This window comes from Actinomyces bouchesdurhonensis (assembly GCF_900128465.1).
Lineage (GTDB): Bacteria > Actinomycetota > Actinomycetes > Actinomycetales > Actinomycetaceae > Pauljensenia > Pauljensenia bouchesdurhonensis.
Window position 1 is genome coordinate 571,190 of the sequence record NZ_LT635868.1, and the last position, 115,343, is coordinate 686,532.

95 protein-coding genes and 15 pseudogenes (2 of these 110 running past the window's edge) are annotated in these 115,343 nt (G+C 63.2%); 83 read left to right on the forward strand and 27 right to left on the reverse strand.

Features of this window, described 5'->3' with window-relative positions; all coding sequences use genetic code 11:
• Window positions 1–1,500 carry the 5' portion of a 1-deoxy-D-xylulose-5-phosphate synthase gene (dxs, locus tag BQ7477_RS07480; RefSeq protein WP_073983408.1) on the reverse strand. 402 nt of this gene lie to the left of the window's left edge, so only the first 1,500 of its 1,902 coding nucleotides appear in the window; its start codon is at window positions 1,498–1,500; its stop codon lies off the left edge, out of view.
• Between the two features lie 133 nt (window positions 1,501–1,633).
• On the opposite strand from dxs, the gene BQ7477_RS07485 reads away from it, so the two are divergent.
• Both BQ7477_RS07485 and BQ7477_RS07490 read left to right on the forward strand, forming a co-directional pair.
• On the forward strand, window positions 1,634–3,634 hold the full coding sequence (locus BQ7477_RS07485) for a S9 family peptidase (RefSeq protein WP_073983409.1): 2,001 nt from the start codon (window positions 1,634–1,636) through the stop codon (window positions 3,632–3,634).
• 32 nt (window positions 3,635–3,666) lie between these two features.
• Window positions 3,667–5,472 (forward strand): chloride channel protein, encoded by a 1,806-nt coding sequence (locus tag BQ7477_RS07490; protein WP_073983410.1) that lies wholly within the window; start codon window positions 3,667–3,669, stop codon window positions 5,470–5,472.
• Between the two features lie 22 nt (window positions 5,473–5,494).
• On the opposite strand, the pseudogene BQ7477_RS07495 reads toward BQ7477_RS07490, so the two are convergent.
• Window positions 5,495–5,743, reverse strand: a pseudogene (locus BQ7477_RS07495) (TRAM domain-containing protein); the annotation flags it as partial.
• On the reverse strand, window positions 5,740–7,815 hold the full coding sequence (locus tag BQ7477_RS07500; protein ID WP_234968750.1) for an APC family permease: 2,076 nt from the start codon (window positions 7,813–7,815) through the stop codon (window positions 5,740–5,742). The gene BQ7477_RS07500 and the pseudogene BQ7477_RS07495, both read right to left, overlap by 4 nt.
• A 109-nt stretch (window positions 7,816–7,924) precedes the next feature.
• Between BQ7477_RS07500 and BQ7477_RS07505 the strand changes: the two genes are divergently transcribed.
• Entirely contained in the window at window positions 7,925–8,575 is a 651-nt protein-coding gene (locus tag BQ7477_RS07505) for a potassium channel family protein (RefSeq protein ID WP_418911969.1), read from the forward strand.
• A 2-nt stretch (window positions 8,576–8,577) separates the two neighbouring features.
• Window positions 8,578–9,276, forward strand: a complete 699-nt coding sequence (locus BQ7477_RS07510; protein WP_073983413.1) for a potassium channel family protein — start codon at window positions 8,578–8,580, stop codon at window positions 9,274–9,276.
• Here the strand turns inward: BQ7477_RS07510 and BQ7477_RS07515 are convergent.
• Genes BQ7477_RS07515 through BQ7477_RS07530 form a run of 4 tightly spaced genes read right to left on the reverse strand, consistent with a single transcriptional unit; the run spans window position 9,216 to window position 11,219 of the window.
• The gene (locus tag BQ7477_RS07515; protein ID WP_073983414.1) at window positions 9,216–9,893 is read right to left on the reverse strand and encodes a DUF3159 domain-containing protein; all 678 of its coding nucleotides are present in this window, start codon (window positions 9,891–9,893) and stop codon (window positions 9,216–9,218) included. The genes BQ7477_RS07510 and BQ7477_RS07515 overlap by 61 nt on opposite strands.
• Window positions 9,893–10,273, reverse strand: a complete 381-nt coding sequence (locus tag BQ7477_RS07520) for an OB-fold nucleic acid binding domain-containing protein (RefSeq protein ID WP_073983415.1) — start codon at window positions 10,271–10,273, stop codon at window positions 9,893–9,895. The genes BQ7477_RS07515 and BQ7477_RS07520 overlap by 1 nt, the downstream gene beginning before the upstream one ends.
• A gap of 1 nt (window position 10,274) precedes the next feature.
• The gene (locus BQ7477_RS07525; protein WP_073983416.1) at window positions 10,275–10,907 is read right to left on the reverse strand and encodes a DUF3710 domain-containing protein; all 633 of its coding nucleotides are present in this window, start codon (window positions 10,905–10,907) and stop codon (window positions 10,275–10,277) included.
• Window positions 10,908–10,916: 9 nt separating this feature from the next.
• A complete protein-coding gene (locus BQ7477_RS07530) occupies window positions 10,917–11,219 on the reverse strand; it encodes a DUF4193 domain-containing protein (protein WP_021611298.1) in 303 nt (100 codons plus the stop codon).
• 165 nt (window positions 11,220–11,384) lie between these two features.
• Here BQ7477_RS07530 and sepH (BQ7477_RS07535) point away from each other — a divergent pair.
• Window positions 11,385–11,555 (forward strand): annotated as a pseudogene (sepH, locus tag BQ7477_RS07535) (septation protein SepH); the annotation flags it as partial.
• Between the two features lie 4 nt (window positions 11,556–11,559).
• Window positions 11,560–14,271 (forward strand): annotated as a pseudogene (sepH, locus tag BQ7477_RS13040) (septation protein SepH); the annotation flags it as partial.
• A 35-nt stretch (window positions 14,272–14,306) separates the two neighbouring features.
• Here the strand turns inward: sepH (BQ7477_RS13040) and BQ7477_RS07550 are convergent.
• Both BQ7477_RS07550 and BQ7477_RS07555 read right to left on the reverse strand, forming a co-directional pair.
• Window positions 14,307–15,443, reverse strand: coding sequence for an alkaline phosphatase family protein (locus tag BQ7477_RS07550; RefSeq protein ID WP_420884437.1), 1,137 nt, complete (start codon window positions 15,441–15,443; stop codon window positions 14,307–14,309).
• A gap of 4 nt (window positions 15,444–15,447) precedes the next feature.
• Window positions 15,448–15,984, reverse strand: coding sequence for a DUF5998 family protein (locus BQ7477_RS07555; protein WP_073983418.1), 537 nt, complete (start codon window positions 15,982–15,984; stop codon window positions 15,448–15,450).
• Window positions 15,985–16,051: 67 nt separating this feature from the next.
• Between BQ7477_RS07555 and BQ7477_RS07560 the strand changes: the two are divergent.
• Window positions 16,052–17,458: pseudogene (locus BQ7477_RS07560) on the forward strand (DNA gyrase/topoisomerase IV subunit A); the annotation flags it as partial.
• A gap of 257 nt (window positions 17,459–17,715) precedes the next feature.
• On the opposite strand, the gene BQ7477_RS07565 reads toward BQ7477_RS07560, so the two are convergent.
• The 5 genes from BQ7477_RS07565 to BQ7477_RS07585 form a co-directional block, all read right to left on the reverse strand.
• The gene (locus BQ7477_RS07565; protein ID WP_073983419.1) at window positions 17,716–18,666 is read right to left on the reverse strand and encodes a PfkB family carbohydrate kinase; all 951 of its coding nucleotides are present in this window, start codon (window positions 18,664–18,666) and stop codon (window positions 17,716–17,718) included.
• The gene (locus tag BQ7477_RS07570) at window positions 18,659–20,125 is read right to left on the reverse strand and encodes a sugar porter family MFS transporter (protein ID WP_073983420.1); all 1,467 of its coding nucleotides are present in this window, start codon (window positions 20,123–20,125) and stop codon (window positions 18,659–18,661) included. The genes BQ7477_RS07565 and BQ7477_RS07570 overlap by 8 nt, the downstream gene beginning before the upstream one ends.
• Window positions 20,126–20,344: 219 nt before the next feature.
• Window positions 20,345–21,367, reverse strand: coding sequence for a GNAT family N-acetyltransferase (locus BQ7477_RS07575; RefSeq protein WP_073983421.1), 1,023 nt, complete (start codon window positions 21,365–21,367; stop codon window positions 20,345–20,347).
• A 17-nt stretch (window positions 21,368–21,384) separates the two neighbouring features.
• On the reverse strand, window positions 21,385–22,323 hold the full coding sequence (locus BQ7477_RS07580) for a GNAT family N-acetyltransferase (protein ID WP_084795716.1): 939 nt from the start codon (window positions 22,321–22,323) through the stop codon (window positions 21,385–21,387).
• Window positions 22,324–22,509: 186 nt separating this feature from the next.
• Window positions 22,510–24,630 (reverse strand): DNA gyrase/topoisomerase IV subunit B, encoded by a 2,121-nt coding sequence (locus tag BQ7477_RS07585; RefSeq protein WP_073983423.1) that lies wholly within the window; start codon window positions 24,628–24,630, stop codon window positions 22,510–22,512.
• A 258-nt stretch (window positions 24,631–24,888) separates the two neighbouring features.
• Between BQ7477_RS07585 and BQ7477_RS07590 the strand changes: the two genes are divergently transcribed.
• Window positions 24,889–25,104 (forward strand): DUF7455 domain-containing protein, encoded by a 216-nt coding sequence (locus BQ7477_RS07590; protein ID WP_003796397.1) that lies wholly within the window; start codon window positions 24,889–24,891, stop codon window positions 25,102–25,104.
• A gap of 1,095 nt (window positions 25,105–26,199) precedes the next feature.
• Here BQ7477_RS07590 and BQ7477_RS07595 read toward each other — a convergent pair.
• Window positions 26,200–27,792 carry an aspartate:alanine exchanger family transporter gene (locus tag BQ7477_RS07595; protein ID WP_073983424.1) on the reverse strand — a complete coding sequence of 531 codons (1,593 nt, stop codon included), beginning with the start codon at window positions 27,790–27,792 and terminating at the stop codon, window positions 26,200–26,202.
• A gap of 335 nt (window positions 27,793–28,127) precedes the next feature.
• On the opposite strand from BQ7477_RS07595, the gene BQ7477_RS07605 reads away from it, so the two are divergent.
• The 5 genes from BQ7477_RS07605 to BQ7477_RS07625 all read left to right on the forward strand — a co-directional run bounded on the left by BQ7477_RS07605 (window position 28,128) and on the right by BQ7477_RS07625 (window position 34,380).
• Entirely contained in the window at window positions 28,128–29,894 is a 1,767-nt protein-coding gene (locus BQ7477_RS07605; RefSeq protein ID WP_073983569.1) for an acetolactate synthase large subunit, read from the forward strand.
• On the forward strand, window positions 29,894–30,406 hold the full coding sequence (ilvN, locus tag BQ7477_RS07610; RefSeq protein WP_073983425.1) for an acetolactate synthase small subunit: 513 nt from the start codon (window positions 29,894–29,896) through the stop codon (window positions 30,404–30,406). Before BQ7477_RS07605 ends, ilvN begins: the two co-directional genes overlap by 1 nt.
• 2 nt (window positions 30,407–30,408) lie before the next feature.
• Window positions 30,409–31,434 carry a ketol-acid reductoisomerase gene (gene ilvC / locus BQ7477_RS07615; protein ID WP_073983426.1) on the forward strand — a complete coding sequence of 342 codons (1,026 nt, stop codon included), beginning with the start codon at window positions 30,409–30,411 and terminating at the stop codon, window positions 31,432–31,434.
• A 242-nt stretch (window positions 31,435–31,676) separates the two neighbouring features.
• Window positions 31,677–32,870 carry a glycosyltransferase gene (locus BQ7477_RS07620; protein ID WP_073983427.1) on the forward strand — a complete coding sequence of 398 codons (1,194 nt, stop codon included), beginning with the start codon at window positions 31,677–31,679 and terminating at the stop codon, window positions 32,868–32,870.
• Window positions 32,871–33,330: 460 nt separating this feature from the next.
• Window positions 33,331–34,380, forward strand: coding sequence for a 3-isopropylmalate dehydrogenase (locus tag BQ7477_RS07625; RefSeq protein ID WP_073983428.1), 1,050 nt, complete (start codon window positions 33,331–33,333; stop codon window positions 34,378–34,380).
• 93 nt (window positions 34,381–34,473) lie between these two features.
• Here the strand turns inward: BQ7477_RS07625 and BQ7477_RS07630 are convergent, their stop codons facing one another.
• Complete coding sequence (locus BQ7477_RS07630; RefSeq protein ID WP_129582522.1) at window positions 34,474–35,478, reverse strand: hypothetical protein; 1,005 nt, start codon at window positions 35,476–35,478, stop codon at window positions 34,474–34,476.
• Between the two features lie 72 nt (window positions 35,479–35,550).
• Between BQ7477_RS07630 and BQ7477_RS07635 the strand changes: the two genes are divergently transcribed.
• The 24 genes from BQ7477_RS07635 (at window position 35,551) to miaB (ending at window position 60,699) form a co-directional block, all read left to right on the forward strand.
• Entirely contained in the window at window positions 35,551–36,021 is a 471-nt protein-coding gene (locus tag BQ7477_RS07635; RefSeq protein WP_073983430.1) for a ribosome maturation factor RimP, read from the forward strand.
• 265 nt (window positions 36,022–36,286) lie between these two features.
• Entirely contained in the window at window positions 36,287–37,315 is a 1,029-nt protein-coding gene (gene nusA, locus BQ7477_RS07640; protein WP_073983431.1) for a transcription termination factor NusA, read from the forward strand.
• A gap of 56 nt (window positions 37,316–37,371) precedes the next feature.
• Window positions 37,372–37,647, forward strand: a complete 276-nt coding sequence (locus tag BQ7477_RS07645) for a YlxR family protein (protein WP_268753720.1) — start codon at window positions 37,372–37,374, stop codon at window positions 37,645–37,647.
• Between the two features lie 196 nt (window positions 37,648–37,843).
• A complete protein-coding gene (locus BQ7477_RS12440; protein WP_478209462.1) occupies window positions 37,844–38,290 on the forward strand; it encodes a hypothetical protein in 447 nt (148 codons plus the stop codon).
• The gene (gene infB, locus BQ7477_RS07655) at window positions 38,179–40,008 is read left to right on the forward strand and encodes a translation initiation factor IF-2 (RefSeq protein ID WP_234968753.1); all 1,830 of its coding nucleotides are present in this window, start codon (window positions 38,179–38,181) and stop codon (window positions 40,006–40,008) included. Before BQ7477_RS12440 ends, infB begins: the two co-directional genes overlap by 112 nt.
• A gap of 96 nt (window positions 40,009–40,104) precedes the next feature.
• Window positions 40,105–40,554 carry a 30S ribosome-binding factor RbfA gene (rbfA, locus tag BQ7477_RS07660; protein ID WP_073983432.1) on the forward strand — a complete coding sequence of 150 codons (450 nt, stop codon included), beginning with the start codon at window positions 40,105–40,107 and terminating at the stop codon, window positions 40,552–40,554.
• Window positions 40,555–40,558: 4 nt separating this feature from the next.
• Entirely contained in the window at window positions 40,559–41,602 is a 1,044-nt protein-coding gene (gene truB, locus BQ7477_RS07665; RefSeq protein ID WP_073983433.1) for a tRNA pseudouridine(55) synthase TruB, read from the forward strand.
• Between the two features lie 12 nt (window positions 41,603–41,614).
• On the forward strand, window positions 41,615–42,604 hold the full coding sequence (locus BQ7477_RS07670; protein ID WP_073983434.1) for a bifunctional riboflavin kinase/FAD synthetase: 990 nt from the start codon (window positions 41,615–41,617) through the stop codon (window positions 42,602–42,604).
• Window positions 42,605–42,846: 242 nt separating this feature from the next.
• Window positions 42,847–43,116: a 30S ribosomal protein S15 gene (gene rpsO / locus BQ7477_RS07675; RefSeq protein WP_073983435.1), complete on the forward strand. Its 270-nt coding sequence runs from the start codon at window positions 42,847–42,849 to the stop codon at window positions 43,114–43,116.
• A 184-nt stretch (window positions 43,117–43,300) separates the two neighbouring features.
• The gene (locus BQ7477_RS07680) at window positions 43,301–45,646 is read left to right on the forward strand and encodes a polyribonucleotide nucleotidyltransferase (RefSeq protein ID WP_073983436.1); all 2,346 of its coding nucleotides are present in this window, start codon (window positions 43,301–43,303) and stop codon (window positions 45,644–45,646) included.
• Window positions 45,647–45,778: 132 nt separating this feature from the next.
• A complete protein-coding gene (locus BQ7477_RS07685; RefSeq protein ID WP_073983437.1) occupies window positions 45,779–47,083 on the forward strand; it encodes a M16 family metallopeptidase in 1,305 nt (434 codons plus the stop codon).
• Window positions 47,084–47,164: 81 nt separating this feature from the next.
• Window positions 47,165–47,905 (forward strand): 4-hydroxy-tetrahydrodipicolinate reductase, encoded by a 741-nt coding sequence (dapB, locus tag BQ7477_RS07690; protein WP_073983438.1) that lies wholly within the window; start codon window positions 47,165–47,167, stop codon window positions 47,903–47,905.
• A 20-nt stretch (window positions 47,906–47,925) separates the two neighbouring features.
• Window positions 47,926–48,435 (forward strand): GNAT family N-acetyltransferase, encoded by a 510-nt coding sequence (locus BQ7477_RS07695; RefSeq protein ID WP_084795718.1) that lies wholly within the window; start codon window positions 47,926–47,928, stop codon window positions 48,433–48,435.
• 101 nt (window positions 48,436–48,536) lie between these two features.
• Complete coding sequence (gene dapA / locus BQ7477_RS07700) at window positions 48,537–49,433, forward strand: 4-hydroxy-tetrahydrodipicolinate synthase (RefSeq protein ID WP_073983440.1); 897 nt, start codon at window positions 48,537–48,539, stop codon at window positions 49,431–49,433.
• 154 nt (window positions 49,434–49,587) lie between these two features.
• Complete coding sequence (locus BQ7477_RS07705) at window positions 49,588–51,279, forward strand: ribonuclease J (protein ID WP_073983572.1); 1,692 nt, start codon at window positions 49,588–49,590, stop codon at window positions 51,277–51,279.
• A gap of 124 nt (window positions 51,280–51,403) precedes the next feature.
• Complete coding sequence (locus BQ7477_RS07710) at window positions 51,404–52,303, forward strand: PfkB family carbohydrate kinase (RefSeq protein ID WP_073983573.1); 900 nt, start codon at window positions 51,404–51,406, stop codon at window positions 52,301–52,303.
• A gap of 55 nt (window positions 52,304–52,358) precedes the next feature.
• Window positions 52,359–55,220 carry a DNA translocase FtsK gene (locus BQ7477_RS07715; RefSeq protein WP_073983441.1) on the forward strand — a complete coding sequence of 954 codons (2,862 nt, stop codon included), beginning with the start codon at window positions 52,359–52,361 and terminating at the stop codon, window positions 55,218–55,220.
• Window positions 55,221–55,236: 16 nt separating this feature from the next.
• Window positions 55,237–55,941 carry a CDP-diacylglycerol--glycerol-3-phosphate 3-phosphatidyltransferase gene (gene pgsA, locus BQ7477_RS07720; protein WP_073983442.1) on the forward strand — a complete coding sequence of 235 codons (705 nt, stop codon included), beginning with the start codon at window positions 55,237–55,239 and terminating at the stop codon, window positions 55,939–55,941.
• A 170-nt stretch (window positions 55,942–56,111) separates the two neighbouring features.
• Window positions 56,112–56,426: a helix-turn-helix domain-containing protein gene (locus BQ7477_RS07725; RefSeq protein ID WP_073983574.1), complete on the forward strand. Its 315-nt coding sequence runs from the start codon at window positions 56,112–56,114 to the stop codon at window positions 56,424–56,426.
• 3 nt (window positions 56,427–56,429) lie between these two features.
• Window positions 56,430–56,654, forward strand: coding sequence for a DUF3046 domain-containing protein (locus tag BQ7477_RS07730; protein ID WP_073983443.1), 225 nt, complete (start codon window positions 56,430–56,432; stop codon window positions 56,652–56,654).
• A 273-nt stretch (window positions 56,655–56,927) separates the two neighbouring features.
• The gene (recA, locus tag BQ7477_RS07735; RefSeq protein ID WP_073983444.1) at window positions 56,928–58,019 is read left to right on the forward strand and encodes a recombinase RecA; all 1,092 of its coding nucleotides are present in this window, start codon (window positions 56,928–56,930) and stop codon (window positions 58,017–58,019) included.
• 3 nt (window positions 58,020–58,022) lie between these two features.
• Window positions 58,023–58,655: a regulatory protein RecX gene (locus tag BQ7477_RS07740; protein ID WP_073983445.1), complete on the forward strand. Its 633-nt coding sequence runs from the start codon at window positions 58,023–58,025 to the stop codon at window positions 58,653–58,655.
• Window positions 58,655–59,149: a CinA family protein gene (locus BQ7477_RS07745; protein ID WP_073983446.1), complete on the forward strand. Its 495-nt coding sequence runs from the start codon at window positions 58,655–58,657 to the stop codon at window positions 59,147–59,149. The genes BQ7477_RS07740 and BQ7477_RS07745 overlap by 1 nt, the downstream gene beginning before the upstream one ends.
• An 11-nt stretch (window positions 59,150–59,160) precedes the next feature.
• Window positions 59,161–60,699: a tRNA (N6-isopentenyl adenosine(37)-C2)-methylthiotransferase MiaB gene (gene miaB / locus BQ7477_RS07750; protein ID WP_073983447.1), complete on the forward strand. Its 1,539-nt coding sequence runs from the start codon at window positions 59,161–59,163 to the stop codon at window positions 60,697–60,699.
• A gap of 379 nt (window positions 60,700–61,078) precedes the next feature.
• Here the strand turns inward: miaB and BQ7477_RS07755 are convergent, their stop codons facing one another.
• Entirely contained in the window at window positions 61,079–61,630 is a 552-nt protein-coding gene (locus BQ7477_RS07755; RefSeq protein ID WP_073983448.1) for a type III secretion system chaperone family protein, read from the reverse strand.
• The gene (locus tag BQ7477_RS07760; protein WP_073983449.1) at window positions 61,623–62,069 is read right to left on the reverse strand and encodes a histidine kinase; all 447 of its coding nucleotides are present in this window, start codon (window positions 62,067–62,069) and stop codon (window positions 61,623–61,625) included. The genes BQ7477_RS07755 and BQ7477_RS07760 overlap by 8 nt, the downstream gene beginning before the upstream one ends.
• A 60-nt stretch (window positions 62,070–62,129) precedes the next feature.
• On the opposite strand from BQ7477_RS07760, the gene miaA reads away from it, so the two are divergent.
• The 3 genes and pseudogenes from miaA to BQ7477_RS07775 form a co-directional block, all read left to right on the forward strand.
• Window positions 62,130–63,119: a tRNA (adenosine(37)-N6)-dimethylallyltransferase MiaA gene (gene miaA / locus BQ7477_RS07765; RefSeq protein ID WP_073983450.1), complete on the forward strand. Its 990-nt coding sequence runs from the start codon at window positions 62,130–62,132 to the stop codon at window positions 63,117–63,119.
• Window positions 63,120–63,166: 47 nt separating this feature from the next.
• Window positions 63,167–63,628: pseudogene (locus BQ7477_RS07770) on the forward strand (diaminopimelate epimerase); the annotation flags it as partial.
• 2 nt (window positions 63,629–63,630) lie between these two features.
• Window positions 63,631–64,227, forward strand: a pseudogene (locus tag BQ7477_RS07775) (GTPase); the annotation flags it as partial.
• Here BQ7477_RS07775 and BQ7477_RS07780 read toward each other — a convergent pair.
• A pseudogene (locus BQ7477_RS07780) lies at window positions 64,124–64,453 on the reverse strand (class I SAM-dependent methyltransferase); the annotation flags it as partial. The pseudogenes BQ7477_RS07775 and BQ7477_RS07780 sit on opposite strands and share 104 nt — an antisense overlap.
• Before the next feature lie 61 nt (window positions 64,454–64,514).
• Here BQ7477_RS07780 and BQ7477_RS07785 point away from each other — a divergent pair.
• Together BQ7477_RS07785 and BQ7477_RS07790 are read left to right on the forward strand one after the other, a co-directional pair.
• Window positions 64,515–65,312, forward strand: a pseudogene (locus tag BQ7477_RS07785) (ATP-dependent DNA helicase); the annotation flags it as partial.
• Between the two features lie 101 nt (window positions 65,313–65,413).
• Entirely contained in the window at window positions 65,414–66,403 is a 990-nt protein-coding gene (locus BQ7477_RS07790) for an L-lactate dehydrogenase (RefSeq protein WP_073983451.1), read from the forward strand.
• A 67-nt stretch (window positions 66,404–66,470) separates the two neighbouring features.
• Here BQ7477_RS07790 and lexA read toward each other — a convergent pair whose 3' ends face one another.
• A complete protein-coding gene (gene lexA / locus BQ7477_RS07795) occupies window positions 66,471–67,145 on the reverse strand; it encodes a transcriptional repressor LexA (protein WP_073983452.1) in 675 nt (224 codons plus the stop codon).
• A 185-nt stretch (window positions 67,146–67,330) separates the two neighbouring features.
• On the opposite strand from lexA, the gene BQ7477_RS07805 reads away from it, so the two are divergent.
• Together BQ7477_RS07805 and nrdR (BQ7477_RS07810) are read left to right on the forward strand one after the other, a co-directional pair.
• Window positions 67,331–67,795, forward strand: coding sequence for a LysM peptidoglycan-binding domain-containing protein (locus BQ7477_RS07805; RefSeq protein WP_073983453.1), 465 nt, complete (start codon window positions 67,331–67,333; stop codon window positions 67,793–67,795).
• A 56-nt stretch (window positions 67,796–67,851) separates the two neighbouring features.
• The gene (gene nrdR, locus BQ7477_RS07810) at window positions 67,852–68,421 is read left to right on the forward strand and encodes a transcriptional regulator NrdR (protein ID WP_073983454.1); all 570 of its coding nucleotides are present in this window, start codon (window positions 67,852–67,854) and stop codon (window positions 68,419–68,421) included.
• Window positions 68,422–68,499: 78 nt separating this feature from the next.
• Here the strand turns inward: nrdR (BQ7477_RS07810) and BQ7477_RS07815 are convergent.
• The 3 genes and pseudogenes from BQ7477_RS07815 to BQ7477_RS07825 form a co-directional block, all read right to left on the reverse strand.
• Window positions 68,500–69,069 (reverse strand): annotated as a pseudogene (locus BQ7477_RS07815) (AMP-binding protein); the annotation flags it as partial.
• Between the two features lie 86 nt (window positions 69,070–69,155).
• A complete protein-coding gene (gene serA / locus BQ7477_RS07820; protein WP_073983456.1) occupies window positions 69,156–70,361 on the reverse strand; it encodes a phosphoglycerate dehydrogenase in 1,206 nt (401 codons plus the stop codon).
• Between the two features lie 60 nt (window positions 70,362–70,421).
• A pseudogene (locus tag BQ7477_RS07825) lies at window positions 70,422–70,598 on the reverse strand (ATP-binding domain-containing protein); the annotation flags it as partial.
• Between BQ7477_RS07825 and BQ7477_RS07830 the strand changes: the two are divergent.
• The 3 genes and pseudogenes from BQ7477_RS07830 to nrdR (BQ7477_RS07845) all read left to right on the forward strand — a co-directional run.
• Window positions 70,592–71,770, forward strand: a pseudogene (locus tag BQ7477_RS07830) (ATP-dependent DNA helicase); the annotation flags it as partial. The pseudogenes BQ7477_RS07825 and BQ7477_RS07830 overlap by 7 nt on opposite strands.
• Window positions 71,771–72,031: 261 nt before the next feature.
• Window positions 72,032–72,496, forward strand: a complete 465-nt coding sequence (locus BQ7477_RS07840) for a LysM peptidoglycan-binding domain-containing protein (RefSeq protein ID WP_073983453.1) — start codon at window positions 72,032–72,034, stop codon at window positions 72,494–72,496.
• A 56-nt stretch (window positions 72,497–72,552) separates the two neighbouring features.
• Complete coding sequence (gene nrdR, locus BQ7477_RS07845; protein ID WP_073983454.1) at window positions 72,553–73,122, forward strand: transcriptional regulator NrdR; 570 nt, start codon at window positions 72,553–72,555, stop codon at window positions 73,120–73,122.
• Window positions 73,123–73,175: 53 nt separating this feature from the next.
• On the opposite strand, the pseudogene BQ7477_RS07850 reads toward nrdR (BQ7477_RS07845), so the two are convergent.
• Window positions 73,176–74,339 (reverse strand): annotated as a pseudogene (locus tag BQ7477_RS07850) (AMP-binding protein); the annotation flags it as partial.
• A 182-nt stretch (window positions 74,340–74,521) separates the two neighbouring features.
• Window positions 74,522–76,795, reverse strand: coding sequence for a HelD family protein (locus BQ7477_RS07855; protein ID WP_073983457.1), 2,274 nt, complete (start codon window positions 76,793–76,795; stop codon window positions 74,522–74,524).
• A 178-nt stretch (window positions 76,796–76,973) separates the two neighbouring features.
• On the opposite strand from BQ7477_RS07855, the gene BQ7477_RS07860 reads away from it, so the two are divergent.
• The gene (locus BQ7477_RS07860; RefSeq protein WP_073983458.1) at window positions 76,974–78,050 is read left to right on the forward strand and encodes a PAC2 family protein; all 1,077 of its coding nucleotides are present in this window, start codon (window positions 76,974–76,976) and stop codon (window positions 78,048–78,050) included.
• A 108-nt stretch (window positions 78,051–78,158) separates the two neighbouring features.
• Here BQ7477_RS07860 and BQ7477_RS07865 read toward each other — a convergent pair whose 3' ends face one another.
• Window positions 78,159–78,980 carry a spermidine synthase gene (locus tag BQ7477_RS07865; RefSeq protein WP_073983575.1) on the reverse strand — a complete coding sequence of 274 codons (822 nt, stop codon included), beginning with the start codon at window positions 78,978–78,980 and terminating at the stop codon, window positions 78,159–78,161.
• 47 nt (window positions 78,981–79,027) lie between these two features.
• Between BQ7477_RS07865 and dinB the strand changes: the two genes are divergently transcribed.
• The 22 genes and pseudogenes from dinB (at window position 79,028) to dnaE (ending at window position 103,936) form a co-directional block, all read left to right on the forward strand.
• The gene (dinB, locus tag BQ7477_RS07870; RefSeq protein WP_073983459.1) at window positions 79,028–80,368 is read left to right on the forward strand and encodes a DNA polymerase IV; all 1,341 of its coding nucleotides are present in this window, start codon (window positions 79,028–79,030) and stop codon (window positions 80,366–80,368) included.
• Between the two features lie 66 nt (window positions 80,369–80,434).
• Window positions 80,435–80,860: a DUF3040 domain-containing protein gene (locus BQ7477_RS07875; RefSeq protein ID WP_073983460.1), complete on the forward strand. Its 426-nt coding sequence runs from the start codon at window positions 80,435–80,437 to the stop codon at window positions 80,858–80,860.
• A gap of 1,145 nt (window positions 80,861–82,005) precedes the next feature.
• Window positions 82,006–82,437, forward strand: coding sequence for a division/cell wall cluster transcriptional repressor MraZ (gene mraZ, locus BQ7477_RS07880; RefSeq protein WP_009056606.1), 432 nt, complete (start codon window positions 82,006–82,008; stop codon window positions 82,435–82,437).
• A gap of 119 nt (window positions 82,438–82,556) precedes the next feature.
• Window positions 82,557–83,600: a 16S rRNA (cytosine(1402)-N(4))-methyltransferase RsmH gene (gene rsmH, locus BQ7477_RS07885; RefSeq protein WP_073983461.1), complete on the forward strand. Its 1,044-nt coding sequence runs from the start codon at window positions 82,557–82,559 to the stop codon at window positions 83,598–83,600.
• Complete coding sequence (gene ftsL, locus BQ7477_RS07890) at window positions 83,597–83,989, forward strand: cell division protein FtsL (protein WP_073983462.1); 393 nt, start codon at window positions 83,597–83,599, stop codon at window positions 83,987–83,989. The genes rsmH and ftsL overlap by 4 nt, the downstream gene beginning before the upstream one ends.
• Window positions 83,990–84,006: 17 nt before the next feature.
• Window positions 84,007–85,740 carry a peptidoglycan D,D-transpeptidase FtsI family protein gene (locus BQ7477_RS07895; RefSeq protein ID WP_073983463.1) on the forward strand — a complete coding sequence of 578 codons (1,734 nt, stop codon included), beginning with the start codon at window positions 84,007–84,009 and terminating at the stop codon, window positions 85,738–85,740.
• Window positions 85,741–85,758: 18 nt separating this feature from the next.
• A pseudogene (locus BQ7477_RS07900) lies at window positions 85,759–87,062 on the forward strand (UDP-N-acetylmuramoyl-tripeptide--D-alanyl-D-alanine ligase).
• The gene (mraY, locus tag BQ7477_RS07905; RefSeq protein WP_073983464.1) at window positions 87,059–88,144 is read left to right on the forward strand and encodes a phospho-N-acetylmuramoyl-pentapeptide-transferase; all 1,086 of its coding nucleotides are present in this window, start codon (window positions 87,059–87,061) and stop codon (window positions 88,142–88,144) included. Before BQ7477_RS07900 ends, mraY begins: the two are co-directional and overlap by 4 nt.
• Window positions 88,141–89,586 (forward strand): UDP-N-acetylmuramoyl-L-alanine--D-glutamate ligase, encoded by a 1,446-nt coding sequence (gene murD / locus BQ7477_RS07910; RefSeq protein ID WP_073983465.1) that lies wholly within the window; start codon window positions 88,141–88,143, stop codon window positions 89,584–89,586. Before mraY ends, murD begins: the two co-directional genes overlap by 4 nt.
• Complete coding sequence (locus tag BQ7477_RS07915; RefSeq protein WP_420884433.1) at window positions 89,573–90,829, forward strand: FtsW/RodA/SpoVE family cell cycle protein; 1,257 nt, start codon at window positions 89,573–89,575, stop codon at window positions 90,827–90,829. The genes murD and BQ7477_RS07915 overlap by 14 nt, the downstream gene beginning before the upstream one ends.
• Before the next feature lie 49 nt (window positions 90,830–90,878).
• A pseudogene (locus tag BQ7477_RS13045) lies at window positions 90,879–91,265 on the forward strand (UDP-N-acetylglucosamine--N-acetylmuramyl-(pentapeptide) pyrophosphoryl-undecaprenol N-acetylglucosamine transferase); the annotation flags it as partial.
• A 195-nt stretch (window positions 91,266–91,460) separates the two neighbouring features.
• Window positions 91,461–92,405, forward strand: a pseudogene (locus tag BQ7477_RS13050) (glycosyltransferase); the annotation flags it as partial.
• An 80-nt stretch (window positions 92,406–92,485) separates the two neighbouring features.
• On the forward strand, window positions 92,486–93,877 hold the full coding sequence (gene murC / locus BQ7477_RS07935; RefSeq protein ID WP_073983467.1) for a UDP-N-acetylmuramate--L-alanine ligase: 1,392 nt from the start codon (window positions 92,486–92,488) through the stop codon (window positions 93,875–93,877).
• Window positions 93,878–94,104: 227 nt separating this feature from the next.
• Entirely contained in the window at window positions 94,105–94,950 is an 846-nt protein-coding gene (locus BQ7477_RS07940; protein WP_234968726.1) for a cell division protein FtsQ/DivIB, read from the forward strand.
• A gap of 127 nt (window positions 94,951–95,077) precedes the next feature.
• Window positions 95,078–96,331, forward strand: a complete 1,254-nt coding sequence (gene ftsZ / locus BQ7477_RS07945) for a cell division protein FtsZ (RefSeq protein ID WP_073983469.1) — start codon at window positions 95,078–95,080, stop codon at window positions 96,329–96,331.
• Entirely contained in the window at window positions 96,331–97,089 is a 759-nt protein-coding gene (locus BQ7477_RS07950) for a purine nucleoside phosphorylase YfiH/LACC1 family protein (RefSeq protein ID WP_073983470.1), read from the forward strand. The genes ftsZ and BQ7477_RS07950 overlap by 1 nt, the downstream gene beginning before the upstream one ends.
• A 178-nt stretch (window positions 97,090–97,267) precedes the next feature.
• The gene (locus BQ7477_RS07955; protein ID WP_073983576.1) at window positions 97,268–97,723 is read left to right on the forward strand and encodes a cell division protein SepF; all 456 of its coding nucleotides are present in this window, start codon (window positions 97,268–97,270) and stop codon (window positions 97,721–97,723) included.
• Window positions 97,724–97,731: 8 nt separating this feature from the next.
• Window positions 97,732–98,043, forward strand: a complete 312-nt coding sequence (locus BQ7477_RS07960; RefSeq protein ID WP_073983471.1) for a YggT family protein — start codon at window positions 97,732–97,734, stop codon at window positions 98,041–98,043.
• A gap of 173 nt (window positions 98,044–98,216) precedes the next feature.
• Window positions 98,217–98,789 (forward strand): DivIVA domain-containing protein, encoded by a 573-nt coding sequence (locus BQ7477_RS07965; protein ID WP_073983472.1) that lies wholly within the window; start codon window positions 98,217–98,219, stop codon window positions 98,787–98,789.
• A 66-nt stretch (window positions 98,790–98,855) separates the two neighbouring features.
• The gene (gene lspA / locus BQ7477_RS07970) at window positions 98,856–99,359 is read left to right on the forward strand and encodes a signal peptidase II (protein ID WP_073983473.1); all 504 of its coding nucleotides are present in this window, start codon (window positions 98,856–98,858) and stop codon (window positions 99,357–99,359) included.
• An 8-nt stretch (window positions 99,360–99,367) separates the two neighbouring features.
• Complete coding sequence (locus BQ7477_RS07975) at window positions 99,368–100,273, forward strand: RluA family pseudouridine synthase (RefSeq protein ID WP_073983577.1); 906 nt, start codon at window positions 99,368–99,370, stop codon at window positions 100,271–100,273.
• 120 nt (window positions 100,274–100,393) lie between these two features.
• The gene (gene dnaE / locus BQ7477_RS07980; RefSeq protein ID WP_073983474.1) at window positions 100,394–103,936 is read left to right on the forward strand and encodes a DNA polymerase III subunit alpha; all 3,543 of its coding nucleotides are present in this window, start codon (window positions 100,394–100,396) and stop codon (window positions 103,934–103,936) included.
• A 28-nt stretch (window positions 103,937–103,964) separates the two neighbouring features.
• On the opposite strand, the gene BQ7477_RS07985 is transcribed toward dnaE, so the two are convergent.
• On the reverse strand, window positions 103,965–104,228 hold the full coding sequence (locus BQ7477_RS07985; protein ID WP_073983475.1) for an RNA-binding S4 domain-containing protein: 264 nt from the start codon (window positions 104,226–104,228) through the stop codon (window positions 103,965–103,967).
• 92 nt (window positions 104,229–104,320) lie between these two features.
• Here BQ7477_RS07985 and BQ7477_RS07990 point away from each other — a divergent pair, with 92 nt between their 5' ends.
• From BQ7477_RS07990 to BQ7477_RS08050, 13 genes are all read left to right on the forward strand, one after another.
• Window positions 104,321–104,968, forward strand: coding sequence for a hypothetical protein (locus BQ7477_RS07990; RefSeq protein WP_073983476.1), 648 nt, complete (start codon window positions 104,321–104,323; stop codon window positions 104,966–104,968).
• The gene (locus tag BQ7477_RS07995; protein WP_073983477.1) at window positions 104,965–105,687 is read left to right on the forward strand and encodes a HisA/HisF-related TIM barrel protein; all 723 of its coding nucleotides are present in this window, start codon (window positions 104,965–104,967) and stop codon (window positions 105,685–105,687) included. The genes BQ7477_RS07990 and BQ7477_RS07995 overlap by 4 nt, the downstream gene beginning before the upstream one ends.
• Window positions 105,687–106,445 (forward strand): SseB family protein, encoded by a 759-nt coding sequence (locus BQ7477_RS08000; RefSeq protein ID WP_073983478.1) that lies wholly within the window; start codon window positions 105,687–105,689, stop codon window positions 106,443–106,445. The genes BQ7477_RS07995 and BQ7477_RS08000 overlap by 1 nt, the downstream gene beginning before the upstream one ends.
• Before the next feature lie 279 nt (window positions 106,446–106,724).
• Window positions 106,725–107,453 carry a translation initiation factor IF-3 gene (infC, locus tag BQ7477_RS08005; RefSeq protein ID WP_234968727.1) on the forward strand — a complete coding sequence of 243 codons (729 nt, stop codon included), beginning with the start codon at window positions 106,725–106,727 and terminating at the stop codon, window positions 107,451–107,453.
• A 36-nt stretch (window positions 107,454–107,489) separates the two neighbouring features.
• Window positions 107,490–107,684 (forward strand): 50S ribosomal protein L35, encoded by a 195-nt coding sequence (rpmI, locus tag BQ7477_RS08010; protein ID WP_005871559.1) that lies wholly within the window; start codon window positions 107,490–107,492, stop codon window positions 107,682–107,684.
• 27 nt (window positions 107,685–107,711) lie between these two features.
• Complete coding sequence (gene rplT, locus BQ7477_RS08015) at window positions 107,712–108,092, forward strand: 50S ribosomal protein L20 (RefSeq protein WP_073983479.1); 381 nt, start codon at window positions 107,712–107,714, stop codon at window positions 108,090–108,092.
• Window positions 108,093–108,095: 3 nt separating this feature from the next.
• A complete protein-coding gene (locus BQ7477_RS08020; protein ID WP_073983480.1) occupies window positions 108,096–108,944 on the forward strand; it encodes a TrmH family RNA methyltransferase in 849 nt (282 codons plus the stop codon).
• A 48-nt stretch (window positions 108,945–108,992) separates the two neighbouring features.
• Window positions 108,993–109,988 (forward strand): thiamine-phosphate kinase, encoded by a 996-nt coding sequence (gene thiL, locus BQ7477_RS08025; RefSeq protein ID WP_073983579.1) that lies wholly within the window; start codon window positions 108,993–108,995, stop codon window positions 109,986–109,988.
• Window positions 109,989–110,069: 81 nt separating this feature from the next.
• A complete protein-coding gene (locus BQ7477_RS08030) occupies window positions 110,070–110,261 on the forward strand; it encodes a hypothetical protein (RefSeq protein ID WP_073983580.1) in 192 nt (63 codons plus the stop codon).
• Window positions 110,262–110,571: 310 nt separating this feature from the next.
• Entirely contained in the window at window positions 110,572–111,816 is a 1,245-nt protein-coding gene (locus tag BQ7477_RS08035; protein ID WP_084795725.1) for a zinc ribbon domain-containing protein, read from the forward strand.
• 189 nt (window positions 111,817–112,005) lie between these two features.
• Complete coding sequence (locus tag BQ7477_RS08040) at window positions 112,006–113,196, forward strand: zinc ribbon domain-containing protein (protein WP_338072952.1); 1,191 nt, start codon at window positions 112,006–112,008, stop codon at window positions 113,194–113,196.
• Window positions 113,197–113,588: 392 nt separating this feature from the next.
• Window positions 113,589–114,620 carry a zinc ribbon domain-containing protein gene (locus BQ7477_RS08045; protein ID WP_073983481.1) on the forward strand — a complete coding sequence of 344 codons (1,032 nt, stop codon included), beginning with the start codon at window positions 113,589–113,591 and terminating at the stop codon, window positions 114,618–114,620.
• Between the two features lie 195 nt (window positions 114,621–114,815).
• Window positions 114,816–115,343: the start of a zinc ribbon domain-containing protein gene (locus BQ7477_RS08050; protein ID WP_073983583.1), read on the forward strand. Its footprint extends 606 nt past the window's final position; the window shows 528 of its 1,134 coding nt (coding positions 1–528); it begins with the start codon at window positions 114,816–114,818; its stop codon lies beyond the right edge, outside the window.

The window sequence follows — 115,343 nt, forward strand, 5'->3', positions numbered from 1 at the left end:
GAGGACGTCCACTGCCCCGACGGTGTGCAGCGCGGGCATTGGCTCTGGCAGGGAACCTTTGCGGTAACGCAGGACGGTGGGCGCAGTATCGACGTCAAGAGCTTCACGTAGCTCGGTGCGAAGCGTGTCCTCATCACGAGGGGCAGCCAGCCGCAGGCCCGGGATGAGGGAACACATGGCGATGTCCCAGACACCGTTGTGTGAGGCCCCGTCGGCACCGGTAACCCCAGCCCGGTCGAGGACGAGCGTCACACCCGCCTTGTGCAAGGCCACGTCCATCAGGAGCTGATCGAAGGCCCGATTGAGGAAGGTCGCGTAGAGGGCGACAACAGGATGAGCCCCCTCGTACGCCATGCCCGCTGCGGACGCAACGGCTTCGGCTTCCGCAATACCCACGTCGATGACACGCCCCGGGTAGGCCTCGTGCATAGGCCCAAGGCCCACAGGGCGCATCATCGCTGCGGTGATTCCCACGATGTCGTTGCGCGCGCCCGCCTGCAAGCAGATTTCGTCAGCGAAGACCCCTGTCCATCCGAAACGCTCGGGGGCAACAGGAAGCCCCGTCTCCGGGTGAATCGGGCCGACGGCATGGAAACGATCCGCGATGTCTTTTTCGGCGGGCTTATAGCCGCGACCCTTTTCGGTAATCATATGGACGATGACGGGTTCTTCAAGGGTGCGGGCTCGCCGCAGAGCCGTCTCGACGGCGCCAATGTCGTGTCCGTTGACGGGACCAATGTACTTCAGGCCAAGATCTTCGAACATGACCTGCGGTATGAGCGCATCCTTAATCCCGGATTTGAGGCCGTGGAGCGCATCGTAGGCGGCGCGTCCGGGGGTGCCATGACTGAGCAGGTGCTGTTTGCCCCAGGCGAGGGCCTTCTCATAACCCGCGGAAGTACGCAGCGCGTCCAGGTGGTCTGCAAGGCCACCAATCGTCGGAGCATAAGAGCGACCGTTGTCGTTGACGACGATGACGATGCGACGATGCTTAGAGGCCGCGATGTTGTTAAGTGCCTCCCAGGCGAGTCCCCCGGTGAGCGCCCCGTCGCCGATGACGCCGACCGTCCATGTTCGTTCGCCCCGGCGGTGCTTCTCGCGCGAAATGCCGTCCACCCAAGCGAGTGAGGCCGAGGCGTGGGATGATTCCACAACATCATGCTCGGATTCTGCGCGCGAGGGGTAACCCGACAGGCCTCCAGGTTGACGCAGTGACGAGAAGTTCTGGCGCCCTGTAAGAAGCTTGTGCACGTAGGTCTGATGGCCGGTATCAAATACGATCGTGTCCTGTGGAGAGCGAAACACACGGTGCAGTCCGATCGTCAGCTCGACGACACCCAGATTTGGACCCAGGTGTCCACCGGTTCGTGAGACGTTCTCGATCAAAAATGAACGGATCTGCGCTGCGAGCCGATCGAGCTGTCCGCGCTCGAGGCGACGTAGCTCCCGAGGGGTGGTGCAGCGCGACAGCAGATCACGCGCGTGTGGTGCTCCAGACATGCCTCCTAGTGTAGATGCCCATCGTCTCACCTACAGATCAAATTGGGAACGCTTGACCTCCCGATACAGGCGGTGCTCCTACGCGCGCATTAAGATACAGGTATTGGTACGCCAACCGATCTATGGAGGCACTATGTCCGTCACCGTCGCGCCCCACGGCATCTGGAAGTCCCCGATCACGGGCGATTCTTTCACTGCTCGTTCCGTCACCCTGTCGCAGGTCCGCGTCGATGGTCCGGACACCTACTGGGTGGAGGGGCATCCGCTGGAGGGAGGACGCGGAACACTTCTGCGCCGTCGCCCCACCGGTGAAACGGGAGAGGTCCTACCACTGATCGACGGTGTCCGACTGCCCGATGTCGGCACGCGAGTCCACGAGTACGGCGGCAAAGCCTACGCGGTTCACCACGGGCTTATCGTGTTCTCCGACCGCACGGACGGTCGTGTTTACGCCTTTGACACCTCGGAGCCGCGCCGAGGCGCGCGCCCCTTGACGACTCTGTCGAAGGTCCGCTACGGAGACTTTTGGATCGCCGACGTGCGAGACCTCGTCTACGCGGTCGCTGAGGATCACTCGGGCGATGGCGAACCCGTAAACTCGATCGTCGCAATCCCGTTGGACGGGTCAGCAGCGCGCAATGATGATGCGATCATCCCCGTTTTTGGCGGAACAGACTTCGCCCAAGCCCCGACGGTTTCCCCCGATGGCACAAAACTTGCGTGGCTGTCGTGGAACCATCCAAATATGCCGTGGACCTACTCGCAGCTGCACGTCGCATCGTTGACCTTTGAGGGAACGATCGACCGGGAGGTCGTCCTGGTTGACCGCCCGGGCGTATGCGTCTACGAGCCGCGCTGGACCCTTGATGGGGATCTCATTCACGTCGATGATTCCTCCGGTTGGGCAAACCTGTACCGCACCCAGGGTTTCACGTGGAAGGAAGGTGAGGAGCCGAACGCGTGGATGTCGCGCCTGCGTACCCGCTCCCTGCACCCGGGTAAGCGCGCCTTCTCCCACCCACACTGGCACCTCGGACTGCACTCCTACGATAACTTCGACAACGACTACCTGGTGTGCTCGTGGGCCGAAGACCAGGTCTGGCATATCGGCACCGTGCGAATCGATAATGGACTGACCGAGGAGTGGGCGACCGGCTGGTGGCCGATCGGTAACGTCGCCGCTGCTGATGGCCGCGTCGTATTCCTGGCAGATTCCTCAACGCATACGCCGGCGATTGTCGAGGTGTCACGCGGTCAGACGACGGTATTGCGGCCCTCTTCGGAGGCCGAGGTACCGACCGCCCTAGTGTCCCCGGCCGAAATGCTGTCGTGGAAGACCTCGGACGGCGAGGAAGCGCACGGCTTCTACTACGCGCCCGTCAATCCCGACTTCGCGGCCCCCGAGGGTGAGCTTCCCCCGCTGATCGTCAATGTGCACGGCGGTCCAACCAGCTCCACGCGCCCCGGCTTGTCGGTGCCTTTCCAGTACTGGACCAGCCGAGGTTTCGCAGTCCTCGACGTGAACTTCCGCGGCTCGACTTCCTTTGGTCGTGCCTACCGTGAACGCCTGAACGGTCATTGGGGTGTCATGGATGTCCAGGACTGCATCGACGGCGCCCAGTACCTCATCGACCTGGGTCGAGTCGACCCTGCGCGCGTGGCGATCCGTGGGCGTTCCTCCGGGGGCTTCACGGTGCTCAACGCGCTGGCAGCCTCCGACGTGTTCACTGCGGGGACTTCCTTCTTTGGCATCGCGGACCTGGCGAAGCTGGCGGCGACAACCCACAAGTTCGAGTCGCATTACGACTCGATCCTGATGGGCAGCAGTGACATGTCCGACCCCGTGTGGACTCAGCGCTCACCAATCAACCACGTGGCGGACATAACGGCCCCCCTGTTGCTCCTGCATGGGACCGACGACGCGGTTGTGCCCGCAGAGCAAGCCGAGGAGATGTACGAGGCGCTGCGTTCGAACGGAAACGCCGTGGCCTTGAAGCTCTACGGGAGCGAGGGGCACGGCTTCCGATCGGCGCGCAACATCAAAGATGCGTGGCTGTCCGAGCTGTCCTTCTACCGGACCGTCTGGGGTATCGACACCGATAATCCCATTCACGTTGAGATCGCTAACCTGTGACACCGTTAACGAAGTCCCCGCACCACGATCAGATGGCCGCGGGGACGCGCGTTCGCGTCGGCCACACGATTGCCGCACACCGTTCGTTGCTCGGCGTGGCAGCCGCGCTCGTCGGCGCGGTGGTTGGCGCTGCCGCTGTCCTCTTTAACCTAGCGATCCGAGCATGGACCTGGGTATCAACCGGTGTCGAGGAGTACACGACGCACATCGGACAGGCACACGGCCTGTGGGGCTGGTCCCCGTGGCTATTCCTCCTACTGTCCCCCGCCATCGCTGGCTTTATCTATGGCCCACTCATCCAACGTTTTGCGCCTTCCGCGAAGGGTCACGGCATCCCCGAGGTCATGCTCGCTGTCCGACGCAAGGGTGGACGCATTCCGGGGCGTGTCGCGGTCGTGAAGATTCTGGCCTCGGCCCTCACCATCGGTTCAGGCGGTTCAGCTGGACGCGAGGGTCCGATCGTTCAGGTAGGCGCCTCGCTTGGTTCAACCATTGCCTCGTGGATGCACATGCCTGTCTCTCGCATCGTCCTGCTCGCCACATGCGGGTCGGCAGCGGGTATCGCGGCAACCTTCCACGCGCCGCTCGCCGGTGCAGTATTCGCCCTGGAAGTGATCCTTGTCGAGTTCACGGCAGAGACCTTCGGCTTCGTCGTACTGTCCGCCGTCACTTCCTCCATCGTGGCACGTGTCCTCCAGGGTGATGAGATGGTCGTGCGGGTGGCCGACAACCTAACTTTTGCGTCCATGTCGGACATGTGGTGGGTGGCTCTCCTCGGTCTGGTCGCTGGACTGTGCGGCCTCGCTTTTTCGAAGATTCTCTATTCCTCAGAAGACTTCATCGACTGGGTGTGGGCGCGGACGCGCCTGCCCGAGTGGGCGCGCCCGGGTATCTTGGGCTTGTTCCTCGGCGCGGGCCTCGTCGCGTTCCCCTACATGTACGGATCAGGCTATCCGCTGGAGGAGCAGGCGATCGCGGGTTCCTACTCGATTGGTTTCCTGCTGGCGCTCATGATAGGACGCGCCCTGTACACCTCCTTCACTATCGGTATGGGCGGCTCGGGCGGCGTCTTCGCACCGACACTATTCATTGGCGCGATGGCGGGCGGTGCCTACGGTATGCTCCTGTCGCCGCTGACCAACTCGCCTGTCGGGGTCTTTGCGGTGGTCGGCATGGGCGCGGCCTTCGCAGGTGCGGCGCGCGCTCCGATGACCGCGGTGCTCATCATCGTAGAGATGACGGGCCAGTTCTCACTGATTTTACCGATGATGCTCGCAGTCGTGATCGCGACGGGGGCGTCGCGTTTCCTGACCCGGGCGACGATCTACACGGAGAAGCTTCGCCGTCGAGGCGACGTGCTCGATGACCCGGTCGAAGGTACACTCCTGGGCACACGCGCGGCATCACAGTGGATGACCCCCGCCCCCGAGGTCCTCGTGTCGTCACGGTCCGTCGCCTCCGCGTTGTCTGCGCTGCGCCGCACGAAGGAGACCGCACTGCCCGTTGTGGATGAGGAAGGACGCTTCACGGGACTCGTTTCCTCACTACGCTTAGCGGAGCTGACACAGGAGGACGGCTCACTGGACTCACCCATGTCGGAATTGCCTCTCATTGACGAGGCCGTCACTGCCTCAGCTCTCCCATCCGAGGTTCTTGGGGCGCTGCGGCGCACAGGCCTGCAGGCTCTACCGGTCGTTGACGTCGATCGACGAGTCGTCGGCTGGGTGTCCGAGCGCGAGCTGGTGGATCGCATGTACCGCGACCAGCGCCGCGCGATTGAGGCCCGCACACAAACCTCATGGGGTTCACGCATGCAGGAGCGCAGGAAGCACCGCTAGCGGGTGAGTGTGCAAACCANGAAACAATCTCCACTGCATCGGCCCACGCGAGATTCTTCTGGACCGCGGTGACGCGTGCGCGGACGACCTCGCCCGGGGCTGTGTGCCGCACGAACACGACGCGGCCACTGGCATCGCGAGCGACGCACGCACCTCCATGAGCGGGTTCACCGACGCTCAACTCGAGGACCTCGCCGATGCCCGCACGCACACGCGCGAAATCGGAACGACGGCGTTGCGACGGGCGGCGGCGAGGCGAACGGGGACTCATGAGGTCTCCTCAGCGACAGCGGGACCCCGGCGATCAGCGGGTTCTACAGCGCGAGCAGACGGCTCGGTCAAGGAAGGGACCCCTACGCGCAGGAACGGATCATTGACACGCTGACGACCTTCGACGACGTCGTCCTCGCCCAGCTGCCAGGGCACGATCGTGATAACGACACCCGGCACGCTCAGCAGCGCAGCACGCAGGCGCAGACCGGACTGGTTGTGGACCAAGTTCTCCCACGAGTGAGCCACCAGGAACTGCGGCATGTAGATGACGAGCATCTCCGTGGGCATGGCGCGGCGGCGCCCTCGCACGTACTGCAGGATAACCGAGGAGATGTCGCGGTAGGGCGCTGAGAGCAGTGTCAGCGGGACCGGAACACCCGAGGCCCTCCACTGGCGCAGAATCTTGTTTTCTTCCTCATCGTCGGCGACGACCGAAACCAACTCGATCGAGGTCGGCGAGGACGCACGGGCGGCCGCGATCGCTCGCATCGCTGGGCGCGACAGTGACGACACGAGGACAAGTGCACGCACACGGGTGGGCAGCGCGCGCCGCGCGTGCCAGTCGTCAACACGCAGCTGATTACGGACAGTCTCGTAGTGGTGGTGGATTGCGATTTGGAGTCCGTATGCGACGGCGATCATCACCAGCGTGATCCACGCACCATGCATGAACTTGGTAGCCAGGACGATGAGGAGGACCGCACCGGTCATCATGAAGCCGACGATATTGACAGCGCGCGAGCGCAGCACACTCATGCGTTCCTGACCAGACTGGCGAGTGCGCAGCTGCCGGTTCCAATGACGAATCATGCCCAGCTGCGAAAGGGTAAAGGAAATGAAGACACCGACGACGTAGAGCTGGATCAGACGCGTGGTCTGTGCGTGGAAACCCACGATCAGCGCAATCGCTGCGACCGTGAGAACAACGATGCCATTCGAATACGAAAGGCGGTCGCCGCGGCGCTCCATCTGGTGGGGTAAGAAAGCGTCACGCGAGAGGACCGACGCCAGGGTCGGGAAGCCGTTAAACGCCGTGTTCCCGGCCAGGACCAGGATGAATCCAGTGACCACGGTGATGAGGATGAAAAGGATGGACCCCTGCCCGAAGACAGCCGATGCGATCTGAGAAATCGCTGGGTCAACGGGTGTTTTCTCGGAGACAGGAGCACCGCTGAGGGTCAACTGTGTCGCAGGGTCCTCCACGATCTTGACACCAGTCAGCCTGGCGAGCACAAGGATTGAGATCATCATGGATGCCGCGATTGCACCCAGCATTGCCAGTGTCGTCGCAGCGTTGCGCGACTTGGGACGGCGGAACATCGGGACGCCATTCGAGATGGCTTCCACGCCCGTCAGAGCCGCGCATCCCGAGGAGAACGCACGCATCAGTAGGAAGGCGCCCGCCAGACCGGCCAGGCCGTCAACATGCCCAGGGACTGCGACAAGATCATAGGCTGCCGTCGGAGCCTGTCCCAGTTGGCCCATCGCCAGCTTCGCGAAGCCAACGACGACCATCAGCCCGATGGAACCCATATAAACGTAAGTGGGAACCGCGAACGCGCTACCGGCCTCGCGCGTGCCACGCAGGTTGAGGGTCGCCAAGATGACGACGAGGGCAACCGCGATGGGGACCTCGTGACCGAGCAATGCAGGAACAGCCGTCGTGATGTAGTTAGCGCCGGACGAAATTGAGACAGCAACCGTCAAAATGTAGTCAACCAGCAGAGCCGAGGCCACGAGAAGACCCCAGTATCGACCAAGGTTCGTGGTCACAACCTCATAATCGCCACCACCCGACGGGTAGGCGTGGACTGTCTGACGGTAGGAGGCGACAACTACGGCAAGGACCAGGGCGACAACGACGCCCACCCACACCGACTGCAGGGCCGCCATCGAACCTGCAAGCGCCAGCGTCAAAAGGACTTCATCGGGCGCGTAAGCTACCGAAGACAACGCGTCTGAGGCGAAGATCGGGAGTGCAATGCGTTTGGGAAGAAGCTGGTGGCCCATCGCGTCCGATCGCATCGGGCGTCCGATGAGCACGCGCTTCGCATAGGCCAACAAATTCATCACAGTGCATAAGCGTAGTCCACAACGCCCACCACCGGGAACGAAGAATTGAGCACGCGTGGCTATTCGGCGCGGAGCGGAGTAGTTTGTTGTCGTGCACTTTGTGATCATGGGTTGCGGGCGCGTCGGCGCCCGCCTGGCATCAACGCTCGACGCAGCGGGTCATTCCGTGGCCATTATTGACCACGATTCCAAGGCATTTTCGCGCCTCTCCCCCAATTTTTCGGGCCGCAGAGTGACGGGCGTGGGAATGGATCGTAACTGCCTGCGTCAGGCCAACATTAAGGACGCCTATGCCTTCGCAGCGGTGTCTTCGGGTGATAACTCGAACATTATCGCGGCACGCGTCGCACGTGAGGTTTTCCACGTCGAACACGTCGTGGCTCGGATTTACGACCCGGCGCGCGCCTACCTCTACGAGCGTCTCGGAATTCCCACGGTGGCCTCCGTGCAACGCACGGCGGAGTCCGTGCTGCGCCGTATGCTTCCACCCGACGCGTCACTCATCTGGTCTCACCCGACTGGCTCAGTTAGTCTCGTCAATGCGACACCGTCTCTGAGCTGGTACGGCCTAAGTTTCGCGCTCGTCGAGGAACTCACTGGCTGTCGGATTATCTTCACGTCGCGCCTGGGATCGATTCGAACGGCATCTCCCGACTTTGTCGTCCAGGAGCACGATCAACTCTACTTCGCGATCAACGGGACGGATACGGCACCGCTGCGTGAGCAGTTGTCGAATCCTCCGGAGCTGGAGGCATAAGCATGAAAATCGTCATCGCAGGGGCCGGATCGGTGGGCCGAAGCGTCGCATTGGAGCTGCTAGCTCACGGTCATGAGATCACACTCATCGATAAGATGCCCGAAAAACTACGCATTTCCTCTGTCGCGGACGCAGACTGGGTATTGGCGGATGCTTGTTCACCCGATGCTCTGCGCGACGCCGCTGTTGAGGAAGCAGATGTCATGGTCGCCGCAACGGGCGATGATAAGGCGAACCTCGTTATCTCTTTGCTGTCCAAAACGGAGTTTGCGGTCCCCCGCGTGGTCGCGCGCCTCAATAACCCGAAGAATGAGTGGCTCTTCGATCAGGCGTGGGGAGTCGACGTGTCCGTGTCGACCCCGCGTATCATGACAGCACTCGTCGAGGAGGCCGTTTCGGTCGGTATTCCCGTGCGTCTGTTCTCCTTCAACACGGCAGCTGTGTCCATGCACGCGCTCATTCTGCCTGATGATTCACCGGTGGTGGGCAAGCGCGTGCACTCCCTTGAGCTGCCCCCGCGCTCCGTACTCGCCGCGCTGCTGCGAGACGGTCGCCCGCTCACACCCAGCGCGGACGATGTGTTCGAGGCTTCGGATGAACTCCTTCTGCTCGTGCCGGACGGGGATGCAAAGTCATTGGATCAGCTGCGCGCGTCTGTCGCCCCGTCCTCGGAAGAACCCGTATCAGAAAGTGGAGAGTAGGGGCGCAAACCCCGCCAGGTTAACCATGCGCCGAGCGCAAAGAGCGGCAAGCCCAGTGCGAGCTTAGCGACGCCAAGCGCAGCGACCGCGCCGCTAGCCCACAGAGGCGCTTGGACGGCGGCGCGCAGACCGAAGATTCCGGCCCACAACCATGTGAGCTGGTCGCAGCTGTGGCGCAGCGAACGCAGGGACGCGTCTGTGCGCCACCCCTGGGGCAGGCCCGTCGCCGCCGCGTAAAAGAATCCAACCAGGGCGGCGCGCACCAGGACAGACACCGCGAAGGCAGCGGACATGGCAACATTGGTGATGATGCCCCACACAAAATAGTTTTCGCCGCGCCCGGTGGCTGCTGCAAACACGACGCCGACCCCAACGCCAAAAAAGCCGGAGAGAGCCTGGCGGATACTCTGACGCTGAATGAGACGAATGATGCACGCGATGAGGGCGATGGACGAGGCAGCGACGAGCGTGGGGGTGAGCGCATGCGTGGCAACGTAGACGATGACGAAGATGAGGCCTGGAACGGTCGCCTCGATGACACCTCGCGTGCCGCCCAGGGCCTGGGACCAGGAAAACTCCTCCGACGTCGCCTGGCTCATCCACCGCGGAGCCGACATCAACCCTCCCCCGCAATGACGCGGTAGAGCGGGTTAATGATGACGAGGCGCTCGCCGAAGCGTCCGACGGTTCCCTCGACCTCTAGGTGTGCGCCGACGCTCAGACCAGGGATCGATGAGCGGCCTGGCCAGCGCAGTTCAAGGGTGTCGGTGCCGTCATAGAGTGTAGCGACGAGGACACGCTGGGGTCCTTCCTCGGGCGGGTAGGTCATCCCCAGGAGGGTTCCGAAGACAAGTGCGTGGCTGCGTTCGCTCACGTCTCGGATGGGCGTGACACCGCGCGCAGCACGCGCCGAGTCCTCGTCGAGGGCAGCATCCAGAGAACGAGCGTCCTTATCGAGGCCAAGTGCTGCCCCAATCCGTGAGATCCACGAGGCCATGTCAGGCTTCCTTTACACCCGCGGGCAGGTGGACGGGCAGGAGTTCGAGCCGAGTCCGAGGGTGTTCGTCACGGCGAACGACGATGCGGTCGATGACCTTCTCGATCTCGAGTCCTGACTCGGCATCAGCCGCCGCCGGACCGATAATGTCGATACGCGCAAACCATCGGTCGCCTTCACGGCCCAGGACGCGCATACGCGAGGTCGCCGTGCGGCCATCGGGCATTGTCATCGGCATGTCGACGAGCAGTTCATTGCCGTAGCGCGTGCGAATGTCCGCGACCTTCGCCCCCTGCTTTTCGAAGCCCGCGCGAATCTCGTCGCGTAGCTCATCCCACACACCACCGGAACGCGGAGCTGCGGCGACGCTCATTTGGATACCCGAGTCACCGAGCACAACGAGAATCTGCAGGACCGTGGTTCCGTCGTCGGCAACCTGGGTGCGCAGTTGCATGCCTGGACGGGCCGGGAACAAGATAGCACCCATGTCGACGTAGCCTTCGGAGGTGTCCACATCCCCATAGTTGCGGGGTCCGGGTTCAGCCCAGATCTCTGCATCTTCATCGCTCAAGCGAGGCAGGACCTCGACCTCGTCGATGTCGTCCTCGTGTGTCTTTTTCTTGCGTCCGAACATCCTTCTACCTTACATCGCACACTCGGTGCACACGGGATTACCGTTGGCATCCACGTGGTCGAGCTGCGAGGCGTGGTGGACAAGGAAGCACTGCGAGCAGGTAAATTCGTCGTCCTGACGGGGCACGACATGGACAGTGAGTTCTTCCTTTGACAGATCAGCGCCCGGAAGCTCAAAATTCTCGGCGGCCTCGTTCTCGTCTTCCTCGATCTCAGCAGAGCCGGCATCGTTGCGACGGGACTTCAGCTCCTCAATCGAATCCTCCGAGACCTCGTCCTCATTCTTGCGAGGCGCATCGTAATCGGTTGCCATGGTTCTCCCCTTTCACCCTCGTACGGTCGAAATACGAGTGTCTATGCGCAGGGAGGATAACACTTGTTGGAGTAATGTGCCATCGTATATGTGACACGCGCACGGCTACGCGACATTGACAGCATAATTTGAGACGATTCCACCGTGACGTATGAGGAGGAAGCGATGATTGAGCTCGAATTGCTCGGGACCAGCGCCGATGGCGAATCCCTGGTGCTCACTGACGCCCAGGGTGAACGCTACTCTGTTCTGATCTCCGACGAGCTCCGTGGCGCGGCGCGCCGCGACCGTCCCCGCGTTGAGGTTGCGCCGTCGCGCCCGACGCTGGCCCCTCGCGNACCAGTTCATGCAGCCCGACGTTCTCCCCGCTGCTTTCCCGCAGCTGCTGGTCAATGGCGCATCGGGTATCGCGGTGGGCATGGCGACGAACATCGCCCCCCACAACCTCACGGAAACGATCGCGGGCGCTATTCACCTGTTGGATCACCCGTCGGCCGCTGTCGCCGACCTGATGCGCTACATTCCGGGTCCCGACCTGCCTGAGGGCGGTGTCATTGTTGGCCTTGACGGCATCAAGGAGGCATATGAGAGCGGTCGAGGCGCGTTCAAGACGCGCGCAAAGGTCACAATCGAGCGTGTGACGGCCCGCAAGATGGGCATCATCGTCACGCAGCTGCCGTATATGGTGGGTCCGGAGAAGGTCATCGAGAAGATCAAGGAGAACGCAAACGCGGGGCGCCTGAAGGGCATTTCGTCGGTCCAGAACCTCACCGACCGCATCCACGGCCTGCGCCTGGTCATCGAGGTGAAGAACGGCTTCAACCCGGAGGCTGTGCTCCAGCAGCTCTACCAGCGCACGCCGCTGGAGGATTCCTTCTCGATCAACGCCGTGGCCCTCGTGGACGGCCAGCCGCGCACGCTGGGCCTGAAGGAGATGCTCCAGGTGTTCCTGGATCATCGCATAGATGTGACGACACGCCGCAGCCGCTTCCGCCTGGCAAAATGCGAGGATCGCCTTCACCTGGTCGAGGGCCTGCTCATCGCAATCTTGGACATCGACGACGTCATCGCGATCATTCGGTCCTCGGATGACGCGGAGATTGCACGCGAGCGCCTGATGACGGCTTTCGACCTGTCCGAGGCCCAGGCGAATTACATCCTTGAGCTGCGTCTGCGCCGCCTCACGAAGTTCTCTCGTATCGAGTTAGAGACCGAGCGCGACGAGCTGGCGGCAAAGATCGCCTCGTTGCGCAAAATCTTGGAGGATCCGGAGCTGTTGCGCGCGCTCGTGAAGAAGGAGCTGCGCGAGGTCTCGGATCGACTGGGCACGCCGCGACGCACGCTGTTGCTTGCCTCGACGGGCACGCCCGTAGGCGCGGCCACGGGCGCCGAGGATGCCGCACTGGCGGCGTTGCCATCGGTATCGCGCTCCGGCAAGGGCCTGGAGCTACAGATCCCGGACGATCCGTGCGTCGTCGTCCTGTCCGCATCGGGTGCTCTGGCCCGCATCGAGGGTGGAGATCCGCTGGAGCCTGGTCCACGTGCGGCCTCGGATGGTTGGCGCGCGCAGTTGTCATCGACGGCCCGCTCGCAGGTGGCTGTGGTGACGGAGGACGGTATTGCGCACCGCATTGACGTGGTGGATCTGCCGGCACTCCCCCGTTTTGAGACAGGCCTGTCGCTGGCGGGCGCCATGCCGTCCTCGCTGCTGCTGCACTCGGACGTTTCCGCCGTTGGTTTGCTGGATCCTGAGGGCGAGGCCGTGGTTGCGATGGGCACAGCACGCGGCACGGTCAAGCGCCTGCGTCCCGACGTGCTCCAGCGCGACGAGTGGGAGGTCATCACCTTGGAGGACGGCGATCGCCTCGTGGGCTTCGATCAGTGCTCCAACGCGGCAGACCTCGTGTTCGTGTCCTCGGATGCGCAGCTGCTGCGTACCCCNGACCGTCCCCGCGTTGAGGTTGCGCCGTCGCGCCCGACGCTGGCCCCTCGCGATATTCAAGCGCTCCTGCGCGCGGGCGCAACCCCTCAGGAAATCGCCAGCAAGCACGACATGGACGTGCACGCGGTGGAGCGTTTCGAGGCTCCCATACAGGCAGAAAAGGACTACGCTCTCGCACGCGCCCGCGCGGTGCGTATCGGTGAGGGAGGCCCCACGATGGGGGACCTGGTCCTCGACCGCCTCGCGGCTCGCGGTGTTGATCCCTCCTCCCTTGAATGGACAGCCATGCGCGAGGTCGGCGACCCCTGGCAGATTATCGTTACCTTCGTGCAGGGCGCATCCGAGCACGCAGCACACTGGCACCTGTCGAATGCTGGCACTCTCGAGGCCATCGACCAGGAAGCACAGTGGCTGACCGAGCAGGTCTCAGCCTCCCCCACCGCATCGATTTTCACCTCGCTGGCACGCCCCACCCCCGTGCCGGACCCCGACGAGGAAGACCTACGCAACCGCGAGGCCCTCATCGATCAGCTCAATGCGGCGCGCGGAAAACGTCAAACGATTGAGGTTGACCTGGGCGAGGAGGTGGACGAAGAAGCCGAATACATGGCGGCCATCGCCGCTGAAGACGACTCCTCTGAACCCGAACCCTCCACCGGGCCGATCTCCGCACGCATCTATTCGTTGGCCTCCGCACGAACGAAGATTGAACCCGCATCCTCCCAGGAAGACACGTTTCTCCCGACGAACTCGCAGCATTCCACCGCCCATCCTCCGCTCACGGGGGCCATTCCGTTGAACCAGCGTGGTGCGCATGAAGGAACCCAGACCTCGTCCCACGCACTGCCGTGGCTCTCCGACACGACCGCGACCCCCGAGACCGCCGAGGACTCGAGTGGGGTGGATGAACAACAGACCCCTGCGATCCCTATGAAGGCGGTTTCACCCGACGGCAACCCCGGCACCACAGCGGATACTGCCGCCACCGTGACGGGATCCGTACCCGCGCAGGGACCGACGTCGAGCCGCCTTGCCCGCAACGCAGCCTCAAAGAAAGGCCGACGCTCGGTGCCCAGCTGGGATGAGATCCTCTTCGGATCCAAGCCTTAAAGGCACTGGCATCCCGGCTAGCCGCACCGTTAACATTAGGACAGGGCGATCACCGGGATGCGCATTTCCGCCGACGTCACTGACCCGTGAACGCCCGGCATCGCGATGGCCGACGCGCTTTGTGTACGAGAATCGACCACTCCGCCATATCCTCGCGCCAGCACCAACAGATCACCGACGATCGAGGCTCCTTGCCCCTCACCGATGAGTGCGGGCATCTGATCGCGCGACAACACCCAGGCGCTATCGCCCAGCGTGTCGCGCCAACGTTCCTCTACCTCGCGTGCGTGCCCCACCTGCGCGTGAACGTGAGCAGCACGCGTCTCACCCGCAATAATCCGCACACCCCAACGCAGGGCGGGCGTGGAGGCCACGTCCCAGATTGCAGAACGATCAACGTTGATCATCCCATGATCGGCGGTCAGGATCGTACGAACACCGTGCGGCAGGCCGCGCAGGAGAACAGCCAGGCCGGCGTCAAATTGTTCGACCTGACCGACCCATGCGTCGGAACCGATGCCGTGACCGTGTCCTGAGTGATCGATCTCGGACCAATAGAGGTAGACAACAGGGGTACCAGCGCGCAGCTCGCGCAGCGCAGCACTGACGCGTTCGTCAAGGCTGTCTGCGGGCACGTGGCGGGCGCCGCGAAGCGCCGCACCCGTCAGACCAGATCCGGCGAAACGCGCCGGTGAGACGACCGCTGAAGACACACCTTCGGCGGCCAAACGCTCAAAGAAGGTGGGGACCGGCTGCCACTGGGTCGGCGCAGGCCCCCCTTCCATGGCTAGCAGGTTCATGGTCCCACTGCCGTACGCGACCGAGAAACCAACCATGTTGGTAGTGCCCGGGCGCGCTCCGGTGCCGAACGCGGTGATCGCGGCCGACGTCGTAGAAGGAACAATCGTGTGAATCGAACGGATGTCACCGCGCACGGCACGCAGGGTCGGCGTATGACCCATGTGGTCGACCATAAGTTCGTAGCCGAAACCGTCGACCAGGATGAGAAGCACCTGCCGTGCACCCACCTCGAGGTCAAGGACGCGGGCTGCTTGTGGCGATGCCCCGGGCAGGGTCGGGTCGATGGTAGCCAGGGCTGCGGGAATAATGTCCGTGATCGAGGACTCGCCTGGACCCGGTAGGTCAGCGCCGGTCAGGTTCAGAGGCTCCATGCGCTTACTCACCGCGTGTACCCATCAGCCGCGCGAGATGATCGACGAAATCGAAGGCTTCATCGAGGGCGTCTTGTCCATCTGCGGCCGCCGAGATACGGAAGGTCACGTCGTCAGGATAGGAGGTGCCCGTGTAGCCGTGGTCCGCGATGCACGTGGGGTCTTCGCACCGGGCTGGTTCCACGTCGAGGCGTCGCGCACCCTTCAGATCCATCGCGATCGTCATTTCGGTCAGGCCGTCTGCGTGTTCGGGGTCAGAGAAGACCTCCATCGTGGAATAGCCGCCGATGTCTTCGACGCGATGCACGGCCGTGGCAATGTTGGCGGAGCCGCCGTCCAGCTCGTCGACGTGCAGTTGGACGATGGCCCGGTGGGTCAGGGAGACAACGGTGAGGTGACGAAACACGGAGCCTCGGTCGAAGCCCGTATCTACCTGGCACAGTGTCGCCAGCGGTTCAACCTGTCCCAGGGCACGGCGCAGCGCGCGCTCCACTGCCCTGGGGTAGAAGCCGCTTCGTTCAATACGGGTCCATGTGTCCATTCCCCAATTGTGCCCCGAAGCGGCGTGCCAGTCGAAATGAGCGCCCTCCCGCGCAATAATTGCGCGTATGGCTAAGAAGGACCAGGTCGTCGACATTCCTGACAAGGACGAGAACATCTCCGAGATCGACGTATCCGCTGAAATGCGCGGTTCTTTCCTCGAGTACGCCGTCTCCGTCATATACGCGCGCGCCCTGCCCGACGCACGTGATGGCCTGAAGCCTGTCCAGCGTCGCATCTTGTTCCAGATGGATCAGATGGGTCTGCGACCCGACAAGGGACACGTGAAGTCCCAGCGCGTCGTCGGCGAAGTCATGGGTAAGCTCCACCCGCATGGGGATTCCGCGATTTACGAGGCCTTGGTACGTCTAGCGCAGCCCTTCAATCTGCGGGTTCCGCTGGTCGATGGCCATGGGAATTTTGGTTCGCTGGATGACGGCCCCGCTGCGGCACGTTATACCGAGGCACGCATGGCGCCCGCCGCGCTGGACCTGGTGACGGGTTTGGACGAGGACACGGTGGACTTCGTTCCCAACTACGACAACCAGTTCATGCAGCCCGACGTTCTCCCCGCTGCTTTCCCGCAGCTGCTGGTCAATGGCGCATCGGGTATCGCGGTGGGCATGGCGACGAACATCGCCCCCCACAACCTCACGGAAACGATCGCGGGCGCTATTCACCTGTTGGATCACCCGTCGGCCGCTGTCGCCGACCTGATGCGCTACATTCCGGGTCCCGACCTGCCTGAGGGCGGTGTCATTGTTGGCCTTGACGGCATCAAGGAGGCATATGAGAGCGGTCGAGGCGCGTTCAAGACGCGCGCAAAGGTCACAATCGAGCGTGTGACGGCCCGCAAGATGGGCATCATCGTCACGCAGCTGCCGTATATGGTGGGTCCGGAGAAGGTCATCGAGAAGATCAAGGAGAACGCAAACGCGGGGCGCCTGAAGGGCATTTCGTCGGTCCAGAACCTCACCGACCGCATCCACGGCCTGCGCCTGGTCATCGAGGTGAAGAACGGCTTCAACCCGGAGGCTGTGCTCCAGCAGCTCTACCAGCGCACGCCGCTGGAGGATTCCTTCTCGATCAACGCCGTGGCCCTCGTGGACGGCCAGCCGCGCACGCTGGGCCTGAAGGAGATGCTCCAGGTGTTCCTGGATCATCGCATAGATGTGACGACACGCCGCAGCCGCTTCCGCCTGGCAAAATGCGAGGATCGCCTTCACCTGGTCGAGGGCCTGCTCATCGCAATCTTGGACATCGACGACGTCATCGCGATCATTCGGTCCTCGGATGACGCGGAGATTGCACGCGAGCGCCTGATGACGGCTTTCGACCTGTCCGAGGCCCAGGCGAATTACATCCTTGAGCTGCGTCTGCGCCGCCTCACGAAGTTCTCTCGTATCGAGTTAGAGACCGAGCGCGACGAGCTGGCGGCAAAGATCGCCTCGTTGCGCAAAATCTTGGAGGATCCGNGAGGCCGGGGCGGGCCGCGTCGGCCGATGGTTCCCCCGTGGAGCTGCCCCAAGAGGACGAGCGCCGCGACGGCTCGGGCGCGCCCATCACTTTCGCGATCGCGTCGATCGGCTGACGCTCTCCTGTTGTCGTGACGGTGGGGTGACCGGTTTTGTTTCCGGCCACCCCGCCACTTTGTCAATCATCAATGTTGATATGGGGGTGGGTCCGACCGCTCAGCCGGACCCACCCCCATCAGTTGAGGAGTACTCCCCCGTCAGCCTCGCAGCGTCCGATCGGCTGCCAGGATGTCTGCAACCTCGTCGCGCGTGGGTGAGTATGCACCCTGGTACAGAATCGTGATACCCGAGGTGACGATGCCGCGGTGAATGGCGGGCAGGATATGGTCCCACGACGCCCCACGCAGGCGCTGCTTCGCCTCGGGCGAACCCAGGAGTCCCGCGTCAACCAGGCCGGAGATCAGGCCGGCCATCAGCGAGTCACCCGCGCCCACTGTGTCCACCAGCTCGACGTCAAGGGGATCGACGACCAGCATGTCGCGCTCTGCGGCAGCCTTGATGTAGACGCCCCAGGGGCCGCGCGTGCACAGGATTAGGGACGGGCCGGACTGCGACCACTCGCGGATAACGTCCTCAACGGGGCGCCCCGGGTAGAGCCACTTCAGGTCCTCGTCCGACGCCTTGACGACGTCCGCGAGGGCCACGATCGCCTCGACGTGCGGGCGTGCCTCGTCCGGCGTGCCCAGCAGGGCAGGGCGAATGTTTGGGTCGTAGGAAACCGTGCCCCGGATGGCCTGGCGCTTGACGGCGGCCAGGACCTTGTCGGCGCCCGGCTCGAGGACGACTGCGTAGGAGCCGGTGTGCAGGTGTCCGACGGTGTCGGGTTCCTCCACGGAGGGCACGTCCCACGACAGATCGAATTCGTAGGTGGCGCGGCCTCGCTCATCAAGAGTCGCATGGGCGACCGTGGTGAATTCGGCGCCGTCGCTGCCGGGCGTCAGGGTGACACCGGCAGCCTCTGCGTGCGCGCGCACCTTGTCGCCGCGAGCGTCGCGGGCGAACCAGGTCGCCAGCTCGGACTCGTGACCCAGCCGGGTCAGGCCGGCTGCGACGTTGAGCATCGATCCCCCGACAACTTCGACGGGTTCACTGTTTGGGCGGGTGATCTCATCGATGAGAGCTTCCCCGATGTTCACGATTCTAGTCATTCGTCAACCCCAGTTTCTCTTCCATTTCTTCGAGCGGGATGCCCTTGGTTTCGGGCATTACCTTCAGGACCCAGAATAGCTGACCGACCATCGCGAGGAAGAAGATACCGAACGCGAATCCGTCGCCGAGTCTATCTGTGAGGACCGGGAACGCATACGTCGTGATGAAGGCGAAGACCCAGTGTGTGAGTGAACCCAGCGACTGGCCGCGCGCGCGCACGCGGTTCGGGAAGATCTCGGAGATGAAGACCCAGATGACCGATCCCTGACCGAAGGCGTGAGAGGCGATGAAGGCGAGCAGGCCTATGAGGATCAGCCACACCGGAACCGCGCTATTTTGCTCGAACTTTCCTCCCTTGTAGGCGAACATGATGGCCGACAGGAAGCCCAACGACACGAGGTAGCCAATGGAGCCGACGATCATGAGCTGACGGCGACCAAGCTTGTCGATAATGGTCAGGGCGGCCATGGTGGCGATCAGGTTCATGAGGCCGACGATGACGGATGCGACGTAGGGGAATGCCGGTCCCAGCACAAGCTCACCGCCTGCTTGCTTCATGACCTTGGGCGCGTAGTAGAGGATCGCGTTGATGCCGGAGAGCTGGTTGAACATTGCGATGCAGAAGGCCATGAGGATAACCTTGCGGTAGCGGCGCGTAAAGAAGGCGACCTTGCCGCCGGAGGCATCCTCGGCGATCTGCGCCTTCATCTCGGCGATCTGCTCGCTGCTTTCTTCCTGCGTGGAGGTGAGGCGCTCGGAAATCTTGACGGCGCGTTCATCGTGTCCGTGGGCCAACAGCCAGCGAGGAGTCTCGGGGACGGTGGCAAGGAAAATCAGGAAGAACAGAGCGGGCACGGCCATGACACCGAGCATCCAACGCCAAGCAATGTTTTCGTGCACAATTTCGCGGATGATTGCATTCGAGGCGTAGGCCAGGAGAATGCCGAAGACGATATTGAACTGGACCAGACCCACCAGGCGTCCGCGCACGCGGGCCGGCGCAATTTCAGCGGTATAGATAGGTGCGACCACCGAAGACAAGCCGACACCGATGCCCCCGAGGAAGCGGAACAGCATGAAGAAGGCAATCGGGAAAGAGGACGCGGCCACAAACTTACCGTCCTCGACCGGATTGAGTGTAGGAACAGGCGCCAGGGCGGTTGCCAGGGCGCCGACGCCAAAGAGAATACCAATCCAGAAGAGGATAGGTTTACGACCAAAGCGGTCGGCGAGTTTACCGGCGACGATGGCACCGCAGATCGTGCCGATGGTTGCGATGGCAACGATCATGCCCTCACCCATGGAGGAGAGAGCGTACAGCTCGGTGAGTTTTTCTTCCGCGCCGGAAATAACCGCCGTGTCAAAGCCGAAGAGCAGGCCGCCGAGAGAGGCAACGATGGCGCTTCGAATGACCAGAGGCGGAATGGACGTGGTTTGTGCTGACGACTCCGTAGTCATGCTAGCTCCGCACTGTGGAGATGGGGCGCGCGTGGCGCCGAGGACTCTCACGGTCCCCCGCTGCGAGCCTAAAAAATCAATTGGTCAGACAATTAGGACTAAAGGGGCACTTCCTCACAAAACGCTCAATCGAACCAACTCCCCACACATCCGTTCATGGAATGACATTCGCCACATGCACGCTCCCAGTGAGCAGCATTCCACGATGCGAAATGAATGTCACACTTCGATTGCATAAAGCCTGGTCTGACCGACCGTGCGGAACCCCAAGGAATCATAGACAGCCAACACACCCGTGTGGTTCGCAGACCCGACACCGGTACCCGCCCGATCCATCCCATCGCGCCTCTGCGCCCACATCGACGCCAGGATCAACGCGTCCGCGACGCGACTCTCACGCCAAGCCGACAGCACACCCAGCTGATCGATATACCCCTCGCGCCAGCCAAGCGCCACCCAATCCTGCTCGTAGCGCGACGCCAGGAGGAAACCCGCGACGCGCGGACGATCACCCGTTCGATCTACTGCCAGGAACGACCACTCAGGCGCGAACGCCGTACGTCCCTGCATCCACTGCTCCTGCGTCAGCGGAGGACGCCCCCACTCGGACTCGTTCAGGCGATTCGCAGCACGCAAAGCCGGTTCTTCCCACTGAGGCCCCCAGGCCTCGACACTCATATACAACCCCAAATCCGGCACGGGCACCAGATCGTCCAGAGACGCACGCAGCTCGTAGTAGGTGCGCGCCCATCGGAAACCATGCACCTTCAGCTGCGCCTCAAGATCATCCTGCCCCGCCTCAACGTGACACGTGATTTGGGCAGGACCATCGCCCTCCACACTCGCCAACATCTGACGGGCAGTGCCCTCCTGCCAATCCACGATCGCACTACCCAGGCCGATACGCCGGAAATCAGGATCCACACCCCCAATACACACACACTCCACACGCCCCGGAAAACGCAAAATCACCTGAGCGAACGCCACTAGGCGACCCGCTGCGATACCCCTACGCGCGATCCCGACCAGGCCACGCCAATTCGAAGCCGACGACAACATCTCCTCCACCTCATCCGAGCTGGTGCGGTACGGCGGATTATCGCGAGCCTCCATGCGCGCGAAAAGAGCCGCCAGACCGACGTGATGGTCGGCGGTCAAAGGCTCCCACTCGATGCCATGATGCTCGCCCGGAAAGGGGACGAATTCGGGGGCACCGGCTCTCTGCGCGAGAGGAATGCTCATGCTCGCCTCCTAGTGAACTACTGATCGATCGTGTAATAAACCTCAGCGGTTTCATCGACGAAACCGAGATGCTCATAGATACTATGTGCCCGGTCCGGACTCGACATATCCACATCCAGCCCAATACGTGAAGCACCCGACGCGGACGCGGACGCAACCGCATGCCCCACGAGTGCACTCGCAATCGAACGACCACGATGAGCCTCAGCGACACCCAGGAGGTAAATGTATGCCTCCGGGCGACCCGTTGCGACCCACCGCTGCGCCGGCCGACCCGTCATCGCATAGCCGACCACACCGTCCTCACGATCGACGGCCACAAACGACCAGCGCGGATCGAAGTGATTCATCGCATCATCCCACCACAGGGCACGCAGCGGGGAACGGAACGCCTGCTGGAAGGCCTCCATATGAATCGCACGAATCTGGTCCTGCGGAACCTGACACCAGGGCAGAACGTTGTAGCCGTGGCGTGCCTGCGGAGCGACCTCACCGCCAGCCAGATCGCGATACATGACCTGGTAAGTTCGCTTGGCGAAGAAGCCAGCCGCAATGTAAAGCCGACGCCGATCCGTCATGTGTGCGTCCACCAGGTTTGAAATAGACACCGGAACATCAGACTCGGCACCGAAAGTCTCAACCAGCATCTGGCGCGCCCTGGCGTCCTGCCAGTACAGCAGGGCGCGGCCCACGCCTCTGCCTCGCCAATGGGGATGAATGTATGCGCTCACGATGGCGGTCGCAGCCTCGTGGATGCCTCGCAGCACGCGCACCGAAGCGACCGCGCAAAAATTACCTTTCGTATCCAAGCCAACGATCGTATCCACCCAATCGCGACCGTTCTCACCTTCCATCATGTCCGCAATGTCATCCACGGAGGTGCGCCTAATCGCCTGGTCCTCGTCTTCGATGAGGGAGATCAGCGCGTACACGGCGGGCGCGTCACGACCGATCAAGGGCCGCCAGCGCAACCCGAGGTGGTTCCCCGGGTACGGGACGGACCCGGGCGGCGTAAGTCGCTGCGCAAGTCCTGTCATGAGCTACATCCTAGCGGCTCATAGGGCCTTTAGTCACACTGACGTTGGACAGTTGCCCTTCCATTTTGAACAACTGTGCAGCGCGCAGACCCTGTTCACCAGACATTACGCATCAATTCGCATACGATCTAAGCCTGCGGACTCATTGACAATGAACTCTTTACGTGGCCCCACAGTCGAACCCATAAGCAGCTCGAACACATCCTCAGCCTGGCGCAAAGCCTCCTCATCAGCCAACGTGATGCGACGAAGCGAGCGGTGCGCCCGGTCCATCGTGGTCTCAGCCAGCTGGTCGGCGTCCATCTCGCCCAGGCCCTTGTAGCGCTGGATGGGTTCCTTCCAGGTGCGACCCGAGCGGCGCAGTGCGGCGAGCTTACGGTGCAGCTCATCCTCGGAGTAGGTGTAGATATATTCGCGCTTCTTGCGCCCCTTGCCCGCGACCTCGATGCGGTGCAGGGGCGGCACGGCCGCGTAGATGCGGCCGGCCTCGACCATGGGGCGCATGTAGCGGAAGAACAGCGTGAGCAGCAAGGTGCGGATGTGCGCGCCGTCCACGTCGGCGTCGGTCATGAGGATGACTTTGCCGTATCGAGCCTGGGACAGGTCGAAGGTGCGGCCCGAGCCCGCGCCGATCACCTGGATGATGTTCGCACACTCGGCGTTGGCGAGCATGTCCGCGGTCGAGGCCTTCTGCACGTTAAGGATTTTCCCTCGAATCGGGAAGAGAGCCTGGTACTGGGAGTTGCGCGCAGCCTTAGCCGTGCCCAGGGCAGAGTCGCCCTCGACAATGAAGAGCTCGGTCTCCTCGACGTCCTCGAGTCGGCAGTCCGCGAGCTTGGCAGGCAGCGAGGAGGTCTCCAGCGCGTTCTTCTTGCGCGAGATTTCCTTGTGGATGCGCGCCGAGACACGAGCCTTCATCTCGCCGACGACCTTCTCCATGAGCAGCGAGGTCTGCTGCTTGTCATCGCGCTTGGAGGACGCAAACTTCGCCTTGAGCCAGTCAGTGACGACGCGGTTGACGACAGAGCGGATCTGGGGGGTGCCCAGGGTTTCCTTGGTCTGTCCCTCGAACTGCGGCTCGGGGAAGCGCACGGTGATGACGGCGGTCATGCCGGCCTGCACGTCGTCCTTCTCGGGGCGCCCGTCCTTGGCGACAACCTTAAGCTTGCGCGCGTTCTTGTCGATCGCGGCGCGCAGGGTCTTCAGGACTGCCTGCTCGAAGCCGGTCACGTGGGTGCCGCCCTTGGGGGTGGCGATGATGTTGACGAAGGAGCGGACGGTCGTGTCGTAGCCGATGCCCCAGCGCAGCGCGATGTCGACCTCGCAGGTGCGCTCGACGTCGGTGGCGCGCAGGTGCCCGGTCTCGGAATCGAGGGCCTGCACGGTCTCGTTGTAGGTGCCCTCACCGGTGATGTGCCACGTCTCGGTGACGGGGCCGTCGGAGGCGAGCCAATTCGCGAAGTCGACGACGCCGCCGTCGAAGCGGAAGCTCTCGTGGAGTTCCTCCTCGCCGCGCTCGTCGTAGCAGTTGATGGTCAGGCCGGGCACGAGGAAGGCGGTCTGGCGGGCGCGCGCCAGCAGGTTCTCCCACGAGAAGCCCTCGGTCGACGGGAAGATCTGGAAGTCCGCCCAGAAGCGCACGCGGGTGCCGGTCTGCGACTTCTTGACCTTGCCGACGGTTTTGAGGATGGAGCCGTCCGTGAAGGGCGTGAAGGGCGAGTTGGGGGTGCGCTGTTTCGAGTCGTCGAACTGCCCGGGTTCGCCCCTGCGGAAGCACATTTCGTGGGTCTTGCCGCCGCGGTCGACCTGCACGTCGAGGCGGGCGGAGAGGGCGTTGACGACGGAGGCGCCGACGCCGTGCAGGCCGCCGGAGGCCGCGTAGGAGCCGCCTCCGAATTTGCCGCCCGCGTGGAGCTTCGTGTAGACGACCTCGACGCCGGTCAGGCCCTGGCCGGGGACGATGTCGACGGGGATGCCGCGTCCGTTGTCGGCGACGGAGGCGGAGTAGTCGGGGTGCAGGCGCACGTCGATGGTGTCGCAGTGGCCTTCCAGGGCCTCGTCGACGGCGTTGTCGATGATCTCCCAGAGGCAGTGCATGAGACCGCGGTGGTCGGTGGAGCCGATGTACATGCCGGGGCGTTTGCGCACGGCCTCGAGCCCCTCGAGGACGGAGAGGTGTCGCGCGTTGTAGTCGGATGCGTCGGTAGGAGTCACGTTGTGCATCATATGTGTCCCCATGCTCGTTTGCGGCCACCGGGACGCGTGGCGCGGGTTCTGGGATGCTTTCCACGATTGACGAGGCCGGGGCCAGATCGCGCTGGTGGGTGCGGTTTCTGGGGTCGGCGGGGGCCTGCTGGCAGGGGTGCTCACGCCGCCATCGCGCGGCTCTGTCGGCGTCGGCTCGCACTTGTGGCGGAGCGGCGTTGATTGCGCCCCGGGTGAACAGGGGTGCGCGGGGGCGGTGCGATGGTGTGTGATGGATTCATGAACGCACAGACTCTTGAACGCCCCGTACTGGACGAGCCGCAGCTGAGCGCGGCGAATCGTTGCGACGCCTGCGGCGCTCGCGCCTGGGTTCGTGCGACCATGCCTTCGGGTGGCCAGCTGTACTTTTGCGGCCACCACGCGAACGAGCACCTGCCCTCGCTGGTGGGCGGCGGCGCACAGATCCTGGACGAGCGCCACTTCATGAACGACTGATTGCATCGCACCCGCAGCGGCGGGACGCACGGCTTTGAGGCGCGGGCGGGGGCCAAGGGGTCCCCGCCCGCAGTTCATTATCCGTGCAACGAGGCGTGCGGCATTGGGGTTATAGAACAAAACGTGTTGGACGGATAAAACGTGTTGGTTTTGTGGTGATTTTTCGGCGTATTGGTGCGGGATAGTTGGTGTTGAAGGTGGGTGTTTCATTGTGGGGGCGTGAATGCCCCGCATGCCCGGTGGGCGGGTGAATGCTTGGCTTGGTATGGGCACCCAGCTTCCGGGGCGCGGCGGTGGCGCTGCTCCCCGGTGGCGTCGCTCGCTGGTGAGCTATCGGCCAGGTCAGCCGCATTAGTTCCGCGGCGAAGCAGTGTGGTGTGTTCGTGGCTGGTGAGGCGTCGTCGTCGGGCGTTGTGGGCCGTTGTGTCAGTTAGGCGCTTGTTGGTCTGCCTCACCATTGATGCCGCCGCTTGTCGCGTTCGACCTCGCGTCGATCGTGCCAGACGGCAAGTGACAGGCGACACACAGACCATGCTGACGCGGGCGAGAGGCACCGATTCCACCACATTGCTTGTTACCGATCAGGTGGAACCTTCCCGATCAGATGGAACCCTCCTGATGGGGGCCGACCCCCATCGGCGGCGCGCCCGCGCAAGCACCCTAACGGACGACGGAAACACACGCCACGACCGACCCCATCGGTGGCCCGGGCGCCAGCGTCACCGACGCCTCCTTCGACGAGGCCTGAGACGAACCCCCGACCAACACGTATTATCCAACAACCCCTGCGTGGCACGGCTGGGCAGGACGCCTCCACAAGGAAACGCGCTGCGGTAGGCACATGACGGCACGATGGCCACGTCAAAGTGGGCGAACAGGACTGACACCAGCGCCCCCGACGTGTCCTATAGCTCTGATCCTTCAGGGGGCAGTCGACGCGAACCACCCTCGCATGTGCTCGTGGAAAACGAATGGGGCCAGCCCGGGCAGGCTGGCCCCATTCGCGCGGGCGGGGGAGGATGGGGGTGTCCCCGCCCGCTGGCAGGGCTGCGAGGTGTATGGGTGGTGTGGAGGTACCCCGCTGCCAACGTTGTATTACATGCCGCCGAGCACTTGCGCGACGACGATCTTTCCGACCATGGCCACCGGATAGACGAGTGCGTAGCCGAGCGCCACACGCGGGTCGGCGTTGGTGCGCCCGTTCGCGAAGGCGAGGACGGCGGGCTGTGTTTGAGCGCCGCCGAGAAGGCCGGCGAGCTTCGTTCCACCCATTCTAAACACCCACCGCATGGTTACGTAGAGGCCAATGGCCATCGTCGATGTAATGATAGCGCCCAGAATGAAGATATTGATCCAGGCGCCCGATGTGAAAGCCTCAAGGATCTGGCCGCCCGCTTTCGCGCCGGCCTGGGCGAGGAAGATAAGTAGCCCGAGTTCGGCCATCACCTGGCAGGTGGTGAAGGGAAGAGCTGTGGCGATCGGACCGATACGTCCGATACGCCCGAAGATCAGGCCAACGATGAGCGTACCCGCTGCTGAACCGATCGAGAAATACTCGCCTGACGGGGTCAGGATGGGCAATTCACCGATCGCAATACCGAGGGCCATTCCAAGGCCCAGCGAGATCGGGTTGAGGTCCGTGAGGCCGTGCGAGGAGTCGCCGAAAAATTTTGTGATTTCCGCCATTTTAGAGGTGGGGGCAACGATGCGGACGCGGTCGCCCTGCTGGAGGACGAGGCCGGGTTCGGCCACCATGTCGACGTCGCCGCGGCGCACGCGGGAGATTGACGCAGAGAATTGCTTGGCCAGGCCCAGAGATGCGACCGTGCGACCGGAAACCTTCGGGTTGGAGATTGTCATGCGACGGAAGTCCAGGTAGGTGCGGTCCTGCATGAGCGAGTGCGAAGAGGCGTGGCCTAGCTCGGTTGCCGCGCGAGCGACCAGTTCTCGTGGTCCGACGACTGTCACGAGATCACCCTGGTCAAGCGTGTCGGACATCTGTGGGCGAGTAATCGGGCCGGTCTCGCCGCGACGCAGGCGCGAGAAGGAGACCTTTTCTCCGAGTTTTTCGTAGATGTCGCCGACGAACGGATGATCGTCGCGTTCCACACGGATGGTGCGGTTCGACAGGGGAGAGGGCGCGTCCTTGTCGTTGCGGCCATAGTGCAGGGCCGCCATTGATGCGGCGAGCATTCCGATGACACCGAAAAGGTAGGCAATCGAATACCCGACGGTTGCCCGCGCGGGGTCACCACTAGCCTCGCCCGCCGCAGCGAGCGCGGGGGTATTCGTGGCGGCACCCGCGAAGGTTCCGGCGATGAGGGGGACATCCATGCCCATGGCCTTGCCGACGTACAAGCCTAGGGCCGCCGCAATGCCGTAGAAGGCGACCATCGTCAGAATCGGGCCGATGGCTGTCTTGAGGTTGTGAAAGAATGATGCGCCGGAGTTCATTCCGATCGCGAAGGTGAAGAGTGTCAGACCGAGCGTCCCCAGCTGCGGCGTGACGCGTAGTTCAATGTCGTAGGATTGAGCCCACGCGGCCATGACGATGGCGAAAAAGAGAACGGCAGCGGCCCCCAGGCCGATGCCTCTGACTGTGACCTTGCCGAAGGCCATGCCAATGCCGATGAGGAGGAACAGGAACAGCACCGGCTGGTCGTGTAATACCCCAAAGATCGTTTCCACGATGAGAACTCCGTGTCGTGAATTGAAGGTGTGCGCTACGTGTCAATTAAACCAGTTATGGGTGCTCTGTATCTCAGTCCATCGTCCTAGATGACGTTGGTGACACACAGGTCCGCACAGTGAGATAGTTGGGAGCGTCTCGCGCGGGCGAGATACCGTATTGACATGCTCAACGTTCGTGGGATTGGAATCTTTGCCCTGGTCATCGTACCTGGGCGTGCGATGCCTGCCGCGTAACGTGAGGATGGATCGCACGCCTATTCCCCGCACCCGCGCTGCTGCACGGTTTTGACGGGGTTTTTTCTTTGAGACGGTCCCAACGATTGAGAGGACGACTGGTGAGCGACACGAGTATCACCACCCGAATGACTGGAGCTGAGGCTATCGTGGCAAGCCTCGAGGCCCTGGGAGTGACCGACGTGTTCGGTATGCCCGGCGGCGCTATTTTGCCGACCTACGACCCGCTGATGGCGTCGACGGCGATTCGTCACATTCTGGTTCGACACGAGCAGGGTGCCGGGCACGCTGCCGAGGGTTACGCGATCGCAAGCGGAAAAGTTGGCTGCGCGCTGGTCACCTCGGGGCCGGGCGCGACGAACGTTCTGACTGCCCTGGGCGATGCTGCTATGGACTCAGTGCCGATCGTCGTTATCTCGGGCCAGGTTGGTGCCTCCTTGATCGGTACCGATGCCTTCCAGGAAGCGGACGTTGTGGGTGCCTCGATGCCCATCACGAAGCATTCTTTCCTGGTGACGAACCCGCAGGACATTCCCGCCCGTCTCGCCGAAGCTTTCCACCTAGCTGCTACGGGACGTCCCGGTCCCGTGCTCGTGGACATCACCAAGTCCGCTCAGATCTCGCAGATGGACTTCTCTTGGCCCCCCGCCCTTGACCTGCCTGGTTACAAGGTCGCTGATCGCCCGAACATGAAGCAGGTTCGTGCTGCAGCTCGAGCGATCGTGGAAGCGCAGGCGCCCGTGCTGTACGTCGGCGGTGGTGTCATCCGAGGCGGCGCGACTGAGGCACTCGCTGCCCTCGTTGAGGCCACTAATGCGCCCGTCGTGACGACCCTGACCGCTCGCGGAGCGTTCCCCGACTCTGATCGTCACAACCTCGGCATGCCGGGCATGCATGGGACGGTTGCCGCTGTGGGGGCCCTGCAGCGTGCGGATCTGATCGTTGCCCTCGGTGCCCGTTTCGACGATCGTGTCACCGGTCGTCTCGATTCGTTTGCGCCCCGCGCGACCGTGGTCCACATCGACATTGATGCCGCAGAGATCTCTAAGAACCGTCACGCGGACATCCCCATCGTCGCTGACCTTGCGACCGCCCTGCCGATCCTCACCGCGGAAATCGTCCAGGCCTCGGTCGACGGCGCTGAGGACATCTCCGGCTGGTGGCGCTACTTGGACCGCCTACGCACTAAGTATCCGATCGGTTGGACAACTCCCGAAGACGGCATGATGGCACCCCAGGCAGTCTTGAAGAAGCTGTCTGACCGTGTTGGCCCCGACGCCATCTACGTGACGGGTGTGGGTCAGCACCAGATGTGGGCGTCTCAGTTCATCACACTGGACAACCCGCGTAGCTTCATCTCGTCGTGTGGTTCGGGCACGATGGGTTACTGCATCCCCGCAGCTATGGGTGCCCAGGTCGGTGCCCCCGACAAGGTCGTGTGGGCGATCGACGGTGATGGCTCTTTCCAGATGACCAACCAGGAGCTGGCTACCTGCACGATCAACAACATCCCGATTAAGGTTGCCCTCATCAACAACTCAGTGCTGGGCATGGTGCGTCAGTGGCAGTCGCTGTTCTTCGGCAAGCGCTACTCGAACACGACGCTTAACCCCGTTGAGGGAGAGCAGATCCCCAACTTCGAGATGCTGGCTCAGGCCTATGGGATGGCCGCGCGCACGGTGCGCTCCATCGACGAGGTTGACGAGGCCATCGAGTGGGCCATGTCGATTAACGACCGTCCCGTTCTCATCGACTTCCGCGTGTCCAAGGACGCCATGGTCTGGCCGATGGTCGCCGCGGGTGTGTCTAACGATGAGATTCGATACGCCAAGGGCATGGCGCCCGACTGGGAGGTGGAAGACTGATGACAAACCGTCACACTCTGGCCGTGTTGGTCGAAAATAAGCCCGGTGTGCTCACCCGCGTGGCCGCGCTGTTCGCCCGCCGAGCCTTTAACATCAAGTCGCTGGCGGTGGGGGAGACCGAACACCCTGAGATCTCCCGCATGACCATCATCGTGGACGCCGACTCTGCGCCCATCGAACAGGTGGTGAAGCAGCTCAATAAGCTCATCAACGTCCTGAAAGTTGTCGAGCTTGAACCTGAAGACTCCGTCGAACGACGCCTGCTGCTCATGAAGGTCCAGGCGGACGAAACCCGTCGTACCTCCGTCCTGCAGATCGTGGATCTGTTCCGCGCACACATCGTCGACGTTCAACCTGAGTCGGTCGTCATTGAATCGGTCGGCTCTCTACCCAAACTGGAGGCGCTGCTGCGGGCTTTGGAACCCTACGGCGTCACCGAACTCGTCCAGTCGGGCGCCGTGGCCATTGGTCGCGGATCACGCTCGATCACGGATCAACTGAAGGAGAAATGATAATGGCAGAGATCATCTACGACGACGGTGCAGACCTGTCGCTGATTCAGTCCAAGAAGGTTGCCGTCATTGGCTACGGCTCGCAGGGACACGCGCACGCGCTCAACCTGAAGGATTCCGGAGTTGACGTGGTCGTCGGCCTGCGCCCTGGCTCGTCTTCGTGGGCCAAGGCTGAGGCCGCTGGCCTGGAGGTCAAGGACGTGGCCGAGGCTGTCGCCGAGGGCGACGTCGTTTCCGTGCTGCTGCCGGACCAGGTTCAGCGTTTCGTCTACGCCGAGCAGATCGCCCCCAACCTGAAGGACGGTGCCGCGCTGCTCTTCGCGCATGGCTTCAACGTTCGTTTCGGTTACATTGATGTCCCCGCCGGCCATGATGTCATCATGGTTGCCCCCAAGGGTCCGGGCCATAAGGTCCGCGAGACCTACGTGCAGGGCAAGGGTACCCCGGACGTTGTCGCTGTCGAGGTGGATGCTTCCGGCAAGGCTTGGGAGCTGGCCCTGTCGTACGCGAAGGGCATTGGTGGTACCCGCGCCGGTGTTATCAAGACGACCTTCACTGAGGAAACTGAGACGGATCTCTTCGGTGAGCAGGCTGTGCTGTGCGGTGGCGTGTCGCACCTGATCCAGGCTGGCTTCGAGACGCTGGTTGAGGCTGGCTACCAGCCTGAGATTGCTTACTTCGAGGTCTGCCACGAGATGAAGCAGATCGTCGACCTGATCAACGAGGGTGGCATCACCAAGCAGCGTTGGTCCTGCTCCGACACGGCTGAATACGGCGACTACGTCTCCGGTCCGCGCGTCATCGGGGAGGCCTCTAAGCAGGCCATGAAGGATATTCTCTCTGACATTCAGGACGGGACTTTCGCCCGCAAGTTCATCGCTGACCAGGATAACGGCGCGCTCGAGTTCAAGGCGCTGCGTGCCGAGGAAGAGTCGCACCCGATCGAGAAGACCGGCCAGAAGCTGCGTAAGGCTTTCGGTTGGGCCGATTCGGATGCGGACTACACTGAGGGCAGCGCTGCACGCTGATCTTACGCTCCTTTTCGGATAGAGCTGAGCCTCGGCCTCGTTCCTCACGTGGGACGAGGCCGAGGCTGGTTTGTGCGTGCATGGGGAGCGCGGGGATTGCCCGGGGGCGGTGTTTTTCTCGCGGCGATGTTGCCAGGCGCAGTGAACGTGTTCGGATGCAGCGCCTGTTCGTTCACTCGAAGCGCGCGTGGCTGACCGTCAGGTAGATCTATACTGCTGATCAGTCTGCTCGGGGAGGGGCAATGGGTAAGCCACTGAAGATCCTGTTTGTTATCAACGATCTGTATACTCGCGGGAACGGCCTGGCTGCCTCCGCGCGGCGAACGATTGCTCTCCTGCGTGAGCGCGGGCATCACGTTCGTGTCTTGTCGGCTCCTCCCCGCGGTCGCGATGAGTGTGGCATTGGCTTTCCCGACTATCCGCTGCCACCCCTGCGTGTCCCCATTATCGCTTCATTAATTGCCTCGCAGGGATATGCGTTCGCGCGTGTGGACCGAGCCCAGATTAAACGGGCCCTTGATTGGGCAGACGTTGTCCATCTTGAAGAACCTTTTTTCTTGCAGGCAGTTACCGCGCGCTGCGCTCGCAGATGCGGGGTTCCTGCCATGGTGACCTATCATATCCACCCCGAAAACTTGACAGCCTCGGTGTATCTCGATCGCCTCACGTGTCTGAATCGCGCGATCCTTGGCCTCTGGAAGCACGCGATTTTTAATCGCTGCGCGCTCGTTCAGTGTCCCTCGCGCTCCGTTGCAGACCGTGTGGCGACGCTGAATCTTTCTCCACCGCTGCTGTTGCTCTCTAATGGAGTGCCGCCTCAGGGCGAGGAATGCGGCGCGTGTCAGGAGGCGGGGGATTCTTTGATCATTCGTATCCTCGCGGTCGGGAGGTTCTCACGTGAGAAAGACCAAGCGACTATTGTGCGTGCCCTGCGTCATAGCGTCCATGCTCGCTCGATCCAGCTGACCCTTGCGGGGCGGGGGCCGACCGAGCGTTCCCTGCGCGCCCAGGCGTCACGCCTTCTGCGTGACGGTATCATCGCTCATCCCGTCCGCTTCGCGTTCATGAATGCGGATGAGCTTGCGTGCGAGGCGGCGCGCTCTGATCTGTATGTGCACGCGGCCCGAATTGAGGTGGAGGGGTTGAGTGCTCTAGAAGTGCTCCGCCGCGGCGTCGTGCCCATCATCGCGCGCGGACCCCTGACGGCGACCAGTCAATTCGCTCTCAGTGAGGACAGCGTGTGCGAGGTAGGTGATGCGCGCGCACTTGCCCGCGCCGTCGACGCGTGGATTGAGCGAGGTGGGGGCGAGCGGCGGCGAGAGGCGCACCGCTATCGGTGTGTGGGGGACCTGTATGACATTCGGGCCTGTGTGGATGTCCTGGAGGAGACTTACCGGCGGTTAGTTTCTGTGGGTGTATCGAATAACAGAGCATGACGAGAGGAAAGTGACCAGCGTGGTGTGACGGTTGATCAGTCTGACGAGTAAGTTGACATGTCTCCGATAAGTGGCCATCCAGCATCTCAACGCGAATGATGAATCCAGCGGTGGGGACGATCAGACTCGGTTGCCACGCATTGATGCCGCTCTTCCACTGGGAAACACCAACGATGGCTTTCTGTCACCCTCTGGCCATGCGTGAACGAACGGCACCGCCTCCCACATCTTTTCCTCTTCCGCAACGATGCTGACCGGCTGAGGCGGCGTTGTCGGATGCTGGAACTACGTCGCACCCTCCGAGGGTGTCGACCTGACCCGCATGAGACGTGAGGCTGGGGCGGGGAAACATCAACGCCTGCCCGGCCCAGGCCTCGTCTATGGGGCACGTCACGGCGCAAAGGGACCACGGGTTGGAACGAGGCCAACTCGGCGCACGCCAGCAGGGGAAGATGGAGCCATGACACTGAATATCGCAGTAATCCCCGGCGACGGGATCGGCAAGGAAATCGTCCCCGAAGGCCTGAAGGTTCTGGACCGCGTCCTGGCGGATAAGGGCATCGAGTACTCCACGACCCACTTCGACCTGGGAGCAGCGCGCTGGCACGCCACCGGCGATACACTCACCGACGAGGACCTTGAGGCCATCAAGGCCCACGACGTCATCCTCCTCGGCGCGGTCGGCGACCCCTCCGTGCCCTCCGGCGTCCTCGAACGCGGCCTCCTCCTCAAGCTGCGCTTCGCCCTCGACCACTACGTCAACCTGCGCCCCTCCAAATACTACGAGGGCGTCCCAAGCCCCCTGGCCAACCCCGGCGACATCGACTTCGTTGTCGTGCGCGAGGGCACCGAGGGCCTGTACTGCGGAAACGGCGGCGCCGTGCGCGTGGGAACACCGTACGAGATCGCCACCGAAGTCAGCGTCAACACCGCCTACGGCGTCGAGCGCGTCGTGCGCTACGCCTTCGAAGCCGCAACCTCGCGCAAGAAACACCTCACCCTGGTCCACAAGCACAACGTGCTGGTCAACGCCGGCCACATGTGGCGCCGCATCGTCGACGAGGTGGGGGAGGAGTACCCGGACGTGGTCGTCGACTACTGCCACATCGACGCCGCCACCATCTACATGGTCACCGACCCCGCGCGCTTCGACGTCATCGTCACCGACAACCTGTTCGGCGACATCCTCACCGACGAGGCCGGGGCCGTCACCGGCGGCATCGGCCTGAGCGCGTCGGGCAACCTCAACCCCTCGCGGGAGTACCCCTCCATGTTTGAACCCGTGCACGGCTCCGCCCCCGACATCGCCGGGCAAGGCAAGGCAGACCCGACCGCAACGATCTCTTCCGTGGCGCTCATGCTTGACTTCATGGGCTACGCGGACGAAGCCCGTCGCGTGCGCGACGCGATCGACGCCGACATGACGAAGCGCGCGCAGGCTGCAGCGGACGGCAACCCGCTCGTGCGCTCGACCTCCCAGATCGGCGACGACATCGCCGCTCAGCTCTGACATCGGCAGACGACACAACTCAGGGCCGCTCCCCGCCGGGGAGCGGCCCTGTTGTAATCTCCGGGTGGTGTGCGAAGACGCGCGAGGCGCGCCTCAGCGGGTGCCGATGAGTGCGGGCAAGGTCGTGCGAGTCGCCCACTGCTCAATGTCCGCTAGGGCGGCGCTGGCGCCTGCCAGTCGCACCTGCCTGGAGTCGGAAGTCAGCAGAGCTGCATCTGCCGCCAGTAGGTTAGAAGCCAGGGTGGCGGCATCCAGGTCGGGAAGCGCGCAGCGAGGCGTGCGCGTGTCGGCGACGCCAGCCCGCAGGGCGACCTGTGAGCGGGTCAGTAGCTGGCCCGACACATCGTAGGCGTCGTTGAGCGTTCCGGCGCTCACCTGTGCCTTCGGGAGCGTGGAGGCCGTGCAATCCCACACGGCCACGGCCTGGGACAGCTCCGGCGAGGATGCAAGATCCTTGCCCGATGGAGCGAAGGTAGAGGAAATGGTGGTTTCATCGTAGAGATCGATCGACCAGGTTTGAACGCCCCCTCGAGACGCCGTGTTCACGTGATCGTTGACGAGCATTGCCTGCGAATCGCCCGCATCCAGGTTGATGCCGTAAACGTCGGCCAGGGTCACAGCGCCCGCATAGCGTCCGAGCGCGGAGGCCGCCAACGTGCGGGCCTCATCCGTGTCGGAGCGGTCAGGGTCTGCGGCAATCTCCAGATCGCGCGTGGCCGTGCGGGCCAGCCAAGAGACGAAGGCAGACAGGTCAGTGGGAGCCTCGGACACGGGCGCGGGGGCGCTCGCTCCATCAGGGGTCGCGCCTCCCCATGGGTCCCACAGCCCTCCGAGTGTCTCAAGGCGTTGATCCGACGCTGAGGCGAGTGCACGCAGAGCACTCGAGCATGACGCGCAGTCAGTTGCGGCTTCAGCGAGCTGAGTTGCGCGAGAAGAAGCAGCGGCCTCCGTGCGCGCGGCCTGGTCACGCACTGCCGCAAACCCCGACAGGGCCGGCAGGGACGACGAGGAGCAGGCGGACAACGCGAACACCATCGCGCCGGCGACAACGACCCCCGTGAAACGAGGTGTGGTTACAGTCAGTCTTGCACAATGCACCCCCGCATCATCCCACACCCCAAGCTAGGATAGGTAACTGACCCGCGTACGCGAGAAGAAAGACAGGGATACATGGGATCGCCCACGACAGACGGAGCACTCGAGGAACTACTGGCTCCAGTGGTGAGCGCCTCGGGACTGGAACTGGATTCGGTAACCCGCACGCGCTCCAACGCGATGCCGCTCCTGCGGGTCGTTGTCGAGGCGCCGATCGGTGCCGAAGGCATTGACTCTGACACCCTTGCGGACGTGTCCCGCGCCATCTCCAAGACCCTGGATGTCGCAGATCCGATCGACGGCGAGTACCTGTTGGAAGTTTCCACTCCCGGAGCCGAGCGCGAACTCACCAAGGTCGGGCATTGGATGCGACAGGTTGGACGTCTCGTGCGTATCAAGCTGCGCGCCGGTGGGTATGTGTCGGGTCGCGTTGTTGCCGCGGACGAGACGAGAGTAACAATCGACGTTGATGGTGAGTCGAGGGTCATTAACTATCAAGACATACGTAAGGCGCGCGCCCGCATCGACTTTGGGTCGGAGAAATAATTGCCCGTCATCTCTTATGCGTGTGGCTGCGTGAAACAGCTAACCGCGTGAGTATGAGCCGTGCTATAGAGTTATCGGTGAGGGGTGGTGCGAAAGGCGGTACAGGGTCCCCGGTCGGACGCACCCCTTAGCGAGGTTACCCCGAGGAAGGTGTGGCGAGACCAGCACAACGACCACCGATGACGATGAATCGACTACCATTGGCTATCAGGACATGAGGAAGGCGCGCTCCCGCGTCGACTCTGGAACGGGGAAGTAGGAGACCATGGAAATCGATATGACCGCTCTGCGGATGGTGGAAAACGAGAAGGGCATCAGCCTCGAAACCCTCGTTGACGCCATCGAAGAGGCGTTGCTTAAGGCGTACCATAACCTGCCCGGAGCTATCTCTCAGGCCCGCATCGAAATCGATAAGAAGACAGGGCGCGTCACCGTCATGGCGATGGATGAGGACGAGGACGGCAACCCCATCGGCGAATTCGATGACACGCCCAAGAACTTCGGACGCATCGCCCAATCCACCGCGCGCTCCGTCATTATGCAGCGCCTGCGCGACGCCGACGACCAGCGTGTCTTCGGTGACTTCGCCGGTCGCGAGGGCCAGATCATCACCGGCACCGTGCAGGCCCCGCGTCCCGGTCGTCCCACGATGGTCCAGGTTTCCGATGACTTCGAGGCAGTTTTGCCTGACGGCGAGAAAGTCCCCGGCGAGTCTTACCGTCACGGTGACCGCATCCGCGCCTACATCGTGGGCGTTGAACGTACCGATCGTGGGCCTCGTATCACCCTCTCGCGCACCCACCCCAACCTCGTCGCCGGCCTCTTCCAACGCGAGGTCCCCGAAATTCAGCAGGGACTCGTCAAGATCAAGGCAATCGCTCGCGAGGCCGGCCACCGCACAAAGATCGCCGTGGCCGCGACCCGTGACGGCATCAATGCCAAGGGAGCTTGCATTGGCCCCATGGGTGCGCGTGTGCGCTCCGTCATGGCGGAACTCGGCGGAGAAAAGATCGACATCGTCGATTACTCTGACGACCCGGCGCGCTTTGTTGCCAACTCGCTGTCTCCGGCGCGTGTGACCCGTGTGGTTGTCCACTCCATTGACAATCGCACCGCGACCGCGATCGTGCCCGACTTCCAGCTCTCGCTCGCTATCGGTAAGGAAGGGCAAAACGCCCGCCTCGCGGCGCGCCTGACCAACTACCACATCGACATTCATTCCGACACGGAAACAGGCGACGACGCGACAGTCTCGCGAGTCTCCACACCCGATGACGTGACAAGTCGCTCATAGATTCTGAGACGAGCAATCCCCTAGCTGGACTAAGCTAAGGGACTGTGTCGTATTCTGTGCCGTCTGAACCCTCCACCGGGCCCCAGCGTACCTGTATTGGATGCGGCGCACACGCGCATCGACACGCACTCGTGCGAATCGTGCGCTCGCCCGACGGTGCGGTTCGTCCCGACCCGACGGCGACTCTTCCAGGCCGAGGAGCATGGATTCACCCTGACGTGGTGTGTATCCAACGCGCCCGAGCCAGGCGAGTCCTCGCGCGTGCCTTCCGAACGGGAAACCTGCCGGAGAGCGTGTGGGACGATGTGGAGGAGCTGATCACTACCCAATGATGGCCACGAGCCATCAACGCCGAGATAATGGAAGCGGGTTGGAAGCTGATGGGCACCCGATGAGTACCCAGCGATGAGCTGCCAGCAATATCAGTAAGGCGTCTCCACACCGGAGGCGCTTCCGGAATGGAGAAATGTGGCAAAGTTGCGTGTCCACGAGCTCGCCAAAGAGCTCGGAATCACCAGCAAAGAACTGATGGGTCACCTGAAGGAAGCGGGTGAATTCGTCAAGTCGTCCTCGTCCTCGCTCGAGCCGCCCGTCGTGCGGCAGATGCGCGAGAAGTTCACGGCGGCACCCAAGACAAACAAGAAGGCGGAGAATAAACCCGCCCCCAAGCCGGGCGCGGCTAAGCCGATGCCGAAGAAGCCCGCCGCCGCCAAAGCGCCAGCCGAACAGGCCTCGACCGTGGCTGCCCCCAAGGNCGTGGCTCCACTCCCGGAGCATTCGGCCGTGGAGGCGGTCGCTCGCAGCGCGGACGCAAGTCGAAGCGCGCGAAGCGTCAAGAGTACGAGCAGCAAAACGCTCCCGTCATCGGCGGCGTCGCGATCCCGCGCGGCAACGGCGCGCAGATCCGCATCCGCCAGGGCGCATCTCTGGCCGATCTCGCTGAGAAGATCGACGTCAATCCCGCAGCGCTGGTGACCGTCCTCTTCGCGTTGGGTGAGATGGCCACCGCCACGCAGTCCCTCGACCAGGACACCTTCGAAGCCCTGGGCGCGGAGCTCGGCTACGACGTCAAGGTCGTCTCCCCCGAGGACGAGGACCGCGAACTCCTCGAATCCTTCGACATCGACCTCGAGGCCGAAGAACTCGACGATGCTGAGAACATGGAACCCCGTCCTCCGGTTGTGACTGTCATGGGTCACGTCGATCACGGTAAGACGAAGCTGCTTGACGCTATCCGTCACACCGATGTTGTCGACACCGAGCACGGTGGTATCACACAGCACATCGGTGCCTACCAGGTCAAGGTCACCGCCGAGGATGGAACGCGCCGCCCGATCACCTTCATCGACACGCCCGGTCACGAGGCCTTCACGGCCATGCGTGCCCGCGGTGCCCAGGTCACCGACATCGCGATCCTCGTGGTCGCCGCCGATGACGGCGTCATGCCCCAGACGGTTGAGGCCATCAACCACGCCCAGGCAGCTGACGTGCCGATCGTCGTCGCGGTCAACAAGATCGATAAGGAAGGCGCGAACCCGGATAAGATTCGTTCGCAGCTCACCGAATATGGCCTGGTCGCGGAGGAATACGGTGGCGACGTCATGTTCGTCAACATCTCCGCCAAGCAGCGCACGGGTATCCGCGAGCTGCTCGAAGCGGTCCTGTTGACTGCAGACGCGGCGCTGACTCTTGAAGCCAACCCAAACACGGACGCCCGCGGCGTCGCCATCGAGGCGAACCTCGACAAGGGCCGTGGCGCCGTCGCGACCATGCTGGTCCAGCGCGGCACGCTGCGCGTCGGCGACTCCCTTGTAGTCGGTGCCTCGTATGGCCGTGTGCGCGCCATGTTCGACGACGCCGGAAAGGACGTGTCCGAGGCCGGTCCCTCGATGCCGGTTCAGGTCCTGGGCCTGACCTCCGTTCCGCGTGCAGGTGACTCCTTCTTGGTTGCCGCCGACGACCGTACTGCCCGCCAGATCGCTGACAAGCGTGAGGCCGCCGAGCGCCAAGCCCTGCTGGCAAAGCGCCGCAAGCGTGTCTCCTTGGAGGACTTCGACAAGGTCCTGGCCGAGGGCGAGGTCGACACCCTCAACCTGGTCATCAAGGGCGACGTGTCCGGTGCCGTCGAGGCTCTGGAAGACTCGCTGCTGCGCATTGACGTGGGAGACGAAGTCGCGCTGCGTATTATCCACCGCGGCGTCGGTGCGATCACGCAGAACGACGTCAATCTGGCGACCGTCGACAACGCGGTCATCATCGGCTTCAACGTTCGTCCCGCCGAGCGCGTGGCCGAGATGGCGGACGCCGAGGGCGTTGAGATTAAGTACTACAACGTCATTTACTCCGCGATCGACGACATTGAGGCAGCCCTCAAGGGTATGCTCAAGCCGATCTACGAGGAAGTCCAGCTGGGCACCGCTGAGATTCGACAGGTCTTCCACTCCGGCAGGTTCGGCAACATCGCAGGGTCGCTCGTCCGCTCCGGTACGATCAAGCGTGGCACAAAGGCTCGCCTGGTGCGCGACGGCGTCGTGGTGGCCGACAACCTCGAGATCGCGTCCCTGCGTCGCGAGAAGGACGATGTCACTGAGGTCCGTGAGGGATACGAGTGCGGCATCACCCTGGGTTACAAAGACATCGCTGAGGGCGACGTCATTGAGACCTGGGAGATGCGCGAGAAGGCTCGTGACTGATCGCGTGGATTGAAGTCGGGGTCCGGGCACGCTCGGACCCCGATCTGTCGTATGAAGTGTTTCTACGTGGGCGTATAGGCCCGAAAGGAGGGCGCGATGGCTGATGAGGCCCGCGTTCGTAAGGTGCAGGAGCGAATCCTGCAAACTGTCGCGTCGATGATTGGGCGCCACGTGAAGGATCCTCGCCTGGAGATGGTGACGATCACGGACGTGCGTGTGACGGGTGACCTGCAGCACGCATCTGTTTTCTACACGGTGTTCGGCGATGACGAGCAGCGCGAGAAGGCGGCGCGCGCCTTCACGTCCGCACAGGGTCTGTTCCGTTCGCGCGTCGGCAAGGCCCTGGGGTTGCGTCTGACTCCGACCCTGGAGTTCATTCCTGATGCGCTGCCCGAGAGCGCAGCTGCGCTTGAGGATGCTCTGGCGAAGGCTAAGGCGAAGGACGAAGCCATCGCGGTCGCCTCTGTCGGAGCCGCCTACGCCGGCGAGGAGGACCCTTATCGTCACGACGACGAAGAGGACCAGGCTGAGAAGGATTGGGCCTGACCTCATGGCTCGGCGTCCTGATAATCCCCGCCCCGGCCTCGTTGTTATTGACAAGCCGCAGGGGATCACCAGCCACGACGTGGTCTCTCGCGTGCGACGCCTGGCCCACACTCGCAAGGTGGGGCACGGTGGCACGCTGGACCCGATGGCCACGGGAGTCCTCGTCCTTGGCATCGGCAAGGCGACGAAGCTGCTCACCTGGGTGAGTGGGCACTCGAAGGAATATCGGGCAACGATTCGTTTCGGTGTCGCTACCAACACGGACGATGCCGAGGGTGCGCCCTGTGCGGTACAGGGTTGTGTCTTCCTGACCGAGGCGGACGTTGAGGCGGTGCTAGCGCCCCTGCGCGGGGACATCATGCAGGTGCCGACGACTGTTTCAGCGATCAAGGTGGGCGGTAAGCGAGCCTACGCGCTGGCCCGCGCAGGTGAGGACGTTGAGCTGGCGGCCCGCCCGGTGCGAATTTCGCGCTTGGAAGTCCTCTCGCCCCCGCGCTGTGGCGAGTACGTCGTCGACGAGGCCGGGGTGCAGGAGGGGCGTTCAGCGTGCGCTCCGAGGTTGGTCCCCGTCGTTGACGTTGATGTGGACGTCGAGTGCTCCTCGGGTACCTACGTGCGTGCTCTCGCGCGCGACGCGGGGAAGGCATTGGGGGTTGGCGCTCACCTGAGCGCGTTGCGCCGCACGCGCGTCGGCGACTTTACGCTGGATGAGGCCTTCACCCTGGACGAGCTTGACGCCGTCGTTGAAGAGACGGATGCGGGGGAGGGCGCCCAACCCGTCTTACCGTTGATTCCCCTGGGTCGCGCTGCGCTGGCCATGTTTCCCTCACTGCCCTTGACCGAGGCCGAGGCGGGCGCCTTCGCGCATGGTCAAGCACCCAGGCGCTCGTCCGATGCGCTCACCCAGTGGATGAGCGAGGTCGGCTATGCGGCGCCGAACTTTGCGGAGGGTGAGGCCCCGCCGATTGCTGCCACGTCGGAGTCGGGCGACGTTCTTGGCCTGCTGCGCATCGATGATTCCCGCCTGCGAACCATCCTGGTTTTCTGAGAAAGAGAAACAATGAACGTTTGGCAATCCCTCATCGACATCCCCGGCAACGAGGCCAGTGTCGTGACCATCGGTAACTTCGATGGAATGCACAACGGACATAAGAAAGTTATCGAGACTTGTGTGGAGCGCGCTCACAAGCTCGGTGTGGACGCCGTTGCCATTACTTTCGATCCGCATCCCATTCAGGTGCACAAGCCCGAGGTGGGCCTCCAGCTCATCTCGCCGCTGCGTGATCGCCTCGATGCCATGGCAGCAGCGGGATTGGACGCAACCCTCGTCGCCCACTACGACAAGAGCGTCTACAGCCTCGAGCCCGACGAGTTCGTCTACGAATTCTTGGTCGAACGCTGCGGTGCGCGCGAGGTCGTCGTCGGTGAGGACTTCCATTTCGGGCGCGGTAACCGTGGCACGATCGACACCTTGCGGGCACTGGGCCGCCAATACGGGTTCGATGTCTTGACCGTCACTGACATTGAGGCTCCCGAAGGTAGGCGTTGGTCCTCCTCGTGGGTGCGCGAACTCCTGGCCGCAGGCGACGTCGCCGGTGCCGCCCGGGTCCTGGGTCACCTCCACCGTATCCGCGGGACTGTGTGTCACGGCTTCAAGCGTGGTCGCACACTCGGATTCCCCACAGCGAATCTGTCCGGAGACGTCGAAGGCGTCATTCCCGCCGATGGCGTCTACGCCGGCTGGGTTGTGCGTGCTGTCCCCGGTACCCAATCCGCCGAGTTCCTCCCTGCCGCTATCTCCGTGGGTTCTAACCCCCAGTTCAACGGTGAAGAGCGCACCGTCGAGGCCCACGTCCTGGGGCGATCGGATCTGAACTTGTATGGTGAACGTATTGCGGTCACCTTCGTGTCGCGTATCCGCCCCATGCTCTCTTTCGACACACTTGACGACTTGCTGAGCCAGATGGACGACGACTTGCGTCAGACCGCGTCAGTCCTCGGTATCGGCGTCGCCGGACGCATCGACCCGGACTCCGTCACCGCATCCTAACGCGCCCCCGACCTCACCTGTCACTCACCCGCTGGGGTGCCCGATTCCACTCACACGTGTACACAGGTGATGGGGGAGGGATGCCTGCCTCTTCCGCGTCCGGCCAAATCGTTAGCTTCGTCGCTCACGAGGGGACGCGCATCCCAGACGTGATACTGTAGAAAGGCCGTAGATCGGCCGCGGATCGTCAGCACCCGGGAGAAGCTCGGATGCCCCGCGCAACGAATACAAAGGAGAAGCCTGTGCCGCTGAGCAAGGACGTCAAGGACCAGATCATCGCCGAGTACGCAACCCACGAGGGCGACACCGGTTCCCCCGAGGTGCAGATTGCGCTGCTGACCCAGCGCATCAAGGACCTGACCGAGCACTTCAAGACCCACACGCACGACCATCACTCCCGTCGTGGCCTGCTGCTGCTGGTTGGCCGTCGCCGCCGCCTGCTGGGTTACCTCGCCGACATCGACATTGAGCGTTACCGTTCGCTCATTGAGCGTCTCGGCCTGCGCCGCTGATTTTGGGCCGGCCCGCCTCCCGTAGCGGAGACGGGCCGGTTTTCACACGCCCGCCTCGGGCAAACCGTCATTTGTCGCGCACAAGCCGCCGGTTTTCGACAGTGGCCTCCGGAGCGATCATCCGTGGGCTTCGATCGAAGGCCGAAGTGGAGCGCGACCCCACCAACCCAAGGAGAAACGCCCCATGATGGAAGGCTCCGACATCGTCGCCGCAGAGGCGATTATTGATAACGGTCGTTTCGGTAAGCGCACCGTGCGCTTCGAAACCGGTCGTCTCGCTAAGCAGGCTGCCGGCTCTGCCCTAGCTTACCTGGATGATTCTACGACCGTTTTGTCCGCCACGACGGTGGGCAAGAACCCGAAGGATCAGTTCGACTTCTTCCCGCTAACCGTCGACGTGGAAGAGCGTCAGTACGCCGCCGGTCGCATCCCCGGTTCCTTCTTCCGCCGAGAAGGCCGCGCGGGCACAGAGGCCATCCTGGCTGCCCGCCTCATCGACCGCCCGCTGCGTCCTGGCTTCGTCAAGGGCCTGCGCAACGAGGTCCAGGTCGTCGAGACTGTCCTGACGATCGACCCGGATGACGCCTACGACGTTCTGGCGATTAACGCGGCCTCCATGTCCACCCAGATCGCCGGTCTTCCTTTCACAGGCCCGATCGGAGGCACGCGCCTGGCACTTATCGACGGCCAGTGGGTTGCTTTCCCGCGCTGGAGTGAACTCGAGCGCTCCGTCTTCAACATCGTCGTCGCGGGCCGTATCGTCACCAAGGCAGATGGCTCCGACGACGTCGCGATCATGATGGTCGAGGCTGGCGGCGGCAAGAACGAGTGGGAACTCATCCAGGCCGGTGCTACCGCCCCCACCGAAGATGTCGTGGCCGACGGCCTCGAGGCCGCCAAGCCTTTCATCAAGGCCCTGTGTGAGGCGCAGATCAAGGTTGCCGAGAGGGCTTCTAAGGAGACCGCTGACTTCCCGCTCTTCCTGGACTACACTGACGAGGAATACGCGGCGGTCGAGGAATTCGCGGCCGAGAAGGTCGCTCAGGCTTTGTTGACTGAGGGTAAGCTCGCCCGTGACGAGGCCGTTGACGCCGTCAAGGAAGAGATGCTCGGTGCCCTGGCCGAGCGATTCCCCGAGTCGGAGAAGGCACTCAAGGCCGCCTTCCGGTCGCTTGAAAAAGCTACGATTCGTAACCGCACCCTGCGCGAAGAGATCCGCATGGATGGTCGTACTCCGCGCCAGATCCGCTCTCTTTCCGCCGAGGTCGAGGTTCTTCCTCGCGTGCACGGCTCCGCCCTCTTCCAGCGTGGTGAGACCCAGATCCTGGGCGTGACCACGCTGGCGATGCTGCGCATGGAACAGCAGATCGACAACCTGTCGCCTGTTAACTCCAAGCGCTACATGCACCAGTACAACTTCCCGCCGTTCTCCACCGGCGAGGTCGGGCGCGTCGGGTCCCCGAAGCGCCGCGAGATCGGTCACGGTGACCTGGCTGAGCGTGCACTGGTGCCGGTCCTGCCTTCGCGTGAGGAGTTCCCCTACGCGATCCGCCAAGTGTCGGAGACCATGGGTTCTAACGGTTCCTCATCGATGGGGTCCGTGTGTGCCTCGACCCTGTCCCTCCTCCAGGCCGGCGTGCCGCTGCGTGCCCCCGTCGCTGGCATCGCGATGGGCCTCATGACCGGCGAGGTCGATGGCCAGTTCAAGGCCGTCACCCTGACCGACATTCTTGGTGCCGAGGACGGCTTCGGCGACATGGACTTCAAGGTTGCCGGCACCCGTGACTTCATCACGGCCCTGCAGCTGGACACTAAGCTCGACGGCATCGACTCCCAGGTGCTGCGCGGCGCGCTGGCCCAGGCCCGCGACGCCCGCCTGGCGATCCTCGATCTGATTGGTCAGGCGATCGATGGGCCGGATGAGATGAGTCCGAACGCTCCTCGCATCATCACGGTCAAGGTTCCCGTCGACAAGATCGGAGAGGTCATCGGCCCCAAGGGCAAGATGATCAACCAGATTCAGGACGAGACCGGCGCTGACGTCACTATCGAGGACGACGGCACCGTCTACATCGCCTCCTCCGACGGCGCCTCCGCTGAGGCCGCGCGCACGATGGTCAACCAGATCGCGAACCCGCAGATGCCTGAGGTCGGCGAGCGCTTCGTCGGCACGGTCGTCAAGACCACCTCTTTCGGCGCTTTCGTGTCGCTGACCCCCGGCAAGGACGGACTCCTGCACATTTCGCAGGTCCGTCGCCTTGTGGGTGGCAAGCGCATCGACTCCGTCGATGACGTGCTTCAGGTCGGCCAGCAAGTCGAGGTTGAGATCAACGAGATCGGTGACCGTGGCAAGTTGAGCCTACACGCCGTCATCGATGGCGAGGCCGGTGAACTGGAACTGCCTGAGGGCGAATCCGCTGAGCCGCGCCGCGAGCGTCGCGATCGTTTCGAGCGTCGCGAGCGTCGTCCCCGTACTCGTACCCGTCGTCGCCGCGACGACGAGCGTGAGGAAGGCATTTCTGAGGAGTGAGTAGCTCCCGATAGTCGACACGGTCAGGTGGCCGGGGTAGAGCGTGTGCTCCGCCCCGGCCACCGGCCCATTGACGGCTACACTGTGTACGTTTCGTGCCAAGCCCTGATCAGGGGACGTAAGAGGAGAAAAATGACCCCCAAGCCGTTGCCGCTCGACGAGGCGCGCCTGTCCATCGAGGATGGTGACACCCGTATCGATCGCACCATCCTGGGCGCGGGGACGCGCGTTCTTACCCAGTCAATCCCAGCGACCAAGAGCGCGGGCGTGTCCCTGTGGGTTCCCGTCGGCTCGCGCGATGAGGGGCCGCGGACAGCGGGGTCGACACACTTTCTCGAACACCTGCTCTTTAAGGGGACGAACAAGCGCTCCGCCCTGGACATTGCTGTCGCCTTCGACTCCGTCGGCGGCGAATCGAACGCGGAAACCGCTCGCGAGCACACCGCATACTGGGCGCGCGTGCGCGACGCCGACCTGGACATGGCGATCGAGACGTTAGCAGACATGGTCACCGACTCGCGCCTCGACGACGATGATTTCGCGATGGAGCGCGGCGTCATCCTCGACGAGCTCGCCATGGGGGAGGACTCGCCCACGGAGACCGTCCACGATGCTTTCCAGCTGGCCGTCCATGGCGACCGTCCCATCGGTCGCCCCGTCGGCGGAACACCCCAGGCGATCCGCGAGGTGGGCCGTGCCGACGTGTGGGAACACTACCAGGCCCACTACGCGCCGTCGTCGCTCATTGTCGCGGTCGCAGGGCACGTGGACCACGACCAGGTGTGTGAGCGCGTCCAAGCCGCCCTGGAGGCTTCCCCGTGGGATCATGCGAGCGAGGCCGCACCCCGGCCTCGTCGATCGACGCTAGCCACTGCGATCGAGGATCACGAGCGCCACATCACCCGCACGCGTGATGTCACCCAGGCGCATGTGCTCATCGGCTGCGAAGGCCTGTCGGCCACCGATCCTCTCAGTCCTACGATGAGCGTCCTGCTGTCGGTCCTGGGCGGATCCATGTCGTCGCGCCTCTTCCAGGAGGTGCGCGAAAAACGCGGCTTGGCATACACCACCTATGCTTTTGACGTCGCCTACTCTGACACCGGTACCTTCGGCATGTACGCGGGGTGCAGCCCCGACAAGGTCACCGACGTCGAAGCCATCATGCGCGCCCAGCTCGAGGACTTGGCCGCGGATGGACCTACCGAGGAGGAGATGACGCGCGTGCGCGGACAGGTGCGCGGCGGCGTCGTTTTGGGTCTGGAAGACAATTGGTCGCGCATGATGCGGCTGGGACGTTCAGAGATCGTCGGACGCTACCGTCCCATCGACGAGTCCCTCGCGGAGTTTGACGCGGTGGACGGCGCCGACGTGCGGGCGCTGGCCGCGTCCCTCCTCGCCAAGCTGGACTGCCGAGCGCTCGTCCTGCCCGCAGAATAAGACAAGCGGTGCGCCCCCCTTCACGCGCACGGCGAGTGGTCTACCGTGAGATCAACAGTGAACGCGCACAAGGAGAGAGTGATGATTCGAGTGGCAGTGACCGGAGCCAAGGGTCGTATGGGGTCAACGGTCGTTGCAGCGGTGAGCGCCGCCCCCGATATGGAGGTTGTCGCCCAACTCGACGCGGGCGACCCGATTACCGCGCAGACCGTATTCGGTGCCCAGGTCGCCGTCGACTTCTCTGTCCCCACCGTGACCGAGGCGAACGTGCATGCGCTCATCGACGCTGGCGTGGACGTCGTCGTAGGAACGACCGGATGGACCGAGGAATCCTACGCGCGCGTGCGCACTCATGCACAAGAAGCGGGTCGCGCGGTCCTGATCGCCCCGAACTTCGCGATGGGTGCCGTTCTAGCTATGAAGTTCGCGGCGATGGCCGCCCCCTATTTCGAATCCGCCGAGGTTATTGAAATGCACCACCCGGGTAAGGTGGATGCCCCTTCGGGTACGGCTGTCGCGACCGCGCGCGGCATCGCTCGCGCTCGGGCCGAGGCGGGCCTGGGGGACATGCCCGACGCTACTGAGACGGACGAGCTGGGCGCTCGCGGCGGGCATATTGATGGGGTCCCCGTCCACGCCGTGCGTCTGCGCGGCCTGACGGCCTCCGAGGAAATCCTGCTGGGTAACGCGGGCGAACAGCTGGTGATTCGCACCGATTCCTTTGACCGGGTCTCCTTCATGCCCGGTGTGCTCCTCGGCGTGCGTCGCGTCATCGGTCGCACAGGTCTGACGATCGGACTTGACCAGGTCATGGGGCTGTGAGCGCTCTTCCCGATTGCTCGGTGAGGCCCGCACAGCTCGGCGACGAGGAGGTTATCGCGCGTCTACAGGTTCGTGCCTGGCGTGCGCTCATGGGAGATGCAGCCCTCGCATCCCAGGGAATCACCGAGGAGATGGTCGCCCACCAGTGGGAAGTGGCGCTGGGGTCGCCTCGGCCCGAGGGGACTGTCCTCCTCGTCGCCCTGCACGCGCACACGACCGTCGGCTTTGCGTTCGCCGGCCCCGACGAGGCCGGGGCATATGCGGGCGCACCGACCTGTGATGAGCGGGAGAGTGTGCGCGCCACGCAGGTCTACGAACTGGTCGTCGATCCGAGCTTTCGTCGTACCGGACACGCGTCGCGTCTGCTCGCTGCCGTCGCCGACCTGACGAGCGGGCAGCTGCGCGTGTGGGTCGGCGCGGATGACGAGGAACGCCAGCGCTTCTACTCCTCCGCTGGATTTGCCCCATCGGGTGCCGTTCGTACCTTGAGTGATCAGACGCAGCACATGTGGTGGGCTCAGCGCGACTAAGGACCTACCCAGGTGAGGGTAGATCGGCGCGTCGTGCGCGCCGTGGACACTCGTGTCTGGGGAGCGGGTCCTGCTGGGCACAGGTTGCGTAAGATGGAGGCATGACGAACATTCCTCCCCGCCGTTTCGGTTCCCTGGCCGTCGCCATGATCACCCCCATGACGGCAACCGGCGAGATTGACCTGCCCTCCGCGCAGCGCCTGGCGACCAAGCTGGTCGACGAAGGCTGCGACACGATCCTCCTGTCTGGAACGACGGGCGAGTCACCGACGACCCACCAGCCCGAAAAGAATGACTTGACAGACGCGGTCCGCGAGGCCGTGGGGAGCCGCGCGTTCATCCTGTGTGGAGCATGCTCGAACGACACTGCTCACGCCGTACGTATCGGCGAGGGTGCTCAGGAGCACGGAGCGGACGGTCTCCTCGTTGTCTCCCCCTACTACAATCGCCCCTCCCAGGAGGGCTTGCGCGCACACGTGCGTGCCGTCACCGACGCGGTTGATCTGCCCGTCATGCTCTACGACATCCCCGGTCGTACGGGCATCGCCTTCTCGGATGCGACCTTGGACATCCTCGCTCAGCACCCGCGCATCCTCGGTGTCAAGGATGCCACCGGCGACGTCGAGACCGGCGTGGAGCGCATGCACCGCACCGGTCTGGAGTACTACTCGGGCGACGACGGTCTGAACTTCGCGTGGATGACGGGCGGTGCCTCCGGTTTCATCTCTGTCGTCGCGCACGTGGCCTCCGCGCAGTATCGCCGCATGATTGAACTGCTCGACAGTGACCAGGTGTGGGAGGCGCGCGAACTCTCCTATTCCCTGCGTCCCCTGGTTCACGCGATCATGGGGGGCGGCCAGGGTGCCGTCTTAGCCAAGTATGCGCTGTGGCTCCAGGGCGTCATCGACAGTCCCGCGGTGCGTCTGCCCATGGTCGGTATCAGCGATGACGAGGTTTCAGCGCTACGCCGCGCCCTGTGCCTCGCCGATCTCCTGTGAGTCGCCACTCATCTATCATCCCTGTGACGGCGCCCAGGTGCGGCGTCGTCTTGGCACTGTTCTCGGCCCTCTCGCACTCAAGTGTGAGGGGGCCGACCCGCTTCTCAAGCTCCCCGATACGGGCAAAACCCCCCTGACGTGGCAGACTGGCACTATGAAGTCTTTGTACGAGAATCTCAGCGAACCCGCGCCCCTGGAAGAGGGTGCCCTGCGTGTAATCCCGCTGGGAGGCCTCGGCGAGGTCGGCCGTAACATGAACGTCCTTGAGTACCGGGGTAAGCTCCTCGTCGTGGACTGCGGTGTCCTTTTCCCCGAGGAAAGCCAGCCAGGCGTTGACCTGATTCTTCCCGATTTTTCCTGGATCGAGGACCGCATGGACGACGTCGTCGGCCTCGTTCTCACGCACGGACACGAGGACCACATCGGCGCCGTGCCCTACCTACTCAAACTGCGCGGTGACATTCCCCTCTACGGTTCTGACCTGACCCTGGCTTTCGTTGCCCCCAAGCTACGCGAACATCGCCTGGCCGACCCGGGCCTGAACGTCGTCGCAGAGGGCGATCGCCTGACAGTCGGCCCCTTCGACCTGGAGTTCGTCTCCGTCACCCACTCGATCCCCGACGCGCTCGCGGTCTTTGTGCGCACGGAAGCGGGTAAGGTCCTTATCACGGGTGACTTCAAAATGGACCAGCTGCCACTGGATCGTCGCCTCACCGACTTGCGCGCCTTCGCTCGCATGGGCGAGGAAGGTGTCGACCTGTTCATGGTGGACTCCACGAACGCTCTGGTGCCCGGCTTCATCACGCCCGAGCGTGAGATTGGCCCGGTCCTTGATCAGGTTTTCGGTGAGGCGAGCGGCCAGATCATCGTCGCGTCTTTCGCTTCGCACGTGCACCGTGTTCAGCAGGTCATCAATGCGGCTGCACACCACGGGCGCCGCGTGGCCTTCGTGGGTCGTTCGATGGAACGTAATATGCGCATCGCGGAAGAAAAGGGGTACCTGTCGATCCCCGAGGGCGTCACCGTGGACCTGAAGGACATCGGCGAGCTGGCGCCCTCTCAGCGTGTCTACATGGCGACCGGCTCGCAGGGAGAACCCATGGCAGCTCTGTCACGTATGTCGGTGGGATCACACCGTTCAGTTCAGATTGAACCGGGCGACATGGTCGTCCTGGCCTCCTCGCTGATCCCCGGCAACGAAAACTCTGTGTACCGTGTCATCAACGACTTGACCCGCCTGGGCGCGCGCGTCGTGTCGAAGGAGAACGCGAAGGTGCACGTGTCTGGCCACGCGAGCGCCGGCGAGCTCATCTACTGCTACAACATCGTTGCGCCGAAGAACGTCATGCCGATCCACGGCGAGGTGCGTCACCTGGTGGGTAACGGGCAGCTGGCCGTCAAAACCGGCATCGACCCGCAGAACGTGGTCCTGGCCGAGGACGGCGTGACCGTCGACCTCAAGGATGGTGTCGCGCGCGTGTCGGGCGTCGTGCCCTGCGAGTACGTGTACGTCGACGGACGCTCGATCGGCGAGATTTCCGAGGACGAGCTGGCGACGCGCCGCACCCTGGGATCGGAGGGCTTCATCTCGATCTTCGCGGTCGTTGAGCACGATTCCGGTATGGTGCTGGCGGGTCCCGAGATTCGCGCGATCGGTATGGCCGAGGACGACGCGGTCTTTGAGGAAATTCTGCCCGACGTGACGAAGGCGTTGAAGGACGCGGCTGCGCCGGGCGGACAGGACCCCTACGTCCTGCAGCAGGCAATGCGCCGAGTGATTGGGCGTTGGGTTGCGCGGCGTCTGCGTCGTCGTCCTATGATCGTTCCGGTGGTCACCGAGCAGTAGTCGCTCGGGTCCCGTCACTGACGAGGCTGTGGCTGCGCCCGGGCAGGGACGTAGAGCCGCAGGGGAAGGAAAGCTCGTGTCGGGCCGTTTTATTTCCACGCACTCCGTCGCTTTGGTGTTGCCGATGCACATCGAGTACATGCCTGATCGTGGGGGTTCCGTGCACGCCGACGCGGCGAGTTCGCGTCCGGGCGGCGGTTTTACAACCTTGTGTGCGGCGGCAGCCATGGGTGTTCCGGCTGCGGCGGCTTCACCGCTGGGCACAGGCCCGAACTCCTTCGCTGTTCGCCAACAGCTGGTTGAGGCCGGGGTGGAGGTGTTGACTCCAGAGTTGGTCGGTGACATCGGCGTCGTCATTCAGCTGATCGTCGAGGACGGGTCAATGCGCTCCGTTGTCACGGCGGGTGTTGAGTCCGAGCCTTCCCGCGCTACTCTTGACCGCATCGAACTGCGTGAGGGTGACCTGGTTCATGTGGCAGCCTCAGACATGACGAACGATCATGCCGCGGTGGAACTGAGCGAGTGGGCCGCCGCCCTGCCGCCTTTCGTGACCCTGGTCGTCTCCGTCTCTCCCGCGGTCGTCCAAGTGCCCGTTGAAGCCTGGGAGACGATCCTCCCGCGCGCTGACATCGTGACCATGAACAGCTGGGAGGCCTCGGCGCTGGCCGGCATCCTGGACGCTCGCTGCCACGGCTCCACGATCCGCACCTACATGCGTCCCGACGCTGCTACCGTGCGTCGCACGGGCGACCGGGGCTGCGAGCTGCAGACCTGCGCGGACGGCTCCGTAATTTCCGTCCCCGCCTTCGATGTGCGAGTCGCGGACACCGCTGGCGTTGGGGATACGCACATTGCTGAAATGTGTGCTGGCATCCTCTTGGGTTATGACCTGGAAACCTCGTGCCTTATGGCGAACGCTGGTGCGGCATTGGCTGTCTCCCACGAGTCGGCCCTTCCTGTTCCCACACGCGAACAGGTTGAAAAGCTGCTCGAAAGCGGTGTTGTTACCAACATCGTGCGCTGAGGGGAGCGGCGCGCCTCCTGCCGGGGCGCTGCGTGGGCGATATGGTGGAACGATCATGGCACAATCGTCTTCCCGTTCCTCCGGTAAAGCACCCGCGCGGCCACGTTCGAAGGCCGGAACCTCCAAGTCGGGTGCCTCCAAGGCCGCGTCCTCTCACGCCCAGGGCGCCCCCGAACCCACGCAGCCGGGTTTCCTGGCGCGTTTCTTCTCCGCCGTCGCACGCGCCGCCGTCGGTGTCGCACGCGCATGGAAAGCTACCGACCCGCAGGTTAAGCGCGACGCTTCGGCATTCGTCGCTGTCGCCGCTGCGATCGTCATCGCTCTGCGCGAATGGTTCCAGATTTCCGGTGAAGCGGGTGACGCCATTCATCGTGCCTCAGCAGGCCTCTTCGGAATCTTCTCAGTGGTCCTGCCACTCCTCCTGGTTGCCTTAGCGTGCGAACTCGTCTCCGCGCGCTCCGGGCGATCCGCGCTGCCCCACCACGTGGCCGGCGGCGTCGGCATCACGATGGCGCTGACCGGCCTGGTCCACGTGTCACGCGGCAATCCCGGCATGGGGGAGGAACCTGGTATCGACGCAGCCGGCGGCCTCATTGGCTGGTTCATCGCACGTCCCCTGGTGCTCCTCCTGTCCGGGTGGGGAGCGGGGGCACTCCTACTCCTGCTCTTGGTCTACTCGATCCTACTGGCCACTCGCACTGCAGTTGCCGACGTTCCAAGCCGGCTGCGCGACCTCGCCGCACACCTCAGTGGAGACTCCACTCGCGACAAGGACGGGGCATCGGGCGAGTCGGCACTATCCGACCAAGCCACAGACGCGCGGCGTCAGGGCCGCAAAAACCTGGCCGCCGACGACGATGCTTTCCTCGACGAGTACGACGGCGACGAGTCCTTCCGGCAGGCAGCCGACACGGAATCCGTTGATAAGACACGCCTCCTGCAATCCGGCCCCGTCCCCGTGGCTGCTCCTGAATCAGCTCCCGCGCCCCGGCCTCGTCCCACTACGCCCGACGCACCTACCGAGATGCTCACCCAGATGCGCCCCGCGCTGGTGCACGAACAGCCGACTGGGCACGTGACCGCGCACGTGACCGAGCCCGTCGACGAGCCGACACCCCCGCCGATCACCGATGAACCCGCCGGCGCCTTCCAGCCCGACCTGGACGATTCCATCACCTACACGCTGCCGCCGGAGGATCTCCTCGTGTCCGGGCCACCCCACATGACCCGCTCCGCCGTCAACGACCAGGTTGTCGCGGCCCTTTGTCAGGTCTTTGCCGACTTCAATATTGATGCCCGTGTCACCGGCTTCTCACGCGGCCCGACAGTCACCCGCTACGAGGTCGTCCTCGGCGCTGGCGTGAAAGTTGACAAACTCACGAACCTGTCGAAAAACATCGCCTACGCGGTCGCATCCGCGGACGTGCGCATCCTTGCACCCATCCCCGGCAAGAGCGCCATCGGCATCGAGATCCCCAACGCCGACCGCGAAAACGTTGCCCTGGGTGACGTGTTGCGCTCCGCTGCTGCGCGCCGCAATCATCACCCGCTCGTCGTCGGCGTCGGCAAGGACGTCGAAGGCGGCTACGTCGTCACCAATTTGGCCAAGACACCACACATGCTGGTAGCCGGCCAGACGGGCTCCGGTAAGTCCTCATTCGTCAACTCCATGATCACGTCGATCATGATGCGTGCGACGCCTCAGCAGGTGCGCATGATCCTCGTTGACCCTAAGCGCGTCGAGCTGACGATCTACGAGGGCATCCCGCACCTGATCTCTCCCATCATTACCGACGCCAAGAAAGCAGCCGAGGCGCTCGAATGGGTCGTGAAGGAAATGGACGCGCGCTATGACGACCTATCCGACTACGGCTTCAAGCACATCGACGACTTCAACAAGGCAGTGGCCGCCGGACAGGTGCAGGCCAAGCCCGGCCTCAACCGCACCCTGCATCCCTACCCGTACCTACTCGTTGTTGTCGACGAACTCGCAGACCTCATGATGGTTGCCCCCCGCGACGTCGAAGCCTCCATCCAGCGCATCACCCAGCTGGCACGCGCCGCCGGTATCCACCTGGTCCTTGCCACGCAACGCCCCTCGGTCGACGTCGTCACCGGCCTCATCAAAGCCAACATTCCTTCACGCCTGGCGTTTGCGACCTCCTCGCTGACCGACTCGCGTACGATCCTCGACCAACCGGGTGCGGAGAAACTCATCGGCCAGGGTGACGCCCTCTACCTGCCCGCCGGCGCCTCCAAGCCTATGCGTGTCCAAGGCGCCTGGGTTTCCGAATCTGAAATTCATCAGGTCGTGTCCCACGTCAAGAGCCAGATGGAAGCGCACTACCGTGACGATGTCGTGCCCGACAAGAAAGAAGCCAAGGTCGCCGAAGACATCGGAGATGACCTCGACGATCTTCTACAGGCAGCAGAACTCGTTGTTTCTACCCAGCTGGGTTCCACATCTATGCTCCAACGAAAGCTCCGCGTCGGCTTTGCCCGCGCTGGTCGCCTCATGGACCTCCTCGAATCGCGAGACATCGTGGGTCCTTCCGAAGGGTCGAAAGCGCGCCAGGTGCTCGTCACCCCCGAGCAGCTGCCCGAGGTTCTCGCCATGCTGCGCGGCGAATCCGCCAGCATTGCCGAGCCTGAGTCCGCCGCTCCTGCCATCGCATCCGCGGCGGCGTCCAACCCGGCCACCGGTGCGCTGAGTGCCACCAGCGCCCGGCAGGGGGACTCCTCTTCGGGTGACGCGCAGCCGCCCTCTGGTTACGAATCGGGAACGGGACGTACGGGCGATTCGCGCGAGAGCAAGGTGGACCCGTACTCTGGACATAACTTTGGTGGTTCCTCGCCTGACTGGGTGGATGAGGAGCCAGACGAGGACGAGGATGCTTGGCAGCTCACCGGTCGCTAAGAGAGAGGTATCAGCGATGACTGATAACGTGTCGCGCGTGCAGCACAATAGTAAAGTTTCCGTATGGAACTTGCCAAATGCGTTGACTGTGGCGCGACTCGTATCTGTTCCCGTTTTTATCATTCTGGCCCTGCAAGACTCCTGGGCTATGAGATGGGCCTCCTTCGTTGTCTTTGCGCTCGCTGCGATCACGGATCGCTTTGATGGCCATCTGGCACGCTCGTGGAACCAGATCACTGACTTCGGGCGCATTGTCGACCCCATTGCCGACAAGGCCCTGACGTTGTGTGGCTTTGCGGTGGCGTCCTGGCTCGTTAATCTTCCCTGGTGGGTGACGATCCTCATCGCCGTGCGCGAGCTGGGCATTACCGCAATGCGAGCCGTCTTCCTGCGTCGCGGCGTCGTCGTGTCCGCGAATCAGGCAGGCAAGCTCAAAACCTTCATGCAGATTATGGCGCTGGGGGTACTGCTCATCCCGTGGGGCTATTTCCTCGCGATGGACCAGATGGCGAACGAGTGGTGGGTCGTCATGATGATTCGTTTTGGTTGGGCTCTCGCTGGTGTAGCCCTCGCATTGACCCTTTACTCCGGCATCGTCTACGTCATTGATGGAGTGCGCCTCATGCGCGCTACCTCCGCCTCATCAGGTGACGATGACAGTGGCGACGATGAAGGCGAGAAATCGTCGACGCCTCTCGCAGGCCAGCACGTTCAGGCTTGAGTCTCGGTGAAGCAACCCACGTAAGAAGTGCCCCTGCGGTGGAATATGTTCGGTTTGGTGTACGTTGAATGGGTATGCAGGCGATCCGAGGGACGCGCCCAGCCGGTTACACCGGTCCGATGCGCGAACTGACGATGCATTCGACGAACAGGAACGGCTACAGTAGCAATATGGAAAAGACACGGAGTGAAACCCCGCTGCTGCGCAGCGAACTCGGCGATGTTCTGCGCGGCATTCGCCAGCGCCAGGGTCGAACCCTGCGCGAGGTCTCTTCCGAGGCGCAGGTGTCCCTGGGTTACCTCTCCGAAGTTGAGCGTGGGCAGAAGGAGGCATCCTCTGAACTGCTCGAAGCAATCACCTCTGCCCTGCGCGTACCGCTGTGGTATGTGCTGCGCGAGGTTTCCGAACGCATGGCGATCATCGACGGCGCCGTGGTCCCCGATGCGGTGCCCGATGAGATCATGCCCGTTACGCTGATTTCCTGACGCGTGAAGCATTCCGAATTCTACGAAGCGGTCGAGGCGACTTTTGGGTCTGCTCTCGGTCGTTCGTACGTATCTGACCTGTATCTCTCGTCGTTGGGTGGGACGGCGAGCGATGCGCTGGCGGTCGGCGTGAACCCAGACGAGGTGTGGGCTCGACTCTGCGAAGAAACCGGTCGTGAGGACGCGCGTTGGATTCATCGCATTGATCCGCGCGAGCGAGGCCGCTAGCCTGCGGCGGTGAGTATCCTGTGTGGTCTACCGTCGCTGCTCCTGATCGCCATCCGTTTGCCGGGAGGCTCGGCGTGTCGCCCGCGAATCGAACACCTGTTCCATTTAAGCTAGTGGACGACGAAATTTTTGTGCGTGTCGTCCACAGGGAAGGCGCGTGCGGGACGTAGATGACGATGGCCGGTCGCATACTCGTCATGGCGCCTCGGAGAGGGGCGTCATTTAGGCCAGGACACTCGCAGGCCGGAGAGGCCTCAGCATGAAAGGACCATCATGGCAGCCCGTAAAGCACCCGCAGCGAAGAACGTGACAAACGACCGTAATAAGGCGCTTGAAGTTGCACTGTCCCAGATCGACAAGCAATTCGGTAAGGGGTCCGTGATGCGCCTGGGAGACGATAGTCGTCCTCCAGTTCAGGTGATCCCCACCGGTTCGCTTGCCCTTGACGTTGCACTCGGCATTGGGGGCCTTCCCCGCGGTCGCGTCATTGAGGTTTACGGTCCCGAATCGTCAGGTAAGACGACGGTCGCCCTGCATGCTGTGGCGAACGCGCAGAAGGCTGGCGGCAACGCTGCCTTCATCGACGCCGAGCACGCACTCGATCCCGTCTACGCTCGCGCCCTCGGTGTGGACACCGACTCCCTCCTGGTCTCTCAGCCCGACACGGGCGAGCAGGCCCTCGAGATCGCTGACATGCTGATCCGCTCGGGTGGCATCGACATTATCGTCATCGACTCGGTTGCGGCCCTGGTGCCGAAGGCCGAAATCGAAGGAGAGATGGGGGACTCGCACGTCGGCCTGCAGGCTCGTCTCATGAGTCAGGCCCTGCGTAAGATCACGGGGGCTCTGTCCGCCACCGGCACGACTGCGATCTTCATCAACCAGCTGCGTGAGAAAATCGGCGTTTTCTTCGGTTCCCCAGAGACAACGACTGGTGGCAAGGCTCTGAAGTTCTACGCCTCGGTGCGTATCGACGTGCGCCGGATTGAGACTCTGAAGGAAGCGGGGGCGCCCGTCGGTAACCGTACGCGTGCCAAGGTCGTCAAGAACAAAATGGCCCCGCCGTTCAAGCAGGCCGAATTTGACATCGTCTACGGCAAGGGCATTTCACGTGAGGGCTCGATCATTGACATGGGCGTCGAGGCCGGGATTGTTCGTAAGTCCGGCTCGTGGTTCACCTACGGTGATGATCAGCTGGGTCAGGGCAAGGAGAACGTGCGGCAATTCCTGGTGGACAATCCCGAGCTGGCCAACGAGATCGAGCAGAAGATCCTGGTCGCTCTGGGTATCGCGGAGGAGCCGGAGCCGGAGAAGAAAACGAAGAAGGCATCCGCTGTTGATCCCGACGAGGATGCGGGCTTCTGAGTCGTGGTTCGCTACCTGGACCCGGAGGACCATCCGGAGCTGGGGGAGGAACGACACCGTCGCTCCTCCCCGGGTGAGCGGCTCGCCCGAGCGCGCGAACGTAACGCCGCCCTGACGGGGGCTGAAGCGATTGAGGCGGCGCGAGAAGTGGCACTGCGTAAGCTTGACGTGCGCGCGTGCTCGCGCGCCGAACTTACGGCAGCTATTGAGACACGTGGCTTTAGTCCTCAGTTGGCTCTCGGGGTCGTTGATCGTCTCGAGGCCGTGGGATTGGTCGATGATCAGGCGTATGCGGATGCGTTCGTTCGCTCTCGTTTTTCTGCCACTGGTGTCTCGCGGCGTGCTTTGCGTGAGATTCTTAGGCGCAAGGGGTTGGACAGTGACACGATCGAGTGTGCCCTGTCGCAGATTGATCGTGATGATGAGGCTGAGCGGGCCCGGCAGCTGGTCGCTCGCAAGGCTCGTTCTCTCGCAGCAGTTCCCCGCGACACCGCTTATCGCCGACTGTGCTCGATGCTGGCTCGTAAGGGCTATTCCTCGTCTGTGGCATCGAATGTCGTGCGTGATGCTCTCGACGAATGGCATGCTGGTGGTGCGGAGGATGAGGACCGCTGGAGCTGGGAGGTACCCGTGTGATGGATGACGTGCAGGTTGGAGCACTGGTCGAGGAAATGACGAGCCGTGGGCTGACCGTCGCGACCGCTGAGTCGCTCACGGGAGGGGGCCTCGTTGCGCGTCTTGTTGACGTTCCTGGTGCCTCTCACGTCGTGCGTGGCGGTGCCTGCACGTATGCCGTTGACACCAAGTGTTCGGTCCTGGGGGTTTCATCGGATCGACTGGCGCTGACGGGACCAGTCGATGAGCAGGTGGCTCGCCAGATGGCCGAGGGGGCCCGGCGTCTGTTCGGGGCCTCCATGGGGCTGTCGACGACGGGCGTGGCCGGGCCGGGTCCCGCGGACGGATACCCCGCTGGAACCGTTCACATTGCCTGCGCGCATGAACGTGGGACGGAGCACCGATTACTCCACCTGGAGGGTGATCGAGCTCAGGTGCGCCAGGGTACGATTGATGCGGCGCTTGCTCTACTGCGTGATGTGCTCGACTTCTCTGGGGACCTTAGGGGCGATTAGACTTTAGTGCGATGAATACGACGATGACGCAGGCTGGTGTGCGACCTCGCACTTACGCGGTGCGAACGCTCGGCTGCCAGATGAATGAACATGACTCCGAACGTATGGCGGGTTTGCTCGAGCAGGCTGGCCTCGTCCCCGTTGACACCGTTCCCGAAGCCGTCGCGCGTGCGACTGACGCTGGCGATATGGGAGCCGACGTCGTCGTCATCAACACCTGCTCCGTGCGTGAAAATGCGGCGACTCGCCTGTTCGGTAACCTCGGTCAGTTGGCTGCTGTCAAGCGTGAGCGTCCCGGCATGCAGATCGCCGTCGGGGGCTGCCTTGCGCAGCAGATGCGCGATGGTATCGTCACCAAGGCGCCTTGGGTCGATGCTGTTTTTGGCACGCATAACATTGATGTGCTTCCCGCATTGTTGGCGCGCGCCGCGCATAACCGCAAGGCTGCCGTCGAGATTGAGGAATCGTTGAAAGTGTTTCCCTCGACCTTGCCTACCCACCGGGAGAGTGCGTTTGCGGCGTGGGTGTCGATTTCTGTGGGCTGTAATAACACGTGCACGTTCTGTATCGTGCCGCATCTGCGTGGCAAAGAGCGCGACCGACGTCCCGGCGACATTCTGGCTGAGGTTGAGGCTGTTGCGTCGCAGGGCGCTATCGAGGTGACTTTGCTGGGTCAGAACGTCAATTCCTACGGTGTGGGGTTCGGTGAGCGCGGTGCTTTCGCGGACTTGTTGCGTGCTGTTGGTCGCGTTGAAGGCATTGAGCGTGTGCGCTTCACGTCGCCTCACCCCGCGGCCTTCACTGACGATGTGATTGCTGCGATGGCGCAGACTCCGACGGTGATGCCGAGCCTGCACATGCCGCTCCAGTCGGGTTCTGATGCCGTGCTGCGCCAGATGCGTCGCTCATATCGCCGTGAGCGTTTCATGGGTATCCTCGAACGGGTGCGTGCTGCGATCCCCGAAGCGGCTATCACGACGGATATTATTGTCGGTTTCCCCGGCGAAACTGAAGAGGATTTTCAGGCGACCCTTGATGTCGTGGAACAGGCTCGTTTCACGTCGGCTTTCACGTTCCTGTACTCGCGTCGGCCCGGTACGCCCGCAGCCGATCGAACGGACCAGGTGCCCGACGACGTTGCACTGGAGCGCTACCAGCGCCTCATCAAGCTTCAGGAGCGAATTTGCGCTGAGGATAGTGCGGCGCTGACTGGGACCGATGTTGAGGTCCTCGTCTGCGAGGGTGATGGACGTAAAGATGGTGCGACGCATCGTATCTCGGGCCGCGCCCGCGACAACCGCCTGGTGCACGTGGCCCTGCCCGAGGGGATGAGTGAGACTGATCGCCCGCGCCCCGGCGACATGATTCGTGCGACGGTGACCTATGGTGCGCCTCATCATCTGATCGCTGATTCTGGCGCGCAGGGTGGCCTCTTTGAGGTGCGTCGCACGCGCGCCGGTGATGCCTGGCAGGCGCGCCAAGTCCCGCCGGAACCCGACACGGCAGTGTCGTTGGGTATTCCGACTGTGCGCGGGGGTGCTCCGCGCTGACGAGCACGCCAGGGTGTTCCAGCGAATACTCGCGCGTGATTTGCGCGACTACATCGCGTCAGCTGCATCGAAAGGAAAAGGGTGTGCACGTTTGCGCATAGCAGAGGTAAAAGTTGAGAAAATGTCTCAGGCGAACGCATGTGTGACGTGCGTCTGAGGCGCTACCTTTGAGTCGTGGCGATCGTCACGATGTTGAGATGATCGGCATGCGGGAGCACTCTCGGTAGTGCGGGTCGATTCGAGCCCCCTATGCGACCCGTGGCCCCACCGCGCAGGTGCTACACGCTGCGCCGTCGCATGTAGTCGGCGCACACTCACCGAGAGTGCCCCGTTCCTCCAAGCGAGGAACGGGGCACGTCGTTTGGTATCCGACGGGGTATTATTCTGCGGATTCCTCGGGCGTATTGAAGAGGGTGGGCAGTTCCTGTGCGGCCTGCAAACCGATAATCAGGCCGCGTCGCGCCATGACGTGAATCTGGCGGTCTGAGAGTCCTTCGCCGACGAAGAAGCGGGAGGCGGCGACCAGGATCCAGCCCGCGTCGGACTCGATGGGGAAGACGGTTGGCTGCAGGTGTTCAGAGTTCCAGCGGTTCGCGATGGCCTGCAGGGAAATCTCGGTGTGGTCATCTCCTGGGGGTACGATGCGTGTCTCGATCTGTACCCAGGGAGCGTCGGCGGGTTCACGGTGAATCTGGAAGGGTACATCGTTGAGCTGTGCCGCGACGATGAATTCATGGGTGGCGTGCGGCAGGCCATCGCCGTCGAGGACGGTCGAGATACGTTCGATGGTGACCTCTAAGACCTCGGTGCCCCACTTGGCGGCGTATTCGTCGGGTTCCATGGCGGGGTTTGCGGCGCTGGGTTTGGTGGCCTCGGGGGCGGGGGTGGCTTCCCCGTCCTCACCGAAGGTGAAGCTCTTCCATTCAGGCATTGTCGGCCTCCTTGGTCCACTGGTCGGGGAACATGACATCGAGTTGGTTCATCATGGAAATGGCAGCCATGATGAATTGGGAGACCTCGGCGTTGACCTGTGCTTCGGATGCGCCGACAACCCAGTTGAAAGTGTGCTGAAGCTGCAGGGAGATGGCGCCCGAGTCGGTCGTGACGGAGGTGATCTTGGGCACGTAGGTCGAGGCATTGAGGCGGCGAACCGCGGATGCGATCTGATCGGCGTGCGAGGGGGCGAAGAACCGCGGGTAGTCCGCGACGCCTTGCGCGGGACGCCCCTCGGGCACCGCAATGCGTACGGTGCGTCCTGGCAGGATAGCTGCGATCTGCCCGGTGGCGGACACGAAGGGGATCAGGCCGACGGCCTCAACTGCCTGGGTGACGCGATCAAGGGTGACCGGTGGGGTGTTAGTTGTGCTCATGGTGTTAAGCCTAGCGGCACGTGGGTGGTATTGGGTGCTAGCGCCCGTACACTGGTGGCCATGGAGTCTTGTGTGACGTGTGCGTCGGACCTCGTGTGCGCGGTTGTGGGACCCACGGCGTCGGGTAAGTCGGATCTGGCGCTCGAGGTGGCCTGCCGCCTTCCGGGTGTACTGGGAGCGGGCGGGGCTGGCGAGATTGTCTCTGCCGACGCGCTGCAGCTTTATCGTGGCATGGACGTGGGCACGGCGAAGACTCCGGTGAATGAGCGCCGGGGGATCGCTCACCATCAGATCGACGTGCTCCAGGTGCGAGACGAGGCGTCGGTGGCCGCCTATCAGCGTCACGCGCGCGCTGACGTGGCGGACATCCATGCGCGCAGGGGAGTCGCGGTGGTTGCGGGGGGTTCGGGCCTGTATCAGCGTGCGCTCCTGGACGTCATCGAGTTCCCGGGGACGGATCCGGTCCTGCGTGCCCGCCTGGAGGAGGAGGCGGAGGGGGCGGCGGGTTCGCGCGGCCTTCACGATCGTCTGAAGGCTCTGGACCCGGTGTCGGCGACGCGCATCGACCCGCACAACACGCGTCGAATCGTGCGCGCCCTGGAGGTCATCGAGTTGACGGGGAGGCCCTATTCGTCCTCGATGCCCCGGCACGAATTCGTCTCTCCTGCGCTCATGGTGGCGTTGCGTCGTTCGACGGAGAGCCTCGATGCGCGCATCGATGCGCGCACTCGCGCAATGATGGATGGCGGCCTCATTGAGGAGGTACGCGCTCTCATTGACGAAGGGCTGCGTGAGGCTAAGACCGCCTCCCGGGCGACGGGCTATGCGCAGGCGCTCGCGGTCATCGATGGGATTATGACTGAGGACGAGGCCGTGGACTCTATTGCGCTGGCCACCCGTCAACTGGCGCGCCGTCAGGTCAAGTGGCTGCGACCGGATCCGCGCGTGCATTGGCTGGACGTGGAAGAGTTTGCCTCGGACGATGCCGTGGCGACCCGCGTGGTTGAGCTGGCGGAGCGGGAAGCTGAGGCGGCGCTCGCGCGCTCGTAGCGCGGTCGGCGGCTGCGAGGAGGGGGTGTGGGCGCTACCGTGGGGGCATGGTGAACTCGCAGCTGCCCCCTCATACTCGCGTTGTTAAGGCGCACGGTGCCGGTAACTCTTTCGTCGTGGCTACGGACCGCTTCGATGAAGACGATCCTTCTGAGGAGCAGGTAGCGACTCTGTGTTCCTCGGCGTTCGGGATCGGCGCGGATGGCTTCATTCGGGCTGTTGAGCGTGATGGCATGTGGTTCATGGACTACCGCAACGCCGACGGGTCGAAGGCGGAGATGTGCGGTAACGGGGTGCGCGTGTTTGTCGATCACTTGCGCCGTGAAGGCCTGGTCGACCTGCCGGTGGGTGCCACGCTGGAAGTGGCCACCCGCGGCGGTATCAAGCGCGTGACACCGGAAGCGGAGGACGAAGGAGAGGGAGCGCGCTACCGCGTCGACATGGGTCCGGCGGCTTCCCCGGCGCGCGAGACAATCAAGGTGAGCATCCCCGGCATCGACGGGGTTCTCGNTTCGCCACCCTGGACCCGACCGTGCGGCGCGCTCGCGCCGCCGACGGGCGCGAGTACACGCTCACCGACACGGTCGGATTCGTGCGCAATCTGCCCACGCAGCTGGTTGAGGCCTTCCGCTCGACGTTGGAAGAGGTGGGCCAGGCCGACGTGATCCTCCACGTCGTGGACGCCGCCCACCCCGACCCGGTCTCTCAGGTGCAGGCCGTGCGCGCCGTCATCGACACGATCGAGGGGGCCTCGGACATCCCCGAATTGATCGCCCTGAACAAGGCCGACCTGGCATCGCCCGAGCAGATCGCCCTGCTGCGCACGGTCTTCCCCGGCGCGGTTCCCTTGAGCGCCTACACCGGATGGGGCGTGGACGCGCTGCGCGTTGCGCTGGAGGATATGCTGCCCCGGCCTCGGGTCGCCGTCGACGCGGTCCTGCCGTACTCGGCGGGTTCCCTCGTGCACAGGATCCACGAGGAGGGCGAGGTGGAGCGCGAGGAANGCCCCGCGCGCCGTTGGCGGCGGCGTTACGCTGCGTCAGATCCAGGGCGCGCGAGTTCACGTCGACGGCCCACACGGTGGCTTGCGGCGACTCTCGCGACATGACGGTCGCGATCGGACCCCAGCCGCAGCCCAGATCCAGGAAAGTCCCACCCTCGGGCAGGTCGGGTGCGACCGAGAGCAACTGACGGGTCCCCAGGTCCAGCTTAGACCCGGAAAAAACGCGCGAGGACACGCGCATCGACAGATCGAAACCCCGCGCGCTCACCTCGATGAGGCGAGTCTCGTCGGCGCTCGCGGGGGCAGAGTCGGTGAAGTACTGTTCATCCACGAAAGAAAGCCTATCGCGCCCGCGCGCGCAGACGCAGATGAGGGCCCGTCGTGCGACANTGTCCGGGGCGATCGGCGGGGTCGGCATCGGTGAGCGCGGCGCGATTTTGACTTCCGCAACCCTGGCTCTGGGTGGCAGCTTCGACTACATGGCCCAAGCCACGGGCATGGCCCTGACGGGCGTGCCGTGGCACGGCATCGACGTGGGGTCGCCCTTTGACCACGCCCGTCAGGGTATCCGCTACGTGGCGAGGCACCTTCCTCCGCCGGGACGCGACGGCCCCTCGGAGCAACTACTGGACGAACTCGTTGAGCTCGCCCAGGCCTCGGGGGGCGGGGTCCTGGCGCTCTTCGCCTCGCGCCGGGGTGCTCAGGCGGGGGCGCAGGCGCTGCGCGAGCGTACCGAGCTGACGGTCTACCTCCAGGGGGAGGAGACGCTCGCACAGCTGATTGGGCGTTTCCGTGAGGAACGCGATTCGTGTCTGGTGGGAACCATGTCCCTGTGGCAGGGGGTTGATGTTGTTGGGGATGCGTGTCGGCTTGTCGTGATCGATAAGATTCCGTTTCCGCGACCGGATGACCCTGTTTCGCGTGCCCGCTCCAAGGCCGTTGAGCGCCGAGGGGGTAATGGTTTCATGTCTGTCTGCCTCACTCATGCGGCCCTCATGATGGCGCAGGGAGCAGGGCGCTTGCTGCGCTCAACCGAGGATCGCGGAGTCGTGGCCATTCTCGACCCACGTGCTTTGACGAAGCGCTACGGCGCCTTCATCCTGGCGTCGCTACCTCCTCTGTGGCCGACCACGGATCCGCACGTCGTGCGAGGAGCACTCCGACGTTTAAATGGTGCCGGTGATCAATAGGTGGCAAGTGGTTTCGCACACGCGAAAAGTCGTGTAAATTAGTCATCAGGCCTTCCATGACCTGCAACAACGGAAGCGCCTGCTCACACTAGGAGAGACACGTGGAAAACAAAGCGCAGACCCTGTACCCCTCGAAGTCCTCTGGACGACCCTCAAAGATCGCCATCATCGGTGCTGGCGCCGTTGGTACCGCTGTCGCGTACGCGTGTGCGATGCGTGGCGACGCGCGTTCGATCGTCCTCCAGGACATCAACAAGCCTAAGGTTGAGGCCGAGGCCCTCGATATGGCCCACGGCATCCAGTTCACCCCAGCCGGTTCCATTGAAGGATCCGACGATGTTGAGATCGTCCGCGGATCCGACCTCATTATCGTGACGGCTGGCGCGAAGCAGCAGCCGGGGCAGTCCCGCCTGGAGCTGGCCGGCTCGACCGTCAACCTGATGAAGAAGATCGTTCCGAACCTGCAGAATGTGGCTCCTGACGCTCGCTTCATGTTCGTGACCAACCCGGTGGATGTCGTCACTTACGTGGCGCTGAAGCTGACCGGTCTGCCCCGCAACCAGGTCTTCGGTTCTGGCACTGTGCTGGACACCTCTCGCCTGCGCTACCTCGTGTCGCGTGAGACCGGCGTAGCCACGCAAAACATTCACGCATACGTGGCCGGTGAGCACGGCGACTCTGAGGTTGCCCTGTGGTCCAGCGCCGAGATCGGCAATGTGCCGCTCTCCCAGTGGGGTCCGACGCTGAGCGGTCGCGTCTTTGACTCGGCCATGCGCGACTCCATTGCGCAGGAGGTCGTCCAGTCCGCCTACAAGATCATCGAAGGCAAGGGAGCAACGAACTACGCGATCGGCCTGTCCGCTGCGAACATCGCGGGTGCGGTACTGCGCGATGAGCAGCGCGTCCTCACTATCTCGACGCTGCTCGAGGACTGGGAGGGCATCTCGGATGTCGTCATGGCCGCCCCGACGATCGTTGGACGCGACGGCGCGGGACGAGTCCTGAATCCGCCGCTGACCCTTAACGAGCGCGACGGCCTGACCGCCTCGGCCGAGCGCCTGCGTCAGGTGGCCCGCGACCTGGGCTTCTGAGCCTTCTTCGCTTTCCTTAATGGCGCCGACCCCGTCTGGGGTCGGCGCCATTGGTATGTGCGGGGGGTCAGAGGGAGCGGATGACAGTGACGACCTTGCCGAGGATGGTGGCCTCGTCGCCGGGAATGGGAGAGTAGTCCGGGTTGTGGGGGAGGAGCCACACGTGGCCGCCCGTGATGGACAGTTCCTTGACGGTGGCCTCGCCGTCGATCATGGCGGCCACGAATTCTCCGTTGCGCGCATCGTTTTGGGAGCGGATGACGACGTAGTCACCGTCGAAGATGCCGGCGTCTATCATGGACTGCCCGCTGACTTCGAGCATGAAGAGGTCTCCGTGCCCCGTCATGGAGGTGGGTAGATGGAACACGTCCTCGACGTGCTGTTCGGCAGTGATGGGTGAACCCGCCGCGATGCGACCGACGAGCGGGATTGCCGTGCCCTCTTCCGCCACGTGGGAGACGGGGATTTCAATGCGGACGACGGGGGAGGGGGCGGGCGCCTGGGTGCCGAGCTCGCTGCGCGCCTTGTCGGTTAGGTCGAGGGCGCGCGGTAGGCCGGGTTCGCGTGCGAGGTAGCCCTGCGCCTCGAGTGCGTCGAGGTGGTGTTTGACGGTGGAAGGGGATGCGAGGCCCACTGCGGATGCGATTTCGCGTACTGAAGGAGGGAAGCCGCTGACCTCCAGCTTGTCATTGATAACTCGCAGGATTGCGCGGTGCCGATCGGTGATTGGACGGTCGGTCATGGGGTCCTCCTGTGTGGGCGGATGCAGATGTGCATGGGTGGTTGTCCACTGGTGATGTCAAGTTTAAGCCGAAAACGCGCGAGTATGAAACATATGTTCGAGTGTGCCTCGACATTGCTGCCCGCGCATGCTATCGTACAGGTGTTCGACGAACATGTGTTCGATCAGTCGTTCTGGAGGTTGCCATGAGTCTTTCCTACGCTGCCACGTCCACCGTTTCCTTCCCCGCGCGTCGCTCATCGAAGCGGCCTGTGACGGATGCGCCCCTAGCGACGGTGAGAGACATTTCCACCGCTCCTTCCGCGCGCCGACGCGTCGAAGCCCAGCGCGCGGATGACCCCTCCTTCCTTCGTGCACCTGTGGCACCTCGTCGCGTGGTGCGTGCCTCCCGTCGTACCCTTGTGGTGGGGGTCCTCGCCACGATCGCTCTGTCGGTGGGGGCAGGGGCCCTGGGATTGGCCCTTCAGCCCGCAGCGTACGATGGGCCAACAGTCATTAAGGCGGCGGTTAGTGGGGACTCCGTCTGGTCGCTCGCACAGTCTGTTCGAAGCGAGCGACCGCTCGAGGACATTGTTGCGGACATTGAGCGCCTCAACGACATTGACGGTGCTCTTCAGCCTGGACAGCGCATCGTTGTGCCCGTTCGATAGCGGTGGCGGATGGGACTCTTGTGACAAGGGTGGACTTCAACGTGTACCGTTGAAGGGTGCACTGCCCTTTCTGTCATAACCCTGATTCGCGCGTCGTCGATACGCGCATCGCCGACGACGGTGCGTCGATTCGGCGCCGTCGCGAGTGCACGCACTGTAAGAAGCGTTTTACGACCTTGGAGACATCGTCCTTTCAGGTCGTCAAGCGCTCGGGCGTCGTCGAATCTTTCTCCCGCAATAAGGTTGTCTCCGGCGTGAAAAAGGCATGCCAAGGCAGGCCGGTCTCCGACGACCAGCTCGCGATTCTCGCCCAGCAAGTGGAAGAGAAGTTGCGTTCGACCGGCGTATCAAACGTATCGACCAACGAAGTCGGTAAGGCGATCCTGCCCTTCCTGCGCGACCTGGATGTCATCGCCTACCTGCGTTTTGCGTCCGTGTACCGGGCCTTCGACACGCTCGAAGATTTCGAAGAAGCAATTCGTGCTCTGCGCGAACGCTCCCAGGGCGTCGTTTCTCGAACCCAGGAAGAACCGGGCGAGGAGCCTGTCGCCCCGAAGAAGGCTCGCAAGGCGCGCGCGAACCGCAGGCGGCCAACCGTTGGCCCAACCCTGCTTGGAGACCAGTAGCATCCGCGTCCACAAAGGATACGGGAGGAATCGTCCAAGCGATAACGCTGGTCCTACTTGTTACCCTTCGTGAAACGNCATCGCGCGCGTCCAGGAGCGCGCCCAGGCGGGACGCGGACTCGCGAGCTGTTCGCGCTTGGCGCGCGCGGCCTTCAAGGGGAGCTTAAGCGCCATCCGCGAGGCCGTGGGAAGCGCCGTCGTGAGGTCCATGGAGAAGGTGGTGTGCCCCCGCCCCAGGAACGTCAGTTTCTCCAAAGCTTTCGACCAGGCGATGGTGACCCGGGCACCGTGACGCTCGTACTCGCCCTGCAGCTCGCCGGAGGGTGCAAGCGGGTTGTGCTCGACGACGATGGCGCCGAGCATCATCGTACCCAGCACCGCGACCGCGTGCTGGGGGCAGTTGGGCATGACGAGGGCGACGCGGTCGCCGGGACGCACGCCCGCCTGGTGCAGTGCTCCCGCGCACTGGCGCATCTGTTCGGCTAATTCTTCGTAGGAGAGCTGACGCGCGAAAAAGTCGATGGCCGCACGCTTCGGATACCGGGAGGCGACCTCCATGACCATGTCGGGGATCGGCTGGTCGGGAGTGGCTATTTCGTAGGCGACTCCGGGCGCGTACAGTGCGCGCAGCTTCGACGTCAGGTCCATCTGTCCTCCTGTGGAGATGTCCCCCTTACGATACCGTAAGTTACGGTCTTGTTAGACCACTGAGGAACGCGACGAATACGACAGTTTTACAGCGGAGTTGCGATGAGTCGCACCGTTTCGGGCAGGTGGGTCAGCTCTTCGAGGGCCTCGCGGCCCAGGCCGGCAGATATGTCGGTGAGCACGTAGCCGACCTCGTCCACGGTGGCCAGAATCTGAGCGTCGACGTTTGCCTCGGAGGAAGCAAAAATCTGGTTGACGCGCGCCATGACACCAGGGACGTTGCGGTGAATGAGGCGCACGCGGTACCGCGAACGCTTGCCGGGGGTCATCGTCAGGTTCGGCAGGTTCACGCTCATATCGGTGGAGCCGCTTGCCTGGTATTCGCCGATCTTCGCGGCCACGAAGCGACCAATGTCGTACTGGGCCTCCTCGGTGGATCCGCCGATGTGCGGGGTGAGGATGACGTTGTCGAGGGTGGCTAGGGGCGAGGCAAACGGATCGCCGTTGGCGCGCGGTTCCTCGGGAAACACGTCGATGGCAGCGCCGCCGAGGTGTCCGGACACGAGCGCGGCGTGCAGGGCCTCCACGTCGACGACGTGCCCGCGCGAGAGGTTGATGAACAGGGCGCCCGGCTTCATGAGTTCAAACTCGGTGCGCCCAATCAGGTTCGTGTTGGATTCCTGGCCGTCGACGTGCACGGAGATGATGTCCGCCTCGCGCAGCACCGCTTCCATGGTGGGCATCTGCGTGGCGTTGCCCAGGGCCAGGCGCTCGGCGGCGTCGTAGAAGATGACGTTGAGGCCCATGGCCTCGGCCAGGACGGACAGCTGGGTTCCGATGTTGCCGTAGCCGATGATGCCAAGCGTGTGACCGCGTACCTCGTGCGCGCCATCGGCGCTCTTGTCCCACACGCCCCGGTGCAGGCGCGAGTTCTTCACGGTCACGCGGCGCGACAGGTCGATGATCTCGCCGATGGCGAGTTCGACGACGGAACGCGTGTTGGAGTAGGGGGCATTGAACACGGCGATGCCCATGTCGGTGGCGGTGGACAGGTCGATCTGGTTGGTGCCGATGCAAAAAGCCCCGATGGCCTTCAGGTTTGGGCGTGCGCGCAGGACCCGTTCGGTGACCTCGGTTTTGGAGCGAACGCCTAGGTAGTCCACGCCGTCGAGGGCGTCGATCAGGTTATCTTCGGACAGAGCACCTTTCACGCGGGTGACCTCGATACCGAACTTCGCGAAGATCTCGTCAGCGATGGGGTGTGAGTTTTCCAGTAGCAGTGCGCGTGTCATGCTTCCATCATGGCAGATGGGAGCCAAGCCGGCGTGGGCGCGTCACTGTGTGGTCTGCCGCTACCACTCTTCCATGCCCGCGGGCAGAGGACTGGCGTGGACGACGTGGACGTCGTGGGTGGCGCGCGTGAGGGCGACGAAGAGGTCGCCGGTGCCGTCGCTCAAGATTTCGTTGGGTTCGACCAGAACGACAGAATCGAACTCGAGACCCTTGGATGCGTTGGCGGACAGAAAGGCNGATCCTCGTCAAGGATGCGCCGGTGGCCGTCGACGCGGTCGCCTCGGCGACGGGCGTGCGTCTGAAGGTCGCGGTGCTCAAGGGCTGGTCGAACTACGCGTGCCTGCACAAGCTGGACGGCGGGTACCCCACGGAGGGCACCTTGTTCGAAGACCGGGACATCGGAGCAGGACCCACGGGCGAGCTCGGCGAGGAAATTCTGCGTATCCGCGACTGGATCAGCGAGACCACGACGGGGGACCGCGATGATCTGGTTCCCGGCGTGTCGGACCGCGCCTGGCACCACGCGTCGGTCGCGAAGCCCGAGTGCTTGGGCAAGCACTGCCCGCTCATCGACGAGTGCTTCGCGCAGGCCGCGCGCCTGGAGGCCGCCGAGGCCGACGTGGTCGTCACGAACCACTCCCTGTTCGGTATCAACGCGTGCAGGGAGGGCGAGCTTTTCGGCGAGTACGATGCCGTCGTCATCGACGAGGCCCACGAGCTGGCCGACCGCGTGCGCTCCCAGGCGGCCGCCGACCTGACGGTGGGGCGCGTGAGCCGCGTGGCGCGCTCCCTGCGCTCGAATCTGTCGATCGACTCCACGGACTTGGACGAGGCCGGGGCTGGGCTGGGCGCAGCGATGGCACCTGTGCAGGAGGGACTCCTGGAGTACCGCCCCTCTGCGCTCGTGGACGCGATGACGGTCCTGGATGATGCGGCTCGTCGCGCAAGTACTGAGGTGGGCAAAGCGCAGGGGGATGGAGCCGCAAAACAGCTGGCACGAGCAGCCATCGATGAGCTGATTGGTGCGCTGGATGCGTGGGGACGCGACCCCGATCAGTCGATTGCCTACATCACCAGGGATGATGCCGATAACGCCCGCCTGACGGTGGGACCCCTCGACGTGTCCGGGGCGATCGGCGGGGTCGGCATCGGTGAGCGCGGCGCGATTTTGACTTCCGCAACCCTGGCTCTGGGTGGCAGCTTCGACTACATGGCCCAAGCCACGGGCATGGCCCTGACGGGCGTGCCGTGGCACGGCATCGACGTGGGGTCGCCCTTTGACCACGCCCGTCAGGGTATCCGCTACGTGGCGAGGCACCTTCCTCCGCCGGGACGCGACGGCCCCTCGGAGCAACTACTGGACGAACTCGTTGAGCTCGCCCAGGCCTCGGGGGGCGGGGTCCTGGCGCTNCGCTGACCTCCAGCTTGTCATTGATAACTCGCAGGATTGCGCGGTGCCGATCGGTGATTGGACGGTCGGTCATGGGGTCCTCCTGTGTGGGCGGATGCAGATGTGCATGGGTGGTTGTCCACTGGTGATGTCAAGTTTAAGCCGAAAACGCGCGAGTATGAAACATATGTTCGAGTGTGCCTCGACATTGCTGCCCGCGCATGCTATCGTACAGGTGTTCGACGAACATGTGTTCGATCAGTCGTTCTGGAGGTTGCCATGAGTCTTTCCTACGCTGCCACGTCCACCGTTTCCTTCCCCGCGCGTCGCTCATCGAAGCGGCCTGTGACGGATGCGCCCCTAGCGACGGTGAGAGACATTTCCACCGCTCCTTCCGCGCGCCGACGCGTCGAAGCCCAGCGCGCGGATGACCCCTCCTTCCTTCGTGCACCTGTGGCACCTCGTCGCGTGGTGCGTGCCTCCCGTCGTACCCTTGTGGTGGGGGTCCTCGCCACGATCGCTCTGTCGGTGGGGGCAGGGGCCCTGGGATTGGCCCTTCAGCCCGCAGCGTACGATGGGCCAACAGTCATTAAGGCGGCGGTTAGTGGGGACTCCGTCTGGTCGCTCGCACAGTCTGTTCGAAGCGAGCGACCGCTCGAGGACATTGTTGCGGACATTGAGCGCCTCAACGACATTGACGGTGCTCTTCAGCCTGGACAGCGCATCGTTGTGCCCGTTCGATAGCGGTGGCGGATGGGACTCTTGTGACAAGGGTGGACTTCAACGTGTACCGTTGAAGGGTGCACTGCCCTTTCTGTCATAACCCTGATTCGCGCGTCGTCGATACGCGCATCGCCGACGACGGTGCGTCGATTCGGCGCCGTCGCGAGTGCACGCACTGTAAGAAGCGTTTTACGACCTTGGAGACATCGTCCTTTCAGGTCGTCAAGCGCTCGGGCGTCGTCGAATCTTTCTCCCGCAATAAGGTTGTCTCCGGCGTGAAAAAGGCATGCCAAGGCAGGCCGGTCTCCGACGACCAGCTCGCGATTCTCGCCCAGCAAGTGGAAGAGAAGTTGCGTTCGACCGGCGTATCAAACGTATCGACCAACGAAGTCGGTAAGGCGATCCTGCCCTTCCTGCGCGACCTGGATGTCATCGCCTACCTGCGTTTTGCGTCCGTGTACCGGGCCTTCGACACGCTCGAAGATTTCGAAGAAGCAATTCGTGCTCTGCGCGAACGCTCCCAGGGCGTCGTTTCTCGAACCCAGGAAGAACCGGGCGAGGAGCCTGTCGCCCCGAAGAAGGCTCGCAAGGCGCGCGCGAACCGCAGGCGGCCAACCGTTGGCCCAACCCTGCTTGGAGACCAGTAGCATCCGCGTCCACAAAGGATACGGGAGGAATCGTCCAAGCGATAACGCTGGTCCTACTTGTTACCCTTCGTGAAACGCTCACTCGTATGCGTCGCGAGTTTGCGCACGGCAGCCGTTGCCTCGCTGGATGCTTCCGACGCGGCCACGCGGACCCCGGCGACCTTCTCAGACACGGATTCGCGGGCCCCCGCCACGGCCTCGGACACCGCTTCGCGGGCCCCCGCCACGGCCTCGGAAGTCGCTCCGCGAGCCCCCACGATCTGCTCGCGTACCCGCTTGCGCATGACTTTGCCCAGCTGAGAGCGAGGTAGCTCCGTCATAACGACGAGCTGTCGGGGCAGGGCGTAGTGCGCTAAAGACTTTTCTGCCCACTGGCGTAGGTCGGTGAGCGTGATGGACGCGCCCGACTCGAGAACGACGGCTGCGACGACGTCCTCGCCGCTCTCGCCAGCCGGGACACCCACGGCAGCAACATCGGCGATACCCGGCATCGAGCGCACGGCCTCTTCTACCTGCGAGGGATACACGTTGAAACCGGAGGAGTTGATCATCTCCTTGCGCCGGTCTGCCATGTAGATGAAACCGTCGCGCACCTGGACCAGGTCACCCGTGCGCAGCCATCCGTCGGCTGTGAAGACCTCCGCGGTCTCATCGTCTTGGTTCCAGTAGCCGGAGAATACCTGTGGGCCGCGCGCGATGAGTTCTCCGACCGCTCCCTCCTCGACGTCGCGCCCGGGATCCTCGGAGTCGACGATGCGCACCTGCGTGGAGGGGAAGGGGATACCCAGCGCCCCTCGAGCCCTCGAGGACGCCAGGGGTGAGCCGAGGAGGATCGGGGAGGCCTCGGTCATACCGTAGCCCTCGATCATGAGGCCACCGGTCGCCTCCTCCCACTTCTGGGCCAGCGGTGCAGACAGGGGCATAGCGCCCGACAGTGAGAAGTGGATGGAGGACAGGTCCACGTCCGTGCCCTCGGCAGCAGTCAAGAGCCGCTCATACATCGGGGGCACGCCAAGGAAAAAAGTGCAGGGCAGTCGGCGCTGCGCGGCCAAGACCAGGGCGGTGTCGAACTTCGGGAACATGGCGACGGTCGCACCCAGGCGCAGGCCTGCCAGGAAACCGATCGTGAAGCCGAAGGCGTGGAACAGAGGCAGGATGCAGTAGAAAACCTCGGCACCCTCGTGGAGGACGGGCACCCACGCGATGGATTCCTCGACGTNGCGTCGATCAGGTTATCTTCGGACAGAGCACCTTTCACGCGGGTGACCTCGATACCGAACTTCGCGAAGATCTCGTCAGCGATGGGGTGTGAGTTTTCCAGTAGCAGTGCGCGTGTCATGCTTCCATCATGGCAGATGGGAGCCAAGCCGGCGTGGGCGCGTCACTGTGTGGTCTGCCGCTACCACTCTTCCATGCCCGCGGGCAGAGGACTGGCGTGGACGACGTGGACGTCGTGGGTGGCGCGCGTGAGGGCGACGAAGAGGTCGCCGGTGCCGTCGCTCAAGATTTCGTTGGGTTCGACCAGAACGACAGAATCGAACTCGAGACCCTTGGATGCGTTGGCGGACAGAAAGGCGACACGCTCGGATAGCGCGCTCTCGCCGTTCGCATCGGCTCCCCACGCGCGGGCGCGCTGCGTGCCGACGATGATGGCGATGCGGCCCAGCGACGCTCCGGCTTCGCGATCGAGGCGTTCCTCAGCAATTCGCTGGGCGTCGCGTGCGGCCTGCCACAGAGGGTCGGCCTGCGGGGACGAGGCCGTGGCGGCCTCGGGTACATCCACGTGGGTCACCCGGTAGCATCCTTCCACGTCGCGCACGGCAGTCATCGGATAGAGGACGGGTGCTCCGGCGCGAGCCACCACTGCCTCTGCTAGAGCGGTGAGCGTGGCGGGGGTCCGGTACGACACAGTAAGGGCGTACTCGGCAGCAAAGGCGCGTGCTGCGGGGCCCAGGGCCTTCTCCCACGATGCGGGCCGCTTGGAGCCCCGGCGCTGATCGAGGTCACCGACGACCGTGAAAGAACGCGACGGGCAGCGGCGCAGGAGAGCGCGCCACGCCATAGCAGACAGCTCCTGCGCCTCATCGACCACGATGTGGCCGTAGGCCCACGTGCGATCCTTCGCTGCGCGCTCAGACAGAGGAACCAACGCTTCCTGCGCTGCGCTGCGCTCGGCGAGCATCTGAGCTGTCACGATTCCGCCGCCCAGGTTTTGCCCCTCGATTGCGGCGCGCGCCCTCTCAATCGCGTCGGCGTCTGAATCCCGGGAGGGAGCTGAGGCGGGAGGCATGGGGCCCAGCAATTCCTCGCACTCATCCAGGATCGGCACATCCGACACCGTCCAGGGCGCGCAGCGTGGCCGCACGAGGAGCGCTAGCTCGTCGGGGCGAAGGGGAGACTTCGCACGCCTATTCGCTGCCGCAAGAACTTCCGGCTTGGCGTAGAGCCTGCGCAGTAGCGTCTGCGCGCTCGTCGGCATCCACGCCGTGTTGATCGCGCGGCGGCAATCCACCGAATCGCGGATTTCGATCAGCCACGAACGTTTAATATCGGGATCAACGTTCCCATTCGAGTCCGCGTCGCCTGCCTCACGCGCCAAGCGCAGTGCTAAGACATCCATAAGCTCACGCGCGAACGATTCGCGCGCCACGTTGTGTGGCCGCCCCGTGCGCTTGGCGCGGCGACGGGCGCCTTCGACGTCCGCGCGCGTCAGCGTGACCGTCCGGTTCCATACGCGCAGTTTCTGGTCCTCCTTGGGGACTTTCGCCAGCGCCCGAACCGCCTCCTTGACGAGTGCCGCCCACGCTGGCAGTCCCTTGATTCGAGCCACGGCCTCGTCCTCGCTGACCCGGGCGTGCACGCCGGGCACCAGATCGCCCATCGTCACCGACACGACGCCCGTTTCACCCAGCGAGGGCAGCACCTGCTCGATGTAGCGCAAAAACAGGCGCGAGGGCCCCACCAACAGCACGCCGGATCGTTCCAAGCGCTCGCGGTGGGCGTAGAGGAGGTAGGCGATGCGGTGCAGGGCAACGGCTGTCTTGCCGGTTCCAGGGCCTCCCTGGACGACGAGGAGGCCCTTATCGGACGCGCGGATAATACGGTCCTGCTCGGACTGGATGGTGGCGACGATGTCGCCCATGTGCCCGTCGCGCGCCTCGCTGAGAGCGTGCATGAGCGCTCCCTCGCCCTGCAGCTCTAGTCCCTGCGCGGCAGAAGCATCGAGAAGTTCATCCTCCAGCCCCGTCACGCGCCGATCACGCGTCGAAATGTGGCGGCGACGCACAACGCCCTCAGGCTTGGCCGACGTCGCCTGGTAAAAGGGGCGCGCCGCCGGGGCACGCCAGTCGACGAGCAGGGGAGTGCCATCCTCGTGGGACAAAGACAGTCGACCCACGTGACGCGTCGAGGAATCCGTCATGTCAAGGCGACCAAAGACGAGGCGCTCCTCGACACCCTCCAAGCGTGCGGCCATCTCCCCCAGGTGCGCGGAGAGAGCCTCTCGCTCCGTCCATGCCTGAGCGTTCCCAACCCCGTGCGTCGAATGGATACGTCCCTGACGCTCCCGGTAAGAGGCGCGCAGCGCGTCCAAGCGCGCGTACGCGCTGTCGACAAAGTCCTGTTCAGGCAACGGAAGGTCCGTGCGTGGCTCCTGATGCGCGCCCGTCGTCATACGTCCTCCTCGTTGTTGGTGGCTTTCTATTGTTCCTCACTTTTGGTCGCTGCGCTGCGATCAGTCACTACGAGACGAGGTAACTTCGCCGCAAGCTCAAAACGTGTCCCCACGTGACGAGTTGGGCATCTCGCGGGTACGTTAGCATGATGGAGAAGGTTGAGGATGAGGAGGAGACGTGAGCATCACCGCGACTGACCTTTACGAGGATGGGCCTGCAGCAGGCGCGAAGGCTAAAATCCTCCTCATTCACTTCGACGGAGCGATTGACGCCGGCGGTGCCGGGCGCATGGCCATCGGTCAGATGTTGCGCTCACTGCACAATGAGCGCGTCGCAACCTTCGACGCGGACACCCTCATGGACTACCGTTCCCACCGTCCCATCGTGACGGTCGAGGACTGGGTCTCCTCCCCGGACATGGTGATGCCCCAGACTGTCCTCGACCTGGTTGAGGATGACATGGGCAACCCGATCCTGGTCCTTCACGGCGCGGAGCCTGACTCTCATTGGGAGTCCTTCACGGAGGCGATCAACGACATCTGCGAGCGTGCGGGCGTTGAGATCACTTTCTCGCTGCACGGAGTACCCTCCGGTGTACCCCACACGCGCCCTACTCCCGTGCACGTGCAGGCCACCGACGCGTCGCTGCTGCCGACCAGTGGCCCCAAGATCACGAATCACATGCAATTCCCCGCGCCGCTGTCCACCTTCGTGCAGATTCGCATGGGGCAGCGAGGCATCGGTGGACTCGCGCTGTTGGGAGCGGTCCCCTATTACATGGCGGACACCGGCTACCCGGCGGCTTCTTCCGCCCTGCTCACTTCCCTCGCCAAATTCGCGGACCTCTCTTTGCCTGTGGGTGACCTCGAACAGGGGGCCGCTCAGGATCAGGAGAGCATCGAGAAGCTCGTTGAGGGTAGCCCCGAAATCTCCCACACAGTGAGCGCCCTCGAAGAACACTTTGACGCCTGGAACGGAGGCGACGGAGCGATTCCGCTGCCCGGCATGGGGCAATCTGCCACTACGCGGGGAGAAGAAAAGGGTGCTAAGGACATTGGCGATGTTATCGAGGCCTACCTGGCCCAGGTCTCGCGCGCCAAGGAGGAAGAGACCCAGTCCATCCAACGCGCCCCCCGTGTCGACGGCCAGCAGCCAGCGGCCAAGCCCGATACCCTCGAAGACGTACTTGCCCGCCTTGAGGCGCGCCGCAACGGACGCAATCCAGGACCCTCTGCGCCGCGTCACCGCGCTTAAGCGGCGAGGCTACCCCGCAGCATTGACGCTCGAGAAGGGAACGCTCCCAAAGGGAGTGCCGGGACCCTTGTCACGAGCAGGTGCGCACGCGCCGGTGGGGCGGCCCTGTCACGGAGAAGCCGGATAGCCGACCTGCTCATCCATCAGGGGCGGGCAGCCCGCCACCCACCGCTTCAGCTCCGTCGGTCTGGTGATGCGCGCAGGGAGCGCGAGCGTGCGCAGTGCACGATCGATGTTGTCCGCATCCACCACACTGTCTGCGCAAGCAACGGCGACCACGTTGCCACGCCGACCGCCGCGCCCCACCTTCGGATCCTGGATGGTAGCCACGAAGGGAAAGACCTCCTGCAGGGCGGCCACATCTTGGCGAGCATTGGCCGGCCCACCGTGCGCGCAGTTGACCAGGCAGACGCCCGAGGGAGAGAGCACTCGGCGAACCTGGTGGGCAAACTCCACCGTGCGCAGATGCCCCGGCGTCACCCCGGCCGCAAACGCGTCGCGCACGATCACGTCGAAAGTCCCTTCTCGCGTGCTCTCGAGAACCACACGCCCATCGCCCACGCGGATTCTTACCTGCGGTGCCTTCGGGATAGGGAAGTACTGGCGCACCCGCGCGGCGAGTGTCCCATCGATCTCCACCGCGACGTGACGCGACTGAGGGTATTGCCCGGACCACGCGCACGCCAGCGCGCACGCTGCACCTCCCACGTGAAGCGCGCGAAAGCGGCGCAGGTTCCCCAGCCAGGAGTGCACGATAACGCTCATGTGCTGCATGTACTCGAACTCCAAGTACGTCGGGTCTGACGTGTCCACCGCCGAGGATTCCACTCCGTCCAGGAAGAGAGTTGCGCGCGGACCATCCCAGCGAATGCGCGCGGAGCTGAAATCCGTTTCGAAGGAGATGTCGCGTGACGACGATGAGCGTGCCATGGTGGACACTGTAACCGTGAGATGGGGCATCGGCGTCAGGAGGTGACATGTCAAACGCTCCCAGGGATGCGCGCGCCAAACGCGATTGGGGATCGGACGATACAGCCACGCCGATCCTGCACGTGGACATGGACTCTTTTTTCGCTCAGGTTGAGATGCGCGAGGACCCCAGTCTGATTGGTCGCCCCATCGTCGTCGGTGGAACCTCCGGCCGAGGAGTCGTCACTTCCGCAACCTACGAGGCACGCGCCCTCGGCGTGCGCGCAGGCATGCCCACGTCACGCGCCCGCGCGCTGTGCCCTGCGGCCGCGTTCATCCCCGGCAACCACTCCCTCTACCGGCACTACTCTCAGCAGGTCATGGAGATCCTCGCCACCATAACGCCGGTGCTCGAACAGGTCTCCATCGACGAGGCTTTCCTCGACGTGTCGGGAGCCAGACGTCGCCTCGGCCCACCCACTCGCATCGCCCGCATCATCCGTGCCCGTATTCGGGAAAGCGTCGGCCTGCCCGCGTCCGTAGGCATCGCCGCCACCAAATCGGTGGCGAAAATTGCCTCCTCACATGCAAAGCCCGACGGCCTGCTCCTCATCCCGCAGGACGCGACGGTGGAATTCCTGCACGGCCTGCCCGTCGGAGCACTATGGGGGGTCGGCGGTCGCACCGGCTCCATCCTCGATCGTGAAGGGATCGATACGATCGGTGACCTCGCTCATGCCCCCGTCGCGCGCCTGTCCAAGCTTCTCGGCGTCGCCTCAGCCCACCATCTCCATGACCTAGCGTGGGGCATCGACCCCCGAACGGTCACAACCTCCCGACCTGAGAAGTCCGTCGGCATGGAACGAACTTTCGAGGATGACGTGCGCTCGCGGTCTCAGATTGAGGAGTTCATTCTGGCTGCCTCCCACGACTGTGCGCGACGCCTGCGTGCCGGGGATGTCGTCGGGTGGAGCGTCGGTATCAAGATGCGCGGTGCGGACTTCCACACGATCACGCGCAGCATGAGCCTGGTCGCCCCCACCGACACTGGGCGTGACATAGCCCGCGCCGCCCAATCGCTGTTTGCCCGTGAGGACATGCCCATCGGGGGAGTGCGCCTCTTCGGTGTGCGTGTCGAGGGACTCCAGTCGCGTGCGGGGGGTGTCGCCGTCACACTGGACCGTGACGAGCGCCCCGCAGCCTCCGAACGTGTGATGGATCAGATTCGTTCCAAGTTCGGTGCGGGTGCTCTGGCTCCCGCAACTCTTCTCGGCAAGACACTGCCCGGCAGGCGTTCCTCGGGCATAGATGCAGCCGGGAGTGTTGATGGAACGCGCGTGGCCGGTGTCTCGGACAGGCGCGCGAGCGGCTCGCGAACCGGTGAAGGCGAGCAGGGGACTCTCCTGTGAGCTGGTTCGTCTCCCGTGGGAGGCACACGCTAAGCTTGGGCAGTAGTCGTCCGAAAGGGGCATGCAATGGCTCTCACTGAGTATGAGAAGAAGGTCCTTGAGCAGATGGAGGCGTCTTTGCGCGAGGAAGACCCCGCGCTCGCCTCGCACATGTCTACCTCCGCTCCCGAGAAGGATGCTGAACCCGCTCGAGGCCCCCGCGCCCCTCGACGCATCGCGCTCGGTTTTGGTGGGGCGGTCCTTGGTATGGTTGTCCTCGTTGGCGCTGTGTCCCTCGGCTATTCGCTCGTGTCGATCCTGCTGGGGGTCGTTGGCTTCGCACTTACTGTCGGCGGCATCCTCTACGCGCTTTCCAGGCCGAGTTCGGCGCTTTCTGACGAGGCCGGGGTTCGACCCAGGCAGAAGAAGGACAAAGAGAAAGAGACCGGTGGCTGGGATTCTTTCATTCAGGATCAGGAGCGCCGCTGGGATGATCGAAAGAACGATGACTGACCTGACTGACTGCCGGGTTGGGGGCGGGGGTGCGCGTGGGCGCGCCCCCGCTTCGCTGTCCGTGAGGGCATGATCTGACCTCCCTGCCGTGCTTCCCACGGGTTCGGCACCGGGTTCCACGGGGTTTCCCGCTCCCTCCCCACGGCGCTCCCCACCGTGCCTCACGGGGTTTCCCGCTCTCTTCCCTGTCGCGAGGGGGGAATTGCGTCAATAGGGACGCGACACGCCGGCGACACGCCGCAGCGATGCGTCTAATGGTGCAAAACCCCCATCCGCCCCGGGCGCGCTCCATGGCCCGCTCCACAATCCTCCCCACGGCGCTCCCCACCGTGCCCCACGGGGTTTCCCGCTCTCCTCCCCACCGTGCTCCCCACCGGACTCCACGGCGCTCCCCACTTTCCTCCCCACCGTACCTCACGGGGTTTCCCGCTCTCTTCCCTGTCGCGAGGGGGGAATTGCACCAATAGGGACGCGACACGCCGGCGACACGCCGTAGCGATGCGTCTAATGGTGCAAAACCCCCATCCGCACCGGGCGGGCCTCATGGCCCGCTCCACAATCCTCCCCACGGCGCTCCCCACCGTGCCCCACGGGGTTTCCCGCTCTCTTCCCTGTCGCGAGGGGGGAATTGCACCAATAGGGACGCGACACGCCGGCGACACGCCGCAGCGATGCGTCTAATGGTGCAAAACCCCCATCCGCCCCGCGCGGACTCCACGGCGCTCCCCACTTTCCTCCTCGCCGCGGACTCCCCACCGCGCTCCCCACCGTGCCCCACGGGGTTCCCCACTCTCCTCCCCACCGCGCTCCCCACCGTGCTCCCCACAGCCCTCCACGGGTGAGGGAGCTGCGCCCGGGTGCGCCCCGGCCTCGTCGATAATCCGCGGAATATCAAGGAAATATCTCACGTGCGTCGGTCGCGGTTGACGCCGGTTGGGGCGGAGTGGGGATCGTCCGGGATGGAGCGCTCCTCCTCGCGCGCGGAGTGTGTGCTAGATTTCCTCCACTTTTCTCCACGGCAATTTTTCGTTGAAAATATGCCAAAAATGTCAGGAGTATCGCGCGCCACGCCGCACGTTTCTCTGTAAATATGGGGCTTGGTGGGTTAAAGTGGGGGAAAGTTCCGAACAGGGGAGGGCGGTGACATGTTCCTCGGCACGTACGAGCCCAAGCTCGACGACAAAGGACGCATGTTTCTGCCCGCGCGCTTTCGCGAGGACATGGAGGGCGGGATCGTCCTCACTCGCGGCCAAGAGCACTGCGTGTACGCCTTCCCCGCCGCGGAATTCGAGAGCATGACCGCGGAGCTTCGTCGCGCACCCCTGTCCTCAAAGCAGGCGCGTGACTGGATCCGCGTGATGCTCTCGGGAGCCTATAAGGAGATTCCGGACAAGCAAGGGCGCATTAGCGTCCCAGCGGACCTGCGCGCATACGCGGGGCTGGACCGTGAGCTCGCCGTCATCGGCGCGGGATCGCGAGCCGAAATCTGGAACGCCTCGGCCTGGCGCGAATACCTCGCGGTCCAGGAGGAGGTCTTCTCCAATACAGCAGAAGAAATTATTCCCGGGATGTTCTGACTCGTACTCCGAGGTCTCCGCCCGCTGTTCCGACATCACTTCCCCGGTGGCGGAGCACGGTGGGGGACCTGGGTGGACGGGTCGGACACCGGTCATGACGAACGACAAGGAGGCGTGGCATGGCGCATGCACTGGACTCGGTGCGCGATTCGTTGCGCCCCGGAGGCTCGGCCGACGAGGCCGGCATCGGTCGCCCCGCTGCCGAGCGCCATGTCCCCGTCCTCCTTGCCGAGTGCCTCGACATGCTCGCACCCGCGATTGGGACCCCCGGAGCAGTCTTGGTGGACGCCACCCTGGGGATGGGCGGTCACACCGAGGGTGCACTTGAGCGCTTCGGAGGCCTGACCGTCATCGGTATCGACCGTGACCCGCAGGCTATCGCGCTTGCTTCTGCTCGCCTCGAACGATTCGGGAGCCGATTCCGTGCGGTCCACACGACCTACGATCGTATCGACGAGGCCGTGGCCGAGCAGTGCGGTCCCGGCGCGCGCATTGACGGGATCCTCATGGACCTGGGAGTGTCCTCACTCCAGCTCGACGAGGCCGACCGGGGCTTCGCCTACTCGAAGGATGCGCCGCTCGACATGCGGATGGATGCGACCAGCGGAGACAGTGCCGCCGACCTCCTGGCCACCGCCTCGGAGGGGGAGCTTATTCGCATCTTGCGCACCTACGGCGAAGAAAAGTTCGCGCCTCGTATCGCGCGACTGATCATTCGCCGCAGGGATGACGCTCCCATCACGCGCACGGGCGAACTTGTGGACATTATCCGCGAGGCCATCCCCGCGCCCGCGCGCCGCACCGGCGGCAATCCGGCAAAACGTACCTTCCAGGCGCTGCGCGTGGCTGTCAACGACGAGCTCACCATCTTGGAGCGGGCCCTGCCGCGTGCTCTCTCGTGCCTGAGGGTCGGAGGGCGCCTGGTGGTCGAGTCGTACCAAAGCCTCGAAGACCGGATAGTCAAAGACATCTTGCGCCGCGGTTCCACCAGCGCCGCACCCCCCGGGCTGCCGATTGTTCCCGACGAGATGGCGCCCAGCCTGAAACTGCTCACCAAGGGCGCGAATCGCGCCGACCAAGCTGAACAAGATCACAATCCCCGATCTGCGTCCGTGCGATTGCGCGGAGCGGAACTCATCTCCGAATGGAAGGACTTCTCATGAGTGCAGCAACTGCGAAGGCACGTCCCGCGGCTCGCCCGGAGCTGCGTCGTGAGGAGGTTCGTGAGTTCCATATTGTCGAGGGGGCGCGCCCGCGCCGCTCTGCCGTGGCTATCCTCATGCTTCTCGTCGCTGTTGCCCTGGCGTCCGTGGTGGTTTCGATGGTTCTGAATACGCGCATGGCGCAGACGTCCTTCGAGATCCGCGAGCAGCAGTTGACGCTGAACGAGCTGGAGGCGCAGTCGTGGACGATGCGCTCCGAGCTTGATCGCAAGGCGTCGCCCACGGAGCTAGAGGAGGCTGCGAAGACGAACGGCATGGTGCCCGCCGGCAGGTCTGGCTTCATCACGCTCGAAACGGGGACCGTTGAGGGCGGGACTCCCGCCAAGTAACGCGGAGCCGAGTTCGTATGGATACCGTCATTGGGCGCTCGCGTTGGATCCTGTTCGCTATTATCGGAGCTCTCAGCCTGTGTGTTGTGCGTCTCGTACAGCTTCAGATCGTTGAGGGGCCGACGTTGGCCGCTCAGGGGCAGCGTGTGCGTACCTCCTCGACGTCGGTTGCTGCCGCGCGCGGCTCCATTGTTGATGCGACGGGTGTCGTGCTGGCCAACTCGATCCAGACATACGACATCGCCGTCAACCAGGTGAACATTGGTTCCTACGTGCACCGCGACGACGACGGTAATGAGGTTGGGCGCGGTCCTGCTGAGGCTGCCCATCAGCTTGCTCCTCTTCTTGGCATGGATGAGTCGGAGCTGGGGGGCATGATGCTGGGTGATTCGACCTACGTTTACCTCAAGCACAATGTTGATGCGGTCACCTATCGTGAGATTCGCAAGCTCGACATTTACGGCATCGAGTGGGAGTCTGTTTTCGAACGCGAGTACCCCAACGGGAATGTCGCCGCTCCCGTGATTGGAACGGTCGACGCGGGTGGAAAGGGTTCTTCGGGTATTGAGGCGCAGTTCGATACGCTGCTGACGGGTACGCCCGGAGCGCAGGCGTTCGAAATTGCGCCCAATGGTGCTGTGATGCCCGGAGGCAAACGCACGACGGTGGAGCCGAAAGATGGCGGCTCTGTGGAACTCACGTTGCATGCTGACCTGCAGCACCAGGTGCAGCAGTTACTGGATACTCGCGTGGCCAAGCACCAGGCCGACTGGGGTACGGTTGTCATCGAGGATGTCGCGACTGGGCACGTGCTGGTCATGGCCGACTCGAACTCGAAGGAGCCGGACAATGCGAATCTGCAGAAGGTGCACGCCGTGCAGGACACGTTCGAGCCGGGTTCGGTGGGTAAGCTCATCACGGTGGGTGCGGCGCTGAACCAGGGAACGATTACGCCCACGAGTGTCTTCCAGGTTCCGTATGCTCTTGATCTGCCTGACGCGGGTGGGCTGATTACGGATTTCCATCAGCATGATGGCGAGACACTCACGGCGACGGGTATCCTGGCCGAGTCCTCGAACACAGGCACAGTGCTGATCGGTCAGACGATGGCGGACGACCAGCGTTATTCGATGATGCGTGCTTTTGGCTTCGGGCAGGAGACGGGCATTGAGCTTCCGGGTGAGTCCGCTGGCCTGCTGCGTAGTTCGGATGAGTGGCAGGGGCGTGACCGTTATGTGACGATGTTCGGCCAGGCTTATGCGATTACAGCGATTCAGGAGGCCTCTGCCCTTGCAACAATCGCGAATGGTGGCGTGCGTATCTCTCCACACATCGTGAAGTCGTGGACGAATGCCGATGGCACGGTTGAGGTTCCCGAGGGGACTCAGCCGGTACAGGTCATGGAGGCTGGCACGGCTTCGCAGCTGCTGACGATGATGGAGTCCGTCGTTGAAGACAAGCTGGGGACGGCGAGTGCGTCGAAGGTTCCCGGCTATCGCGTGGGCGTCAAGACGGGTACGGCTGAGACAGTGATTGATGGGGCCTCAGGTCTCATCTCGACGACAGCGGGCATCATCCCGGTTGATGCGCCGCGTCTGGCGATCGCCGTGATCCTCTACAATCCGAAAGTGGCGTCGGTCTCATCTGATTCGTCGGCGCCGCTGTTTGGCGACATTGCACGCACGGCTGTTTCGAACCTGGGTATCCCGGCCTCCTCCGGGTCGGCTAACCTGTATCCGACGACTCCGTGAGTCTGAAGGAGAAGAATCATGCAGACATCAGCGCAGTGGATTGCTCAGGCGGTTTCTGGTCGCCTCGTTGGAGGTNCTTCCGATCTGGTGACCTTCACGAGCGCGGCGCGGTCGCGGTTATCGTTGAACATGAGGTTGACGAGGCCGTGGCTCAGATCGTCGTTGAGGATTCCACCGAGGCGCTGGGGGCTTTGGCGCATGCGCACGTCGAAGCTCTGCGGGCAAGCGGAGATCTGGATGTGATCGCGGTGACCGGTTCCGTCGGCAAGACAACGACGAAGGACCTGCTGCTCCAGATCCTGAGGGCCGACGGGCCGACGGTTGCACCTAAGCTTTCCTTCAACAATGAGGTTGGTCTGCCTCTGACCGCTTTGGAGGCGGATTCTTCGACGCGTCATCTTGTTCTTGAGATGGGTGCTTCCGGCCCTGGTCATATCGCTTACCTGACCACCATCGTCGCCCCTGACGTGGTCATCGAGCTGTGCGTCGGCCACGCACATGTGGGTGGTTTCGGAGGGTTTGAGGGTGTTGCAGCCGCGAAGGCTGAACTGATTCTGGGAGCCCTGCCCGGTGCGCGCGTTATCTTGAACACTGACGACCCCAATGTTGAGGCGATGGCACCGCTGGCGACGGGTGAGGTCATTCGTTTCTCCGCGTCGGGCAATCCAAGAGCCGACGTGCGTGCGCAGGATGTGCGTGTGGACCGTGCGGATCGTGCCTCCTTCACCCTGGTGACGCCTGCGGGCAGTGCCGATGTGTCGCTCCTGATTGTTGGGCGTCATCATGTGGCGAATGCGTTGGCTGCCGCTGCCGGTGCCTTGACGTTGGGTGTGGATCTGGAGACTGTTGGACGGGTGCTTTCCAGTGCGCGGGCGCTTAGCCCGCACCGTATGGATGTCCATGAGCTTGTCGTACAGGGGTGTGACTTGACGCTCATCGACGATTCTTACAACGCAAACCTGGACTCGATGCGCGCGGGTATCGCCGCGTTGGCTTCAATTGGTGTCCACGCGCGCAAGGTTGCGGTCTTGGGGGAGATGCTTGAGCTGGGCGAGGACACCCAATCGATGCACATGCGCGTCGGCGAGATGATCGCCAAGGCGGGCGTGGACACGCTCATCGGCTTGGGGGCAAACGCGCACTACTATCTTGAGGGAGCTGAGGCGGTGCCCAATCGTGAGGTTGCATCGGACCCGGCCGACGCAGCTCGCTTGGCTCTTCAGTTCGCGAAGGACGGTGCTGTTGTCCTGGTGAAGGGTTCTTTTGGTTCACATTCGTGGCAGGTAGCTGACATCCTGCGGGAGAAGGGAATGACCCGGTGATCGGTCTTATCGCTGCGTTCATCATTGCGATGGCGCTGTCTGTGATGGGCACGCCGCTGCTCATCCGTTTCCTGGTGCTGCACCAGTACGGTCAGTTCATCCGCCAGGATGGGCCGACGCAGCACCTCACGAAGCGCGGAACTCCCACCATGGGCGGTGTCGTCATTATCCTGGCGACGCTCATTGCGTGGGTGATTGGGGCGTTGGTCGCTGGTGCGGGTCCTTCATGGTCGGGCTTCTTGCTGGTGTTTCTCTTCACCGGTCTGGGACTCATCGGCCTGCTGGATGACGGCATCAAGATTATGCGGCAGCGTTCTCTTGGCCTGCACCCGTCGGGTAAGATCATCGGTCAGGTTGTCATTGCCTCGCTCTTCGCGGGTGGAACTCTTATCCGTCCCAATGAATTTGGTGAGCTGCCTGGGACGCTTGCGCTGTCATTTGCTCGACCGACTGCGCTGAGCTTCGCTTTAGCGGGCACTGCCGTTGGAGTCATCCTGTATCTCATTTGGACGAATCTCATTGTGACGGCATGGTCGAACGCCACTAATTTGACGGATGGCCTGGATGGTTTGGCAGCCGGCGTGTCCATCTTTGTTTTCGGTGCTTACACCTTCATTGCGTACTTCCAGCGCATTCAGGCCTGTACACAGCCGAGTGTCAACCATTCGGCGTGTTATTCGACGCGTGACCCTTTGGACCTGGCGATCTTCTGCGCCGCTCTGATCGGCGCGCTGGCGGGCTTCTTGTGGTGGAACGCGTCGCCCGCACAGATCTTCATGGGTGACACGGGTGCCCTCGCCCTGGGTGGCGCGGTTGCTGGTTTGTCGATCCTGACGCAGACGCAGCTTCTAGCTATCGTCGTTGGTGGACTTTTCGTGGCGGTTGTCATGTCGGATGTCATTCAGATCAGTGTCTTTAAGGCGACGGGTAAACGCGTCTTCCGTATGGCCCCGCTGCACCACCACTTTGAGCTGCTCGGTTGGAAAGAAGTCACGATCGTCATCCGTTTCTGGCTTATTGCTGCCATCGCGGCGGTCGCCGGAGCGGGCATGTTCTACGCTGAGTGGGTGTCTGCTCGATGAACCTGAATGCTGCCGTCATCGGCTGGGGAAAGTCCGGTCAGGGCGCTGCTGGCGCGCTGCTTGCCCGTCACTGGCGGGTGAGCGCCTTCGCTTCACGCGCTACCGACGCGCTGTCGTTTGACGATGTCGCGGACGTGCCTGTCCATGTCGAGGAGGATGCTGGTGTCCTCGTCTCCGCTGTCGTGGATGCTCGCCCCGACCTCGTCGTTGTTTCACCGGGTATCCCTGCGCATCACCCGATTTTCACCGCGTGTCAGGATGCTGGCATCGACCTGTGGGGTGAAGTGGAGCTCGCGTGGCGTCTTCAGGAGGAGGGTCCCCATGCCGGACGCCCCTGGTTGACCGTGACTGGCACTAATGGGAAGACGACGACCGTGGGTATGCTGGGGGAGATTCTGCGTGCTTCAGGTGTCGAGGCCGAAGAGGTTGGTAACATCGGTACCCCGATTACACGCGCGATTGATTCAGATGCCGAAGTGTTCGCGGTTGAGCTTTCCAGTTTCCAGTTGCACACGGCGCGCACGGTTCGGCCTTTGGCATCCGTCTGTCTGAACGTTGACGCCGATCACCTGGACTGGCATGGCAGCGTCGAGGCTTATGCTGCGGATAAGGCGCGCGTCTACGAGAACACCCTTCGCGCGTGCGTGTATCCTGCGTCGGATCGGCGCATCGAGGCCATGGTAGAAAACGCGGACGTTGTCGAGGGGGCGCGGGCTATTGGTCTGACGCTCGGTGCTCCGGCGGTCTCGCAGTTCGGTATCGTTGACGGCCTGCTGGTGGATCGTGCGTTCGTCGACGACCGCCACCGCCATGCCGTCGCTCTTGCCCGTATTTCAGACCTGGCTCAGGCATACGGGGATCACCCCTCTCCGGCTGTTCTTTCGGACGCGTTGGCTGCAGCTGCCCTGGCGCGTGCCTACGGTGTTGAACCTGAGGCCGTGGAGGGCGGCTTGCGTTCTTTCCGACCCGCCGGGCATCGTCGCGCAGTTATCGCGCGTGCCGCGGATCTGACGTGGATTGACGACTCGAAGGCGACTAACGCCCACGCTGCCCGCGCGTCGTTGTCCGGGTTGCCGCCGCGCAGCGCCATCTGGATTGTCGGCGGCGATCCGAAGGGCCAGGATTTCGCGGAGCTGATCAGCCAGGTTGAGCCGACCCTGCGCGGCGTTGTCGTCATCGGCGCAGACCGCAGTGTGCTCGTCAGGGAGCTGGCGGCTGGAGCTCCTGGCGTTCCTTTCGTTGAGGTGGACGGGCACGAGGACTGGATGTTCTCGGTCGTCAACGAGGCTGTGGCGCTGTCGCGTCCGGGTGACACCGTGGTGCTCGCCCCGGCATGCGCATCGTGGGATCAATTCGATAACTATGGTCAGCGTGGGGATGTTTTTGCCGATGCGGTGGCGCGTCTGGCGGCGCAGTGGGGGAGCGCCGGTGGCGACAAATAAGCGGGGCTGGCACATTCCTACTGTGACTCTGCCTCGGATTCTTTTCGGATCGGGGCAGGAGCACGAATCGAACCCGGTGACGACCTATTTTCTGGTGGTTATCCCGGCTCTTCTGCTGTCGTTTTTTGGTCTGGTCATGGGGTTTTCCGCTCAGACTGTCGCCTCCATCGCGCAGGGGGAGAATCCCTATACGGCGTACGCGCGCCCGCTGCTCATTATTGTGTCTTCCCTCGTGATTGCGTCGGGCGTACAGTTGGTGCCGCAGCGCTGGCTGGCGCGTCTGGCTGTCCCGATGTTTGTGACGGCTCTCGTTTTTCAGTCGTTGGTGCTCAGCCCGCTGGGTCGTTCGGAGGGCGGTAATGCGAACTGGGTGAAGCTTGGACCCATCATGGCTCAGCCGTCGGAGTTTTTGAAGCTTGCGCTCGTCATCTTTTTGGCGTTCATGGTGTCTAAGTCGGCGTCGAAGCGTTCTGACGTGAGGACGATGAGTGTGGCCGTTGCTGTGCCGATCCTGGTGGCGCTTGGAGCGGTTATGCTGGGCCGTGACATGGGTACGGCGATGGTTGTCGCGATGGGTGCGCTCGGTGCGGTGTGGGTGGCGGGTCTGCCGAAGCGGTGGTTTGGTGTTCTCGTCATGCTTGCTGTGCCGACCCTGGTCTTGTTGGTTTTGTCGAATCCGACGCGTATCCGACGTGTTTTGGCGGTTCTGCCTGGCACGTCGAAGGGGCCGGATGAGTCGGCGCCGGAGCAGATTGACCACTCGCTGTGGGCGTTGGGGTCGGGTGGTTTGACGGGCTTGGGGCCGGGCGCGTCGCGTGAGAAGTGGAATTATTTGCAAGCGGCTCACACGGATTTTATTTTTGCGATTGTTGGCGAGGAATTCGGCTTGCTCGGTACCGTGGCGGTTCTGGTGTGTTTGGGTTTGCTCGTGTGGGGCATGTTCCGTGTGGCGCGCGAGTCCTCGGATTTGTTCGTCATTATCGTGGCCTCGGGTGTGGGCACGTGGATCGGTGTCCAGACGGTTATTAATGTTCTGTCGGTTACTCGTATGGGTCCTGTGATTGGTGTGCCGCTGCCGCTCGTGTCCTATGGCGGCTCGTCGTTTTTGTTTACGATCACTTCGGTGGCGGTCGTGGCATCCTTTGCGCGTGCGCGTGCGGGGATGCGGATGATTGGGAGGCCGGACGAGGCCTCGGCTGGTCGAGATCCGCGGGTGGCTCCCCGCAGGCGCTCCGCTCGTTAACATTAGGTCACCCACTCGCGTTAAGGAGACGCTTATGGTCAAGGTTGTGATGGCTGGCGGCGGGACCGCCGGTCACGTGAATCCTCTTCTGGCGACGGCCGCGCAGCTGCGTGAGGACGGAGCTGAGGTCGTTGTGCTGGGCACGAAGGCGGGGTTGGAAGCGGATTTGGTTCCCGCCGCCGGTTTTGTGCTGGTGGAGATTCCGCGTGTTCCTTTGCCGCGTCGCCCCTCGTTGGCGTTCTTCACGTTGCCGTCTCGTTTTTCCGATGCTGTTAAGCGCTGCGGCAAGGCTTTGGAGGGCGCCGATGTGCTCGTGGGGTTCGGTGGCTACGTGTCGACTCCGGCTTACATTGCGGCTAAGCGTGCGGGTGTCCCGATCGTCATCCACGAGCAGAACGCTCGCCCGGGCCTGGCCAACAAGGTGGGTGCACGCAACGCTGCTGTCGTTGCTTTGACTTTTCCTTCCTCGCCGCTGGCGGCCAAGCGCGGTGAGACGGTTGTGACGGGATTGCCGTTGCGCTCAGCTATTGCTGACCTGGCGAGTCGCCGATCTACCTCGGAGGGGGCCGTGCAGGCGCGCCGTGAGGCCGCTGAGCGCTTGGGTGTGGACGCTGGTGCTCCGACGTTGCTCGTGACGGGCGGATCCTTGGGGGCTTTGCACATCAATGAGTCGATGACGGGCGCGGCGGACGCGCTGCCTGAGGGTGTTCAGGTCGTGCACCTGACGGGCCGCGGCAAGGATGAGCCGGTGCGAGCGGGCGTGGAAGCGGTCGGTCTGGCGGATCGCTGGCATGTCATTGATTACCTGACGACGATGGAGGACGCGCTGGCTGTCGCGGATCTCGTGGTGTGCCGCTCAGGCGCTGGGACGGTCGCGGAGATGGAGGCACTGGGCCTGCCGTGCATCTATGTTCCGCTGCCGATTGGCAACGGAGAGCAGCGGCTGAACGCGAAGGATCATGTTGAGGCGGGNGTCTTCGTGACCGCCGGTGAGGGTGGCGGCACGGGTACCGGTGCGGCTCCTGTCGTCGCACGCGTCGCCCGCGAAGCCGGCGCTCTGACGGTGGGAGTTGTGACTCGTCCGTTCTCCTTCGAGGGTAACCGCCGTGCGGCCCAAGCTGAGGGCGGTGTGACCACGCTGCGCGAAGAGGTCGATACCCTCATCGTTATTCCCAATGATCGACTCCTGGAAATCTCTGACGTGAGTATCTCGGTGCTCGATGCCTTCCGTGCCGCGGATCAGGTTCTGCTCTCCGGTGTTCAGGGCATCACTGAGCTGATCACCACCCCGGGTCTGATCAACGTTGACTTCAACGATGTCAAGTCCGTCATGAAGGACGCTGGCTCGGCTCTCATGGGCATCGGCGCGGCCACCGGTGAGGATCGCGCGCTGCGAGCGGTTGAGAGCGCTATCTCCTCCCCGCTGCTCGAGGCCTCGATCGACGGCGCTCACGGCGTGCTCATGTTCTTCCAGGGCGGCTCCGATGTCAGCCTGCGTGAGGTCTTCGCATCCTCGCAGCTGGTGCGCGAGGCCGTCCATCCCGAGGCGAACATCATCTTCGGTGTTGTCGTTGACGNCCTCGCAGTCGCTGGGGCGTGCGGGCGCGGCTCGCGCGCTGGCGGATCTGGCCCTGGCACAGGTGAAGGAGGACGGCCATGAGTGAGCCAACGCTGCACGATCGTTTCCATTTGATCGGTATTGGTGGCGCGGGGATGAGTGTTGTCGCGGAGCTGTTGGCGTCGCGCGGGGCGCTCGTCGAGGGGTCTGACCGAGAGGATTCTGGTGTGCTCGAACATCTGCGTGCGGTCGGCGTGCGGGTGTTTGTCGGGCATGACGCCTCGCACGTGGATCCGTCGGCGGTCGTCGTGGTGTCCACGGCGATTCGTGAGAGTAATCCGGAGTTGGCGGTGGCTCGCGAGCGTGGACAGCGTGTTATTCACCGCTCGCAGGCGTTGGCGTTGGCTGCGTCGGGTATGCGTTTCGTGGGGGTGGCAGGTGCTCACGGCAAGACCTCGACGTCGGGTATGTTGGCGATCGCGTTGGCGCAGTGCGGGTTGGATCCGTCGGTTGCTGTGGGTGGTGTGCTGCCGCAGTTGGGTACGGGCGCGCACCTGGGGACGGGTGACATTTTCGTCGCCGAGGCCGATGAGTCGGATGGGTCGTTCCTGAACTATTCTCCGACCATTGAGATCGTGACGAACGTGGAGCCCGATCATCTGGATCGCTATCGTTCGCGCGAGGAGTTTGAACAGATTTTTGTGGAGTTCGCCAGGTGTATGGTGCCCGGTGGGCTGCTGGTGACGTGCGCGGAGGACGAGGGGGCTGTGCGCCTGGCTGCCGCGGCTCGAGCTGAGGGTCTGCGGGTCGTGACTTATGGCCGCGCTGATCGTAGCCTGTGTGAGGCGGACGTAGTGATTTCGGATGTGCAGGTTGATGCTCGTTCCACGTGCGCGCACGTGGAGTGGGGGGATCGCAGCGCTGATTTGGTTATGTCCGTGCCCGGTGAGCACAATGTGCTGAACGCAGCGGGTGCCTGGGTGGCTGGCATCGAGTGCGGCCTGGAGCCGCAGGCTGTTGCTGATGGGTTGGGCCGGTTTACGGGTGCGGCACGCCGCTTTGAGGCGCGTGGTCAGGTCGGTTCGCGTCGTCTCTTTGATGACTACGCGCATCATCCGACCGAGGTGGTGGCTGCGATCCGCGAGGCTCGTGTTGTCGCCAGTGGGGGAGAGGTCACGGTTGTGTTCCAGCCGCATCTGTACTCGCGTACGCGCATTTTTGCCCAGCGTTTCGCCGATGCGTTGGCCGGGGCGGATCATGTTGTGCTGGCGGGGATTTACGGTGCGCGCGAGGATCCGCAACCCGGTGTCGATTCGACGCTGATTTCATCTCGCATTCCCGGGGCCGTGTATGTCGAGGACATGCACGAGGCAGCCCGTTTGGCCGCGTCCCTGACCCCCGAACACGGTGTGTGTGTGACGATGGGTGCCGGTTCGATCACCAGGTGCGCGTCGGATGTCGTGGACGAGTGGAAGCGGATGGAGGCATGAGGCCTCCGTCTCCGAGGCGTCCGGGGGGACGGCGGGTTCAGTCTTCTGAGGAGCGTGCCTCTGATGAGGTATCTGCTGCGGGAGAAGTCGGGGATGTGTCGTCGGGGCGGCTTCGGTCCCCAGATGGGGAGCGCGTCGTGTCTCGGGGTGTGCAGCGCAGCGCGAGGAGGCGTTCTGGTGGCGGTGAGTCGCGGCGTGCCAATGTGCGTTCATCGGCGCGTGATCGTGTGACGGGTGTTTCCGAGGATGGGAGGGAGGGCGCTGTCTCTTCTTCCGTTGAGCGTCGGCGTGAGCGCGCGTCCTTGGCGAGACCAATCGCAGCCGCTGATGCTGCTGCTCTGCTGGGCGGAGTTGACGCCACGGACTTGGGTGATCGTCTGCGTGAACGTTCGCGTGCACGCCGGCTGCTCGTGTTGCGGCGCATCGCTTGGACCGTGGTCACGGCGGCACTCGTGGGAGGGGCGACGTGGGTGGTGTTCTTTTCGTCGCTGTTCGCGCTCTCGACCACGAGCATTCAGGTTTCGGGCGAGGATGGGGCGCTTGTTACGGTTGAGTCGGTCCGTTCCTCGGTGGCGGGATTTGAGGGGGTTCCTCTGACGCGCCTGAATACGCAGGCGGTTGCCCGCGCGGTTGAGTCGAATGTTGCAGTGAAGTCTGCATCGGTGTCTCGCCGATGGCCGACGAGCTTGAGGGTGTCGGTGTCGATGCGTGCGGGTATGGCAGTTGAGGCATCGTCGGGTTCCTATTGGCTGGTTGACGACCAGGGTGTTGCCTTTGAGAGGCTCGGCAGTGCGGGGGGCTATCCGCTTCTCACGCTGTCCGAGGACCGGGCGACGGGGGCCTCTGATGTTGCCTCCGTCTTGGGGGCGTTGGATGAGTCGACACGCTCGCAGGTGTCGGCGATTACCTCTACCGGGACGCAGGTGACGTTTACGCTGCGTGGGGGGCAGACTGTCAAGTGGGGAACGAACGAGGATGCTCCTCAAAAAGCGCGGGTTCTTGCTACGTTGCTTGCCAACGTGACGGCGACGACATACGACGTGTCGTCTCCGAATCACCCTGTGACCAGTTAAGCCTTCCTCTTCGTCCGCGTGTTGGCTTGAATGAACGCACGCGGACCCCTAATTTCTTTTCGACACGAAGCACATTAAACATCAACCTTCAACTAAAGGTTGAGGGTCTGATGCAAGGGAGACATCCATGGCGACACCGCAAAACCACCTGGCAGTGATCAAGGTCGTCGGCGTCGGCGGCGGCGGAGTCAACGCCGTGAACCGAATGATCGAAGTAGGCCTGAAGGGCGTTGAGTTCATTGCCGTTAACACCGACGCGCAGGCTCTACTCATGTCCGATGCTGAGACGAAGCTGGACATTGGCCGCGAACTGACGCACGGCCTCGGCGCCGGAGCGGATCCTGCCGTCGGTCGCAAGGCAGCAGAGGACCATATCGAAGAGATTGCTGCCGCGCTTGACGGCGCGGACATGGTCTTCGTGACCGCCGGTGAGGGTGGCGGCACGGGTACCGGTGCGGCTCCTGTCGTCGCACGCGTCGCCCGCGAAGCCGGCGCTCTGACGGTGGGAGTTGTGACTCGTCCGTTCTCCTTCGAGGGTAACCGCCGTGCGGCCCAAGCTGAGGGCGGTGTGACCACGCTGCGCGAAGAGGTCGATACCCTCATCGTTATTCCCAATGATCGACTCCTGGAAATCTCTGACGTGAGTATCTCGGTGCTCGATGCCTTCCGTGCCGCGGATCAGGTTCTGCTCTCCGGTGTTCAGGGCATCACTGAGCTGATCACCACCCCGGGTCTGATCAACGTTGACTTCAACGATGTCAAGTCCGTCATGAAGGACGCTGGCTCGGCTCTCATGGGCATCGGCGCGGCCACCGGTGAGGATCGCGCGCTGCGAGCGGTTGAGAGCGCTATCTCCTCCCCGCTGCTCGAGGCCTCGATCGACGGCGCTCACGGCGTGCTCATGTTCTTCCAGGGCGGCTCCGATGTCAGCCTGCGTGAGGTCTTCGCATCCTCGCAGCTGGTGCGCGAGGCCGTCCATCCCGAGGCGAACATCATCTTCGGTGTTGTCGTTGACGATACCCTCGGTGATGAGATCCGCGTGACGGTCATCGCGGCCGGCTTTGATGATGTCGCGGAGGCCGCGCCGGCGCACCCGGCTGTGTCTCGTGTTTCCGCTCCCGTCGCTCAGAAACGCCCCGCCGCGCCCGAAGCCAAGGCGCCCGCTGCCGAGACGACGCGCCTGAGTCAGGTGTCTACTCGTCGCCCCCAGCACCGTCTGGATGTTGCTGCCCCGGTGCGTGAGACCGCTCCGGCTGCCGCTGAAGCGCCTGCCGCTGTCGAATACGAGGAAGCCGCCTCTGAGCACTCCTTCGAAGTGCCTCGCATCTACCCTGAGGCCCCCGAGAAGGAAGAGTTGGATATTCCTCCGTTCCTGCGCTGATGACAATGTCGCTATGGGCTGGTGCCCGGGTCCACCTCACCGTGGTGGACCCGGGCACCAGTGCGCTCGCTGGCAACGTGGGTTTGCATGTCGGGGATCAAACGGAGCTTGTGCGTGCGCGCCGGGCAGCCTTGGCGGATGTGCTGGGCCGTGACATCGTATGGATGAATCAGACGCATTCGACTGTTGTCGAGGTTATAACTTCCGTCGAGGGGGTGCCAACGGCGGCAAGCACGGCGAGGGCGCTTGACCATCGCGCGCCAGGCCAGTGGGGTCCTGTCGAGGCCGACGGTATCATCATCGATGCCCGCGGCTGGGAGGAAGCTCCTGCGCTCGCTGTCCTCACCGCTGACTGTCTGCCCGTCGTATTTTCCGCAGCGGGTGGAAGGGTCGTTGCCGCCGTTCACGCGGGCCGTCGTGGGCTTCTTGGGGGTATTCTCATGCGGACGGTTGACCTGATCCGAGCGCGCGTAGATGGATCGATCGATGCGCTGATAGGACCCGCTATCTGTGGGAGCTGTTACGAAGTCCCGTCCGACATGGTTCGCCAGAGCGAGGAGATCATGCCGGGAATCGGTAGTCAGACCTCCTGGGGGACGCCCTCCCTTGACTTGCCCCGCGCCGCGGCATCGCAGCTGCGCGAACGGGGTGTGCGTGTAGACAGTGACTCCCGCTGTACGTTGGAAACGCCCACGCTATTCTCCTATCGTCGCGACAGAGAATGTGGTCGTCAAGCGCTCGTCATTGCTCCCGCCTGAGCGCGTAGGGGTGGCCTCTCACGGGTCGTGTCGCGTGGCGTCGCCTGGGCTTCGCCATCTTGCAGCTTGTTCGTGACGTCCATCGCCGGAGTGCTCCTTGCGACGCGCCGAGTCAGCTGCGCCTCCTGACCGTCAAGCGCCTGTAGCTTGTGGCTATGCATCGCCTGAAGGAGGAATGATGAGCGATTCGTTCGGTGCGCGCGCACGCAAGTTCATGGGTTGGTACTCGTCCGAGGAGCCCGTTGATGAGTTCGAAGAGTTTGACGAGGTGGAAGAGGTAGCACCTGTGGCTGACATCACGCCTGTGTCCCGTCCAACGCTGACCGCCATTCGACGCGAGGATCCTGTCGAGGATCTCACTCGCATCATGACGATCCATCCCACCGCGTACTCCGATGCGGTGACCATTGGTGAGGCATTCCGCGATGGTATCCCGGTCATCATTAACCTCACCGATATGGGTGAAGAGGAAGCGCGCCGCCTCGTCGACTTCGCTGCCGGCTTGACCTTTGGGCTACGCGGAGTCATTGAGCGTGTCACTGCTCGCGTCTTCCTGCTTTCCCCGGCCACGGTGGAGGTCACTGGAGAAACCTCCTCGTCGGCGCGACGGGGTTCCCTCTACAATCAGGGTTGAGCTTCGTTGTGATCGTTGTGAGTTGGGTTGCGTGGGGGCTGAGTGTTCTCATCAACCTGTACATGATGGTGCTCTTTGCGCGCGTCATTCTGGACTGGGTTCAGTTGTTCGCGCGCGGATGGCGCCCTCGAGGGATTGGTCTCGTTCTTGCGAATGTCCTTTATGCGCTGACCGATCCTCCGATTCGCTGGTTTGGGCGCTTTGTTCCGCCGCTACGTCTGGGCGGCGGAATGTCGATTGATGTCGGTTTTATGCTGTTATTTCTGGTGCTTATGATTGCGCAGCGTTTCGTCCGTTTTCTCTTTTTTATTAGCCAGTAGACATTAAATTAAAGCATGAGAGGTCGCACATAAATCGCGGTTGCACCGTGATCAATGTTGCTAGTGTGACAATATCGGTTATTATTTTTGTGACGTGATCACGGGCGGCCTTCCCGGTCGTCCAGGCATGCGGGAATCCGCGTGTCCAATCGAAACGACCGAGAGGCGAAGCAATGGCCCTGCTCACTACCGAGGATGTCCTCAACAAGAAGTTCCAGTACGTCAAGTTCCGCGAGGGATACGACCAGGATGAGGTTGATGAGTTCCTCGATGAGGTTGTCTCCACCATCTACTCCCTGCAGATGGAGAACCAGGAGCTGAAGGAGAAGCTCGAGGCCGCGGAGCGCCGCGTTGCAGAGCTCTCCAACTCTGATTTCAGCCCAGCCGAGGCCCCGGCGGCCCCTGTCGCCGAGACCCCCGCACCTGCGGCTCCCGCCCTGACCGGCTCTCAAGATGCCGAATCCGCGACTTCTATGCTGGCACTCGCCCAGCGCGTCCACGACGAGTACGTGCGCGACGGCGAAGAGCAGAGTGCGAAGATCATCGCCGAGGCCAACGCCGAGCGCGACACGATCATCGCTGATGCTCAGAAGCAGAAAGACTCGCTGCTCAACCAGCTCGAGCAGGAGCGCGAACTGCTGGAGAACAAGATCAACGGTCTGCGTACCTTCGAGGCCGAGTACCGCTCGAACCTGCGCAGCCACCTCGAATCCCTCCTCAACGAGGTCGGCAACGGCGAGAACTGATCGCACACTTGGCGGTGGCGGCGCACTTCGTGGTGCGCCGCCACCGCTCATTTAAGATAGGGAACCATGGCTGACTCCTCCCATCCGATCCGCACCCGTTCGACGTGGATGTGGGCCGCCCTCGTGTGTGCGGTGGCGATTATTAGCGACCAAGCGTCGAAGATGTGGGCGCGATCTGCCCTCGATGCCTCAGAGCCGGTTCCCCTGATCGGGCGGTGGCTGTCGCTTCGACTCGTCCACAACTCGGGTGCTGCTTTTTCTTTCGCGGCTGGTAACACCTGGATCCTGACGATTTTCACCGTCGTGGTTGTCGGCGCGCTCGTGGTGCTCGCTCGTCGCGTCCAGCGCCCGTCGACGCTGCTGTCAATCGCCCTGCTCACAGGGGGTGCCATCGGAAATCTTATCGACCGTCTCAGTGCCGAACCCGGCTTCGGTATCGGCCACGTCACTGACTTCATCGCTTACGGTACCTGGTTCGTCGGGAATGTCGCGGACATTTGGATCGTTCTGGGGGCGCCGCTGCTCGCCTATACGCTCTCCCGTGAACCTTCGAAGGGAGAGAAGCAGTGAGCTCGCGTATGCTTCCCGTTCCGGATGCCCTCGTGGGTGAACGGGTGGACGCCGCACTGGCTCGTATGCTCGGCCTGTCGCGCTCGCGCTGCGCGGAGCTGGCGGGGGAGGGGCACGTCCTCATTAACGGCGTTGCTGCGGGGAAGTCGGATCGCCTCGGCGCCCTCGACATTATTGAGGTGACGATCCCGGAGCCTGAGAATAAGCCGACCCCGGTCACCGATATGACGATCCTGTATGACGACGAGGACATCGTCGTCGTCGATAAGCCCGTCGGTGTCGCCGCCCACACGGGACCCGGATGGGCGGGGCCCACGGTTCTGGGCAACCTCGAAGCAGCTGGCTTTCGGATCACCAGCTACGGGCCTCCCGAGCGCCAGGGCATCGTTCACCGCCTCGACGTAGGAACCTCTGGGGTGATGATGGTCGCCAAATCAGAGTTGGCTTACTCGGTCATGAAACGCGCCTTCAAAGAGCGCACGATCGAGAAGGTGTATCACGCGGTGGTGGCCGGACACCTTGACCCCGCTTCAGGCACCATTGACGCGCCGATCGGTCGCCACCCGTCGCGCGAGTGGCGCATGGCTGTGATCGACGGCGGGAAGCGCGCCGTCACCCATTACGACACGCTTGAACTCATGGCGGGCGCTCAACTCACCGAGGTGCACCTTGAGACGGGGCGCACCCACCAGATTCGTGTCCATATGGCTGCCGTCGGCCATCCCTGTGTCGGCGACACCTTCTACGGTGCGGACCCCACCCAGGCTGAGCGCCTGGGGCTCACCCGCCAGTGGCTCCACGCCGTGCGCCTGGGCTTTGCGCACCCGCGCACGGGTATGCCGATGAGCGTGTCCAGCCCCTACCCGGCCGACCTTCAGGCCGCCCTGGAGACGCTGCGCCACCCCCGCGACTGACGCGGGGAAGTGGGCCCGCGCAACCCGGCCACGGCCTCGTCGGTGAGCCGTGAGCTGAACGACCGTGCGCCCCCGGGAGTCGCGCGGCCCCAGCTGGGCCCAGGACAGTAGAATCGACGCATGGCTGATTCCTTCGTGCACCTCCACAATCACTCCGAGTATTCGATGCTCGACGGGGCTGCGAAGACGAAAGCCATGGCGCAAGAGGCGGCGCGCCTGGGGCAACCCGCGATCGGCCTGACTGATCACGGCTACCTTTTCGGTGCCTACGATTTCTACACGAACTGCAAGAACGCCGGGGTTAAACCCATCATCGGCCTGGAAGCCTATGTGACGCCCGGGACCTCGCGTTTTGATCGACAGAAGGTCCTATGGGGCGAGCCGTGGCAGCGCGCCGATGACGTGAGCGCGGGTGGCTCCTATAATCACCTGACCCTTATCGCCTACAACACGACGGGCATGCTCAACTTGTTCCGCTTGGGTTCGTATGCCTCGACGGACGGTCAGTTCGGCAAGTGGCCGCGCGCCGACAAGGAACTGCTCGCTCAGTTTCACGAGGGACTCATCGTGTTCACGGGATGCCCCTCGGGTGCCGTGCAGACGCGACTGCGCTTGGGGCAGTGGGACGAGGCCGTGGCTGAGGCCGCGGAACTGCGCGACATTTTCGGGGCGGACAACTTCTACGTCGAGGTCATGGACCATGGCATCGACATCGAGCGACGCACCCACCAGCAGGTCCTCGAGATCGCCAAGCTTATGAACGCGCCCCTCGTGGCCACCAACGACGCGCACTACGTCAAGCGCGACGACCGCAAGATCCAGGACGCCCTCCTGTGCATCAACTCGGGTTCGCGCATCAACGACCCCGACCGTTTCAAGTTCGACGGCGACGGCTACTACATCCGCCCCTCCGATGAGATGCGTTCGCTGTGGAGCGAGCTGCCTGGCGCCTGCGACTCGACCCTCGAGATTGCGCAGCGCTGCGACGTGCACTTTACGACCACGAAGGAGGGCGCGAACTACATGCCCGACTTCCCGGTCCCCGAGGGCGAGGATAAGACCTCGTGGTTCATCAAGGAGGTCGAGCGAGGCCTGCGTGACCGTTTCCCGAACGGCATTCCTGACGCCGTGCGCAAGCAGGCCCAGTACGAGGAAGACGTCATTATTTCGATGGGATTCCCCGGCTACTTCCTCACCGTCGCCGACTACATCAACTGGGCGAAGTCCCAGGGCATCCGCGTGGGACCCGGTCGTGGCTCGGGCGCGGGGTCGATGGTCGCCTACGCCATGAAGATCACCGAGCTCAACCCCCTCGACCACGGCCTGATCTTCGAGCGATTCCTTAACCCCGAGCGAATCTCGATGCCCGACTTCGACGTCGACTTCGATGAACGCAGGCGCGACGAGGTCATCGCCTACGTGAAGCGCAAGTACGGTGAGGACCGCATCAGCCAGGTCGTCACCTACGGCACGATTAAGACCAAGCAGGCCCTGAAGGACTCCGCGCGCATCCTCGGCAAGGACTTCAAGGTCGGCGAGCAGCTGACCAAGGCGCTGCCCCCCGCGATTATGGGCAAGGACATCACGGTCCACGGCATCTTCGACGAGAAGGACAAGCGCTACGCCGAGGCCTCGGAGTTCCGTAAGTTCTACGAGGAGAACCCGGACACGCACGAGGTCGTCCAGTATGCGCTCGGCCTGGAGGGACTCACCCGCCAGTGGGGCGTGCATGCGTGTGCGGTCATCATGAGCTCCCATACGCTCACCGACATCATCCCGATCATGAAGCGCCCGCAGGACGGAGCGATCATCACGCAGTTCGACTACCCGACGTGTGAGACGCTGGGTCTGCTCAAGATGGACTTCCTGGGCCTGCGTAACCTCACGGTCGTGTCGGATGCGCTTCAGAACATTGCGCTTAACGGCAAGCCGGACCCGGACCTCGATCACCTGGCCTTCGACGATAAGAAGACGTATGAGCTGCTGGGACGCGGCGAGACCCTGGGCGTCTTCCAGCTCGATGGTGGTGGCATGCGCGACCTCCTCAAGCTCATGAAGCCCGACAACTTCGAAGACATCTCCGCCGTCGGCGCCCTGTACCGCCCGGGTCCCATGGGCGCGAACTCGCACACGAACTACGCGCTGCGTAAGAACGGACGTCAGGAGATTACGCCCATCCACCCGGAGCTGGAAGAACCGCTCAAAGACATTCTGGGCACGACCTTCGGCTTGATCGTGTATCAGGAGCAGGTCATGCAGATCGCTCAGAAGTTAGCGGGATACTCGCTGGGCCAGGCGGACATCCTGCGTAAGGCGATGGGTAAGAAGAAGAAGGAGGTCCTGGACCAGCAGTTCAAGGGCTTCCGTCAGGGCATGGTCGACAACGGCTACTCCGAGGAGTCGATCAAGGCCCTGTGGGACGTCGTCGTGCCTTTCTCCGCCTACGCCTTCAACAAGGCTCACTCGGCGGCCTACGGCCTTGTCTCTTACTGGACGGCGTTCCTCAAGGCGAACTACCCGACCGAGTACATGGCGGCTTTGCTGACTTCGACGAAGGACAACAAGGATCGTCGTGCCCTCTATCTGGCGGAGTGCCGCCACATGGACATTACGGTCCTGCCCCCGGACGTGAATGCGTCGATGGGTAACTTCGCCCCTGATGGAGAAGCGATTCGCTTTGGCCTGAATGCCATCCAGAACGTGGGCGGCCCAGTCGTCGAAGCGATCGTTTCGACCCGCACCGAGAAGGGGCGCTTCTCCTCGTTCCAGGACTTCCTGGACAAGGTCCCGCAGGTGGTGTGCAACAAGCGCACGATCCAGTCCCTGATCCGTGCCGGCGCCTTCGACTCGATGGGGCACACGCGCCGCGCTCTCCTGGCTCGCTGCGACGAGGCCGTGGACGCGATCATCGACGTCAAGCGCAACGAGGCGATCGGGCAGTTCGACCTTTTCGGCTCGCTTGGGGAGGAAGAAGATTCAGGGTCGGGCCTCACGATCGATATTCCCGATCTGCCCGAGTTCGATCGTAAGACGAAGCTGGCCGCTGAACGTGAGATGCTGGGCCTATACGTCTCTGATCATCCGCTGCGTGGGGTGGAGGCTGCGTTGGCTCGCCACCAGGACTATGAGATCGCGCAGGTCGTGGGTTCGGAAGAGGCGATGGCGGATCGCGTCGTGAAGATCGCCGGCCTGGTGTCGGGGGTGACCACGAAGGTGACGAAGCAGGGTAACGCGTGGGCGATTGCGACGATCGAGGATCTGTCGGGTTCGGTGGATGTTCTCTTTTTCCCGCGCTCCTATGAGTCGATTCAGACTTACCTGGCTCAGGACATTATTGTCCAGATCGAAGGAAAAGTGAACGTGCGTGAGGAGGGGATGACCATTTACGGCCAGTCGATGACCCTTCTCGATCTGTCGGGCGGGGCTGACCAGCCTCTGGACCTGCGTTTGTCGGCTGCACGCTGCACGCCTGAACTCCTCACGGACTTGCGCGGTGTCCTTGAATCTTTCCCGGGAGGTTCACCGGTGCGTCTGCACCTGACGGAGCCAGGGCGCGTCACTGTCGTCGAACTGGACCCGAAGCTGCGTGTTGAACAAACCAGTGCTTTCTTCAGCCATATCAAGGCGGTTGTGGGCGCAGGTGGGGTGGTTACTAGCGCCTAGGTGCGTTTCCCTGTGATGTACCTATCGCTCATGGGCGGGGGAATGCGGCGTTGTTGGTGTCTGATGAGGCGGATCCGACGATGGCTGCTGCCCGGCCCCAAGGCGCGTCGACCTCGACCAGGTCGCCTGCGCTTAGGTGGTGGCCTCGGCGCGTTTCTCGCACGCCGTTGACGCTCACGTCCCCGTCCTGAATGAGTGCGCGGGCCTGCGCGCCGTCTTCCGCGAGGGAGGCAAGTTTGACGAATTGGCCGAGCTTAATTTGCCCGCGCACGGGAATCGTGGGGGTCGTCATGAGGGGTCCTTTCGCTGGTGGGGGCTGTGTGGAGCGCGAGCGCGCGTTTGAACAGTATCCTTGGTGTCGAAGACAGACAATAAGGAGGAGCGGTGAGCGCTCACAACGACGATATTGATGCGGAGTTCCAGTCGCTGGTCGCATCGCTGGGGGAGACCGTGCCGTCGGCTTCGTCTCTGCCTGCGCGTGACCTGGACGATACGCCTGTTGACGAGTCGCTGCACCTGGAGGGGGGGCGCCTGTCGGTCGCGCTGGTGCTCGCGCCGATTGCGTACCCCGAGGCCTTGCACTCGCTGTTGGCGTTGTCGGGCATCCGCGAATCTATCGTGCGTCTCAAACCTTGGACTGCTGTGTGGCTGCGTGTTGAGACGACCCCGACGGACGAGGAGGAGCTTGATGCTCTCCTGACGGGCCAGCGTCCGATGCCGGATGCGGTCGATCGTGTCGCGCGGGCCGTGTCGCGCCTGTCCAAGTACGGGTCGGTTGCCCTCATGAGTTGGCTCGTGGAGGGCGATGGCGTTGAGCCGGGTGTGTCTGGCCGTATTTCTGCGCAGCGTTACGTGGGCGGAGAGCCGGAGGAAGCGATTCCTGCGGGGCTGCTCCTCGGGGCGATGCCGGCGGCCACTGAGGATCTGCTGCTTGGGCGTACGACGCCGTGCGACTACTCGGATTCGGTGAGTGCCGATGGGACGCGCAGGGGGGGCGGTCCCTTCGGTTGGTTCCGTCGCAAGTCCTCATGAGCGTTCTTGAACTGCTGCCAGCCGTCGATGTGACGGGCGGGCAGGCGGTGCGCCTGTCTGGCGGATCGGTGGATTGCGGCTCGTGGGGTAGTCCCCTCGATGTCGCCCGTTCTTTTTACGAGGCGGGGGCGCGTTGGGTGCACCTGGTGGACCTTGATCTGGCGTTCGGTCGCGGTGATAATGCTGAGCTTCTTGCCCGGGTTATCAGTGATGTTCCAGTCGCGGTTGAGCTGTCGGGAGGTATCACCAGTCGAGCGGCGATCGAAGCCGGATTGGAGATGGGACCCGCGCGCGTCAATATTGCCACGCAGGCACTTCGCAACATCGACGCGGTGTGTGAGGCGATCGAGTGTTTCGGTGAGCGCGTCGCTGTTTGCCTGGATGTGCGCGGCGATCGGCTGGCTGCGCGCGGAGGTGACGGCGAGGGGGCAAACGTCTGGGGGGTGCTGCGTCTCCTGAACGAGGTTGGGGTGGCTCGCCTGGTCGTGACTGACGTGATGCGTGATGGGCAGATGAACGGCTCGAATCTGGAGCTGGTTGCCCGCATTGCTGGCTCGACGAACGCGCGAGTCATTGCTTCGGGCGGTATCAACTCACTCGCTGACATTGAGGCGTTGCGTGCGCTCGATATTGAGGGTGCGATCGTCGGTAAAGCGCTCTACCGGGGCGCCTTCACGCTGGCCGATGCGATGGTGGTTGCCGGTCATGAGGAGCGGTGATGGGTGCCCGTCTGTCCGAGGAGCAAAAGAATCGTTTGGCTAGGCGCCTGTCGATGATGAGTCCCGACCGTGCCGACGTGGGTCAGGGGCTGCCCTGCACGACTCGCGCACTCGCGTTGGGGCGGGGCGCTGACGGCGGAGCCGCGCGACTTCAGGCCCTTGTGGATGCGCTTGCAGTCGAGCGCGTCATCGTCCCCGTTGATGTTGAACCAGATCCTCGTGTGACGGGAGTTCATGCGGGCGACAATGAGCATGCTCCCACCGACTTCGTGCGCGTACTCACTCCCGCGGGTGAGGCGCTTGCGATCTATTCATCGGCGCAGGCTCTGTCCGCACATCGCCCCGGTGACCGTCCGATGGCCTTGAGTGTTCGCACGATCTGCTTGACGGCACTGGTCGAGACCAGTGGGCGCATCGTCATGAACCCGGGTACCGACGCCGTAGTGTTGCCGCGCCCGGCCGTCGCGGCCCTCGCGCAGGGCGACACGTGGTTGCCCGCGTGGCGTGATACGGCCTTGCGCGACCAACTCGTGGCTGAGGCCGGCGCAGTTTGTCCCGCAATCGTCGATCTGTCGGTCGTCTATGCGGGCGACGGCTTGATACGTGTCGTCGTATCCGTGGACCGCGCCTCCTATGCGGATGGGGCAGATGCCTCGGCGATGAAGGCTGCGCTTTCCCAGGCGCTGTCCCAGATCGGGGCCAGTCCACGTCTGATTGCCTCGGCAGACCGCGTCGAGATTGCACCCGTGCTGCGCTGAAGACGCCGATGGTTGACCTGCCCTGGGCGCCGGTTGTCGATGTGTCCAGCGCGCTCGGGGACCAGTTCGTCTCGGTCCGATCAGCGTGTCATCGTGAGTGAGGAGGGCAATGCTTTCCGATATGGCGTGTTCCTGTTGATTCTGGTAGTGTGGGTTTGACCGTCTGGGCGAACGCCCGGAACGCAAGCGGAGAAATCCCACCTGGATACCCGCCTCTCGCCTGAGAGGATGCCGCCCGCAGGGCGAAGCGCAGGGGATCGGGTTTGGCGGTCGACACGCGTGTGTGTTGACTCCTTGGAAGCCTCCGTACGCGTCGCGTATCGGAGGCTTTTCGCTGCGCGCATAAGGATTCTGTGGAAGGAGCCGCTCATCAGCGAGACTCGCATCAATGAGCGTATTCGAGTCCCCGAGGTTCGCCTTGTGGGACCCGGAGGTGAACAGGTAGGCGTCGTCCGAGTTGAGGATGCGCTGCGTCTGGCCGAAGAGGCCGGGCTTGACCTGGTTGAGGTTGCGCCGAACGCTAAACCGCCCGTCGCAAAGCTCATGGATTACGGCAAGTACAAGTACGAGGCCGCCCAGAAGGCGCGTGATGCTCGCCGTAATCAGGCGAACACGCAGCTAAAGGAAATCCGCTTCCGACTCAAGATCGACGATCATGACTTCGGCGTCAAGAAGGGCCACGTAGAGCGCTTCCTGTCTGCCGGCGACAAGGTCAAGGTCATGATCATGTTCCGCGGTCGAGAGCAGTCTCGTCCCGAGGCCGGCGTTCGCCTCCTGCAGCGTCTCGCCGAGGAGATCGGTGAGCTCGCTACCGTCGAGTCGATGCCCCGTCAGGACGGGCGCAACATGACGATGGTGCTGGCTCCCACCAAGCGTAAGGCCGACGCCCTGACTGAGCAGCGCAAGCGCCGCGAAGCCGAGCGTGCTGAGCGCCGGGGCAAGCGCGCGGAGCGCGCCAGTAAGGACCAGGCCCGAGTGGCAGCCGACAAAGCTGCCGAACAGGACTGACGGCGATAGTAATCGCCTCACAACGAAGGAATAGAAATGCCGAAGAACAAGACTCATTCCGGTGCTAAGAAGCGCTTCCGCACGACTGGCTCGGGCAAGATCATGCGTGAGCAGGCCGGCGCCCGCCACCTGCTGGAGCACAAGTCCAGCCGCAAGACCCGCCGCCTGGCGACCGACCAGGTCCTGGAGACCGCCGACGTTAAGCGCGTCAAGCGTCTGCTGGGCAAGTGAGTTCGAGTTAGAGGAGAACAATAGAAAATGGCACGTGTTAAGCGTTCTGTCAACGCCAAGAAGAAGCGTCGTACTGTACTCGAACAGGCCTCCGGCTACCGTGGCCAGCGCTCGCGCATGTACCGTAAGGCCAAGGAGCAGGTCACTCACTCCTTCGTCTACTCCTACCGCGACCGCAAGGCCAAGAAGGGTGACTTCCGCCGCCTGTGGATCCAGCGCATCAACGCCGCGTCCCGCGCCCAGGGGCTGACCTACAACCGCCTCATCCAGGGCCTGAACTTGGCTGGCGTTGAGGTTGATCGCCGTATGCTGGCCGAGCTGGCCGTGAACGACCTTAACGCGTTCAACGCGCTGGTGAAGGTCGCCAAGGACGCGCTGCCCGCCGACGTCAACGCCCCCAAGGCCTGATTGGTGAGTTCTTTTCCCGAGCGCCTGACCCTTCTCGATAATCCCCGCGCCGACCGCGTGCGCAGGGTGTCGGGTCTGGTCGGGCGCTCGGCGCGTTTGCGTTCGGGCCTGATGCTCGTGGAGGGGCCTCAGGCCGTGCGTGAACTCGCGCGTTTCCGTCCCGGCGCTGTCCGTGACGTGTACGTGCGTGAGGATGCGTGGGACACCCACGCTGACGTCGTGGAGGCGGCGCGGTGCGCGACTCGTTGGGTGCACCCCGTCACGAACGAGGTCTCGGCGGTACTCTCGCGTGATTCGCAGGGTGTGTGCGCGGTGGCGTCCCATGACGCCCTCGTGCGTGAACTGCCGGAGCCGAGCGTGGGGGAGACACTCGTTGTGCTCGCCCAGGGACGTGACCCCGGCAACGTCGGCACGATCATTCGCACGGCTGACGCCTTTGGAGCCTCGGGTGTCATTACTGTTGCGGGCACAGTGGAAGCGACGAACCCGAAGGTCGTGCGCGCCAGCGCCGGCTCGGTGTTCCATGTTCCCGTGTGCGTCGTGCCATCTTTTGAGGAGGTTCGCTTCCTCGTGCACGGCCGCGGTGCCGCCCTGCTGGGGACCAGCGGCGGTGCCGGATCCGTCGACTTGGCGCAGATGCTCGTGCAGGGCGTCTCCGTACGCTCGCGTCTCTCGCAGTCCCACGCGTGGGTGTTCGGCAACGAGGCGACGGGGTTGTCGGGGGCGCAGATGCGCCTGTGCGATGCCCTTGTCTCGATTCCGATGAGTGGTGACGCTGAATCGCTCAACGTCGCGAGCGCGGCGACAGCGTGCCTTTTCGCATCTCAGACAGTGCGAGGAATGGCGCTCTGAGTGTCGTCATCACGGCGCACTGTGGCGCGCGAGACTAGTCTGGATGACATGAAGTTAGCCGACCTGTCCGAGGCACAATTAGTCTCCTACTTCCGCGATTATTTTCCTGTCGGTGAGCGCACCCTTATCGGTATCGGTGACGACTGCGCGCAGATCGCGGCGCCCGAGGGGTCATTCATCGTGACGACGGATGTTATGGTGGAGGATCAGCACTTCCACCTGTCGTGGTCCACTGGTTACGAAGTTGGAGCGCGTGTCGCTGCTCAGAATCTGGCGGACATTGATGCGATGGGCGGCAGGCCGACGGGTCTCGTGGCCTCGGTCGTGGCTCCTCGGCAGATGGATGCGGACGTGTTCCTCGACGTTGTTCGAGGCTTGGGGGATCGGGCGCGCCAGGTCGGCGCGGGCGTCGTGGGAGGGGATCTGAGCGCGGGGGAGAAGCTCACGATCTCCGTGACTGCCTTCGGGTACTGCCCGGGTCCGGTCGTGAGCCGCGACGGCGCTCTACCTGGTGATGTGATTGCCGTCAGCGGCACGCTTGGTTTCTCCTACGCGGGCCTGGACTTGCTCGCGGGTGGGCATGTCGATCCTCGCGCCCGGGGCGTTGGCCAGTTGGGTGAGCTTGAACCCTTCGTGCGTACCTACCGTGCGCCCGATCCTCCTCTTGGATCCGGTGTTGCAGCTGCGAGCGCGGGGGCACGAGCCATGATGGATCTGTCGGATGGACCCGCTGCCGACGCCGCGCGCATTTCGAGGGCCTCGGGCGTCGTGATCGAATTCGACCGGCCCGCGATCGAGCGCGAGGCCTGGCGGTTGCAGGCGCCGGCTCTTATCTGCCGAGCCGATCCCGTGAAGTGGGTACTCCAGGGAGGAGAGGAACACGGCATGATTGCTGCTTTCCCGCCGGATGTACGACTACCGGAGGGATTTCGAGTGATTGGCCAAACCCGCGCATGCGAGTCGGGCGAGGAATCCTGTGCAATGTTCGATGGGGAGATCCTGCGCGGTGCGTGGGATCATTTCTCCTCCGATTCCGTAGACTAGTGTGATGTGGACCGCTGATGGTGTCTCCGGGTTGTCCGGGAGGCGTGGCGGTACAGCTACCAACGAATGGAGAACGTCACGATGACCGCGTCGACTGAGGGGACCCAGGCCTCGTCCCGTCCGATGTCGCGCCTTGCGCGTAAGCTCGCTGAAACCTCTGAGGAAGTTCCGGCCACCGCCGGCTTGTCTCTCCCGTGTCTGCGCGGTGACGCTGCGGTGCCGCCGACCAAGGGGCTGCCGGTCGTCACCCATGAGGAGGGTGCACAGGGGTGACACCACGATGTGGTGACCTAGCGATAGGGGGCGATCGTCGATCGCGTCTCCTTCTGGTCCGAGGCCACAGACACCCGGCTGTGGCTTAAGCGTTGACGCGGAGTGCTCGCCATCTCGATCACCGATCGGTCGATGGCTCTCAGTCTTTCTGCCCGACCATGGCAATATAACTTGTCATAGTCATAACTGATTAACGTTGACTGGTGCATATGGCTGTGTTACTAGTTTCCCTGTTGTGGTAATCGCTTGTCGAGGAAGTCTCTGGTGGATTATCCGAGACATCACCGACGGACGCCGTGAGGAGCGAGCAATGAATGCTGCAAGTGATGACTTGACCGGGAGCGCGATCCGTCCGATAGCTATTGGCATGGATGGCGATCCCGTCCCCGATCCGCCGACGTTGTCATCGAGTGTGCCAGGCATGTCCGCCCCGCTGTCGGCTTGTACATACAGCCCTGGACAGGGCCAGTTTCCGATGGGTGAGCCGATTGCGATGGCACCGGCGATGGCTGGGGGAGTTCAGCCCTTAGTCACTGCGGTCTCCCAGCGTCCGCGCAAGCGCGCCAACCCCATTTTTTTCGCTGCCCTGTTCCTCGTTGTACTCGCGGTGGTAGCAGTTGGCAGCTTCGTCCTTGCGAACTCAATGCGTACACCCGAAGCGCAGGTGCGCCGTTACCTGGACTACCTCGCACAAGGGAACGCCAGCGCTGCCACAGCGATGGTTGATCCAGGTGTGGCCAACGATGAACGCGTCTTTTTAACGGACGAGGTCATGGCCTCGGCAACCTCGCTGCTGCAGGTCGAAGATGTCGTTGACAGGGATGAGGGGCGCACATCGAAGAAACACACCGTAAACGCCACAGTGACGGTCGGCGATGTCCATTTTACCTTCCCCTTTGAAGTCCAAGAAAGCAAACCGACACTGGGAATCATCAAGAACTGGACGATCCAAAACGCCCTAGTCGTTCCCATCGCCGTCAGGATTAAGAATGTGTCGACGTTTAGCATCGGCGGCGTGACGGCGCCCGTCAGTGATGACAATTATTTCCCATACACGTCCCCGATCTACATGCTGTATCCAGGGGTCTACACGGTGAGTGCCGCCGACCCGGGGGATTATATCGAAGCCGACCCGGTCATCTTCAAGGCCGCGAGAGACGAGTACAAGTTCGGTGCCGACCCGCTTCGGTATGTGACGGTCGATACATCATACAGTGATTCGTTGCTTGCAGCTGCGGTCGACGCGATGGTCGCGCAGACCACGTCGTGCGCCACGCCTCCGGAGAATCTCGATACGGTGTGTCCCTTCGGGCTGCAGCGAACAGATTTGACCATTCTTGAGGTTAAGCAGATGCCGTCCACGGCGAAACAGTGGGATGACGACCCATCCGAGTTCCACGATTACGCCTTCTTTAAGGTGCAACAGGGGGCCGGGACTCCGATCTACACCCTGAAGTCAACTGTGTACGCGACGTTGAAGTTTGACGAAAACGGAAAGATGGTGGTCGATTCTGCTGGTAAGCCTCAGTTCTGGCTGAGGTACGAGGTAGAATAGGTTTGACGCTCTGACACTCCCCGATCGTGTGACGGTCGGGGAATGTCTCGTATCCGCTTTGTGACCCGGCTTTGACTCTTTCCCACTGGCGTGTGATCATAGGCACGTCTTTTTGACCGGTGGTCGGTATCGCCTCGTTTGTCGCCCGATGTCGACGCCGGAGTTTTTGTGCATCGTGAGGAGCGAGTCGTGAATACTGACAACAACGAAACCATCGGCGCCGATATACCTGTGCCATCCCCAACGACGGTTGGTCCTACTCCCGGCGCCGCCTCTGTCGTTACTTCTGGTGCCGGCCCTGTTCCGGGTCCTGGTGCCGCCCCTGTTCCGGGTCCTGGTGTGGCGCCCGCTGCGGGGGTGTCGTTTGCTCCCGTCTCGCCACGCGCTAAGAAGCGAGTGAAGCTGATTGGCGCCCTGGTGGGTGTTCTCGTGGTGCTGGTGATCGCTGGCGTGGTGGCGATCAAGGTTGTTAATAGTTCGCGCACGCCCGAGGCCGAGGTGCGCAGGTACCTGGATCTGCTGGCTTCTGGTCAGGCCAGTGCGGCGACGGCCATGGTGGATCCGGGTGTGAATAACGACCAGCGTACCTTCCTGACTGACGACGTGATGGCCTCGGCGAGTTCGCTGCTGGTCATCGAGGACGTGGTTGCCGACAAGAACGAGGGTTCCGACACGCGCACGGTGACCGCCACCATGCAGGTCAACGGCGAACGCTTCACCCACGACTTCACCGTGACGATGGGGAAGTCGACGTTGGGCGTTCTGAATAACTGGACAGTGAAGGACTCTCTTGCCGCGCAAGTGAGCGTTGATGCTGAAGGGTACACTCAGTTCACCGTCGGTGGCACGAGCGCCGATGTGTCCTCGGCGGTCCGCAGTGGCAAGGACGACGCCTACCTCTTCTACCCCGGCGTCTACACGTTCACGCCAGTCGCGCCGAACGAGTATGCAAACTCTAACCCGGAGACGGTGTCGGTCCTCGATGATGGTTTGGGTGACAACAGCGCCGTTGTGACGCTGAAGGCCACCTATAACGCAAAGTTGACAGCAGCAGCGATAGCGGCAGGACAGCAGAGTGTTGACTCCTGCACGTCCATCCCAGGCAACCAGAACTCTTCATGCCCATTCGCGATCCAGAGTGATGCGGTCACCGAGGTGACGGGGTTCATGCCTAAAGCGCTGGCACCAGTGTCCGACGACCAGCCGACAGTATTCCGGGCGTCTGTCATCTTCACAGCGACATACTCCAACAAGTACTACATGGCAGGCACACGAGACGTGGAGGCCAATGTGGAGATTCGCGCGCAGCTGGATGACGACAAGGTGCTCAAACTGGACAAGGACGGCAATCCCGAGTTCACGGTGAGCTTTACCCGCTGAGGCAGTGTCTGTGCGTTTCTAATCCGTGATGGTGCCCTCGGCCTAACACGGGGGCACCATCTATCCGCTTTGTGACCCGGCTTTGACTCTTTCCCACTGGCGTGTGATCATAGGCACGTCTTTTTGACCGGTGGTCGGTATCGCCTCGTTTGTCGCCCGATGTTGACGCCGGAGTTTTTGTGCATCGTGAGGAGCGAGTCGTGAATACTGACAACAACGAAACCATCGGCGCCGATATACCTGTGCCATCCCCAACGACGGTTGGTCCTACTCCCGGCGCCGCCTCTGTCGTTACTTCTGGTGCCGGCCCTGTTCCGGGTCCTGGTACCGCCCCTGTTCCGGGTCCTGGTACCGCCCCTGTTCCGGGTCCTGGTGTGGCGCCCGCTGCGGGGGTGTCGTTCGCTCCCGTCTCGCCACGCGCTAAGAAGCGAGTGAAGCTGATTGGCGCCCTGGTGGGTGTTCTCGTGGTGCTGGTGATCGCTGGCGTGGTGGCGATCAAGGTTGTTAATAGTTCGCGCACGCCCGAGGCCGAGGTGCGCAGGTACCTGGATCTGCTGGCTTCTGGTCAGGCCAGTGCGGCGACGGCCATGGTGGATCCGGGTGTGAATAACGACCAGCGTACCTTCCTGACTGACGACGTGATGGCCTCGGCGAGTTCGCTGCTGGTCATCGAGGACGTGGTTGCCGACAAGAACGAGGGTTCCGACACGCGCACGGTGACCGCCACCATGCAGGTCAACGGCGAACGCTTCACCCACGCGTTTCGGGTCACCTCCGGTCAAGCAACGATGGGAATCCTTGATAACTGGAAGATTCGGGACTCGCTGGCAGTGCCTGTGACCGTCGACGGCGACGGCATCGATCAATTTTCTGTCGGTGACACTAAGGCCTCTATCGACAAGGCAAGCTTCTACATGGAGGGGCGTTCCTTCCTCTTCTATCCGGGCGCATACAATTTCACGCCCGTCGCGCCCAACGAGTACGTTGACACGACTCCCGTCGCCGTCTCCGTGCTTGACGACGTTCGCACTGCGGGCGGCGATGGCAGGAGTGACGTGACCTTCAAAGCAACCTACAACGACAAGCTTGAAGCCGCCGCTCTCGAAGCGGCTCAGGCGCTCGTTGAATCGTGTGGGACCTATCCGGGCAACCAGGGTGACGACTGCTCGTCCCTGATTCAGGGAGAAAACGTCACCGCTATTTCCATCAAGGAAATGCCAACATCTCTCGAGTCCTACAGCTTCGATCCAACGTCATTTTCTGGGGGCGTGACGTACACGGTCACGACAGGGGAGGGAGCACTGTTCCCCGGAACTCGGGACGTCGGCCTGACGGTGAAGGTCGACGCGCGTTTCAATGACGACGGAGTGATGATGATGACCGCTGACGGTAAGCCGGACTTTAGAGTGTCCTTCGCCTTCTAGCGTCGTTAGCGAGCACCCTATACACGTGTTGCCCGTCCGCGTCTGCGGACGGGCAACACGTATCCGCTCCGTGATCGTTCTTTGACTGACCGCGCGCACAGCGTGATACTGGGCACGCCAAAGCGGCTGGATGACGGGCACGCGGAACGCGTCTCGCTCCCGGCTGCGGATTGTCAACGTTGTGAGGAGCACATGATGGGCACTGAGAAGAATGAAGCGAACGCGGCACCGATACCCGCACCGCCCGCAACCCCAGAGGTTCCGGCTCCACCGACGTCCGCTGGGGCAGGCGTGTCGCCCACGCCTGCCCCTGGCCGGGGCAAGAAGCGAGCGATGGTGATCGGAACCCTCGTTGGTGTCCTCGTGGTGCTGGTGATCGCTGGCGTGGCGGCGATCAAGGTTGTCAATAGCTCTCGTACCCCCGAGGCCGAGGTGCGCAGGTACCTGGATCTGCTGGCTTCTGGAAAGGCCAGTGCGGCGACCGCCATGGTTGATCCGGGCGTGCCGGACGACCAGCGTGTCTTCCTGACCGACGACGTCATGGCCTCGTCCCAATCACTGCTCGTTGTCGAAGAAGTGGTGGCCGACAAGAATGAGGATCTCCAGACGCGTCAGGTTTCGGCCACCGTACAGGTCAACGGGGAACGCTTCACCCACGCCTTCACCGTCACCAAGGACAAGCCGACGATGGGCGTCCTGAATAACTGGACGGTGAAGAACTCA

Bases quoted from the DNA above. Each gene is read 5' to 3' on its own strand.
- BQ7477_RS07485 (WP_073983409.1), top strand. From the start codon at position 1,634: ATGTCCGTCACCGTCGCGCCCCACGGCATCTGGAAGTCCCCGATCACG.
- BQ7477_RS07490 (WP_073983410.1), top strand. From the start codon at position 3,667: ATGGCCGCGGGGACGCGCGTTCGCGTCGGCCACACGATTGCCGCACAC.
- BQ7477_RS07500 (WP_234968750.1), bottom strand. From the start codon at position 7,815: ATGAATTTGTTGGCCTATGCGAAGCGCGTGCTCATCGGACGCCCGATG.
- BQ7477_RS07505 (WP_418911969.1), top strand. From the start codon at position 7,925: ATGGGTTGCGGGCGCGTCGGCGCCCGCCTGGCATCAACGCTCGACGCA.
- BQ7477_RS07510 (WP_073983413.1), top strand. From the start codon at position 8,578: ATGAAAATCGTCATCGCAGGGGCCGGATCGGTGGGCCGAAGCGTCGCA.
- BQ7477_RS07515 (WP_073983414.1), bottom strand. From the start codon at position 9,893: ATGTCGGCTCCGCGGTGGATGAGCCAGGCGACGTCGGAGGAGTTTTCC.
- BQ7477_RS07520 (WP_073983415.1), bottom strand. From the start codon at position 10,273: ATGGCCTCGTGGATCTCACGGATTGGGGCAGCACTTGGCCTCGATAAG.
- BQ7477_RS07525 (WP_073983416.1), bottom strand. From the start codon at position 10,907: ATGTTCGGACGCAAGAAAAAGACACACGAGGACGACATCGACGAGGTC.
- BQ7477_RS07530 (WP_021611298.1), bottom strand. From the start codon at position 11,219: ATGGCAACCGATTACGATGCGCCTCGCAAGAATGAGGACGAGGTCTCG.
- BQ7477_RS07550 (WP_420884437.1), bottom strand. From the start codon at position 15,443: ATGGAGCCTCTGAACCTGACCGGCGCTGACCTACCGGGTCCAGGCGAG.
- BQ7477_RS07555 (WP_073983418.1), bottom strand. From the start codon at position 15,984: ATGGACACATGGACCCGTATTGAACGAAGCGGCTTCTACCCCAGGGCA.
- BQ7477_RS07565 (WP_073983419.1), bottom strand. From the start codon at position 18,666: ATGACTAGAATCGTGAACATCGGGGAAGCTCTCATCGATGAGATCACC.
- BQ7477_RS07570 (WP_073983420.1), bottom strand. From the start codon at position 20,125: ATGACTACGGAGTCGTCAGCACAAACCACGTCCATTCCGCCTCTGGTC.
- BQ7477_RS07575 (WP_073983421.1), bottom strand. From the start codon at position 21,367: ATGAGCATTCCTCTCGCGCAGAGAGCCGGTGCCCCCGAATTCGTCCCC.
- BQ7477_RS07585 (WP_073983423.1), bottom strand. From the start codon at position 24,630: ATGATGCACAACGTGACTCCTACCGACGCATCCGACTACAACGCGCGA.
- BQ7477_RS07590 (WP_003796397.1), top strand. From the start codon at position 24,889: ATGAACGCACAGACTCTTGAACGCCCCGTACTGGACGAGCCGCAGCTG.
- ilvN (WP_073983425.1), top strand. From the start codon at position 29,894: ATGACAAACCGTCACACTCTGGCCGTGTTGGTCGAAAATAAGCCCGGT.
- ilvC (WP_073983426.1), top strand. From the start codon at position 30,409: ATGGCAGAGATCATCTACGACGACGGTGCAGACCTGTCGCTGATTCAG.
- BQ7477_RS07620 (WP_073983427.1), top strand. From the start codon at position 31,677: ATGGGTAAGCCACTGAAGATCCTGTTTGTTATCAACGATCTGTATACT.
- BQ7477_RS07625 (WP_073983428.1), top strand. From the start codon at position 33,331: ATGACACTGAATATCGCAGTAATCCCCGGCGACGGGATCGGCAAGGAA.
- BQ7477_RS07635 (WP_073983430.1), top strand. From the start codon at position 35,551: ATGGGATCGCCCACGACAGACGGAGCACTCGAGGAACTACTGGCTCCA.
- nusA (WP_073983431.1), top strand. From the start codon at position 36,287: ATGGAAATCGATATGACCGCTCTGCGGATGGTGGAAAACGAGAAGGGC.
- rbfA (WP_073983432.1), top strand. From the start codon at position 40,105: ATGGCTGATGAGGCCCGCGTTCGTAAGGTGCAGGAGCGAATCCTGCAA.
- truB (WP_073983433.1), top strand. From the start codon at position 40,559: ATGGCTCGGCGTCCTGATAATCCCCGCCCCGGCCTCGTTGTTATTGAC.
- BQ7477_RS07670 (WP_073983434.1), top strand. From the start codon at position 41,615: ATGAACGTTTGGCAATCCCTCATCGACATCCCCGGCAACGAGGCCAGT.
- BQ7477_RS07680 (WP_073983436.1), top strand. From the start codon at position 43,301: ATGATGGAAGGCTCCGACATCGTCGCCGCAGAGGCGATTATTGATAAC.
- BQ7477_RS07685 (WP_073983437.1), top strand. From the start codon at position 45,779: ATGACCCCCAAGCCGTTGCCGCTCGACGAGGCGCGCCTGTCCATCGAG.
- dapB (WP_073983438.1), top strand. From the start codon at position 47,165: ATGATTCGAGTGGCAGTGACCGGAGCCAAGGGTCGTATGGGGTCAACG.
- dapA (WP_073983440.1), top strand. From the start codon at position 48,537: ATGACGAACATTCCTCCCCGCCGTTTCGGTTCCCTGGCCGTCGCCATG.
- BQ7477_RS07705 (WP_073983572.1), top strand. From the start codon at position 49,588: ATGAAGTCTTTGTACGAGAATCTCAGCGAACCCGCGCCCCTGGAAGAG.
- BQ7477_RS07710 (WP_073983573.1), top strand. From the start codon at position 51,404: ATGCACATCGAGTACATGCCTGATCGTGGGGGTTCCGTGCACGCCGAC.
- BQ7477_RS07715 (WP_073983441.1), top strand. From the start codon at position 52,359: ATGGCACAATCGTCTTCCCGTTCCTCCGGTAAAGCACCCGCGCGGCCA.
- pgsA (WP_073983442.1), top strand. From the start codon at position 55,237: ATGACTGATAACGTGTCGCGCGTGCAGCACAATAGTAAAGTTTCCGTA.
- BQ7477_RS07725 (WP_073983574.1), top strand. From the start codon at position 56,112: ATGGAAAAGACACGGAGTGAAACCCCGCTGCTGCGCAGCGAACTCGGC.
- recA (WP_073983444.1), top strand. From the start codon at position 56,928: ATGGCAGCCCGTAAAGCACCCGCAGCGAAGAACGTGACAAACGACCGT.
- BQ7477_RS07745 (WP_073983446.1), top strand. From the start codon at position 58,655: ATGGATGACGTGCAGGTTGGAGCACTGGTCGAGGAAATGACGAGCCGT.
- miaB (WP_073983447.1), top strand. From the start codon at position 59,161: ATGAATACGACGATGACGCAGGCTGGTGTGCGACCTCGCACTTACGCG.
- BQ7477_RS07755 (WP_073983448.1), bottom strand. From the start codon at position 61,630: ATGCCTGAATGGAAGAGCTTCACCTTCGGTGAGGACGGGGAAGCCACC.
- BQ7477_RS07760 (WP_073983449.1), bottom strand. From the start codon at position 62,069: ATGAGCACAACTAACACCCCACCGGTCACCCTTGATCGCGTCACCCAG.
- miaA (WP_073983450.1), top strand. From the start codon at position 62,130: ATGGAGTCTTGTGTGACGTGTGCGTCGGACCTCGTGTGCGCGGTTGTG.
- lexA (WP_073983452.1), bottom strand. From the start codon at position 67,145: ATGACCGACCGTCCAATCACCGATCGGCACCGCGCAATCCTGCGAGTT.
- BQ7477_RS07805 (WP_073983453.1), top strand. From the start codon at position 67,331: ATGAGTCTTTCCTACGCTGCCACGTCCACCGTTTCCTTCCCCGCGCGT.
- serA (WP_073983456.1), bottom strand. From the start codon at position 70,361: ATGACACGCGCACTGCTACTGGAAAACTCACACCCCATCGCTGACGAG.
- BQ7477_RS07840 (WP_073983453.1), top strand. From the start codon at position 72,032: ATGAGTCTTTCCTACGCTGCCACGTCCACCGTTTCCTTCCCCGCGCGT.
- BQ7477_RS07855 (WP_073983457.1), bottom strand. From the start codon at position 76,795: ATGACGACGGGCGCGCATCAGGAGCCACGCACGGACCTTCCGTTGCCT.
- BQ7477_RS07865 (WP_073983575.1), bottom strand. From the start codon at position 78,980: ATGGCACGCTCATCGTCGTCACGCGACATCTCCTTCGAAACGGATTTC.
- dinB (WP_073983459.1), top strand. From the start codon at position 79,028: ATGTCAAACGCTCCCAGGGATGCGCGCGCCAAACGCGATTGGGGATCG.
- BQ7477_RS07875 (WP_073983460.1), top strand. From the start codon at position 80,435: ATGGCTCTCACTGAGTATGAGAAGAAGGTCCTTGAGCAGATGGAGGCG.
- mraZ (WP_009056606.1), top strand. From the start codon at position 82,006: ATGTTCCTCGGCACGTACGAGCCCAAGCTCGACGACAAAGGACGCATG.
- rsmH (WP_073983461.1), top strand. From the start codon at position 82,557: ATGGCGCATGCACTGGACTCGGTGCGCGATTCGTTGCGCCCCGGAGGC.
- ftsL (WP_073983462.1), top strand. From the start codon at position 83,597: ATGAGTGCAGCAACTGCGAAGGCACGTCCCGCGGCTCGCCCGGAGCTG.
- BQ7477_RS07895 (WP_073983463.1), top strand. From the start codon at position 84,007: ATGGATACCGTCATTGGGCGCTCGCGTTGGATCCTGTTCGCTATTATC.
- murD (WP_073983465.1), top strand. From the start codon at position 88,141: ATGAACCTGAATGCTGCCGTCATCGGCTGGGGAAAGTCCGGTCAGGGC.
- murC (WP_073983467.1), top strand. From the start codon at position 92,486: ATGAGTGAGCCAACGCTGCACGATCGTTTCCATTTGATCGGTATTGGT.
- ftsZ (WP_073983469.1), top strand. From the start codon at position 95,078: ATGGCGACACCGCAAAACCACCTGGCAGTGATCAAGGTCGTCGGCGTC.
- BQ7477_RS07950 (WP_073983470.1), top strand. From the start codon at position 96,331: ATGACAATGTCGCTATGGGCTGGTGCCCGGGTCCACCTCACCGTGGTG.
- BQ7477_RS07955 (WP_073983576.1), top strand. From the start codon at position 97,268: ATGAGCGATTCGTTCGGTGCGCGCGCACGCAAGTTCATGGGTTGGTAC.
- BQ7477_RS07965 (WP_073983472.1), top strand. From the start codon at position 98,217: ATGGCCCTGCTCACTACCGAGGATGTCCTCAACAAGAAGTTCCAGTAC.
- lspA (WP_073983473.1), top strand. From the start codon at position 98,856: ATGGCTGACTCCTCCCATCCGATCCGCACCCGTTCGACGTGGATGTGG.
- BQ7477_RS07975 (WP_073983577.1), top strand. From the start codon at position 99,368: ATGCTTCCCGTTCCGGATGCCCTCGTGGGTGAACGGGTGGACGCCGCA.
- dnaE (WP_073983474.1), top strand. From the start codon at position 100,394: ATGGCTGATTCCTTCGTGCACCTCCACAATCACTCCGAGTATTCGATG.
- BQ7477_RS07985 (WP_073983475.1), bottom strand. From the start codon at position 104,228: ATGACGACCCCCACGATTCCCGTGCGCGGGCAAATTAAGCTCGGCCAA.
- BQ7477_RS07995 (WP_073983477.1), top strand. From the start codon at position 104,965: ATGAGCGTTCTTGAACTGCTGCCAGCCGTCGATGTGACGGGCGGGCAG.
- BQ7477_RS08000 (WP_073983478.1), top strand. From the start codon at position 105,687: ATGGGTGCCCGTCTGTCCGAGGAGCAAAAGAATCGTTTGGCTAGGCGC.
- rpmI (WP_005871559.1), top strand. From the start codon at position 107,490: ATGCCGAAGAACAAGACTCATTCCGGTGCTAAGAAGCGCTTCCGCACG.
- rplT (WP_073983479.1), top strand. From the start codon at position 107,712: ATGGCACGTGTTAAGCGTTCTGTCAACGCCAAGAAGAAGCGTCGTACT.
- thiL (WP_073983579.1), top strand. From the start codon at position 108,993: ATGAAGTTAGCCGACCTGTCCGAGGCACAATTAGTCTCCTACTTCCGC.
- BQ7477_RS08030 (WP_073983580.1), top strand. From the start codon at position 110,070: ATGACCGCGTCGACTGAGGGGACCCAGGCCTCGTCCCGTCCGATGTCG.
- BQ7477_RS08035 (WP_084795725.1), top strand. From the start codon at position 110,572: ATGAATGCTGCAAGTGATGACTTGACCGGGAGCGCGATCCGTCCGATA.